Below are 113,721 nucleotides of genomic sequence, written 5' to 3'. Positions count from 1 at the left end.
GGTCCTCGACGTGCAGCGCGAGGGCGACCGGACAGTGCTGCTCGTCGCGGACGCCGACGCCGTGGTGCGTGCCCTGGTCCGCGCCGACGTGCCGTTCCGCGACCTCGAGGTGCGCGGCGCCTCGCTCGAGGAGGCCTTCCTCGCCCTCACCGCGACCGCCACCACGCCCACCCAGGAGCCCCGATGACCGCCCCCGCCCTGCGCGCCGCCCCCGTCACCCGGTCCTGGCTGCACCTGGCGTGGCTGCACACCCGGTTCCAGCTGCTGGAGACCGTGCGGGTGCCGATCGCCGTCATCGGGAACCTGCTGTTCCCCGGGGTCGCCCTGCTGTTCTTCGTCGTGCCGCAGCCCGCCGTCGCCGGTGAGCCGCTCGTCGCCGTCGCGGCGGTCGCGCAGCTCGGGACGTTCGCGGTGATGTCCGCGTGCCTGTTCTCGCTGGGTGCGGGTGTCGCGGAGGACCGGGCCCGCGCGTTCGACCCCTACCTGCGGACGCTGCCCGCCGGCGCCGGGCCGCGCCTGACCGGCCGGATCGTCACCGGCGTCGTGTTCTGCCTCGCGGCGCAGGTGCCGGTGATCGCCATCGCCGTGCTGCTCACCGAGGCGTCCACGTCGCCGTGGCGGCTGCTCGGCGGGATCGGGCTGGTGCCGCTGATCGCGGTGCCGTTCCTGCTGCTCGGGCTCGCGATCGGCTACGCGATGACCGCGAAGGCGGCGCTCGCCGTGGTGCAGGCCGTGCTGTTCCCGCTCGCGTTCGCCGGCGGGCTGTTCCTGCCGCCCGAGGCGTTCCCCGGCTGGCTGGACGCCGTCTCGCACGCGCTGCCGTCCCGCGCGGCCCGCGACCTCGCCGTCCAGGTGACCACCGGGTACGGGCCGTCGGCGTCGGCGCTGCCGGTGCTCCTCGGGTGGACCGTCGTGTTCGCGGTCCTCGCGGTGCTGGCCTACCGCCGCGACGAGGGCCGCCGCTTCCGCTGACCCCCTGCACCCCCGCACCCCCGCCCCCCGCACCCCCGCCCCCCGCACCCCCGCCCCCCGCACCCCCGCACCCCGCGGTTGACGAGTGGTCACGACACGCGGGTGCGGCGGGCTGCACGCCAGCGTGTCGTGACCACTCGTCGACCGGGCGGAGCGTCGACCGGGCGGACCGGGTGGAGGTGGGGCGGGTCGCGGGGCCTGCGGGCGGTGTGGGCGCGCGGCGGCTACGCGTCGGTGGGCTGGACGCGGGCCAGCGCGGCGACGGCGTCGGCGACCACGGCCGGGTCGGTCACCGTGTACCCGGCGGTGCCGCCGCCCCCGGGGCCGCCGTCGTCCGTCACGGGTCGTCCGGCGGACAGGTGCACGGCGTCGACGCCGGCGGCGACGAGGGCGCCGATGTCGACCGGCCGGACCCCGCCGCCCGCCATCACCTGCACCGCGCCGGCGGTGTGCTCGACCATCGCGGCCAGCCGGCGGACGCCGTCGATGCTGCGGTCCGCGCCGCCCGAGCTCAGCACGCGCGTGACGCCGGCGGTCGCCAGCGCGTCGAGCTCGGCGAACGGGTCCTCGACCGCGTCGACCGCGCGGTGGAACGTCACGTCCCGGCCTGCGGCGGCCTCGACCAGGGCGGTGAGCGCCGCGGTGTCGACGTGCCCGTCGGCCGTCAGGACGCCGACGACGACCCCGTCGGCCCCGGCGTCGACGGCCGCGCGCACGTCCCGGACCTGCACGTCGAGCTCGTCGGCGTCGTACACGAACGACCCGGGCCGGGGTCGCACGAGGACGTGGACGCCCGGCGGCGTGGCGCCGGTGGCGGCGCGCGCGTCCCGCTCGGCGACCAGCGCGGCGAGGAGCCCGGCGCTCGGCGTGAGGCCGCCCGTCGCGGCGAGCGCGGCGCAGAGCTCGACCCGGACGGCGCCGGCGTCGGCGGCCACGCAGAAGCCCGCGAGGTCCTGCACGGCGATCTCGAGGACGGGACGCGACACGGCAGGGGCTCCTTCGGCAGCAGGACGGCTCTGGTACCGAACCGTAGCCGCTGCGGACGGCCGCGGGCGGGACCCCTCACCCCTCGGCCCGGCGCCCCCGCCGGGTGGGGCGGGGGCGCCGTCGTGCGGGGTCAGGAGAACCGGCGCAGCCGCAGGGAGTTCCCGACGACGAGCACCGAGCTGAACGCCATCGCCGCGCCGGCGATCATCGGGTTCAGCAGCCCGAGCGCCGCGAGCGGGATCGCCGCGACGTTGTAGGCGAACGCCCAGAACAGGTTCTGCTGGATGACCCGCAGCGTCGACCGCGACAGCCGGACCGCCTGCGCGGCAGAGCGCAGGTCGCCGCGGACCAGCGTCACGTCGGCCGCCTCGATGGCGACGTCCGTGCCGGTGCCCATCGCGAGCCCGAGGTCGGCGGACGCGAGGGCCGCGGCGTCGTTGACGCCGTCGCCGACCATCGCGACCCGGTGGCCCTCGGCCTGCAGGCGCTGGACCACGTCGACCTTGTCGGCGGGCAGCACCTCGGCGATGACGTCGTCCGCGTCGATGCCGACCTCGCGGGCGACGGCGTGGGCGGCACCGGCGTTGTCGCCGGTCAGCAGCACCGGGCGCAGGCCGAGCGCCCGCAGGTCGGCCACCGCCGCGCGGGAGGACTCCTTGACCGGGTCCCGCAGGACGAGGACGCCGCGCGCCGCGCCGTCCCAGGCCACCAGGACGGCGGTGGCGCCGTCCGCCTCCGCGGCGGCGAACCGGTCCGCGAGGTCGGGGTCGGCCTCCGCGCCCTGCTCGGCGACCCACCCGGGCCGCCCGACGAGGACCCGGCGGGACAGGCCGACGCCGGCGTGGGCGGTCCGGACGACCCCGCTGACGCCGCGACCGGGCGTGGCGAGGAAGTCGTGCACCTGGTCCGAGCCGATCGCGACCCCGTCGCCACCGACCCCGTCCCCACCGGCACCGTCGGGTGCGCCGGTCGTGGCTGCCGCAGCGGCCGCCTCGGCGACGGCCCGGGCGATCGGGTGCTCGGCGAGCTGCTCGACCGCCCCGGCGTACCGGAGCACCTCGTCGGCCTGCGCCGGGGCGGACCCCGCCGGGACCAGGACGTCGACGAGCGCCATGCGGCCCTCGGTGACGGTGCCGGTCTTGTCCAGGACGACGGTGTCGACGGTGCGGGTCTGCTCCAGCGTCTCCGGGCCCTTGATGAGCACGCCGAGCTGGGCGCCGCGGCCGGTCCCGACCAGCAGCGCGGTGGGCGTGGCCAGGCCGAGCGCGCAGGGGCACGCGATGATGAGCACCGCGACCGCCGCCGTGAACGCGGCCTGCGCGGACCCGCCGGTCAGCAGCCAGCCGGCGAGCGTGCCGAGCGCGAGCACCAGCACCACGGGGACGAACACCGCGGAGATGCGGTCCGCGAGCCGCTGGACCGGTGCCTTGCCGGTCTGGGCGGCCGCGACGAGCCGGCCGATCTGCGCCAGCCGCGTCTCGTCGCCGACGCGGGTGGCGCGCACGACCAGGTGGCCGCCCGCGTTGATCGTCGCGCCGGTGACCTCGTCGCCGGGGCCGACGTCGACGGGCACCGGCTCGCCGGTCAGCAGGCTCGCGTCGACGGCGCTGGTGCCGGACACCACGACGCCGTCGGTCGCGACCTTCTCGCCCGGGCGCACGGCGAACTCGTCGCCGACCCGGAGCCGCTCGACCGGGACGCGCTGCTCGGTGCGACGGCCGTCGGGGCCGCCGACCAGCAGCGCGACGTCCTTCGCCCCGAGGTCCAGCAGGGCGCGCAGGGCGTCGCCCGCCCGCCGGCGCGACCGGTGCTCGGCGTACCGGCCCGCGAGCAGGAACGTCGTCACGACGGCCGCGACCTCGAAGTACAGCTCGGGCATGTGGCCGCCCATGTCGGCGGCGGGCCAGAGCGTGGGCTCCATCCGCATGCCGAGCTGCCCGGCGCCGCCGAGCAGCAGCGCCCACAGGGACCAGCCGGTCGCCGCGACGATGCCGATCGACACCAGGGTGTCCATCGTCGACGCGCCGTGCCGGGCCGCGCGGGCCGCGGCGCGGTGGAACGGCCAGGCCGCCCAGGTGGCGACCGGCAGCGCGAGCGCCGCGACCAGCCACTGCCAGCCGCGGAACTGCGTCGCGGGCACCATCGACAGCACGAGCACGGGCAGGGTCAGCACGGTGGCGACCCGCAGCCGGCGGCGCAGGTCGGTCCCGCGCGCGTCGGTGGGGGCGGAGGTGTCCTCGTCCGGGTCCATGTCGTGGCCGGGCGCCATGCTGTGGCCGGACAGCGCGTGCTCGCGGGGGTCCATGCCGGGCGCGTCGTGGCCGGTGCCGACGTGGCCTGCGCCGTCGTGGGCAGCACCGCCGTGGCCGGCCGCGTCGTGGTGCGTGTGCGCGTCGGCGGGCGCGGGTGCCGACCCGGCCGGGGCGTCGAGCCCGCGGGCCGCCGTCACCCGGGCGTCGTACCCGGCCTTGCGCACCGCCTCGACGAGCGCGTCCGCGTCGGCGGTCGTGCCGTCCTCGGCGGGGCGGACCTCGACGTGCGCGCTCTCCAGCGCGAGGTTCACGGTCGCCTGGGCGCCGGGGACGCGGTTCAGCCGCTTCTCCACCCGCGCGACGCAGGACGCGCAGGTCATCCCCTCGACCGCGAGGTCGACGGTGGCGACGGGCAGCGCGGGGACCGCAAGGCGCGGCCGGTCGTCGGCTGTCACAGCAGCGACCCGCGCGGGGTGACGGCGTACCCGGCCTCGTCGACCGCGCCGGCGATGGCCTCGGGGGACAGCGGCGCGTCGGAGGTGACCGTCACGGGGGAGGACCCGCCCGCGACCAGGTCGACCTGCACGTCGGTCACACCGGGCAGGGCGGTGAGCTCCTCGGTGACGTGCCGGACGCAGTTGCCGCAGGTCATGCCGTCGACGGCGAAGGTGGTGGTGCTCATGGGGGTGTTCCTCTCAGGGGGTGGGTGCGCTCAGGAGCGGACGAGGCGGGCGATGGCGTCGGCGGCCTCGCGGACCTTGGCGGCCCCGGCCTCCTCGGACTCGCGCGCGGCGTCGACGACGCAGTGGCCGAGGTGGTCCTCGACCAGGCCGATGCTCACGGCCTGCAGCGCCTTGGTGACGGCGGAGATCTGGGTGAGCACGTCGATGCAGTAGACGTCCTCGTCGACCATGCGGGCGATGCCCCGGACCTGGCCCTCGATGCGCTTGAGGCGCTTGAGGTAGTCGTCCTTGTCGCTGGTGTAGCCGTGCACGTCGCGCTCCTCCCGTCCGGGCGCTCGGGTGCCCGTCCTCGGGAGGAACGCTATACCCCCTGGGGGTATTCCGGAGCGGGCCGGACGTCCTGCCGGGAGCGCCGCCCCGGTCGGAGGGTCAGATGCGCTCGCTCGTCCGCCGGCCGCTGCGGACGAGCTCGTCCTGCAGCTCCTGGAACCGGGCGTCGAGCTGGGCCCGCAGCATCTCGACCCACTCGTGCTGCTCGTACATCCACGGCTCCCACGGCCGGCCTGCGGAGTCGGTCCGGGTCTCAGGCCGGGGCTCGACGGTCATGGCGATGCTCCTCGTCGTCGTCGGAAGTGGCGGAGTCGGGGGCCAGCGGATCCAGCAGTGAGCGGGCCGCGGCGGTCTGGATCACAGTCTCGGCTTGCGCCGCGAGCGCCTGCAAGAGCAGTTTCTCGCCGTCGCGCAGCGGCTCGGGGTGCGCCCAACGGTCGGCGCGGGCCAGCCGGTAGGCGTCCCACCACTGCTGGTCCCGGCGCGCGACGAGGTCCGCTCGCCGTCGCTCCTGGCGTCGCCGCGACTCGTCCCGGGTCTGGCGTCGCCACTGGGCGAGCGCCACCATCGCGGCTCCGGCCGCGGCACACCCGCCAAGCCCGGGGCTGCGCACGAACGAGTCGGTCCACGTGAGCACGGCGAGGATCACCTGGCGGGTCGACTCGTCCCGCAGCCCCGACGCGACGAGTGCGACGAGCAGTGTGGTGAGGGTGCCGACGACGCCCGAGGCCCACGCCGCACGCGCCCGCCGTCGCTTCCGTCGTGTCTCCATGCCGCCTCCCCGGGTGCCGAGCCACCACCGTCGCACCCGACACGCCGGGAGCGGCCGCCGTCCCCAGGCCCGGTCCCGCCGCCGAGGGCGGCAGACGCCGCGAGGGCGCGCACCCGACGGATCGGGTGCACGCCCTCGCGGGTGCGGGTGCCTCAGACCAGCGCGCGCCAGGCCTCGCGCCGCCCGGCCTGCTCCACCGGGTCCGGCACGGGCAGGCTCGCCAGCAGCCGGCGGGTGTACTCCTCGCGCGGGGCGCCGAGCACCTCCTCGCCGGTGCCCTCCTCGACGAGCCGCCCGCGGTGCAGCACCGCGATCCGGTCGGCGAGCAGGTCGACGACGGCCAGGTCGTGGCTGATGAACAGGCAGGCGAACCCGAGGGACTCCTGCAGCTCGGCGAACAGCTCGAGCACCCGGGCCTGGACCGACACGTCGAGCGCGGACGTCGGCTCGTCGGCGATCAGCAGCTCCGGGTCCAGCGCCAGCGCCCGCGCGAGCGACGCCCGCTGGCGCTGGCCGCCGGACAGCTCGTGCGGGTACCGGTCGCCGAACGCCCGCGGCAGCTGCACCGACTCGAGCAGCTCGTCGACCTTCGGCCGGGCGGCCCGCGCGTCGCCGGCGCGCCCGTGCACGACCAGCGGCTCGGCCACGCACTCGGCGATGGTGAGCAGCGGGTTGAAGGACGTCGCCGGGTCCTGGAACACGAACCCGACCCGGCTGCGGATCGGCCGGATGCGGCGCTCGCGGACGCCGTTCATCTCGACGCCCAGCACCTGCAGCGACCCGCCGGTGACGGTGGTCAGCCCCGCGATCGCGCGGCCGATGGTGGTCTTGCCGGAGCCGGACTCGCCGACCAGGCCGACCACCTCGCCGGGGCGGATCGCCAGGGAGACCCGGTCGACCGCCTTGAACCCGGGCTGCCGGAGCCGGCCGGGGTAGGTGATCTCCAGGTCCCGCGCCTCGACGACCGGGGTCTGCTCGGCCCAGCCGGGCGCGCGGGCGGCGGCCCGGGCCCGGGCGTGCGCGCCGCCGGTCCCGATCCGCGGCACGGCGTCGAGCAGCGACCGCGTGTACGGGTGCTGTGGGTCGGCGAACAGCTCCCGGACGGGGGCCTCCTCGACGATCTCGCCGGCGTACATCACCGCGACCCGGTCGGCGAGGTCCGCGACGACGCCCATGTTGTGCGTGATGAGGACGATCGCGGCGCCGAACTCGTCCCGGCAGCGGCGCAGCAGGTCGAGGATCTCGGCCTGCACGGTCACGTCGAGGGCGGTGGTCGGCTCGTCGGCGATGATGACGCCGGGGTCGAGGACCAGCGCCTGGGCGATGACGATGCGCTGCTTCTGCCCGCCGGAGAACTGGTGCGGGTAGTGGTCGATCCGGTGCTCCGGGTCGGGGATGCCGACGCGGCGCAGGATGTCGACGGCCTTGGTCCGGGCCTCGGCCTTGCTGAGCCGACCGTGGGCGCGCAGGCCCTCGATGATCTGCCAGCCGACGGTGTAGACGGGGTTGAGCGAGGTCGACGGCTCCTGGAACACCATCGCCGCGTCCCGGCCCCGCACGCGGCGCAGCCCCGGCTTGTCCAGGCCGAGCACCTCGCTGCGGGACGCGCCGTCCTTGGAGGACAGCACGACGGTGCCGCGGGTGGTGGCGGTCGACGGCAGCAGCCCGAGGATCGTCTTCGCGGTGACGGACTTGCCCGAGCCGGACTCGCCGACGACCGCGAGCACCTCGCCGGCGCCGACGGACAGGGTCACCCCGTCGACCGCGCGGACGTTGCCCGCGTCGGTCGCGAACGACACGGACAGGTCGGTGATCTCGACGACCGGCGCGGTGCCGGTCTGCTGGTCGGCGCTCATCGGCCGCCCTCCGTCCCGGGCTCGAGGCCCTCCAGCCCGCCGGGCGCGGTGAGCGCGCCGCCGGGGACCACCGAGGTGGCGGACACGTCGCCGGCGACGTCCGCGGACGCCCTCCGGGTGCGCAGCCGCGGGTCCGCGAGGTCGTTCAGCGACTCACCGACCAGGGTCATGCCCAGCACGGTCAGCACGATCGCGACGCCGGGGAACACGGAGGTCCACCAGATGCCGCTGGTCACGTCCGAGATCGCGCGGTTGAGGTCGTAGCCCCACTCGGCGGCCTGGCTCGGCTCGATGCCGAACCCGAGGAACCCGAGGCCGGCGAGCGTGAGCACGGCCTCCGACGCGTTGAGCGTGATGATGAGCGGCAGGGTGCGGGTCGCGTTGCGCAGCACGTGCTTGATCATGATCCGGCCGTTGCTGGCGCCGATCACGCGCGCGGACTCGACGAACGCCTCGGACTTGATCCGGATGGTCTCCGCGCGCACCACCCGCAGGTACTGGGGTGTGAACACGACGGTGATCGACAGCGCCGCCGCGAGCACACCGCCCCACATGTCGGACTGCCCGCCGCTGATGACGATGGCCAGCACGATCGCGAGCAGCAGGGACGGGAACGCGTACACCGCGTCGGCGACCACGACGAGCACCCGGTCCAGCCAGCCGCCGAAGTAGCCGGAGACCAGGCCGAGCAGCACGCCGATGAACAGGGACGCGACGATCGCGATGACGATGACGAGCAGCGCGGTCCGCGAGCCCCAGATCACGCGGGACAGCACGTCGTAGCCGCCGACGGTGGTGCCGAACCAGTGCTCGGCGGACGGGGGCTGCTGGGCGCCGAACCGGCCGTCGGCGTCGCGGAGCTGGCCGTAGCCGTAGGGCGCGAGCAGCGGGGCGAGCGCCGCGCCGATCACGAGGAACGCGGTGAGCACCAGGCCGGTGACGAGCATGCCGCGCTGCAGCCCGACGCTCTGCCGGAGCTGGTGGACGACGGGCAGCCGCCGCCAGCCGCGGCGCGGGGTCGCGGGGGTGGTGGTCGTGGTCATCTCAGTACCTCACCCTCGGGTCGATCAGCGCGGCGATGACGTCCACCAGGAAGTTGGTGACCGCCACGATGACCGCGAGCATCACGACGATGCCCTGCACGGCGACGAAGTCGCGGGCCTGCAGGTACTGGGACAGCTGGAACCCGAGGCCGCGCCACTCGAACGTCGTCTCGGTGAGCACCGCGCCGACCAGGAGCATCGCGACCTGCATGCCGATCACGGTGACGATCGGGATGAGCGCGGGCCGGTAGGCGTGCTTGCGCAGCAGCCGGGACTCGCGGACGCCGCGGGACCGGGCCGCGTCGACGTAGCCGGAGCCGAGGGTGCCGATCACGTTGGTGCGGACCAGCCGCAGGAAGACGCCCGCGGTGAGCAGGCCGAGCGCCAGCGCGGGCAGCACGGCGTGCTGGAGCACGTCCGCGATCACGTCGGGGTTCCCGGTGCGGAACGCGTCGATCAGGAAGATGCCCGTCGGGTCGTCCAGCTGCCGCATCTCGATCTCGGAGCGCGTCGACGCGCGCCCGGCGACCGGCAGCCAGTCGAGCTGGACGGCGAACACGAGCTTGAGCAGCAGGCCGGCGAAGAACACCGGCGTGGCGTAGCAGGCGATCGCGAACACGCGGAGCACGGCGTCCGGCACGCGGTCACGGAAGTACGCGGCCGCGAGGCCCAGCGGGATGCCGACGACGAACGCGACGAGCAGCGCGTAGAACGCGAGCTCGAGGGTGGCGGCGCCGAACGTCGTGAGCACCTCGGTGACGGGGCGGCTGTCGCTCAGCGTGGTGCCGAAGTCGCCGCGCAGCAGCTGGCCGAGGTACTCCCAGTACTGCACGAGCACCGGCCGGTCGTAGCCGGCGGCGTGGATCCGCTCGGCCAGCTGGTCGGCCGGGAGGCGGCCGCCCTGGGCGGCGGTGATGGGGTCGCCGGTCGCGCGCATCAGCACGAACACGACGGTGACCAGGATGAACACGGTCGGGATGATCAGCAGGAACCGCACGAGCAGGTAGCCGCCGAGGCCGCCGCCGGTGCGCTTCTTCTTCGGCGCTGCGGGGGTGGGGGCGTCGGGTCCTGCGCTGGTGGTGGGCTGCAGCGGTCCTGCGGTGGGGGTGGAGGTCATGTCGCTCGCTCTTCGTCGCCCGGTGACGCCCCGACGCGGGCCGCTCGGTGGTGCTGAGCGACCCGCGCCGGGCGTCGGGAGTGGTGGATCAGCCGATGGCGAGTGCGCCGTAGCGGAACTTGAACGAGGCGTCGAGCGTGTCCTCGGTCCCGGTGACGTCGGCGCCGACCACGGCCACCTGCGCGCCCTGGAGGTACGGGACGGTGGACAGGTCCGCGGCGACCGCGTCCTGGATCTGCTCGATGAGCGCGGTCCGCTCGGCCGGGTCGACGGTGACGGCCTGCTTCAGGATCAGGTCGTTCACCTCCTGGTTGTCGTAGTGGTTGCCCAGGAAGTTGTCCGTCAGGAAGAACGGCGTCAGGTAGTTGTCCGCGTCCGAGTAGTCCGGGAACCAGCCGAGCTGGTACGACGGGTAGACGTCGGAGGTGCGGTCCTTGGCGTACTGGACCCACTCGGTGGTCTGCAGGTCGACCGTGAACAGGCCGGTGGACTCGAGCTGGTCCTTGATGAGCGCGTACTCCTCGCCGGAGGACGGGCCGTAGTGGTCGTTGCTGTACTGCAGCGACAGCTGGACGGGGGTCTCGACGCCCGCCGCCTCCAGGCGCTCGGCCGCCGCGTCGGCGTCCGCGCCGCCCTCGCCGTCGCCGTACAGGCCCTTGAGCGAGTCGGTGGCGCCGGTCAGGCCCTCGGGGACGTAGGAGTACAGCGGCGTGTAGGTGCCCTTGTAGACCTGGTCCGCGATCTCCTCGCGGTCGATCAGGTCGGCCACCGCGCCGCGGACGGCGAGCGCCTTGGCGGGGTCGGCCTCCGGCGTCGTCGCGCCGTACGGCTGGGTGTTGAAGTTGAACGTGATGTAGCGGATCTCGCCGCCGGGGCCGTCGACGACCTTGACGTCGTCGTCGCCGCGCAGGTCCTCGATGTCCGTGGAGGACAGGCTGCGGAACGCGACGTCCACGTTGCCCTGCTGCACGTCGAGCTTCAGGTTGGAGGCGTCCGTGTAGTACTGGACGTTGATCTCCTCGGTCTTCGGCGCGCCGAGCAGGCCCTGGTAGTCCGGGTTGGCCTGGTAGGTCAGCAGGTCGTTCTGCGCGTAGTCCGTCAGGACGTACGGACCGGCGAACGCGTTGCCGGCGACGATCTCGTCGTCCGGGGTCAGCGCGTCGGCGGCGAACACGTCCTCGTCCACGATCGGGCCCGCGGGGCTCGACAGGATCTGCGGGAACACCTGGTCGTCGGGGGACTTCAGGGTGAACACGACGGTGGTGTCGTCCGGCGCGGCGACGCTGTCCAGGTTGTAGAGCAGCGAGCCGGGGCCGTTGCCCTCGTCGGCGCCGGACTCGAAGATCGCGAGCTGCCGGTCGAACGTGAACTTCACGTCGGAGGACGTGAGCGCGTTGCCGTTCGCGAAGGTCAGGCCGTCCTTGAGGGTGACGGTGTACTCGGTCGGCGAGGTGAACTCGGCCGACTCGGCGATGTCCGGCTCGACGTCCGGGTTGCCGTACGTGGTGTTCATGAGGAACGGGTAGACCTGGTTCATCACCGCGAACGAGCCGTTGTCGTACGAGCCGGCCGGGTCGATGGTCGTGATCTTGTCCGTGGTGCCGATCAGCAGGGCGCCGCCGCCGCTGTCGCCGCCGTCGGAGGCGCCGTCGTCGTCGCCCGACCCGCCGCACGCGGCGAGGACCAGGGCGGTGGCGACGAGGCCGGCGCCGGTCGCGAAGCCGCGTCGGCGGCCGTGGGGAACCGCAGTCATGCGTGTACCTCTTCCCTGAAGTGCGGGCTCGGGGTGCCCGTGGCGGTGTCGGTTGCCGGACGCCCGCGCAGCGACATCGTCTCTCGCCGCGAGATGAGAAGTCCGGCGGGTGAGACCGCCGTGATGTGGCTCATAGGATTAGCACAGTCTGCGTCCGAATTCGGCACCCGCGTGTAACGCCCGCGTTACCGGGAGGTCACGATGCAGGTCAGGCGGGTACGACGACGCGCCCGGCCGCCGTCGGCAGCCGGGCGCGGTCAGGGGCGCGGGACCCGCGGGTCAGGCAGCCGGTGCGGTCGCAGCGGCCGCCGCCCGGGCCGCCGCGGGCAGCGCCCGGACCACCCGGTCGACGGCGTCGTCGTCGTGCGCGGCCGACAGGAACCACGCCTCGAACGCCGACGGCGGCGCGTAGACCCCGTCGCGCAGCAGGCTGTGGAAGAACGCCGGGTAGCGCCACGACTCGGACGCGAGCACCTGCGCGTAGTCCCGCGCGCCCGCGTCCGTGCCGAGCACCGTGCTGAACAGGTTGCTCGCGCGCTGCACGGTGTGCGCCAGCCCCACCGCGGTGAACGCCTCCGACACCGCGGCCTGGACGGTCGCCGACGCCGCGTCGACCCGGGCGTACACCGCGTCGTCCGCGAGCCGCAGCGTCGCCAGCCCCGCGGCGGTGGCGACCGGGTTCCCGGACAGCGTGCCCGCCTGGTAGACGGGCCCCAGCGGTGCGAGCGCGTCCATCACGTCGGCGCGACCGCCGAGCGCCGCCACCGGCAGCCCGCCGCCGATGACCTTGCCGAACGTCAGCAGGTCCGGCGACCAGCCCTCGCGCTGCGCCTCCAGCCCCCACCAGCCCGCAGGGCCGACGCGGAACCCGGTCAGCACCTCGTCCTGGATCAGCAGGGCGCCGTGGGCGTGCGCGATCCGGGCGAGCGCGGCGTTGAACCCCGGCTCCGGCGGCACGACGCCCATGTTGGCGGCCGCGGCCTCGTAGATCACCGCGGCGATGGTGGCGCCGTGCTCGGCGAACGCCGCCTCGACGGCCGCGAGGTCGTGGTACGGCAGCACGATCGTCTCGGCGGCGATCGACGCGGGCACGCCCGCCGAGCCCGGCAGCGCCAGCGTGGCGACGCCCGAGCCCGCGGCGGCCAGCAGGCCGTCGGAGTGCCCGTGGTAGTGCCCGGCGAACTTCACCACGCGGTCGCGGCCCGTGACGCCGCGGGCCAGCCGGATCGCGGTCATGGTCGCCTCGGTCCCGGTGGACACCAGGCGCAGCCGCTCGACGGCGGGCACGCGCGCGCGCACGGCCTCCGCGAGCTCGACCTCGGTCAGCGTCGGCGCGCCGAACCCGAGCCCGCGCGCAGCGGCCTCGTGCACGGCCGCCAGCACCTCGGGGTGCGCGTGGCCCAGCAGCGCCGGGCCCCACGACCCGACCAGGTCCACGTACTCGCGCCCCTCGACGTCGGTCACGTACGCGCCGCGCGCCGACGCCAGGAACCGCGGCGCGCCGCCGACGGACCCGAACGCGCGCACCGGCGAGTTCACGCCGCCCGGCACGACGCCGAGCGCCCGCTCGAACAGCTCCTCGGACGTGGTGGTCCCGGACTCGCTCATCGCCACTCCTCCCGCAGCCAGCAGGCCAGCTCCACGGCCCAGTAGGTCAGCACCTGGTCGGCGCCCGCCCGGCGGATGCCCAGGACCGACTCCGTGATCGCGCGGCGCCGGTCGAGCCACCCCTGGGCGGCGGCGGCCTCGACCATCGCGTACTCCCCGGACACCTGGTAGGCCGCGACGGGCACGGTGCTCGCGGCGGCGACGTCGGCGAGCACGTCCAGGAACGCCCCGGCCGGCTTCACCATGACGACGTCCGCGCCCTCGGCGATGTCGAGGTCGACCTCGAGCAGGGCCTCGCGGCGGTTCGCCGGGTCCATCTGGTACGTGCGGCGGTCGCCGTCCAACGTCGACTCCACGGCGTCGCGGAACGGGCCGTAGAGCACGCTCGCGAACTTGGCCGCGTACGCCAGCACGGCGACGTCGTGCCGGCCGGCCGCGTCGAGCACGTCCCGGATCACGCCGACCTGGCCGTCCATCATCCCGCTGGGCGCGACCATGTGGGCCCCGGCCTCGGCCTGGGCGAGCGCCATCTCCGCGTACCGGACCAGCGTGGCGTCGTTGTCGACGGTGCCGTCCACCCGGAGCACGCCGCAGTGGCCGTGGTCGGTGAACTCGTCCAGGCACAGGTCGGCCTGGATGACGAGGGCGTCCCCGACCTCCGCGCGGACGTCCGCGAGCGCCAGGTTGAGGATGCCGTCCGGGTCGGTCGCGCCGGAGCCCACCGCGTCCCGCACCAGCGGGACGCCGAACAGGTTGACCCCGCTGACGCCGGCCGCCGCGGCCTCGGCGACGGCCCGCCGCAGCGAGTCGCGGCTGTGCTGGACGACGCCCGGCATCGACGCGATCGGCTGCGGCTCGGTCAGGCCCTCCTTGACGAACACCGGCAGCACCAGGTCGGCGGGGTGCAGCCGCACCTCGCTCACGGAGCGGCGCAGCGCGGCGTTCCCGCGCATCCGGCGCGGGCGCACCCGGCCGGGGCGCGCGGCGGCGACCGCCTCGGCCGCGAGCGCGGCGGCGGACAGGGTGGGGGAGGTCAGGGCGGGGGAGGTCGGGGATCCGGCCGGGTGCGAGGTCATGCGTGCTCTCCGTCGGGGTGGGGTGGTGCGGTGGTGCCGGGCGCCGCCGCGTCGGGGGCCGCGAGCCGTGCCTCGACCAGCGCCGCGACGAGACCGCCGGGCGTCTGGTCCTCGGCGACCGCGTGCACGGGCAGGCCGGCGCGCCGCGCCTCGGTGGCCGTCGACTCGCCGATGCAGCACACGAGGGTGCCGGCGGGCGGGGTGCCCAGCATGGTCAGCAGGTTCCGGGCGGTGCTGCCGGAGGTCAGCAGCACGGCGCCGATGCCGCCCGCGGCCCAGGCCGCGCGGACCTCGGGCTCGGGCGCGGGGCCGGGCACGGTGCTGTACGTGACGACCACGTCCACCGGCCAGCCGTGCGCGCGCAGACCGTCGGCCAGCGTCGGGGCGGCGAGGTCGCCGAGCGGCAGCAGGACGCGCTCGGGCTCCTCGCCCGCGGGCGGCCACGCGGCGAGCAGCGCGACCGCGGAGCTGCGGCCCCGGGGCACGAGGTCGACCCGCACCCCGGCGTCGCGCAGGGCGCGCGCCGTCGTGCCGCCGACCGCCGCGACCCGGACGTCCGCGAGCAGCTCCGGCAGGGTGTGGCCGGTCTCCTCGGCGCGGTCGACCAGCACCGGCACGGCGGCGGCGCTGGTGACGGCGACCCAGCCGTAGTAGCCGACCTCGAGCGCGAGCAGGGTGTCGTCCAGCTCGGTCGGGTCGTGCGGCGGCACGGTCTGGATCAGCGGGACCACCTCGGGGCGCGCGCCGGCGGCGTGCAGCGCGATCACCAGCGGGTCCGGGCCGGGCGTCTCGCGGGGGACCAGCACGGTCAGTCCGGCGAGCGGGCCTGAGGCCGGGGTGGGGCCGCTCACGCGTCGGCCCCGGTCGAGCCGGTCCCGGTCGCGCTCAGCCCGGCGAGGTCCGCGGCGCCCGCGTCCAGCAGCGTCTCGGCGAGCCGCGTGCCCAGGGCCGCCGCCGCGAGTGCGGTGCGCGCCGGGTCGCCCTCGGGGTCGCCGGCCGGTCGGGAGCCCGCGAGCGACACCGACTCCGAGCGGCGCAGCGTCGCCGAGCCGTCGGGGCGGAGCACCACCGCGTCGAGCGTGAGCACGTCGTCGTCGCCGAGCCGCGCCTGCGCCCCGATCGGCGCCGCGCAGCCGGCCTCGAGCCGGGTGAGCAGCGCGCGCTCGGCGAGCACGGCCAGGTGGGTCGGCCGGTGGTCGAGCGCGGCGAGCGCGAGCGCCAGCGGGGAGCCGTCGGCGGCGTCCTCGACCCGGACCTCCACGGCCAGCGCCCCCTGCGCCGGGGCCGCGAGCATCACCTCGGGGGGCAGCGCCTCCGTCACGGCGTCGAGCCGGTCGAGCCGGGCCAGGCCCGCCCGGGCCAGCACGACGGCGTCGAGGTCGTCCTCGATCCGGCGCAGCCGGGTGTCGACGTTCCCGCGGATGTCGACCACCCGCAGGTCGGGGCGGGCGGCACGCAGCTGGGCGGCCCGGCGCGGCGACCCGGTGCCGACCGAGGCCCCCGTGGGCAGCGTCGCGAGCGTCCAGCCCTCGCGGGCGCACAGGGCGTCGCGCGGGTCCTGCCGGACGGGGACCGCCGCGACCACCAGGCCGGGGGCCACCGCGGTCGGCAGGTCCTTGAACGAGTGCACCGCGACGTCGCAGCGGCCCTCGAGCAGCGCGTCCCGCAGCGCGGTGACGAACACCCCGGTGCCGCCCAGCGTCGCGAGCGAGCCGGTCAGCCGGTCGCCGTCCGTCCGGACCCGTACCAGCTCGTGCTCGCCGCCGCCGAGCGCCGTGAGCGCGTCGGCCACGTGCCCCGTCTGCGTCAGGGCGAGGGCGCTCGCGCGGGTGCCGACACGGACGGGGAGGGGCATGGCCCCAGTCTCGGTCACCTCGCTCGGCGTTGTCGAAACGCGGGCCGCCACGCCTCAGGCCCCCGTGGGCGTCGACGGGGACGACGGCGCGGTGACCAGCGCGGCGGCGGTCGTGCGCGCGTCCGGCACCACGGACGCGAGCCCGTTGCCGGCCACCCACGCCCCGACCACCGCGAGCCCGGGCACCTGCGCGACGGCCGCGCGGACGGCCTGCACGGTCCGCCGGTGCGCGGGGCTCGGGACGGGCAGTCCCTGACGCCAGCGCACCCGCGCCGACGCACGCACCTGGTCGGGCCGCAGCGGCACGCCGAGCACGGCGGACGCGTCGCGCAGCGCCAGCGCGGTGAGGCCGGACAGGTCGCCGGGCAGCGCCTCGCCGCCGGCACCGTCCGCCGCCGGGCGCCCGTCACCCGCAGGCCCGTCGCCCGCGCGGCCGTAGGACAGCCGGACCACGTGCCGGCCCGGGCCCGCGGCCGCGGCGAGCCACGCCCACTTCGCGGTGGCGTGCGTGAGCGCCTTGGCGCGGACGCCCTCGACCCCGCGGGCCACCAGCACGCCGGTGCCGCGGGGGGCGTCGTCGAGCGCGGGCGCGTCGAGCACCAGCGTCGCCAGGACGATGTCCGCACCGGGGTCGGTCGGCAGGCCCGCGACGGCGGGCGCGACGTCGGCGAGGAGGTCCGTGGCGCGGGGGGTGGCGACGACCAGGCGGCGGGCACGCAGGACCTCGCGCGCGCCGTCGCGCTCGACCGTCACGTGGAACACGCCGTCGTGCCGCCCCACGGCCCGGACCGCCGTGCCCGTGCGCACCGCGCCGCCGCGCGCGGTCACGTCCGCCACCAGCGCGTCGACCAGCACGTGCAGCCCGCCGCGGAACCCCGCGACCGCCGACCCCGCGGGCGCCAGGGCCCGCTGCGCGCGGACCGCGCCGCCGAGCGACCCCTCGCGCCGGACCGCGGCGGCGAGCCCGGGGGACACCGCGTCGACCGCGACGTCGTCGGGCTCCGCCGCGTGCACCCCCGCGACCACCGGCCGGACCAGGCGGTCCAGCACCCGCCGGCCCGCGCGGGCCCGCACCAGCGCGCCCAGCGAGCCGCCCGGACGCGTGCCGACCGACCCCGGCAGCACCCGGTCCAGCGACGCCCGCAGCGCGCCGGCCGTGCCGATCGTGCGCCGGACGTCCGGCGCCCACGGGTCGGCGGGGATCCCCAGCAGGCCGGTGCGCGGCAGCGGGCCCGAGCCGTGCGGCAGCCGCACCCACGCGCCGTGCGGCTCCGGGACGACCACCCGGTCGCCCAGGCCGAGCTCCTCGGCGAGCGCGGCGACCGCCCCGCCGCGGGTCGCGAACGACTCCGCCCCCGCGTCCAGGCGCAGGCCGTCGACCTCGTGCCCCGCGACGACGCCGCCCGGCGCGCGCCACGCCTCCACGACCAGCGGACGCAGGCCCTGCAGCGCGAGCTCGCGCGCCGCGACGAGGCCCGCGACCCCGCCGCCGACCACGAGGGCGTCGAGGGGTGCGAGGGCCGTGGGGATCTCGTGCTCGCTCGTGGCTGCTCCTACCGCTCGTCGCTCGTGCCGGCGGCGTCCGCCGTCGTCGACCAGGGTGCCCGTCCGCGACGCCGCGCGCCCGGGACCCCCGGGTCCTGCCGTCGTCAGATCGTGTGGACCAGCTCCACCACGCGGGTGAGCACCGTCGGGTCGGTCTCCGGCGGCACGCCGTGCCCGAGGTTCACCACGTGCCCGGGCGCGACGGCGCCGCGCGCCACCACGTCCCGCACGTGCGCCTCCAGCACCGGCCAGGGCGCCGCGAGCAGGGCGGGGTCGATGTTGCCCTGCACCGGCACGCGGCCGTCCAGGCGCCGGACCGCCTCGTCCAGGCCGATCCGGTGGTCCACCCCGACGACGTCCGCGCCCACGTCGCGCATCGCGGCCAGCAGCTCGCCGGTGCCGGTGCCGAAGTGCACCCGCGGGACGCCGAGGTCGGCGACGTGGGACAGGGCCCGGGTGGAGGCCGGTGCCACCCGCTGCGTGTAGTCGGCCAGCGACAGCGAGCCCGCCCAGGAGTCGAACAGCTGCGCGGCGCTGGTCCCGGCGAGCACCTGGGCCCGCAGGAACGCGCCGGTGAGGTCGGCCGCCCACCGGGTCAGCGCCTCCCACGTCCCCGGGTCGGCGTGCATCAGCGTGCGCGCGGCCAGGTGGTCGCGGGACGGGCGGCCCTCCACCAGGTACGCGGCGAGGGTGAACGGCGCGCCGGCGAACCCGATCAGCGGGGTGCTGCCCAGCGCGGCGACCGTCAGGCGCACGGCCTCGGTCACCGGCGCCAGCACCTCGGGGGTCAGCGACTCCGCGGGGCTCTCGGCGACCAGCCGGGCCACGTCGTCCGCCGTGCGCACCGCGCGCCCGAGGACCGGGCCGACACCGGGCTGGATCTCGACGTCCACGCCGGCCAGCCGCAGGGGGATCACGATGTCCGAGAAGAAGATGCCCGCGTCCGTGCCGTGCCGTCGCACCGGCTGCAGGGTGATCTCCGAGGCCAGCTCCGGCGTCAGGCAGGCGTCCAGCATCGCGGTGCCCTCGCGGGCGCGCCGGTACTCCGGCAGGGACCGGCCGGCCTGGCGCATGAACCACACCGGGCGGCGGGACGGGGTGCGGCCCCGGTACGCGTCCACCAGGGGCGAGCCGGCCGTCCGGCCGTCGACCAGCGGGTGGTCGGCGGGCAGGCCGGTGCCGTCCGGGAGCGACGGCAGCGGTGCGGTCGACGGGGCGGTGGGCGCGTGGGTGCGTGACGAAGCAGACATCAGGGCGATTGTGCCCCCTCTTCCCTGGAGTGATTAAATTCTGGACGTGGTGATGCTGTCGTTGGTGGCGAGCCATCACGACCTCGACCTGTCCGTGCTGGAGCGGCTCTCCGCCGACACGCACGCTGTCGGACGGGAGATCGTGACGGGCTGCGACTCGGTCGCGGGGGCGGTCGTCCTGGCGACCTGCAACCGCTTCGAGCTGTACCTGGACGTCGACGACGCCGCCGACGCCGAGTCCGCCCGGGCCGCCGTGGCCGCCACCGTCGCCGCCCGCTCCGGCTACCCCGCCCAGCGCGTCGCCGCCGCGCTCGTGCCCGCCACCGGCCAGCGCGTCGTCGAGCACCTGTTCGCGGTCGCGTCCGGGCTCGAGTCGATGGTCGTCGGCGAGCGCGAGATCGCCGGGCAGGTGCGCCGCGCGCTGACCGCCGCCCGCCGGGACGGCACCACCACCTCCGACCTCGAGGGCCTGTTTCAGGCCGCGTCCCGCGCCTCGCGCGCCGTCGAGCACGGCACCGGCCTCGGCGCCGCCGGTCGCTCCGTCGTGGGCGTCGCGCTGGACCTCGTCGAGGACGGCCTGCCGGTCTGGTCCGACGTGCGCTGCCTGCTGATCGGCACCGGCTCCTACGCCGGGGCCAGCCTCGCGGCGCTCAAGGCCCGCGGCTGCGCGGACGTCGTCGTCTACTCCGCCAGCGGCCGGGCCGGGCAGTTCGCCGCCCAGCGCGGGGTCACCGCCGCGACCGACGACCTCGCCGCCGCGCTCACCGGCGTGGACCTCGTGGTCGCGTGCAGCGGTGCCGCGGGCGCGGTGCTCGACGTCGACGCCCTGATCCGCGCCCGGTCCGCCGAGGCGTCCATCGGCGCCCGCCCGCTCGCCGTGCTCGACCTGGCGCTGCAGCACGACGTCGACCCCGCCGTCGGCGAGCTGCCCGGCGTCCGGCTGGTCAGCCTCACCACCGTCGCCGACCAGGCGCCCGACGGGCACTCCGCGACCGTGGCCGAGGCCCGCGCCCTCGTCGCGGCGACCGCCGCCGCGTTCGAGCGCACCCGACGCACCCGGCAGTGGAACCCGCCGGTCGTCGCCGAGCGGCGCCGCGTCCTGGAGCAGCTGGCGACGGCCGTCGACCAGCTCGACGAGCGCGCCGCCCGCCGCCTGCGGCGCGAGGTCCGGTCGGCGCTGCACGGCCCCACCGTCCGGGCCCGCGCGGCCGCGGCGGACGGCGACGCCGCGGCGTACGCGTCGGCGCTCGCGGACCTGGCCGCCCTGGCGGTCCCGCCCGCCGCCGCGCCCGCGCCCGCCGCCGCCGGCTCGCCGAGATAGGACCGTCGCGCCGACTCAGGGCGTCCGGCGGTCCTGACTCGCCGCGGAGGCCCTGTCTCGGCGCCGGCGGGCGCGCGCCGGCAGCCCGGCAGCCGGCAGCGCGTCAGGCGTCGAGGTACGCCACCAGCGACGCGGCCAGGCCCGTGTACGTCGCGGGGCTCAGGGCCTGCAGGCGCTCGGTCACGTCGTCGGGCAGGCCCAGGCCGGCGATGAACTCGCGCATGTCGTCGGCGGTCAGCCGGCGGCCGCGGGTGAGCTCCTTGAGCCGCTCGTACGGGTTCTCCATCCCGGTGACCCCGGCGACGGCGGCGGCGCGCATGGCCGACTGGACTGGCTCGCCGAGCACCTCCCAGTTCTGGTCGAGCTCGCGGGCCAGCAGGTCGCGGTCCACCGACAGCGCGCCGAGCCCACGGCGGACGTTGTCGATCGCCAGCAGCGCGTGCCCGAACGCCGGGCCGATGTTGCGCTGCGTCGTGGAGTCCGTGAGGTCGCGCTGCAGGCGGCTGGTCACCAGCGTCGCGGACAGGGTGTCGAGCAGCGCGCAGGACAGCTCGAGGTTGGCCTCGGCGTTCTCGAACCGGATCGGGTTGACCTTGTGCGGCATCGTCGACGAGCCGGTCGCCCCGGCCACGGGGATCTGGGTGAACACCCCGCGGGAGATGTAGCTCCACACGTCGGTCGCGAGGTTGTGCAGCACCCGGTTGAACCGGGCGACGTCCGCGTACAGCTCGGCCTGCCAGTCGTGCGACTCGATCTGCGTGGTCAGCGGGTTCCAGGTGAGGCCGAGGTGCTCGACGAACGCGCGGCTGACCGCGGGCCAGTCCGCGTGGGGGACCGCGACGACGTGGGCGCCGTAGGTGCCGGTCGCGCCGTTGAGCTTGCCGAGGAACTCCGCCCCGGCGACGCGGCGCAGCTGGCGGCGCAGCCGGTGCGCGAGGACGGCGAGCTCCTTGCCGAGGGTGGTCGGCGTCGCGGGCTGGCCGTGGGTGAGCGCGAGCATCGGCACGTCGGCCAGCGCGTGCGCCTGCGCGGCGAGGTCGTCGACCAGGCCGGTCGCGGCGGGCAGCCACACGTCGTGCACCGCACCGCGGACCATCAGCGCGTAGGACAGGTTGTTGACGTCCTCGCTGGTGCAGCAGAAGTGCACGAGCTCCGCGACCGACGGCAGCACCGTGTCGCCCAGCACCTCGGGCGCGGCGGCGATCCTCTCCTTGAGGAAGTACTCGACGGCCTTCACGTCGTGCACGGTCGTGCGCTCGAGCTCGGCGAGCCGCGCGACGTCCCGCGCGCCGAAGTCGGTGACGACCGCGCGCAGGTAGGCCTGCTCGGCGTCCGACAGCGCCGGCGCCCCGGGCACCACGCCGTGCGAGGTGAGGTGGATCAGCCACTCGACCTCGACGTGCACCCGCTCGCGGTTCAGCGCGGCCTCGGACAGGTGGTCCACGAGGGGGGCCACGGTCCGGCGGTAGCGGCCGTCCAGCGGTCCGAGGGCGATGGGCGGCTCCACCTCGGCGAGGGACGCGCGGGGGGCGGGGGCGGCGTGCGCGGGCATGGGTCGCATCCTCCCACGCCCTCCTGCGCTGGTCGTGGCCCTGTCCGCGTCGGGTTCGGCTGCATCCCTCAGGCAACCGCCTCGCCTGCCGATCGGAGGACCACTCAGGGGGAGCCGTGCGGGACAGCTGCGGCATGCGGCGGGTGAGCACGGCGGGCGACGAGGAGATCGACATGGCTGGACTGCTGGGGCGACGGGCCAGGACGGTCGACACCGCGCCGGCCGTCGACGTGCGCCGCGAGCTGCGCGCGCTCGACGAGGTGGTGCGCGCGCTCGGCGAGATGCGCGGCACCCGGGACCTGCGGGACGTGGTCGACACGATCCGCCGCGGCCTGGGCTTCGACTACGCCTCCGCGTGGCAGGTGGACGAGCGGCGCGGCGAGCTGACGTTCCTCGCCCAGACCGGCGAGCTGTCCGCCGAGCTCACGGAGATGACGCCGGACTGGCGGATGGCCAAGGGCGTGGGCCTGTGCGGCCTGGCCTGGCAGCGCGACGGCGTGCTGCCCGTCGCCGACCTGCAGGACCACGCGCCGACGTGCGCGCGCGGCGAGGTGTTCCTGCGCGCCGGTGCGCGCGGCGCGATGACGATGCCGCTGTGGCGCGACGGCACCGTCGTGGCGGTGCTGGACTTCCTGTCCCGCAGCCCCCGCACCGAGGGCCCGGACCAGGTGCTGGTCCTCGACGTCCTCGCCCGCACCGTGTCGCAGGCCCTCGAAGCGCAGCACGCCGCCGAGGAGATCGCCCAGACCGCGCGCGACCAGCAGGCCGTGACGACGTCGGTGGCGAAGGTCGGCGCGTGCCGCGACGAGGAGCAGGCGCTGCGCACCGCCCTGGACACGGTCCGCGAGGAGTTCGGCTGGGACTACGGCTCGTTCTGGGCGGTGGACCCCGAGGCGCGGGTGCTGCGGTTCGCGGTCGAGTCCGGGACCGCCGGCGAGGAGTTCCGGCGCGTCACCCTGGCCGCGAGCTTCGCCGAGGGCGTCGGCCTGGCCGGGCGGGCGTGGCGGGCCCGCGACCTGGTGTTCGTGCGGGACCTCGGCGAGCTGACCGACTGCGTCCGGGCCCCCGCGGCCCAGCGCGCCGGCGTCCGGTCCGGGGTGTGCATCCCGGTGATCGTCGGCGACGAGGTCCTCGGCACGATGGACTTCTTCACCACCCAGACCATCGAGCTCAGCGACAGCCGCCGGGGCTCGCTGCGCAACGTGGCCCAGCTCGTGTCGCAGCGGCTCGACATCCTCCGGGCGGCGTCGCGGGACCGGGCGGCGTCCGAGGCGCTGCTCGGCAGCGTCGCGCAGCTCTCGGAGAGCGCGTCCGAGGCCGTGCGGGTCGCCGAGGAGGCGGTCGCCCAGACCGCCGCGATGGCCGACGAGGTCCGCACGCTCGAGGCGTCGTCCTCCGCGGTCGGCGACGTCATCCGGGTCATCTCGACGATCGCCGACCAGACCAACCTGCTCGCGCTGAACGCCACCATCGAGGCGGCGCGCGCGGGTCAGGCGGGCCGCGGGTTCGCGGTCGTCGCCACGGAGGTCAAGGAGCTGGCCGGCGGCACCTCCGTCGCGACCTCGCGGGTGGAGCAGCAGGTCGCGGACATCCAGGCGAACACCGCCGCGGTCTCCCGCGGGATCGACTCGGTGAGCACCACGATCCGGCGGATGGACGAGGTGCAGGCCCGGATCGGCGAGGTGCTGGACCAGCAGCGCGAGATGGCCCGCAGCTTCCGCGCGGGCTGACCGCCGCCCGGCCCCGGGGTCAGCGGTCGCGGCTGCGGGGGATCGCCACGCTGAGGACGAACGACACCACCGACACGATCAGCGCGCCGATGAACGCGTCCCCGAACCCGTCGATCCGCAGGCCCCAGGACGTCTGCTCGGTGATCCACGCGGTGAGCAGCAGCATCAGCGCGTTCACGACCAGCGTGAACAGGCCGAGCGTGAGGATGTAGAGCGGGATCGACAGCACGTGCACGATCGGCTTCACCACGGCGTTGATCACGCCGAACACCAGCGCCACCGCGAGGATCACGACCGCCTGGCCGCCCGGGGTGTCGGCGCCCACCACGGTGATGCCGGGGAGCAGGACCTCGGCGAGCCAGAGGGCGACGCCGCTGATCAGGACACGCAGCAGGAAGCTCATGCGCCGATCCTGCCACCGCAGCAGCGCCCACGCACCGGTCACGCGGGCCGGGCCCGCGCCGCTCGGTGGCAGGATCGGCGCCGTGAAGCACGTCCCCCTGCGCCCCGCGCTCGCGAGCCTGCCGCCCTACGTCCCCGGCGCCCGCGTGCCCGTCGGGGCGGCCGCGTACAAGCTGTCGTCGAACGAGAACCCGTACCCGCCGCTGCCGTCGGTGGTCGCGGCCATCGCGGACGGCGCGGTCGACGTCAACCGCTACCCGGACATGTACGCGACCGACCTGGTCGAGGCGGTCGCCGGGCACCTCGGCGTGCAGCCCGCGCAGGTGGTCGCCGGCTGCGGGTCGGTGGCCGTGCTCGGGCACGTCCTGGCGGCGTTCTGCGACGCGGGCGACGAGGTCGTGCACCCCTGGCGGTCGTTCGAGGCGTACCCGATCGCGGTGACCCTCGCCGGTGCGACCGGCGTCCCGGTGCCCGTGCACGCCGACGGGCGGCTGGACCTGCCGGCGCTCGCGGCGGCGGTCACCGACCGCACCCGTGTCGTGCTGGTCTGCACGCCCAACAACCCCACGGGTCCGGCGGTGCACGCCGACGAGCTGGCGGAGTTCCTGGCCGCCGTGCCGCGCGACGTGCTGGTGGTGCTGGACGAGGCGTACGTCGAGTTCGTGCGCGACCCCGAGGCCGCCGACGGGCTCGCCGTGCTGGCCGCGCACGCGAACGTGGTGCTCCTGCGCACCTTCTCCAAGGCCTACGGGCTGGCGGGCCTGCGGGTCGGGTTCGCGGTGGCGCACGAGCGCCTGGCCGCGGGCATCCGCGCCGCGTCGACGCCGTTCGGCGTGTCCCACCTGGCCCAGCTGGCGGGCGTGGCGTCGCTGCGCGCCTCGGACGAGCTGCTGGCGCGCGTCGACCGGATCGTCGACGAGCGGACCCGGATGCTCACCGGCCTGCGCGACCTCGGTTGGGACGTCCCGGACAGCCAGGCGAACTTCGTCTGGCTCGGCATCGGGGACGACGCCGCGCGGTTCGCCCAGGAGGCGACGGCGGCCGGGGTGGTCGTGCGGCCGTTCGCCGGCGACGGGGTGCGGATCAGCGTCGGCGAGCCGGAGGCGACGGACGTGGTCCTCGCGGTGGCGCGCGACACCCGCCGCTGACCGGCGCACGCACCGTCCCGGCGTGCGCTGCCGCAGGTCGCGCATATGCTGCCTGCAGCCGACAGTGGGGGACCGGGTGACCGAGAGCACGAAGCCGGACGGGTCCGCCCTGTCCGGGCACGGTCGCGCGGGTGACCCGTCCGGCCGCCTCGACCCCGAGACGCTGACCGTCCTGCTCGTCGAGGACGACGACGGCGACGCGCTCCTGGTCGAGGAGCACCTGGCCGACGCCGGTCTCGACGTGCGGTTGCGGCGCGCACGCACGCTCGACGAGGCCACGGCCCGGCTCGACGTCGACTGCGTCCTGCTCGACCTCGGCCTGCCGGACTCGGTGGGGCTCGGCGCCCTGGAGCGGCTGCTGGCCGCCGGCGCCCCGGCCGTCGTCGTCCTGACCGGGCGCACCGACACCGACACCGGACTGCGGGCCGTGTCCGCGGGCGCGCAGGACTACCTGGTCAAGGGCGAGGTCGACGGCGAGCTGCTCGGCCGGTCCGTGCGGTACGCCGTGCAGCGCCGCCTGCTCCAGGAGGCCGACCAGGAGCTGTACCGCAGCGAGGTCCGTGCCCAGGAGACGGTCCGCCTGGAGAGCGCCCTGCTCCCGCGGCCGTCCGTCGCCGACGACCACCTCGAGGTGCTGGTCGGCTACCGGGCGGGACGGGACGGCGTGCTCGGCGGCGACTTCTACGACGTGGTCCAGCGCCCGGACGGCACGGTCCTCGCCGTCGTCGGCGACGTCTGCGGCCACGGCCCCGACGAGGCCGCGCTCGGCGCGGTGCTGCGGACCGCCTGGCGCACGCTCGTGCTCGCGGACGTCCCGACGCCCGACCTGCTGCCCCTGCTCGAGCGCGTGCTCGTCGCGGAGCGGGCGCGCGAGGAGGTCTTCACGACGATGTCGATGATCGAGGTCGCCGCGGACCGGACGGCGGTGCACCTGTACCTGGCGGGTCACCCGGTCCCGTTCCTGCTCGGGGACCCGTCGGCGGGTCGCGCCTCGCGGCTGCTGCCGACCGACGCGCGCGGCCGGGCGCTCGGCATCCCGGTCGCTGGCACCTGGGAGCCCCTGCGGCTCGAGCTCGGGGAGCGCTGGCGCCTGATGATGTACACCGACGGCGTCCTCGAGGCGACGGTCGCGGGGACCCGGGACCGGGTCGGTGACGCGGGTCTGCTCGCCGTGGTCGACGACGCGCTGCGCGCGGGCTCCGCCGACCTGGTCGACGACGTCCTGCGGGAGGTGCGCCGCCGGCACGGGGGCGACCTCGTGGACGACACCGCCGTGGTCGTCGTCGGCTGGGCGGGGGAGTCCGCGTGAGCGCACCCCTGCGGGCGCGTGCCACCCTGCGGCACCGCCTGGGCCTCGCGCTGACCGCCGCGGGCATCGTCCTCGGCCTGGTGCTGGTCGGCTCCGGGGTCGCGCTCTGGCGGATGCTCGACACCCAGGACCTGGTCACCGAGCGGTACTTCACCGCGATCACGGACGCGGAGACCTCCTACACCCGGCTCGTCGACGCCGAGACGGCCGTCCGCGGGTACGCGCTGACCGGGTTCGACGGCACGCTCGAGCCGTACGAGCGGGCGCAGGACGCGGTCACGGCGTTCGAGCGGATGGCCGACCCGGCGACCGGTGCGAGCGAGCCCGTGCGCGAGGCGGCGGCCCAGGCCGTCGAGGCCGCGGAGCGCTGGGACGCCCGGTTCGCGCAGCCCGTGATCGAGGAGGTCGCCGCGGGTGGTCCCGCCGCCGTCCCCGGCGAGCAGATCGAGCAGGGCCGGGTGCTGTTCGACGAGACCCGCACCGCCGTCGAGGCCTACATCGACCTGCTGCGCGAGCGCCGGCTCGCCGCGGCCACCGACCTGGCGACGTGGACCCGGGTGGTGATCGGCTCGCTGGTCGCGCTGGTGCTGGCCGGCGGGGTCGCGGGCGTCGTGCTGTGGCGCACGCTCCGGCGCTGGATCACCGAGCCGCTCGAGGCGCTGGGCGCCGACGCGCACGCGGTCAGCACCGGCGACCTGCACCACCCCGTGACGTCGACGGGTCCCGGCGAGATCGCGGACCTGGCGGCGACCGTCGAGCGGATGCGCCTGGCGCTGGTGGCCCAGGTGCAGGAGGTCGAGGCGTCCCGCGCCGCCATCGCCGAGGCGCACGACCGGCTCGCCGACCAGGCCGAGGAGCTTCGCCGCTCCAACCGCGACCTCGAGCAGTTCGCCTACGTCGCCTCCCACGACCTCCAGGAGCCGCTGCGCAAGGTCGCGTCGTTCACCCAGCTGCTGCAGAAGCGCTACGGCGGCCAGATGGACGAGCGCGCCGACCAGTACATCGCCTTCGCGGTCGACGGCGCGAAGCGCATGCAGCAGCTGATCCAGGACCTGCTCGGGTTCTCCCGCGTCGGGCGCCTCGGCGGGGAGCTCGCGGACGTCCCGCTGGGCGACGCGGTCGCGGACGCCCTCGACAACCTGGAGCAGCTGGCCGACGACGCGGGCGCGGTCGTCGAGGCCGACGGGCTCCCCGTGGTCCGTGGCGAGCGGCCCCTGCTCGTCCAGCTGCTGCAGAACCTCGTCGGCAACGCGATCAAGTTCCGCGACCCCGAGCGTCCCCCGGTGGTCCGGATCACCGCCACCCGGGTGGGAGACTTCTGGGAGCTCGAGTGCCGGGACAACGGGATCGGCATCGACGCGCAGTACGCGGACCGGGTCTTCGTGATCTTCCAGCGGCTGCACCCGAAGGACGTGTACGAGGGGACGGGCATCGGCCTGGCCCTGTGCAAGAAGATCGTCGAGTACCACGGCGGTCGCATCTGGCTCGGCGAGACCGACGGACCCGGCACCAGCATCCGCTGGACGCTGCCGGCCGTCGCCGTCGACGCCGCGGGGGCCGACCGGCCCGAGGGAGCGGAGTGAACGTGGCACGTACCGGCAAGGTCATCGACGTCCTGCTCGTGGAGGACGACCCGGGTGACGTCCTGATGACCCGCGAGGCGTTCGAGGACAACAAGGTCGCCAACCGGCTCCAGGTCGTCGCCGACGGCGTGAGCGCGCTCGCGTTCCTGCGCAAGGAGGGGGAGCACGCCGACGCCCCCACCCCGGACCTGGTGCTCCTCGACCTCAACCTGCCCCGGATGGACGGGCGCGAGGTCCTCGAGGCGATGAAGAGCGACGAGAAGCTGCGCAGCATCCCGGTCGTCGTGCTCACCACGTCGGAGGCCGAGGAGGACGTCGTCCGCTCGTACTCGCTGCACGCGAACGCCTACGTCACCAAGCCGGTGGACTTCGAGCGGTTCATCGAGGTCGTCCGCCAGATCGACGAGTTCTTCGTCGAGGTCGTCCGCCTGCCCCAGCGCTGAGGCGCCCCGGGGGCGCCTACAGGTACCGCACCCCGGTCAGGTCCTCGGCGAACGCCCACAGCCGGCGCGCGAACGCCGGGTCGGCGGCCGCGCGGACGAACCGCGTCGCGTGCACCCGGTCGTCGTGCGTACGGCCGGGTCCGAGGAGCCGGTCCGCCGGTGCCCCCGCGTCGGTCGCCGCGTAGAGCAGCGGCAGCACGCCCTGGTCCGCCGGTCGGCCGTGCCGGGCGGCGAGCAGCCGCGTCACCAGCGCCAGCACCCGGGACGACGCCTGCGGCGGGGTCGAGGCCGTGCCGGGGTGCGCGACCAGGCTGCGGACGACGGCCCTGCCCGAGTCCGTCGTGCCGCCGATCGTGCCCGTCCCCGCGTCCCCCACCAGGCGACGGTCGAGCTCCCGGGCCCACGCGGTGACCGCGGCCTTGGCCCGCAGGTAGGCGATGCCGCCGGCGTGGGGGCCGGTGCCGCGGAGGGCGTCGAGGTCGTCGCCCGGGACCCGCCGGTACAGGGTCGACCCGACGGTGACGACCCGGGGCCCGGGGCCGGTCGCCTCGGACGCGCGTAGCGCCGGCAGCAGCCGGCCGGTCAGGGCGAACGGGCCGAGGACGTGCGTCGCGAGCCGGCTCTCGTGGCCCTGCGGGCTCAGCCGGTCGGGCTGGTGGGCGACGCCGGTGTGGTTCACCAGGACGTCGAGCGGGCGGCCCGTGTCGAGCCAGTCGTCGGCGAACCGGCGGACCGAGTCCTGGTCGGCGAGGTCGAGCCGGCGGACCTCGAGCCGCCCGGCGAGGTCGGTGCCGGTGCCGGTGCCGGTGGCGCGGGCGAGGAGCTCCGCGCGGGCCGCCGTGGCCTTCGCCTCGTCCCGGGCGGCGACGACCACGTGCGCGCCGAGCGCGGCGAGGTGGCCGGTGAGCAGCAGGCCCGGACCGCTGGTGGCTCCCGTGACGACGACGGTGCGCCCGCTGAGGTCGGGGGCGTCGGCCTCGGTCCAGGTCAGCGGGAACCGGGTCGTCGTGCTGGTCGGGGGCGTGGCGGTCAGGGTCATGGGCATGCTCCGCTCCTGATGATGCTTGAGTGGTTCAGGTATTGATAGTTGAGCAACTCAATGACTCTGTCAAGGGATACGATCGCCTCATGTCCGACCCCGACTCAGCCGACATCGCCTACCTCGTGGCGCAGCTGCACGCCGCCACGACCGAGCACATGCGGCCCCTGCTCGACGAGCTCGGGCTCACCGGCGCGTGCGCGAACCTGCTCTGGCTGGCCGACGGCGACCGGGAGCCGCAGCCCCTGCGGCAGCTCGCCGGGCAGCTCGGGTGCGACCCGTCGAACGTCACGCTGATCGCCGGCCGCCTCGAGGAGACCGGCCTCGCGCGCCGCGTCCCCGCCGCCGACGACCGCCGCGTCCGCACGCTCGAGCTCACCGAGGAGGGCCAGGCCGCCCGCGCCGCCCTGCTCGACCGCGCGGCCACCCTCCCGGGCGTCCAGGCGCTGGCCCCCGCCGAGCGCGCCCAGCTCGCGGCACTGCTCGCCCGCGCCACCACCCCCTGACCCCTCCCTCCCCCCGGCGCCTCGGCAGCCGAGGTCGAGGGTTTCGCGCGAGGTCGAGGGTTTCCGGGCCCCGTCCGGTCATGAACCCTCGACCTCGACCGCCGCGGGAGCGCTGGGAGCGGGGGTTGTCGGGAACGGACAACGGGGGAGCGCCCGTCTTGACGGCGGGCGGGGGGCTGGACCTACGGTTGCGTAGCCTACGCTGGCGTAGGTTAGACAGGCTCCCGGCGCCCGGGGGCACCCCCAGGCGAAGGAGAACCGCGTGAGCCCCAGCGGTCCGCTCACCGACGACGGCCTGGTCCAGCTGCTGACGCCCACCGGCGAGCGCGTGGACCACCCCGAGTACAGCCCCCGCGTCGCCCACCTCGACGCCGACGCCCTCCGCGGCCTCTGGCGCGACATGGTGATCGTGCGCCGGTTCGACACCGAGGCGACGGCCCTGCAGCGCCAGGGGGAGCTCGGTCTCTGGGCGCAGTGCCTCGGCCAGGAGGCCGCGCAGGTCGGCTCCGGCCGCGCGCTGGCTCCGCAGGACTACGTCTTCCCGTCCTACCGCGAGCACGGCGTGGCCCACACCCGCGGCCTCGACCTCACCCGCGTCCTCCGCCTGTTCCGCGGCGTCGACCACGGCGGCTGGGACCCCCAGGAGTTCAACTTCCACCTCTACACGCTGGTGATCGGCTCGCACACGCTGCACGCCACCGGCTACGCGATGGGCGTCCAGCGCGACGGTGCGGTCGGCACCGGCGACCCGGACCGCGACACCGCCGTCGTCACCTACTTCGGCGACGGCGCGACCGCGCAGGGCGACGTCAACGAGGCGCTCGTGTTCGCCGCGGTGAACAACGCCCCCCTCGTCCTGTTCTGCCAGAACAACCAGTGGGCCATCTCGGAGCCGACGACCCGCCAGGCGCGCGTGCCGATCGCGGACCGGGGACCCGGCTTCGGCGTCCCGAGCGTCCGCGTCGACGGCAACGACGTCCTCGCCTGCTACGCCGTCACCGCCGAGGCGCTCGAGCGCGCCCGGTCCGGCGGCGGCCCCACCCTCGTCGAGGCGTTCACCTACCGGATGGGCGCGCACACGACCTCCGACGACCCGTCCCGGTACCGCTCCTCCGCGGAGGAGGACTACTGGCGCCGCCGCGACCCGATCGACCGGCTCGAGGCGCACCTCGCCGCGACCGGCGAGCTCCCGGACGCGTTCCGGGCCGAGGTCGCCGCGGAGGCCGACGCGCTGGGGGAGCGGATCCGCACCACCGTCCGCGCGCTCGGCCGGCCGGAGACCAGCACGATGTTCGAGCACGTGTACGCGACCCCGCACTCCGTGGTGGACGCCGAGCGTGCCTGGTTCGAGCGCTACGAGGCCTCGTTCGCCGGAGGTGAGAAGTGACCCAGCGCCTGACGTTCGCCAAGGCGATCAACACCGGGCTGCGCAAGGCCCTCGAGCGCGACCCCAAGGTCATGCTGATGGGCGAGGACATCGGCGCGCTCGGCGGCGTGTTCCGCGTGACCGACGGCCTCGCGAAGGACTTCGGCGAGGACCGCGTCGTCGACACCCCGCTCGCCGAGTCCGGCATCATCGGCACCGCCATCGGCCTCGCGCTGCGCGGCTACCGACCGGTCTGCGAGATCCAGTTCGACGGGTTCATCTTCCCGGCGTTCGACCAGATCACCACGCAGCTGTCGAAGATGCACTACCGCTCGAGCGGCCGGCTGAACCTGCCCGTCGTCATCCGCGTGCCGTACGGCGGCGGCATCGGCGCGGTCGAGCACCACAGCGAGTCGCCCGAGGTGCTGTTCGCGCACACCGCCGGCCTGCGCGTGGTCAGCCCGTCCGACCCGCAGGACGCGTACACGATGATCCAGCAGGCCGTCGCGTCGCCGGACCCCGTGATGTTCTTCGAGCCCAAGGGCCGGTACTGGGAGAAGGGCGACGTCGACACCGACGCCGACCCGCTCGCCGCGGCCTCCACGCTCGACGGCGCCCGCGTGCTGCGGGCGGGCACCGACGTCACGCTCGTCGCCCACGGCCCGACCGTCGCCACCGCGCTGAAGGTCGCCGACGCGGCCGCCGCCGAGGGCCGCAGCGTCGAGGTCGTCGACCTGCGCGCGATCTCCCCGCTCGACCTCACGACCGTCGCCGCGTCCGTGCGCCGCACCGGCCGGTGCGTCGTCGTCCACGAGGCCCCCGTGCTGTACGGCACCGGCGCCGAGGTGGCCGCGCGGGTCACCGAGGAGTGCTTCTACCACCTGGAGGCGCCGGTCCTGCGGGTCGGCGGGTTCCACACCCCGTACCCCGTCGCCAAGCTCGAGCACGAGTACCTGCCCGGTCTCGACCGCGTCCTCGACGCCGTCGACCGCGTGCTCGCGCACTGACCGACCTCCCGCACCACCGACGAGGAGCAGCACCCGTGCCGTCCTACCAGCAGTTCCGCCTCCCCGACGCCGGCGAGGGCCTCACCGAGGCCGAGATCGCCGCGTGGCACGTCGCCGTCGGGGACACGGTCGCGATCAACCAGACCATCGTGGAGATCGAGACCGCGAAGTCGCTGGTCGACCTGCCCAGCCCGTTCGCCGGCGTCGTCACGCGGCTGATGGTCGCCGAAGGCGAGACCGTCGAGGTCGGCACCCCGATCATCGAGATCGACACCGACCCGACGGGGGAGGCGCCCGCCCCCGCGGGCACCGGGCCCGAGGTCGCGGTGTCCGGGCCGACGTCGGACGCGGACCCCGTGGCGGCGCCCGTCGCGGCCGACCCGCGCCATGAGACCGCCGACGAGCCCGCCGACGAGCCCGGTGGTGCGGTGCTGGTCGGCTACGGCACCGCCGCGGCCCCGACCCGGCGCCGTGCGCGGTTCACGTCCGCCGAGGGCGACCCCGCCGTGGGTGGATCCACCCCGGCCCCGCCGGCCCCGGCCGCCGCTACCCCGCCGGCTTCTGCGCCCTCGCCCGCCACCACGGCCGGGACCGGGCAGCGCGCGCTCGCCAAGCCGCCGGTCCGCAAGCTCGCCCGGGACCTCGGCGTGGACCTCGACTCCATCCAGGCGACCGGCCCGGGCGGGATCGTCACCCGCGAGGACGTGCTCGCGCACCAGGCCTCCGCCGAGGCGCGCACCCTCGCCACCTACCCCGGCGACGACCAGCCGTGGCTCGCGTCCGGCACCGTCTCGCCCGACGGCCGCCAGACCCGCGTCCCGGTGAAGTCCGTGCGCAAGCGCACCGCCGAGGCGATGGTCACCTCCGCGTTCACCGCCCCGCACGTCACGGTGTTCTGCACGGTCGACGTCACCAAGACCATGAAGCTCGTCGCCCGGCTGCGCGAGGACCGCGAGTTCGCCGACGTGCGCGTCACCCCGCTGCTGATCGCCGCGAAGGCCCTGCTGCTCGCGGTCCGCCGGCACCCGGACATCAACGCGTCCTGGGACGAGGCCGCGCAGGAGATCGTCTACAAGCACTACGTGAACCTCGGCATCGCGGCGGCCACCCCCCGCGGGCTCGTCGTCCCGAACATCAAGGACGCGCACACCCTCGGGCTGCACGACCTCGCCGAGGGCCTGGCCGCGCTGACCTCCACGGCCCGCGCCGGCAAGACCACGCCCCGCGACATGTCCGACGGCACCATCACGATCACCAACGTCGGCGTGTTCGGCATCGACACCGGCACCCCGATCCTCAACCCCGGCGAGGCCGCGATCCTGGCGTTCGGCGCGATCCGCGAGCAGCCGTGGGTGCACAAGGGCAAGATCAAGGTCCGGCACGTCACCCAGCTCGCGCTCAGCGTCGACCACCGCCTGGTCGACGGCGCCCTCGGCTCCCAGCTGCTCGCCGACGTCGCCGCCGTCCTGGAGAACCCGGCCCAGGCGCTCGTCTGGGGCTGACCCGGGGCCGGGCGGTCAGCCGTCCAGGCGCGCCGCGACGTCCGCCGGGAAGCCGCCCGTCGCGACGGGGCTCCAGCGGGTCGGCGTGACCCGGATCAGGCTCTTGCCCTGCACCCGCATCGCGGCGCGGTACTCGTCCCAGTCGGGGTGCTCGCCGGCGATGCACCGGTAGTAGTCGACCAGCGCGTCCTCTGCCTCGGGCATGTGCAGCACCTCGGCGTCGCCGTCGACCTGGACCCACGCGCCGTCCCACTCGTCCGAGAGCACGACGACGGACACCCGCGGGTCCCGCGCGGCGTTCACCGTCTTCGCGCGGCCGGGGTAGGTCGAGACGACGATCCGGCCGTGGTCGTCGACCCCGCCGCTGACGGGCGACACCTGGGGCCGCCCGTCGCGGCGGGCGGTGACCAGCAGCAGGTGGTGCCGCGGGCGGACGAAGTCGAGCAGCTCGGGCAGGTCGACGGTGCGGTTCGTGGCGATGGATCGGGGCATGCTCCCGACAGTAGGGCGCGCGGGCGGCGCCGGCTCAGCGGCCCGCGGCGTCCGCGAGGAGCGCGACGGTCAGCGGGGCCAGCGGCAGCGCGGCGGCCTCGGCGGGCGTGACCCAGACGGCCTCGGCGATCTCGGCCGTCGGGACCGCGTCGGTGACGCCGTCGACCGCGAAGACGTGCGCCTCGAGCCGGTGGCCGGGCTCGTTGGCGGCGGGGGCGTCGCGTCGGCCGAGGTCACGGACCTGGTGCGGGGCGACGGCGACGGCGATCTCCTCGCCGACCTCACGCACCACCGCGTCGCGCGGGTGCTCGCCGGGCTCGATCTTGCCGCCGGCCTGCATGAACGCGCTGGTGCCGCGCTTGCGGACCAGCAGCCAGCGCCCGTCCCGGTCGACGATCACCGCGGCGGCGATCCGGATGACGGGGGCGGGCGGGGTGACGGCAGGGGTCGGCTCGGGCACGGCGCCCATCCTGCCCCCGCCGCGCGCTCACCCCGGACCCGCCGCGGCGCTCGCCCACCCGTCGCCCGTCAGCACGAGGTGGTCGAGCAGCCGCACGCCGCAGTGCGCACCCGCCTCGGCGACGGCGGCGCCCACGGCCCGGTCCACGGCCGTGACGCCGGGCGCACCCGCCTCGTGCCGGTGCACCAGCCCGAGCGTCTCCCCGCCCCGGCGCAGCGTCTCGGCCAGCACCTCGCGCACGGCGACCGGCACCGCGTGCGCGTCGACCCCGGCGACCACCGCCGCCCCGACCAGCCGCGACGCCCGGTCCCCGACGACCGCGACGAGGCGCCCGTCGACGGGCCCGTGCAGCAGGGGCGTCGCGATCCGCACGAGGTCGGCCGGGGTCCGGATCGTCGCGCGCCGGTCGGTGGAGGTGCCGAACCGCCGGGCGAGCGCGAGGGCCGCGACCAGGCGGGTGGCCTTGGCGGGGCCGATGCCGGGCGCGTCCAGCAGCCCGCTCGCGCCGGAGCCCGCGAGGCCGCGCAGGCCGCCGTGCGCCACCAGCAGCTCCCGGGCGGTGTCGAGCGCGCTGGACCCGCGTCGGCCCGACCCGAGCAGCAGCGCGACCAGCTCGACGTCCGACAGCGCGTCCGCGCCGAGCCGCAGCATCCGCTCCCGCGGGCGCTGGTCCGGGTCGAGGTCGGCGAGCATCGGTCGGGTCACACCGTCGAGCCTAGGAGCGGTTCCGACCGTCACCCCCGTCGTCCACAGGCCCGGTCCGGGTGCGGGTGATCCGGGCCACCCGGCGGGCAGTGCGGCGCCCGGGCGGGGGATGATGGGCCGGTGATGTCCCCCGAGCCCCGGTCCGACGCGCCCGTGCGCACCGCCCCCGACCGTCGCCGCCCGCGCGCGGTGGCCGCCCCCGCACCGTCCGTCGGCCGCGCCGCCGCCGTGCTCCTCGCGGTGCTGCTCGCGATGGCCGCGGTCCTGCTGCCCGCCGGCCGCGCCGACGCGCACAACACGCTGCAGGGGACCGACCCCGCCGACGGCTCGACCGTCGACGCCCCGCCGGCGCAGATCACGCTGACCTTCGACCAGCCCGCGCAGGCGCTCGGCACCGAGGTCGTCGTGCTGGGCCCCGACGGCGCGACGGTCAGCACCGGCGACGCGCAGCTCGTCGACAGCTCGGTCACCCAGGCGCTCGCGGGCGACCTGCCCGCCGGCGCGTACACCGTGCAGTGGCGCGTGACCTCCGCGGACGGGCACCCGCTGTCGGGCGAGCTGGCGTTCACCGCGTCGAGCGGCGCCGCGCCCGCCGCGGCCGAGCCCACCGCCGAGGCGACGCCCGAGCCCGAGATGACGACCCAGACGATCGAGCCCGCGCCGGTCACCGAGACGGTCGCCCCGGCGGAGGAGCTCGCCGAGGACGAGGACGCGGGCCTCGCCGCCGGGATGGTCGTGGCGATCGTCGTGGCCGTGCTCGCGGCCGGTGCCGTCGGGGTGTTCGTCGTCCGCGAGCGTCGCCGGTCGAAGGACGCGCGGTCGGAGGACTGATGCCCCCCGCCGTCACCGCGCCGCCGACCGGCGCACGCCCCGCACGCCCGGACCGCGGCAGCACCGCCGCCGGCGACGGCGCGAACGCGCTGCGCCTCACCGCGCTCGCCGTCGCGGCGCTCGCGGCCGTGGTCGCGGGCGTGGCGTTCACCGGTGCCGCCGCGCCGACCGCGCTGCGCGACCCGGGCGCGCTCGTGCGCTGGGGTCTGCCGGTGGCGTCGACGACCTCGGAGATCGCCGCGTCGGCGACCCTCGGCGGCCTGCTGCTGCTGGTGACGGTGCTGGTGCGCCGCCAGGACGGCGGGATCGTGCGGGCGGCGTCGGGCGTCACGGCGGTCGCGGCGGCGGTGTGGACGCTGGCGGCGGTCGTCGAGCTCGTCCTCACCTACGCGAACGTGGCGGGCCTGCCGCTCACAGACCCGGCGTTCGGCGGCGAGCTGGGGCAGTTCGTCACGCAGTTCGAGCTCGGTCGGGTGCTGCTGGTCGTCGCGGTCGCGGCGGCCGTCGTCACGGCGCTCGCGCTGATGACCACCTCGCCCGCCGGGGCCGCCGGGACGGCCGTGCTGGTCGTCGTCGCGCTGTGGCAGGCCGCCCAGACCGGCCACGCGGCGGGCGCGGCGAGCCACGACCTCGCGACGTCCTCGATGTTCCTGCACCTGGTCGGCGCGGCGGTCTGGATCGGGACGCTCGTGGCGCTGTCCCCGCTGGCGCACCGGTTGGGCCACGACCTCGCGCCCGCGGTCGCCCGCTTCTCCACGATCGCGGCGTGGTGCTTCGTCGCCGTCGCGGTGTCCGGCACCGTCAACTCGGTGATCCGGCTCGGCAGCTGGTCCGACCTCACCACGTCCTACGGCGTGCTGCTGCTGGTGAAGATCGGCCTGTTCGGCGTGCTCGGCCTGCTCGGGCTCGCGCACCGCCGCCGGGTCGTCGGCCGGCTCCGCGGCGAGGAGCGCGCGCCCGCGACCTGGCTGTTCTGGCGCCTGGTGCTGGTCGAGCTGACCGTGATGGGCGCGGTGTCGGGCGTCGCCGTGGCGCTCGGCTCGTCGCCGCCGCCGGTGCCCGACGACCCGATCGCCGACCCCACGCCCGCGGAGATCGTCACCGGCCACCCGCTCCCGCCGGAGCCCACGACGCTGAGCTGGGTCACGCAGTGGCGCTGGGACGTGCTGCTGGCGTGCGCGGCCGTCGCGGGGCTCGTGGTCTACCTGCGCTGGGTGCTGCGGCTGCGTCGGCGCGGGGACGCGTGGCCGTGGCCGCGCACCGCGTCCTGGGTGGTCGGGATGCTGCTGTTCTTCTGGACGACGTCGGGCGGCCCGGCGATGTACGGGCACGTCCTGTTCAGCGCCCACATGGTCGAGCACATGATCCTGGCGATGGTGGTCCCGGTGCTGCTCGCGCTGTCCGCGCCGGTGACGCTGGCCCTGCGCGCGCTGCCCGCCCGCGGGTCCCGCGCCGGTGCCGGTCGGCTCGGGCCGGACACCTCCCGCGGTCCCCGCGAGTGGCTGCTCGTGCTCGTGCACAGCCGGTGGGGGCGGTTCGTCGCGCACCCCGTGGTGGCCGCGGCGAACTTCGCCGGGTCGATGGTCGTCTTCTACTACACCGACGTGTTCCGCTGGGCCCTGACGTCCGAGGTCGGGCACTACGCGATGGTCGTGCACTTCTCGCTCGCGGGGTACCTGTTCGTCAACGCCCTCGTCGGCATCGACCCGGGGCCGAGCCGGCCGCCGTACCCGCAGCGGCTGCTGCTGCTGTTCGCGACCATGGCGTTCCACGCGTTCTTCGGCGTCGCCCTCACGACCGGCGACGTGCTGCTGGTCCCGGACTGGTTCGGGCTGCTGGGCCGCGAGTGGGGCCCGAGCGCGATCGCCGACCAGCAGCGCGGCGGCGGGGTCGCCTGGGGCATCGGCGAGCTCCCGACGCTCGCGCTCGCGGTCGCGGTGGCCATCGCCTGGTCGCGCGACGACGACCGCACCGCGAAGCGCCGGGACCGCAAGGTCGCGCGCGACGGCGACGTGGAGATGGACGAGTACAACGCGATGCTCGCGCGGCTGGCCGCGCGCGACGGTGGCGCGACCCGACCTGGGGACGACGGGGACCGGCACCCCGGGGCGTGATAGACCGGACGTGTGACCAGTGACGCAGCCCCGCAGACCGAGCCCACCCCGCCGCCCACGCCGTTCCACGACCTCGACGCGTACGTCGCGCTGCCCCGGATGTCCGGCCTCGCGCTGTCCCCGGACGGCACGCGGCTCGTCACCGCGGTGTCGACGCTCGACGCGAAGCGGACCCGCTACGTCACCGCGCTGTGGGAGGTCGACCCCGAGGGCGTGCGGCCCGCGCGGCGCCTGACCCGGTCCGCGAAGGGCGAGTCCGCGGCGCGGTTCGCGTCGACCGGGGACCTCCTGTTCACGTCCGCCCGCCCCGACGTCGACGGCGACGCGGAGGACGACGCGCCGGCGGCGCTGTGGCTGCTGCCCGCCGACGGGGCCGAGGCACGGGTCGTCGCGAGCCGGAAGGCCGGGGTCGACGGGGTCGTCGTCGCGCAGGACGCGCCCGTGGTGGTCCTGCCGTCCGACGTGCTGCCGAGCGCCGTGGACGACGCCGACGACGAGCGGCTGGTGAGCGCCCGCGAGGACGCGAAGGTCGCCGCGATCCTGCACACCCAGTACCCGGTGCGGTACTGGGACCACGACCTCGGGCCCGCGCAGACGCACCTGTTCGTCGGGGACCTGACGACCGTCGCCGCGTCCCCCGACGCCGGCGCCCCCGCCCCGCGGCTCGCGCTGCGCGACCTCACGCCCCGGCCCGGCGTCGGCCTGGGGCACCAGGACGCGGTGCTGTCGCCGGACGGTCGCACGCTGGTGACGACCTGGACCCTCCCTGGTGCCCGCGGCGCGGTGCGCCAGGTCCTCGTGGCCGTGGACGTCGTCACCGGGGCGCAGCGCACGCTCGTCGACGACCCCGGCGCCGACGTGTCGGGCCCGGTGGTCTCGCCGGACTCCCGTCGTGTCGCGTACCTGCGCGAGACCGTGAGCAGCCCGACCGAGGCGCCCCGCGTCGAGCTGTGGGTGCTCGACCTCGAGGTCGCGCGCGCCGAGCCACGTCGCGTCGCCGCCGCCTGGGACCGCTGGCCGCACGAGGTCGTCTGGACCCGGGACGGCACGGGGCTGCTGGTGCAGGCCGACGACCTGGGCCGCGGCCCGGTGTTCCACGTCGACCTCGCGACCGACGCGGTGACGCGGGTGACGGCGGACGACGCGGTGCTGAGCGACCTGCGCCTGAGCCCCGACGGCCGGACGCTCTACGCGCTGCGGACGTCCTACGCCGCGCCCGCCCACCCGGTGCGGGTCGACCTCGCGGCGGCGCTCGCGTCCGGCACCCCGGTCGAGTCGGTCGCGCTGCCGGCCCCCGCGCCGCTGCCCGCCCTGCCCGGCACGCTCACCGAGGTGACGGCGACGGCCGAGGACGGCGCCGGGGTGCGGTCCTGGCTGGTGCTGCCCGAGGGCGCGTCCGCCGCCGCGCCCGCACCGCTGCTGCTGTGGATCCACGGCGGGCCGCTCGGGTCCTGGAACGCGTGGTCCTGGCGGTGGAACCCGTGGATCATGGCGGCCCGCGGCTACGCCGTGCTGCTGCCCGACCCCGCGCTGTCGACCGGCTACGGCCAGGACTTCGTGCAGCGCGGCTGGGGCGCCTGGGGCGCCGCGCCGTACACGGACCTGATGGCCGCGACCGACGCGGCGGTCGCGCGCGACGACGTCGACGAGACCCGCACCGGGGCCATGGGCGGCTCGTTCGGCGGGTACATGGCCAACTGGGTCGCCGGGCACACCGACCGGTTCCGCGGCGTGGTCACGCACGCGAGTCTGTGGGCGCTGGACCAGTTCGGCCCGACCACCGACCACGCGTTCTACTGGGAGCGCGAGATGACGCCCGAGATGGCGCTCGCGAACTCCCCGCACCTGTCGGTCGAGCAGATCCGCACCCCGATGCTCGTCGTGCACGGCGACAAGGACTACCGGGTGCCGATCGGCGAGGGCCTGCGGCTCTGGTACGAGCTGCTGTCGCGGTCCGGGTTGCCCGCCGACGAGGAGGGGCGCACCCCGCACCGGTTCCTGTTCTTCGCGGACGAGAACCACTGGGTGCTCAGCCCGCAGCACGCGAAGGTCTGGTACCAGGTGGTGGACGCGTTCCTCGCGGAGCACGTGCTCGGTCTGGCGGGCGACGACCTCCCGCCGCTCCCGGAGGTCCTGGGCTGACCCGATCCGTCGTCGCCCCGGGGGTTGCGCACCACCACGGTTGCGCAACCCCCGGGTTCGCGTCGACGGGCGTGCCCGGGGGTGTCGCCCGGACGGGTGACACCGCCGTTCGACGCGCGCGATCGGCCGTCCGTGTCCAGACTCAGGGGCAGATCCGGGCACCGGGCCCGGCGACGGAAGGAACCACCATGGGCATCGGCGGCGGCATCGCCCTGATCGTCATCGGCGCGATCCTCAGCTTCGGCGTGCGCGACAGCATCGACGCGATCGACCTCACGGTCATCGGCTACATCTGCATGGGGGCCGGCGCGCTCGCGCTGATCCTCGCGCTGGTCATCAACAACCAGCGGGCCCACACCTCCCACCGCGAGGTCGTCGAGCGGTACGACGACCGCACCCCGCCGCCCGCGACGCGCTGACCCACCCGCGCGCAGTTCTCCCCGGTGCGCCCCCCGCGCCCGACGCACACGTCCGTCCGTCGGGCGCGGGGGAACGCCGCGGCGCGCGGTCGTGTTCACTACTGCCGTGAGCACCAGCACCCGTCTCCCGAAGGTCCGCGCGTCCGAGCTCGTCGGCCGCGGCTGGCTCAACACCGGCGGCCAGGACGTCGCGCTCGCGGACCTCCGCGGCAAGATCGTCCTGCTCGACTTCTGGACCTTCTGCTGCATCAACTGCCTGCACGTCCTCGACGAGCTGCGTGAGCTCGAGGAGCAGTACCGCGACGTCCTCGTGATCGTCGGCGTGCACTCGCCGAAGTTCGTGCACGAGGCCGACCCGGTCGCCCTCGCCGCGGCCGTCGAGCGGTACGAGGTGCACCACCCGGTGCTGGACGACCCCGAGCTGGTGACCTGGTCCGCGTACACCGCGCGCGCCTGGCCGACCCTGGTCGTCATCGACCCCGAGGGCTACATCGTCGCGCAGATGGCCGGTGAGGGGCACCAGAGCAACGTCGCGCGCCTCGTCGCCGACCTGGTGGCCGAGCACGACGCCAAGGGGACGCTGCACCGCGGCGCCGGCCCGTACGTGCCGCCCGAGCCCACCGCGGGGACGCTCCGGTTCCCCGCCAAGGCCGTCGCGCTGCCGGACGGCTCGCTGCTCGTCGCCGACGCGGGCCACCACTCGCTGGCGCACCTGGCCGCGGACGGCGAGACCCTGGTCCGCCGGATCGGGTCGGGGGAGCGCGGGCTGGTCGACGGCGGCCCGGACGACGCCCGGTTCAGCGAGCCGAACGGGCTCGCGCTGCTGCCGCCCGACGTCGCCGAGGCCGTCGGCTACGACCTGCTGGTCGCGGACACGGTGAACCACGCGCTGCGCGGCGTCCGGCTCGTGGACGGGCACGTCACGACCGTCGCGGGGACCGGTGCCCAGTACCTGGTCGGCGAGCCGACGGTCCCCGCGCCGCTGCCCGGCCGCACCGACCTGTGGCGCGCGGCGGGCACCCGCCCGGCGACCACCGTCCCGCTGTCCTCCCCGTGGGACGTGGTGTGGTCCCCGCAGACCGGCACCGCCCTGGTCGCGATGGCCGGCAACCACCAGCTGTGGGCGTTCGACCCGCGCACCGGCGTGATCGAGCCGGTCGCCGGCACGATGAACGAGGGCCTGACCGACGGCGACCCGCGCGAGGCGTGGTTCGCGCAGACCTCCGGCACCGCGCTGGCCGCGGACGGCCGGGTCTGGCTCGCGGACTCCGAGGTCTCGGCGCTCCGCTGGATCGACCCGGGTACGCCCGCCGCTGCCGCCCCTGCCGCCCCTGCTGCGCCCGTGCTCGTCGGGGCCGGCGCCGCGATCGCCGCCGCCCGCACCACGCCCACGGGCCCCGCGGACGCCTGGGCGGGTGCCACCGTCGGCACCGCCGTCGGCGCGGGGCTGTTCGACTTCGGCCACCGTGACGGGTCGGCGGACCAGGCGCTGCTGCAGCACCCGCTGGGCGTCGCCGTGCTCCCGGACGGCTCGGTCGTCGTGGCCGACACCTACAACGGCGCCGTGCGGCGCTGGGCGCCCGAGGACTCGGGCCCGGGCCGGGTCAGCACGCTCGCGACCGGCCTCGCCGAGCCGAGCGGCCTGCTCGTCCAGGTCGACCCCGACGCGGGTGGCGTGACGCTGGTCGTCGTCGAGTCGGCCGCCCACCGGCTGACCCGGGTCGCGCTGCCGGCGACGCTCGCCGGCGAGGTGCTGGACTCCGGCGCGCACCGCACGCAGCGACCGGTCACGGACATCGCGCCCGGCGAGCTCGCGCTCGACGTGGTGTTCACGCCCGCGGCGGGCCAGAAGTACGACGACCGCTACGGCGACTCGACGATGCTGCGCGTGTCCGCCACCCCGCCGGAGCTGCTGCTCGACGGGGCGGGCGACGACGTCCCGCTGTCCCGGACGCTGCGGATCAACCCGGCGGTCGCCGAGGGCGTCCTGCACGTCACGGCCCGCGCGGCCAGCTGCGACGCGGACCCCGCGATCGAGTTCCCGGCGTGCCACCTGAACTCCCAGGACTGGGGGGTGCCGGTCCGGGTCGCCGACGGCGCACCCGCGGTGCTGACGCTGCCGCTGCACGGCTGAGCAGGCCGGGCCGCACCGCCGGCACGGCCCCGCCGGTCAGACCGCGCCGAGCGCCGCCAGAGCCACGAGGGTCTGCAGGGTCGTGGCCGCGGTGGCGTCGTCGGCGGGCAGCGTCGACTCCACCGTGACCGTCCAGGGGGAGCGGCGCAGCTCGACCTGCCGCATCCCGCTGACGTGCAGCGAGGACGTGCCGCCGCGCGCCACGACCACCGCGTCGCCGTCACCGAGGTCCCGGGCGACGGACCAGCCGGACCCGCCCATCGCCTCGGACGCCGCGGCCCCGAGGGCGCACAGCCGCGACAGCACGGCCGGTCCGGAGCCGGCGAGCGCGGTCACGGTCGCGGACACCGTGCGGCCGAGCACCGCCCCCGGGTCGTCGGCGCGGTACTGCCGGGCGCGCGCCGCCGCGTGGCTGCGCTTCGCGTGGTACTGCGCGGCGTCGGCCCGTCGGAACAGCGACCGCGGGGTGACGGGTGCGCCGAGCGCCCCGCGCGCGGAGGACGCGATGCCGTACGAGATCGAGGCGCCGTGGGGGAGCGTGCTGTCGCCGACCGTCGCGTCCACGACCTGCACGACCGTGGACCGGGGGATCCCGCTGACCACGATGCAGAACTCGTCGCCGCCGATGCGCGCGGCGGTCGACCCGGGCAGCCCGCCGCTGGCCCGGCGGAGCACGCCGGCCACGCTGCGCAGCAGCTCGTCGCCGGCGTCGTGCCCGAGCTCGTCGTTGACCCGCTTGAGGCCGTTGACGTCGCACATGACGATGCAGGTCTCGTCGCCCGAGTCGATGGCGCGGCGCGCGGCGGCGTCGGCGACCCGGCGGGTGCTGAGCCCGGTGAGGGCGTCGTCGGAGACGAGGTGCCGGACCTGCTCCGCGAGGTCGAGCCGGGCGACGTGCGCGCCGACCAGGGCGCCGAGCACCTCGCCCCGGGCGGCGTCGTCGGGCCCGAAGACGGCGGCGCGCTCGTCGCGGACGGCGCACAGCAGGCCCCACAGCTCGCCGTTCACCACGACCGGGGCGACGAGCACGGGGTGCGGCCGGGTCGGGTCGTCTCCCGGTGCGGACAGCCACGTCTCGCGGCGGCGGACCAGCGCGCGGACGGCGTCGCCGCCGGCGAGGGCGTCCTGGACGGCGGGCAGCTCGTCGCTCGGGTCGGCGGCGACGACGTGCCAGTCGTCCTGCTCGATGCGGGCCAGCGCCGCCACGCCGGCGTCGAGGAGGTCCCGGGCGGCGGCGACCCCGGCGTCGTGCACCTCGTCGAGGGCGGCACACCCACCGAGCCGGTGCGCGAGCAGGGCGAGGACCCGGGCGTCGTCCCCGTCGCGGCGGGGGGCGCTCGTCCGGCCCGGCGGCGTCGCGTCGGTCACCGGGACATCATCGCCTGCCGGGGACGCCTCCACACACGGGGGCACCGGGGGTCACCCGCGCGGGTGAACGGGCCGCGGCGCGCCGCGTCAGGCGACAGCAGGCTCCGCCTCGCGCATCCGGGCCCCGTCGCCCAGCTGGTCGCCGGCGCCGACGGCGCGCAGCACGAACAGGACCGTCGACTCGACCGCCCGCTCCCGCTCGGTCGGGTCCTCGGGCAGCGTGCGGCTGCTCAGGCAGGCGTTGACCAGGGAGACGGTCGTGCCGAGGTCCTGCTCCGGGAACGCGCCGGACTCGATCCCGGCCGCGAGGATGCGCCGCAGCATCGCCTCGACGAGGACCACGTGCTCGCGCACCCGCTGCTGGGTGCCGCGCGACAGCACGGAGCGCAGGTCGGGCCCGGGGGCCAGGTGGTAGTCGCGCTTGAGCGCGCACTGGGCCCGGACGTAGGCGCCGAGCTGGTCGGTGGGGTCGTCGACGCCCGCGATCTCGGTCTCCAGCGCGGCGACGTACTGCTCGGTCTCGTGCATGATGAAGCCGACCAGCATCGACTCCTTGTCCGCGAAGTGGTTGTACACCGCGGTGCGGCCCACACCGGCCGCCTGGGCGATGTCCGCCAGGGTGATGGCGTCGAACCCCCGCTCGGCCATCAGCTGCGACATCGCACCGAACAGGCGGAGCCGGGTCTGCTCGCGGTGCTCGTGCAGCGAGCCGCCGATGATCTTGGGCATGCTGACATTCTGGCACGAGATGTCAGCACCCGGGTGGGACGCCCGCGATCAGGCGGCGCGGTGCCGCTCGCCGAGCTCCGCGAACAGCGCACGGTTGTGCCGGAACGCCGCCCGCGCCTCCGCCACGACGGCCTCGCGCTCGTCGTCGGACAGCGCGAGCGCGTCGACCCGGGACCGGTACAGGTCCTTGAACGGCTTCGGCTTGGGCACGGCCGGGAACGCGTAGAACCCGACCCCCTCGTCCGCGACCCCGTAGTGCCGCTGGACCATCCGGCCGATGACCTGGCCGCCGGACAGGTCCCCGAGGTACCGGGTGTAGGAGTGCGCGACGTAGGGGCCGGCCTCGGTGCCGATCGCCCGGACGCACGCGACGTAGGCCGCGGTGGCGGGCAGCACCTCGGCCCCGTCGCGCCAGCCCGGGCCGAGCAGGTGCGCCAGGTCGGCCTCGAGCGCCGGTACCCGGCGCAGCTCGTCGAACACCACGCCTGCGCCCTGCGGCGTCGCGGCGACGGCGTCGCCCACCTCCTCGAGCGCGGCGTAGACCGCGTGCAGCTGGAGCGCGAGGTCGGCGTAGGCCCGCACGGTCAGGTGCCCGCCGAGCAGCTCCTCGACGAACCGGGACCCCTCCGCGGCCTGGTGCTCGGCGCGGGTCCCCTCGCGCAGCAGCGTCGACAGCGGCACGGCGGGCGCGTCGTGCAGGGTGGTCATCGCGGCTCCTGGCGAGTGCGGGCGGGTGCGGGCGGCGTCGATCTGACGTCGTGTCAGAACGTACGCGACGGACGCGGGTCTGCCTACCTCCTGCGCCGTCGCGCCCTGGGGCAGACCGCCCGTGCCGCGCCGGGTTACGGTGCGGGCGTGACCGACACGCCGCACGAGCCCACGGACGACTACCGGCCCGCCACGCCGGACGACAAGGACTGGACCTGGGTGCTGACCCGGCGGTGCGACGAGTGCGGGTTCGCCGGCACGGACGTCGCCGGGCCGGACGTCGCCGCGACGATCCACGACCTGGTGCCCCGCTGGCGCGCCGCGCTGAACCGGCTCGACGTGCGGGAGCGCCCCGAGCCGGGCACCTGGTCCGCGCTCGAGTACGGGGCCCACGTCCGGGACGTGCACCGGGTGTTCGAGGAGCGGCTGCGGCTGATGCTCGAGGAGGACGCCCCGCAGTTCCCGAACTGGGACCAGGACGCGACCGCGGTGGCCGAGCGGTACGACCTGCAGGACCCGGGCCGCGTCGCCGACGAGCTCGCCGACGCCGCCGCGGCGCTGGCCGCCCGGTTCGCCACGGTGCGCCCGGACCAGTGGGACCGGCCGGGGCTGCGGTCGAACGGCTCGTCGTTCACCGTGGCGACGCTCGGCGGGTACTTCCTGCACGACGTGGTGCACCACCTGCACGACGTCCGGGCCTGACCGCCGCCCCGTCGTCCACAGATCCTGTCCACAGGTCTGTGGACGACGGGTCCGACAGGCGGGGCCGGGTGTGGACGACGTGTGGACGAGCAGTTGTCCACAGGGTCGCCCACATGTCCACAGCCACGGCTCGCCCGACCGGCCGCGACCACCACCCGAACGGGCGATATGTCCGACCCTGTCCACAGGACTTGTCCCCACCCTGTGCGCGGCCCCGTGGATCGAGCGGGTGAGCGGGCGACCTGCCTGTGGACACGGTGTGCACGACCCGGCCCGCCCCCGGCTCGTCGTCCACAGGTGGCGGTCAACCCGGCGTCGCGACCGGGTGCAGGTCGACGGACACCTCCGGGCGTGCGCCGCCGCCCTCCGTGAAGATCACGCCCCGCAGCGGCGGCACGTCCCCGTAGTCGCGCCCCCAGCCGAGCACGACGTACCGGTCGCCGACGAACTGGTCGTTCGTCGGGTCGACCTCCACCCACCCCGCGCCCGGCAGCCACGCCGACACCCAGGCGTGCGACGCGTCGGCCCCGCGGATCTTCGGGCGTCCGGGTGGCGGCAGCGTCTCGACGTACCCGCTGGTGTACCGGGCCGGCAGGCCGAAGGCCCGCAGCGCCGCGATCATCAGGTGCGCGAAGTCCTGGCAGACCCCCGCGCCCGACGCGAGCAGCTCGGCCTGGGTGGTGGCGATCGTCGTCGAGCCGGACCGGTACGTCAGGCCGGTGCGGATCCGGTGGGCGAGGTCGGCCAGCACCGCGCCCGCGGGACGTCCCGGGACGAACGACGGGGCCGCCCAGTCCCGCACCGCGCCCGACGGGTCGACGTGCCGGGACGGCAGCACCGCCTCCCGCAGGTCGACCGGCGTCGTCGGGTCCGCGAGGCCGGGCATGACCGCGCCGGCCGCCACCAGCGCGGCGACCTCCTCCCACGGCACCGGCGGCAGCTCGGCGACGCGGGCGGGCCGCCGGCTCACCTCGAGCGTCGACGTGGCGGTCACCGTGAGCGTCGTGTGCGGCGTCGTCACCGCGTAGTAGACGGACGTGTTGCCGAACCAGTCGCGGTGCCGGGCCGAGTCCGACGGCGCCGGGTCGACCGTGACGTCGGCGGCGAGCCGCTGCTGGTCCGGCAGGTCCCGGGGCAGCAGCACGGCCCGGCCGTACGACGTCGACACGGGCGCGGGGTAGCGGTACGTGGTGCGGTGCACCAGCTCGTAGCGGCGGGCCGTCACCGGTCGTCCCCCTCCGGCTCCCCGGCCCGCGGCGAGGCACCGACGCCCCACTCCTCGTCGACCGCCCGGGCCGGCGCGAGGTGCGCGACGTGGGCCCGGGTGATCTCGTCGGCGACCGCGCGCAGCCGCCACCCCACGGAGTCGAGCACCTCCGCGAGCCGGGCCCGCCGCGGGTCGTCCGGGGCCGCGCCGACCGGGACGTCGCCCGGGCCGGGTCGCTGCGGCGGCTCCGTGGCGACGGCCACCGGGTCGAGCTCCGCGAGCAGGTCGACCACGTCGGCCAGCAGCCGGTCCTGCTCGTCCGTGGCGCCCGGGGCCGCGGGGACGTGCGCGAGGTCGTCCCGCAGCCGGGCCACCTGGTAGGCGAGCGAGCGCGGGTTGTCGGCGTCGAGCAGCAGCAGGTCCAGCACACCGGGGACCGTCGGCCGGGCGCGGTACCGGCGCCGGTACGTCACGGCGGACTCGTGCGCCAGCAGCACCGACTCCAGCACCAGCGCCTCCACCTCGACCGGCCGCGGGGTGGTCGCCGTCGCCGCGAGCGCCGCGACGACCGCCTGCGCCCGCTCGACCCGCCGTCCGGCGTCGAGCAGCCGCCAGCCGACGTCGCGGACCAGCCCCTCGCCCTCGATGCCGGCGACCGCCAGCAGCGCCTCCAGCATCCGGTCCAGCCCGGCGCGCAGGTCCACCGGCCGGGCGGTGCCCCCGGCGGCCACCCGGCGGTGCGCGGCGAGCGTCCGGGCCATGCTCGCGAGCGGCAGCCACAGGTCGGCGGACATCTGGTCGCGGACCACGGCCTGCGCCTCGGCCATCCGCCGGACCGCCCACGCGACCGTGCCGGGGCGGCCGCGGTCCACGAGGAGGTCGTGCAGGTCGGGGCGGGCGGCGCGGTCGTGGTCGGGTGAGTCCGCCTCGCCCGGCCCGCGGGCCCCGACGGCGTCGAGCAGCACGGCCAGCGCCCGCCCGCCGGGGTCGGCCGGTGCGCGGTGGAAGTCGTCCCAGCGATCCGCGACCGCGCGCAGCAGCCGGACGGTGCCGTCGGCGCGCTCGGTGTACCGGCCCAGCCAGAACAGGCTCTCCGCCGACCGCGGCGCGATCCCGCTGACCGGCCCGCGCGCGGCGCGGTCCGGGACCGACCCGTCCCCGGGGTCCGCGAGCCGGACGGGCTCCGCGTCGGGTCGGCGCCCGGCGTCGGGTCGGGTCTCCGCGTCGGGTCCGGCCTCCGCGCCGGCCAGCACCCACACGTCGCGCGCCTCGGACGTCGGGGCGTCCACGTCGGTGCGTGCCAGGCCGCCGGTCATCACGCGGTAGCCCTCGGGCGTGGCGACGGCGAACGTCCGCAGCACGGCCGACGGCCCCGCTCCCGCGACGTCCCTGGCGGGATCCTGGCCGACCCACCCCGCGGGGTCCGCCTGCACGCCCGCCCGCAGCCGCCCGAGCCCGGCCGCGTCGAGCGTCCAGCCGCGCACCGGCCCGGCCCCGCCCGCGGCCCGACCCACCGGCACGAGGAGCAGCCGGTCGAGGTGGTCCAGCACCGTCGCGAGCCCCGCGGGCCGCCCGCACCACGTGGTGCGCGCCTGGGGGAGCAGCAGGTCGGCGCCGAGGACCGTGCGCGCGAGCCCGGGGAGGTGCGCGAGCAGCCCCGCGTCCTCGAGCACGGAGGCGCCCAGGGGGTTGACCACGCCGACGGTGCCCGCCTGCACCGCCCGCACCAGTCCCGGGACCCCGAGCCGGCTGTCGGACCGCAGGTCCAGGGGGTCGCACCAGTCGGCGTCGACCCGCCGGAGCACGACGTCCACCGGCTCCGGGCCGCCGAGCCCGCGCAGCCAGAGCCGGCCGTCGCGGACCACCAGGTCGCTGCCCTCGACCAGGGGCAGCCCCAGCACCGACGCCAGGTAGGCCTGGTCGAACGCCGTCCGCGACGCCGGGCCGGAGGTCAGCAGCACCGCGCGGGGCTCGTCCGACCCGGGCGGCGCCGCGCGCGTGAGGGCCTGGCGCAGCGCGTGGAAGAAGGGACCGATCCGCTGGACGGGGGTCTGCCGGTAGACGTCGGCGCGCACCTGCGCGACGACGCGCCGGTCCTCCATCGCCCAACCCGCACCGGCGGGGGCCTGTGTGCGGTCCGCGACCGCCGTCCACGCGCCGTCCGGCCCGCGCCGCAGGTCGGTCGCGGTCAGCACGAGGTCGCGGCCGCCGGGCAGGTGCAGGCCGTCGACGGCCCGGAGGAACCCCGGGTGGCCGAGCACGAGCTCGGGCGGCAGCACGTCCTGGCGCAGCAGCAGGCGGGGGCCGTAGAGGTCCGCGAGGACGGCGTCGAGCAGCTCGGCGCGCTGCGCGAGGGCGGCCTCCAGCGGCGCCCACTCGGCCTCGTCCAGCAGCACCGGGCGGGGGTCGAGCCGCCACGGGGCGGTGGGCTCGTCGGGGGACCCGGGCACTCCGGCGACGCCGGACCCGTCCGACCCGTCGGTCACCCCGTGGTCGGCGAGCAGGCGGTCCGTGGCGTCCCGCAGCGCGGCGAGGTCGTCGGGGGCGTCAGCGGCGGGCAGGTCGGCCCCGGCGCTCGACAGCACGTCCGTCATGCACCGCCTCCGCCCCGCCACCGGTCGGACCTCGCGATCCCGCCGGAGCGGGACCGGGTCGTGGTCGCCGCGACGCGGCACGCGGACCAGTGTGGCAGTGACGGCGGGCGCGGGCCGGGACGTCGCCGGCACCGGCCCGTCAGGCCGCGGCGAGGGTGACCCGCAGGTCGAGCGCGATCTGCTCGGCGTGCACCAGCAGCTCCGGGTACCGCTCGCGGCTGCGGGTGTCGAACCGCAGCTCGACAGCCTGGGTCGACCCGGGCGGGAACACCGTCCAGATCACCTCGTGCCGCTGCACCCCGAGGCTGCGCTGCGTGACGACCGCGCTTCCGGCGGGCACCTCGCGCACGTCGACCCCGTGGTACGAGAGCCGGGTCGCGGCGCGGCGCGTGCGGTAGATCTTGCGACGGATCCGGCGCAGGTGCGTCGAGGGCGGGTCGTCGACGGCCTGGGCCTCGACCAGGAGCTCGCAGGCGAGTCCGCCCACGACGTCCCCGGAGGGGTCGGGCACCCAGACGCCGGCGCGGACGTGCCGCGCGTTCTGCTCGACGACCGCGCGGTCGACCGCGACGAGCGCCGACCGCAGGCGCGCGTCGGCGACCGGCGAGCGCGTGAGACCGGCGGCGGCGCGGCGGGCGATCCGCGCGACGTCGCCGGGCCGCCAGCCGCACCACCGCTCGGGGAGCTGCAGGTCGATCGAGGAGATGTGGGTGTTCACCGGGGTCCTTCCGTCGTCGCTGGCGTCGGCACGCTAACGACGACAAGGAGGGGTCCCTGCCGGTTGAGTAGGGGAAATCACTGCGACTGAGGGGTGCGCCCGGTCGCACCTCCCCGGAGGACGACGAAGGCCAGGTGCGGACGGATCCGGACCTGGCCTCCTGCTGAGCGGGTGACGGGAATCGAACCCGCGCTATCAGCTTGGGAAGCTGAAGTTCTACCATTGAACTACACCCGCGTGACCGCCCCGTGGGCCGGTCGCACGCCGTCCCGCGGAGGGAACGGCCCGACCAGCATAGCGGCTCCGACGCCGAGGTCGGCACGTCCGGCCGAGGTCGCCACCTGCAGGGGGCGACCTCGGCCGGACGGGCGACGTCGGCGCAGCCGCTAGACCAGGACCTCGACGACCACCGTGCTGCCCGCCGGGGCGTACGGGACGGTGCGGCCCTCGATCGGCGTGCCGTCGACGACCAGGCGGCCGCGGGCTCCGGGCTCGCCGGAGTTGGTCACCGTGATCTCGTACCGGGCGCCGCGCGCGACGCGGGTGACCGTGTACGCGGGCACGTCCGGGCCGATCTGCGGGTCGACGACCAGGCCGTCGTGGTCGGGCCGCACGCCCAGCAGGTACTGCGAGACGGCCACGAAGTTCCACGCGGCGGTGCCGGTCAGCCACGAGTTCTTCGCCTCGCCGTGCCGGACGGCCTCCTTGCCCGCGATCATCTGCGCGTACACGTACGGCTCGAGCTTGTGCACGTCGGAGATGTCCTCGCGGTACGCGGGGGTGATGCGCCGGTAGTAGTCGAACGCCTTCTCGCCGCGGCCGAGCACGGTCTCGCCGATGATGACCCACGGGTTGTTGTGGCAGAAGATGCCGCCGTTCTCCTTGTAGCCCGGGGGGTACGTGGAGACCTCGCCGAGCTCGATCTGGTAGCTCGTGTAGGCCGGGGACTGCAGGACCATGCCGTGCGGCGTCGCCAGGTGCTCCGCGACGGAGTCCAGCGCGCGCACCGCCGGGGACGTCGGGTCCGCGGGGTTCGCCGGGTCGACGCCGATGCCCGCCATGACCGCGAACCCCTGCGGCTCGATCCAGATCTTGCCCTCGGGCTTCGCGTCGGTGCCCACGGGGTTGCCGTAGAAGTCGTACGCGCGCAGGAACCACTCGCCGTCCCAGCCGTGCTCGAGCACGGCGGCACGCATCTTCTCGACCTCGGCGCGCGCGGCGGCGGCGACCTCGGGCAGGCCGCGGCGCTCGGCGAGCTCGGCGTACTCCGGGCCGATGTGCACGAACATCGCGGCGATGAACACCGACTCCGCGACGCCGCCGGCCTGGTTCTCGGTCGTCTGGAACGACTCGCCCGGCTCGGTCGAGAAGCAGTTGAGGTTGAGGCAGTCGTTCCAGTCGGCGCGCCCGATCAGCGGCAGCGCGTGCGGGCCCTGGTTGTCGACGGTGAACTCGAACGACCGGGTGAGGTGGTCGAACAGCGGCACCTCGGAGCCCGGCTGGTTGTCGAACGGGACCAGCTCGTCGAGGATCGCGGCGTCGCCGGTCTCCTTGATGTAGGCCGCCACGCCGAGGATCAGCCACAGCGGGTCGTCGTTGAAGCCCGAGCCGATGTCGTTGTTCCCGCGCTTCGTCAGCGGCTGGTACTGGTGGTAGGCCGAGCCGTCGGGGAACTGCGTCGACGCGATGTCGATGATCCGCTCCCGGGCGCGCTCCGGGACCAGGTGCACGAAGCCCAGCAGGTCCTGGTTGGAGTCGCGGAACCCCATGCCGCGGCCGATGCCGGTCTCGAAGTACGACGCCGAGCGCGACATGTTGAACGTGACCATGCACTGGTACTGGTTCCAGATGTTGACCATCCGGTCCAGCTTCTCGTCGGTCGACGTCACCGAGTAGGTGGACAGCAGCCCGGCCCAGTGCGCGCGCAGCGCCTCGAACGCCGCGTCCGTCTGCTCCTGGGTGGCGAACCGGGACAGCAGCGCGTGCGCGCGCTCGCGGTTGACCCGCTGCATCGGCAGCTCGCCGTCCGCGGCCGGGGCCCACTTGGTCTCGTGGTCGTTCTCGACGTAGCCGAGCACGTAGGTCAGCGACCGGCTCTCGCCCGGCGCGAGCGTGACGTCGACCTGGTGCGAGCCGATCGGGTACCAGCCCGACGCGATCGACCCGGCGGACTTCCCGGCGCGCGGCACGGCGGCCTCGCCCAGGCCGTTCCACGGGCCGACGAACGTGTCGCGGTCGGTGTCGAACCCGTCGGCGCGCGTGTTCACGCCGTAGACGGCGTAGTGGTCGCGGCGCTCGCGGTACTCGGTCTTGTGGAAGATCGCGGAGCCGTGCGGGCCGTCCTGCTCGACCTCGACCTCGGCCAGCGACAGGTTGCGCTGGTAGTTGGTCTGGTCGTCCTGGGCGTTCCACAGGCAGAACTCGACGAACGAGAACAGGCTGACGGACTTCTCGGCGTCGGTCGTGTTGGTCAGCGTGACCTGCTGGATCTCGGCGGTCTCGCCGAGCGGCACGAAGAACAGCGTGTCGACCTGCAGGCCGCCGCGGGTGCCGGTGATCCGGGAGTAGCCGAGGCCGTGGCGCGCCTCGAAGTGGTCGAGGTCGGCCTTCACCGGCAGCCAGCCGGGGGTCCAGACGTCGCCGCCGTCGTTGACGTAGAAGTACCGGCCGCCCTCGTCGGTGGGGATGTTGTTGTACCGGTACCGGGTGAGCCGGCGCATCTTCGCGTCCCGGTAGAACGAGTACCCGCCCGCCGTGTGCGAGACCAGCGAGAAGAACTCCTCGGAGCCGAGGTAGTTGATCCACGGGTAGGGCGTGTGCGGCGTCGTGATGACGTACTCGCGTGCCTCGTCGTCGAAGTGGCCGTACCGCATCGTTGCGCCTCTCGGTCGGTGGTGTCTCCGCTGCGGGAGCGCTCCCACGCGGCGTGCGACGGTCAGCATAGCGTCCGTCCGCACGGGCTCGGACGGGCCTGCGGTCCCAGGGCGCGCCGGCGCCACCGGCGCGGTCAGGCGGTCCGGTCGAGCTCCGCCAGCCAGCCGCGCAGCAGCGCGGTGACCCGGACGGGCTCCTCCTCGGGCAGGTAGTGGCCGGCGCCGGCCAGCATCTCGAACCGGTACTGCGCGCCGAGCTGACGGGCGACGGCGCCGTCCGCCATCGCCCGCGACACCGGGTAGCAGCCGTCCGACCCGCCGTGCACCTGCAGCGTCGGCACGGCCGCTGCCGACCGCAGCGCCTGCGCGTGCCGGCCGCCGTCGGCGCGCACGCCCGAGCGGTACAGCCACCGGACCTGCTCCAGCGCGGAGTGCGCGGCGAACGGCACCTGCACCGCGCGCCGGTACAGGGCCAGCGCCGCGGGGTCCGGCCAGCGCGGGCCGCCCCACTCGCGCAGCAGCCGCGCGACGAGGTCGCCGCCGGTCATCGAGCGCTCCGGCAGGTACGGGACCTGCATCGCGGCCACCCGCCGGGCCGCGCGGGCCCGCAGCCCCGACCGCGGGTCGGCCCGGCGCAGCAGCGGGTGCGGCGACGACAGCACGGCGACCGCCCGCGTGAGGTCGGGGTGGTACGCGGGCATCGCCCACGCGACGTCACCGCCCCCGACCCCGTGGCCGACCACCACCGCGCGCTCGCAGCCGAGCGACCGCACCACGCCCGCGACGTCCCGGGTCAGCGTCGGCACGTCGTAGCCGATCGGCGGCTTGTCCGACCCGCCGGTGCCGCGCAGGTCCATCGCGACGACCCGGTAGCCGTCCTCGGCGATCGCCGGCAGCTGGTGCCGCCACGCCCACCACAGCTCGGGCAGGCCGTGCAGCAGCACCACGAGCGGGGCGTCGCGGTCGTCGGGACCGGCGACGGCCACGTGGAACCGGGCGCCGTTCGCCGGGACGAAGTGGTGCCGCCACGGGCCGTCGAGCAGCAGGGCGGAGGAGTCGACGGTCATCGGGGCAGAACCTACCGCGTCCGGACGGGCACCGGGCGGGACACCGGCGCGCCGTCGTCCAGCGGGCACGGAGCCGTCAGGCGTCCGCGGAGACCTCGGCCGGGGAGGGCGAGCCCGATCCGTCGCCGCCGCGACGGTCCTTCGGCGGGTCGAACCGGTAACCCACGTTGCGCACGGTGCCGATCAGCTGCTCGTGCTCCGGGCCGAGCTTGGCGCGCAGGCGCCGCACGTGCACGTCGACCGTCCGGGTGCCCCCGTAGTAGTCGTAGCCCCAGACCTCCTGGAGCAGCTGCGCCCGCGTGAACACCCGGCCCGGGTGCTGCACGAGGTACTTGAGCAGCTCGAACTCCTTGTACGTGAGGTCGAGCGGGCGGCCGCGCAGCCGGGCGGTGTACCCGCCGGCGTCGATCATCAGCTCGCCGGACGAGATCTCCTGCGGCGCGTCGTCGTACGAGGACGCCGCGGCGCGCTCGATGACCAGGCGGAACCGGGTCTCGACCTCCGCGGGCGTCGCGTGCTCGAGCACGATGTCGTCCGCGCCCCACTCCGCGGTGACGACCGTCAGGCCGCCCTCGGTGAGCACGAGCACCAGCGGCACCGTCAGCCCGGTCGCGCGCAGCAGCCGGCAGGTGGTGCGCGCCGTGACCAGGTCGCGGCGCGCGTCGAGCACGACGATGTCGGCGTCCGGGGCGTCGACCAGGGCGGACGGCTCCACCGGGAGCACGCGGACCCGGTGGGACAGCAGCCCGAGGGCAGGCAGCACCTGGGACGAGCCACCGGACGCGGGCGTGAGCAGCAGCAGGTCGGCCACGTGTCACCTCTCCCCGTCCGAATTGGGGGACACGGTACCCCGTGGATGTCACGCCAGATGTCACGGCCCGCAGACGCGCGATGCCGGGCCGCCGCCGTCCGTCTGCGAGGATGGCGGACGTGCCAGCGTCGAGTAGAGCCGTGACCACGGCGGTCCTGGCGACGCTCGTCGCCGTAGCCGGAGTCCTCGGGGACGTGTCGGTCGGCGGGCGGGACGGGGTCGTCCTCGCCGCCCTCCTGGTCGTCCTCGCCGTCGTGTTCGCGATCGGCTGGCCCGTCGTCGCCGGTCTGCCGTCCCGGGTGGGCAGCGGCGTCGTCATCGGCCTCGCGGGCGTCGCCGCCGTCGTCGTCGTGCACCTCACCACGAGCGAGCCGCTGCTCGGCGCCGTGCCCGCGGTGTTCGCCTGCGCGGTGCTCGCGTCGTTCGTCGCCGAGCTCGCGCGCCGCGACGGCCGGGTCCGCCTCGTGGAGTCGGTGGCCGGCACCGTCGCCGGGTCGCTGGCGCCCGTGTGCGCCGCGGGCTGGCTCGCCGCGGAGCGCACCGGCGGGGGCGACGCGGTCGTCGTCACCGGCGCCGTCGCGCTCGCCGTCGCGTCAGCGCTGAGCGTGCTCCCGCTGCGCGGCTGGGCCGCCGCGGGCGCGACCGTCGGCGCCGCGACCGCCGCGGGCCTGGTGGCCGGGGCGGCGCTGCCCGTCGTCGGCCTGCTGTCGGGTGTGCTGCTCGGCGCGGCGGTCGGCGTCCTCGTCGCCGCGGGCGACGTGCTCTTCGACCGGCTGCCCGCCCTGGAACGTCGTCTCGCGGGCTGGGCGGTGGCTGTCCTGCCCGTCGCGGTCACCGGCATCCTGGTCTACGTCGTCGGACGCGTGCTGGTGGGCTGAGCCCCCGGCCGACCCCCGGGGGGTGTCGTGGAGCTGCGGGTGCTGCTGGTGCTGGGCGTGCTGCTGCTCGCCGGCGCGCTCGGGATCGTGTGGCGGGCCCGCAACGGGCGGTTCGCCGCCGCGCACCCCGGCGCCGCGACCGCGGTGCTCACCCCCGCCGACCTCGGTGCCCCGCTCGGCCGCCGCGCGACCTTCGTGCAGCTGTCGTCCGCGACGTGCGCGCCGTGCCGGAGCACCGCCTCGGTCCTGGGCGAGCTCGCCGCAGCCGACGCGGGCCTCGCCCACGTCGAGCTGCCCGCCGAGGAGCGGCTCGACCTGGTCCGCCGGTTCGACGTCCGGCGCACCCCGACGGTCCTCGTGCTCGACCGCGCGGGAGCCGTGCGCGGTCGGATGTCCGGCGCCACCACCCGGGCCCAGGCCCTCGCCGCGCTCGACCCGACGTCCGGGAGGACCCCCGCGTGACCGCACCCACCCCCACCTCCGCCGCCGGCCCCGCCGCCGCGCCCGCCGGCATCGACCCCCGCGGCCCCCGGTTCGGCGCGGCCCTGACCGCCGTGCTGCTCGTCGTCGTCCTGCTGCTCCCCGGCGCCGCCGGGACGGCGGGCCTCGCGGTGGTCGCGGCGCTGTTCGCCGTCGGCGCCGTCCGCGGCGCGCAGGGCTCCGTCCAGGGGCTGCTGTTCCAGGCGCTCGTCCGTCCCCGGCTCGCGCCGGCCGCCGAGCGCGAGGACCCCCGGCCGCCGCGGTTCGCGCAGGTCGTCGGGCTGGTGATCACGGGCGGCGGGGTGCTGCTGGCCCTGCTCGGCGTGGGGGCGGCGGTGCCGGTCGCCGCGGCGCTCGCGCTGGTCGCGGCCACGCTGAACGCGGTGTTCGGGCTCTGCCTCGGCTGCGAGCTGTACCTGCTCGGCGTCCGGCTGCGCGCGGCCCGGCACGCGTGACCGCGGACAGCGGGGGCACGCCGGCGATCCGTCGTTAGGATCGGCACATGCAGGCACTCGAGATCTTCTTCATCGGCTTGCTCGTCGCGGCCACCGTCGCGATCGGCTGGTTCGCGCTCCTCGTCGTCGTCCGGCTGTTCAAGGGACAGCGCTGACATGGCGTTCACCCTCCCCGAGGGCCTCGCCCCCGAGATGTACCCGCTGGCCTGGCTGGTCGGCCGCTGGCACGGCGAGGGCGTCGTGGGGTACCCGGGCATCGAGGAGACCGCGTTCACGCAGGACGTGACCTTCGACCACGACGGCGGGCCCTACCTGTCCTACACCTCCACGATCCGGCTCGTCGTCGCGCCGGACGACGCCTCGGCGCTCGCGGACGGCACGGACGGGACCGGCGGCACCGACGCCGCGGACGAGTCCCCGGTGTGGGCCACGGAGCAGGGCTACTGGCGCATCCCGCCGGAGCGGCCCGAGGGCATGGGCTCCGAGCTGCACCCCGTCGAGCTGCTGCTCGCGGACCCCTCGGGGCACGTGGCGGTGTACGTCGGCGCGACGGGCAACGGGCGGATCGACCTGGTCAGCGACCTGATCGCGCGCACAGCGACCGGCGCGGAGGTCACCGCGGGCAAGCGGCTGTACGGCCTCGTCCAGGGCGACCTCATGTGGGCGCACGACCTCGCCGCGTTCGGGCACGAGCTGCAGTCCTACGGCTCGGCGCGGCTCAGCCGGGTCCTGGACTGACGTGACCGCGCAGCCGACGACCCCCGACGCCGACGCGACCGCACCGGCCGCGCCCCGGCACCGCAGCCCCCTGCTCGACCGGCACGGCGCAGTCGCCGGCTCCGGCCCCGACGCGGGCGTGGCCTGGCACTACGGCGACCCGACCGCGGAGCAGCGCGCACTGACCCGCGGCGGCGGCGTCGTCGACCAGTCGCACCTCGGCGTCGTGCGCGTCGCGGGCCCCGACCGGCTGTCGTGGCTGCACTCGATCACCTCGCAGCAGCTCACCGACCTGGCCCCGCGCACGTCCACCGAGACGCTCGTGCTCAGCCCCCAGGGGCACGTCGAGCACGCGGCGGACGTGGTCGACGACGGCGAGGCGACCTGGCTCATCACCGAGAGCGCGCCCGAGCTGGCCGCCTGGCTGGACCGGATGCGGTTCATGCTGCGCGTCGAGGTCGCCGACGTGACCGACGACTGGGCCGCGATCGGCGAGCCCGTGGACGCCGAGGGCGCGCCCGGCGAGCCCGTCACCTGGCGCGACCCCTGGCCCCGGACCCTGCCCGGCGGCACCCGCTACGGCCTGCCCGACGACCAGCACCCGGGCGCCGACCGGGCGTGGCGCCTCGTCCTCGTCCCGCGCGCCGGGCTCGTCGACGCCGTCCGTGCCCGCGAGGCGTCGGGGTGGCCGCTCGTCGGCACCTGGGCGAGCGAGGCCGTCCGCGTCGAGGCCTGGCGCCCGCGGTCGGGCCGCGAGCTCGACCACCGGACCATCCCGCACGAGCTCGACTGGCTGCGCACCGCCGTGCACCTGCACAAGGGCTGCTACCGCGGGCAGGAGACCATCGCCCGCGTGCACAACATGGGACGGCCGCCGCGCCGCCTGGTGCTGCTGCACCTCGACGGGTCCGGCCACCTGCTGCCCGAGGCCGGCGCGGTCGTGCGCGACCTCGGCGACCTGCTCACCACCGGCGAGCCCGGCCGCGAGCTCGGCCGCGTCACCACCGTCGCCCGGCACCACGAGCTCGGCCCCGTCGCGCTCGCCGTGGTGAAGCGGTCCGCGCCGGTCGACGCCGACGTCGTGGTCGAGTGCGACGGCGGGGTCATCACCGCCGGCCAGGAGATCGTGGTCCCCGGCGACGGCGTGTCCGTCGACCGGCCCGCCGCCCACGGCCCGCTCACGCGCGGCCTCGGCGGCCACCCGATGCTGTGACCGGCGCCCCGGCCCCGCGGACGACGGCCGGGCCGTCGGCGGTGCGGGTCCAGCTCGCCGCGCGCGCCCGTCAGGGCCGCGCCCGGGTGCGGACCGCGTTCGTCCCCGTCCTGCAGGCCGTGATCGCCGCAGGCGTCGCCTACGCCATCGGGTACTACCTGCTCGGGCACAGCGCCCCGTTCTTCGCGCCCGTCAGCGCCTGGATCGCCCTCGGGTTCACCGCCGACCGCGACCTGCGGCGGGTCGCGGAGCTCGCCGTCGGCGTCGCCCTCGGCGTCGGCCTCGGCGACCTCGTCGTGCACGGCATCGGCACCGGGCCGTGGCAGGTCGCGCTCGTCCTCGGGGTCGCGGCGCTGGTCGCCCGGTTCCTGGACCGCGGGCCCATGCTCACCACCCAGGCCGGCGTGCAGGCGATCGTCATCGTCGGCCTGCCCGCCGTCGGCGCGTCCGGCGGACCCGTCGGCCGGTGGACGGACGCCCTGGTCGGCGGCGCTGTCGCCCTCGCTGTCGCCGCGCTGACCCCCAGCGACCCCCGCCGCCGCCCCGCGCCCAGGGCCGGGCCGCGGTCGTCGAGCTGGCGGGGATGCTGCGGCTGCTCGCCCGGGGCCTGCGGACCCGCGACCCGCACGACGTCGAGGACGCCCTCATCCGCGGGCGCGCCTCCCAGCCCGCGCTCGACGAGTGGCAGGACGCCGCCCGGTCCGCCCGCGACCTCGCGCGCGTGTCGCCGTCCGGCCGGCGCCACCGGACCGAGCTGGCGTGGATCGGGCAGTCCGCGGTCCGCGTCGACCGCGCCGTCCGGAACTCCCGCGTGCTCGCCCGACGGTCCCTCGCGACCGTCGAGGCCGAGCAGCCGCACGACCTCGGCCCCGTCGCCGACGCGATCGACCGGATCGCCCTCGCCGCCGACACCCTCGCCGCCGCCCTCGGGTCCGGGACCGAGCCGCTGCGGTCCCGCGAGGAGCTGCTGCGCCTCGCCGCGGAGCTCGACCCGTTCACCCTCACACCCGACGACTGGCAGGCGCAGAGCCTGGTGCTGCTGGTGCGGTCGCTGGTCGTCGACCTGCTCGAGGCCAGCGGCGTCGACGCCCGCACGGCACGGGAGACCCTGCCCGAGCTCTGAGTGGTCCCGCGCCCCTGCGGACCGGTCGCCGTGCACCGTAGGCTCGGCCCGTGATCTTCGGCTCCGTGCAGCTCATCCTGTTCCTGCTGTTCAGTCTCGTCATCCTCGTGCTGACGGTCTGGGCGCTCGTCGACGCCCTGCGCCGGCCCGCCCGCGCGTTCGCCGCGGCGGGCAAGCAGACCAAGCAGATCTGGTCGATCATCCTCGGGATCGCGACCGCGGTGGCGTTCTTCACCGTGCCGCCGCCGCTCGGGCTCGGGGCGTTCCCGACGTTCCTGGGCCTGCTGAGCGCCGTCGCGGCGATCGTCTACCTGGTCGACGTGCGGCCCGCGGTCGCCCCCCACTCCGGGCGCGGGGGTCGCGGGGGCTCCGGGCCGACCAGCGGCGGGTGGTGACCGTGCCGGGCACCCGACCGGGCGGACCGCACCTGACCGGGCGGCTGCTGGGCGAGGACGCACCCGCGGGACCGGACGCGGCCGCCGCGGCCCCGGACGCGGCCGCCGAGGCGCTGGACGCGGCCCGGGCCGTCGCCCGCGAGGCCGCCGCCACCGACGTCGCGTCCGCCGCCGTGCCGCTGGCCCGCGTCGTCCGGGGTGAGCTCGTCGAGTCCGTGCACACCGGCCACCTCGTCGTGCTCGCCCCCGACGGGTCCGTGCGGCTCGCGCTCGGCGACCCCGAGGTCGCGATCCTGGCCCGGTCGTCGCTCAAGCCGCTGCAGGCCGTCGGCATGCTGCGCGCGGGGCTCGACCTCGACGGACCCCACCTCGCGCTCGCCTGCGCGAGCCACGACGGCACCCCGGAGCACCTGCGGGTGGTCCGCGAGACCCTGCTGCAGGCCGCCTTCAGCGAGACCGCGCTGGCCAACACCCCCGACCTGCCGCTGGACCCGGAGGCCGCGTTCGCCTGGCGGCAGGACGGGCACGGCCCGGAACCCGTCACCCAGAACTGCTCCGGCAAGCACGCGGCGATGCTCGCCACCTGCGTCGCGCACACCGACGAACCCGGGTGGGAGCCCGACCGCTACCTCGACGCCGAGCACCCGGTCCAGGTCGCGTGCCGCGCGGCGGTCGAGGAGCTCACCGGCACGCCCGCCTGGCACGTCACCGTCGACGGCTGCGGGGCGCCCCTGTTCTCCACGACCCTCGTCGGCCTCGCGCGGGCCTTCGCCCGGGTGGCGTCCGCCCCGCGCACCGAGCCCGGGACCCCGCTCGCGCGCGTCGCCGACGCCATGTCGCAGCACCCGGAGCTCGTCGGCGGCGCGGCCCGCGACGTCACGCGGGCCATGCGCGCCGTGCCGGGCCTCGTCGCGAAGGACGGGGCCGACGGCGTCTACGCCGCGGCGCTGCCGGACGGGTCGGCGCTGGCGTTCAAGATCACCGACGGCAGCGGCCGGCCCCGCCCCGCCGTCCTCGCCGCCGCGCTGCGGGTGGCCGGCGCGCCGGACGTGCCGGGCGTGGACCTCGTGGCGCTCGACGCGCTCGGCACCACCCCGGTGCTCGGCCACGGCGAGCCCGTCGGGGCGGTCGTGCCGGCGTTCGAGGGCGAGGGCCCCGCGTGAGGGCGGTCGTCCAGCGTGCGACGCGCGCCTCGGTCACGGTCGACGGCGCGGTGGTCGGGTCGTTCGACGGCGAGGGGCTGGTCGTCCTGGTCGGCGTCACTCCCGGCGACGGCCCGGCGCAGGTCGAGCACATCGCCCGCAAGGTCGCCGAGCTGCGGATCCTGCGCGACGAGCGGTCGGCGGTCGAGGCCGGTGCGCCCGTGCTCGTCGTCAGCCAGTTCACGCTGTACGGCGACGCGCGCAAGGGCCGGCGCCCCACCTGGAACGCCGCCGCACCGGGCCCGGTCGCCGAGCCCCTGGTGGCCGCCGTCGTCGCGGACCTGCGCGCGCGGGGGCTCACCGTGCCGACCGGGGTGTTCGGCGCGGACATGGCCGTCGAGCTCGTCAACGACGGCCCGGTGACCCTCCTGCTGGAGTCGGTGCCCGACGCCGGCTGAGCGGCGCGCTCAGGTGAGCCGCAGCACCAGCCGCTCCTCGGACTGCGTGGGGTCGCGGGTCAGCTTGTGCCGCTCCTGCGTCCGGACGAAGCCCGCGCGCACCACCAGGTCGCCCGCCGCGTGGTTGCCGTCCACCACCCACAGGGACACCGTCGCCGCGCCGTCCGCGAGAGCCGCGGCCCGGACCGCGTCCAGCAGCGACCAGCCGATGCCGTGCCGCCGCGCCTCCGGGGCGACCCACAGCTGGACGACGTGCCGGTCGGACTTCGGCGAGCCGGGCTCCTCGATCATCCCGACCAGCCCGCGCGCGGTGCCGCCGGCGTCGAGCGACACCCACGTGCGGGCGCTGCGCAGGCGCATCCGCCAGTGCGTCTCGGCGAACATCTCCTCGCGGGCGAGGGACGAGCCGAACACCTCCGGGTCCTCGCGGAGCGCGCGCAGGCGCACGTCGCGGACCGTCTGCCAGTCGTCCTCCTGCATCTCCCGGATCTGCACGCCGACCAGCATGCCTCACGACCACCGCAGCGGTCGCCCCCACCGGCGGACCCGCCGGGGGTGAAGACCGTCAGCCGAGCACGCGGTGCAGCGTGCGGAGCTCCGCGGCGAGGCGCCGGCGGGCGAACGCGACGCCCGCCTGGCCCTCCGGGCCGTAGCCGCGCGGCGCGCCCTCCACGGTCATGATCAGGCACAGGTACGCGCGGTAGAGCGTCAGGCGCAGCTGCGCGTCCGTGCCGAGGTCCAGGGGCTCCCCCGCCTCCGCCGCGTACCCGGCCAGGAAGTCCGTCGCCTGCGCGGGGTCGCGGAACAGCGACGTCGACACCAGCTCCGCGAGCGGGTCGCCCCAGAACGCCCGCTCCCCGTCGACCACCGCCTCCAGGTGCGGCGCGCCGTCCGCCCCCGGCGCCACGAAGACGTTGCCCTCCCACAGGTCGAAGTGCGTCAGCACCGGGACGGGCACCGCGGCGTCGAGCACGTCGGCGGCGGCCGTGACCAGGTCCGGCAGCCCGCGCGCGCGTCCCGACAGCCGCACCCGGTAGTGGTCCGCGTCCACCACCAGGGCCTCGACCATCGCGCGCAGCGCCCCGGACCAGGTGGCGGCGGACAGCGAGCCGTCCGGGCGGTCGTAGCCGAACCGGGTGCCCGTCACCGCGCGCAGCCGTGCGACCGCCGCACCGAGCTCGCGCTGCACCGTCGCGGCCTCGGCGGCCGGCAGGTCGCGGCGCACGGACTCCAGCGGCGTGCCGCACAGGTGCTCCATGACCAGGACGTCCCGGTCGACCCGGGACCGCGTCAGGTCGACGCCGAGCACCGCGGGCGCCGGGACCACCCCCGCGGCCCGCCGGTAGAAGTCCACCTCGGCCCGCATCAGGTCCCGCTCGTACGTGAGCACCGGCGTCCCCGGCGGCGGGGCGACCTTCACCACGACGGCCGTGCCGTCCCCGAGGTCGACCCCGTAGGCGGCGTTGAACATCCCGTCCGTGAGCTCGCGCACCCGGGTCACGGGGGCGTCGGTGCCCAGCACCTCGCGCACGAGGAGGTCCAGGACGGGGCGGTCGACGTCGACCTTGGTGCGGCTCTGCATGGTCCCCGACGTTAGCGCAGGTCAGCGGGCGCGCGGGCCTGCCCGGGGGTCAGGGCCGGATCTGGTCCGGGGTCGGTCCGCCGTGCCCGGCGGGGTCCGGGACGGCGCGGGCGACGTCGGCCACGTCCTCCTCGGGGCGCGGCGGGACGGTCTCGTCGTACTCGAGCTCCGGCACGTCCTCGTGTCCGACCGGAACCGGCTCGGTGCCGTCGGGACCGGTGGGGACCGGCTCGGTGGGGATGGGTGCGGTCACGAGGTCCTCCCGGGGTCGGCGCTGTCGGCCCACCGTAGGACGGACCGCCGCGGCGCGCGCGACGATGGGGTCATGCGCATCGAGGCCGTCGCCGGCGACATCACCGTCCAGGACGTCGACGCGGTGGTGAACGCCGCGAACTCCTCCCTGCTCGGCGGGGGCGGCGTCGACGGCGCGATCCACGCCGCCGCGGGCACCGGGCTGCTGGCGGCGTGCCGCGAGCTGCGCCGCACCACGCTGCCGGACGGCCTGCCGACCGGGGACGCCGTCGCCACCGGTGCCGGACGGCTGCGCGCCCGGTGGGTCGTCCACACCGTCGGGCCGGACGCCCGCGCCGGGCAGACCGACCCCGCCCTGCTGCGGTCCTGCTTCACGCGGTCGCTCGACGTCGCCGCCGGGCTCGGCGCCCGGACCGTCGCGTTCCCGGCCGTCAGCGCGGGCGTCTACGGCTGGTCGGCCGACGCCGTCGCCGAGCACGCCGTCGCGGCCGTGCGCGGCTGGGCGGACACCCACCCCGACGGCGTGGACCTCGTGCGGTTCGTGCTGTTCTCGCCACGGGTGCTCGGGACCTTCGAGCGGGCGCTCGCGGGACCGGCGTCGGGCTCGCGGTGATGCCGGTCCGGCCGCGGGACGAGCCCTAGAGCGCCCGCCCCGGCAGCCTCGACAGCCCCGTCCGGAGGTCGTCGGCCGTGGCGGTCAGCGAGATCCGCGCCCAGCCCTCGCCCCGCGGGCCGAACGCCGACCCGGGCGCGACCGCCACCCCCGCCGTCCGGACCAGGTCCTCCGCCCAGGCCGCGACGTCACCGTCGGTGGCGTGGGAGACGTCCGCCCACAGGTAGATGCCCCCGGCGGCGGGCAGCCAGGGGATCCCGGCCGCGTCCAGCAGGCCCGTCGCGAGGTCGCGGTGCGCCCGGTACGTGGCCCGCGCGTGGTCGACGGCGTCCTGCGGGCCGGTCAGCGCCGCGAGCGCCGCGTACTGCGCGGGGGTGTTCACGCACGAGATCACCGACTCCTGCAGCCGGGGCATCAGCGGGGCCATCGCGTCCGGCACCACCAGCACCCCGACCCGGAACCCGGTCATCGCGTGCGTCTTGGAGAACGTGTGCAGCGTCAGCACCCGGCCGTCGGTGTCGAACCGCGCCGCCGGGACGTGCGGGGCGTCGTACGTGAACGCCGCGTACGCCTCGTCGGACAGCACCCACAGGTCGTGCCGCCGGGCGACGTCCACCAGCTCGGCGACCAGGTCGGCCGGGAGCACCGTGCCCAGCGGGTTCGACGGCGAGTTCAGCAGCAGGACCCGGGTGCGGTCGGTGATCGCGGCCTCCACCGCCGCCGGGTCCGGGAGGAACCCGTCCTCGGGGCGCAGCGCGTACGGCTGCGGCTCGGCCTGGAGCAGCCGGGTGGCCATCGTGAACGGCGGGTACCCGGGGTCCGGGAGCAGCACCCCGTCGCCGGCCCCGACCGTCAGGCTCAGCGCGAGGTGCAGCGCCTGGGCGCCCCCGGCGGTGACCCACACGTTGTCCCGGCGCACCGCCGGCGCGTGCTCCGGGTCGAGCCGGGCGGCCAGTGCGTCCCGCAGCGGGGCGATGCCGCCGTTCGGCGTGTAGCGGGTGTCGTCGCGGTCGAGCGCGTCGCGGGCCGCGGCCAGGACGTGCGGCGCCGTCGGCAGGTCGGGCTCGCCGACGCACAGCACCACCGCGTCCGGGCGGGTCCACGCGAGCTCGAGCACCCGGCGGATGCCGGAGGCGGGGACGGCGCGGGCGTGGGGGGCGATGCGGGGCACCGCCGCAGGCTAGCCCCGGCCGATGACGGCCGCGTGACGCACCGGCGCCGGCGGCCGCGGGTTGGCAGGATGGGGTGCGTGAGTGCCGCACCCCGGGTCCCGTCCGTCCTGTCCACCGACGTCTCCGGCACCGTGGTCCGGGCCCTCGTCGGAGCCGGGGTCGTCGCGTCCGGCGGGTGGCTGCTGTGGTTCGGCGCGCACGAGTGGCGGACCGTCTCCTGGGAGTGCGCCGCCGGGACGTGCGCGACCGACGACTTCGCCGGGGCCGCGCCCGTGCTCGGCATCCTGGTCCTGGCCGCGGCCCTGGGCGTGCTGGCCCCGCTCACCCGGCGGGCGACGCCCGGGCTGGTGGTCGCGGTCGGCAGCGCCGCGTGGCTCGCGGGTCTGCAGGCCGCGGTGCGCGACCACCTCAACACCGAGCAGGGCGTCCGCCGCACGAGCATCGTCCTCGGCGTCGTCCTCGCGCTGGCGGTCGTCGCGGCCGTCGCCGGTGCCGTGCGCAGCCTCGGGCCGTCCACGGTCGCCCGCGCCCGCGGGCTCACCCGGACCTGGGCGCGGGTCACCGACTACGAGGACGTCGACGGCACCCGGTGCCGGGCGACCGTGCACTTCGACGACGACCGCGGCGTGCGGCACGCCGTCCGGACCGAGGTGCCGCGCGACGCGTTCCGGCACGCTCCCCGGGCCTGGTACGACCCCGCGCGACCCGACGACGCGGAGCGCCTGCGGGTGGTCGTGCCCGGCCAACCGCTCGCCGCCGCCACCCGGACCGCGCGCGACGAGGCCGTGCGGGCGCTGCTGCCGCTGCCGGGTGACGGGGACGGCGGCCGCGACGGTGACCGGCCGCGGGCCCGGTCGGCCGGTGCCCCGTCGGCGGCCCCGTCGGCGTCGTCGCCGCGGCCGTCCGCTCCCGCCGGGACCGTCGTCGACGACCTGGAGCGCCTCGCCCGGCTGCACCGCGACGGCGCGCTCACCGACGAGGAGTTCGCCACCGCGAAGGCCCGGCTGCTAGCGGACGGCCGCCGCTGAGCCCCGCCTGAGCGCGCGCCTCGTCCCCGTGCCCGGGCGCGCGGCGGCCGACGGGCGGATGATGGGGTCATGTCCGACCTCGACGTGGTGGAGATCGCGGCGGTGCTCCGGGAGCGCCGGCGCGAGGCCGTGGCCCGCCTCGCGGGCACCGACGCCGAGCGGGAGGCCGTCGTCTCCGCCGCCCGGGAGTCCGTCACCGACGACGAGCACGACCCCGAGGGGTCGACCATCGCCTACGAGCGGCGCATCCTCGACGCCCTCACCCACGACATGCGCGAGCGGATCGCCGAGGTCGACGCGGCCCTCGCCCGGATCGACGCCGGCACCTACGGCACGTGCACCCGGTGCCACCGCCCCGTCCCCGCGGAGCGCCTCCAGGCCCTGCCCACCGCGAGCACCTGCGTGGCCTGCGCCGCCCGCTGAGCCGTTCGGGGCACGCGGCGTTACCGCTGCGTTACGGCTGCGCCCGGGGCGTGGTCAACGGCCGCGGCGCCTGGCACAGTGCGTTCTGGGTCGATCGACCCACTGGTCGGCCGCCCCCGAGGAGACCCGTCATCGCCGCGCACCCCCGCCCCGTCGCCGTCGTCACCGGCGCCTCGTCCGGCATCGGCGCCGAGTTCGCGCGCCGGTTCGCCGCCCGCGGGTACGACCTCGTGCTCGTCGCCCGCCGGGAGGACCGGCTCGTCGAGCTCGCCGCCCGGCTCGAGGCCGACCACGGCGCGGCGTCGACGGTGCTGACCGCCGACCTGGCGGACCCCGCCGCCCCGGGTGCCCTCGTCCGCGAGCTGGAGAGCCGCGGCGTCCTGGTCGACGCGCTGGTGAACAGCGCCGGATTCGGCACCTACGGCCCGTTCGAGGGCGAGGAGCCCGACCGGGTCGCCGCGGAGATCCAGGTCAACGTCACCGCCCTCACCCTGCTGTCCCGGCTGCTGCTGCCCGACCTGGCCGCGTCCCGGCGCGGCATCCTGGTCAACATCACCAGCACCGCCGCGTACCAGCCGGGCCCGTCGTTCGCCGTGTACGCGGCGACCAAGGCGTACGTCCGGTCGCTCACCGAGGCCCTGTGGGCCGAGCACCGCGGCGGGCGGCTCCGGGTCCTCGCCCTCGCGCCCGGCCCCGCGGAGACCGAGTTCTTCGACGTCGCCGGGTCCGACGGGTTCCGGATCGGGCAGGTGCTGCCCGTGCCGCAGATCGTCGACGTCGCGTTCCGCGCGCTCGACCGGCGCGACCCGCCACCGTCGGTCGTCGCCGGGCTGCGGAACCGCGCGACCGCCGTCGCCGCCGGCCTGGTGCCCCGCCGGGTCGTCCTGCACGTCGCGCGCCGGCTGGCCCGCGACCCGGAGGTCCGCTGACATGCCCCGGATGGCCGTCGAGGACCGGCGCCGCGCCCTCGTGGACGCCACCGTGCGGGTCATCGCACGGGACGGCGTCGCCGGCGCCACGACCCGAGCCGTCGTCGCCGAGGCCGGCATGTCGCTCGCGAGCCTCCACTACGCGTTCCCGTCCCGCGAGCACCTGATGGAGGCGGTGATCGCCGAGGTCACCGCCCAGGAGCGGCGCACCGCCGAGGCGGGCCTCCTGCCGGTCGCCGCCGCGCCGGGCGACGACGAGCCACCCGCCCTCGTCGACGTCCTGCGCGACGGACTCGACCGGTACGTGACCCTGCTCGCCGCCGACCCCGCCCGTGAGCAGGCGCTGCTCGAGCTCGCCCTGTACGCCATGCGCACCACCGGGCAGCGGGCGTCGCTCGTCGGCCAGTACGACGTCTACCGCGCCTCCGCCCGCGCCAGCCTGTCCGCCGCGGCGCTCGCGGCCCGCAGCCGGTGGACCGTCCCCCTCGACGAGGTCGCACGGGCGCTGGTCATGGTCACCGAGGGGCTCACCACGACCTGGCTCGCCGACCGCGACACGGCCGCCGCCCGGACCACCGCGCGGTTCGCCGCGGGGGCGCTGGCGTCGCTCGCCGAGCCGGTCGGGGCCACCACCGACGACCAGGAGGACGACCGTGCTCACTGACACCGACCCGCGGGTCGCCGCGCACGTCAACCTGCTCGCCGTCCTCGGCACCCTGCCCGAGCTCGTGCGTCGCGTCCCGGAGGCCCGCGCGCTGCTCGCCGCCGACCCGCGGCCGGTGTCGCTCGCGTTCGTCGTGCGGGGCGGCCCGCGCGCGGTGCTCGCGTTCCGCGACGGGCAGGTGCGCGTCGTCCCGGACCGCGCCGTCGCCACCATCGTGCTGCCGTTCGCCTCGCCCGCCGCGTTCAACCGCGTCATCGCGGGCGACGCCCGACCCGTGCCGGTGACCGGGTTCCACCGGGTGCCGTTCCTGCTGCACGTGTTCGCACCGCTCACCGAGCTGCTCACCCGCTACCTGCGGCCGTCCGACGAGGACCTCGCCGACCCGGGGTTCCGGGCGACCAGCACCGCGCTGACCCTGCACGTCGCGGTCGCCGCCGCCGCCCAGGTCGCCAACGAGGACCGCGCCGGCCGGTTCAGCGCGCACCTGATCGGGGACGGGGACGTGGCGCTCGAGGTCACCGGCGCGCTCGCCTACACCCTGCGGGTCCGCGACCACCGGATGACGTTCCTGCCCGAACCGTCCCCGCACCCGCGCGCCGCGCTCACGTTCGCCGACCTCGACACCGCGGGCGCGCTGCTCGCGGGCCGGGTCAGCGCGATGGCGTGCCTCGGCGACGGCCGGATGGCGATGCGCGGCACCGTCTCGATGGTCGACAACGTCAACCGCGTCCTCGACCGCGTCGGCCAGTACCTCGGAGAGTGAGCGCGATGACCACGACCCCGTACACCTACGCGAAGAGCCGCGAGGCGTTCGACCGCGCGCTGCGCGTCGTCCCGTCCGGCATCTACGGCCACCAGGGACCCGCGGAGGGCTGCTACGTCCCGACCACCGCGTTCCCGCTGTTCTCCCAGCGGGCCGAGGGCACCCGGTTCTGGGACGTCGACGGCAACGAGTACATCGACTACATGTGCGGCTACGGGCCCAACGTGCTCGGGTACGGCGACCCCGACGTGCGCGCCGCCGCCGAGGCCCAGGCCCGCCTCGAGGACGTCGTCACGATCCCGTCGACGATCATGGTCGACTTCGCCGAGCTGCTCGTCGACACCGTCGCGAGCGCCGACTGGGCCTTCTTCGCCAAGAACGGCGGCGACACCACGACCCTCGCGGTCATGACGGCCCGGGCCGCCACCCGGCGCAAGAAGATCGTGTTCTTCGACGGGTTCTACCACGGCGTCGCGCCGTGGACGCAGAAGCTCGACTACCCCGGCGTCCTCGAGGAGGACGTCGCCCACAACCTCTACGCGCCCTGGGACGACCTGCCCGCGCTCGAGCGGCTGCTCTCCGAGCACCGCGGCGAGATCGCGGGCCTGATCGCCCAGCCGTACATGCACGGCAACTTCGTCGACAACCGGCTGCCGAGTCCCGGGTTCTGGCAGGCCGTGCGCCGGCTCTGCGACGAGCACGGCATCGTGCTGATCGTCGACGACGTGCGCGCCGGGTTCCGGCTCGACCTCGCCGGGTCCGACCACCACTTCGGGTTCCAGGCCGACCTGATCTGCTTCTGCAAGGCCCTCGCGAACGGGTACAACGTCTCCGCTCTCTGCGGCCGGGACTCGCTCAAGGACGTCGTCAGCAGCCTGTCGTACACCGGGTCGTACTGGATGAGCGCCGTCCCGTTCGCCGCCGGGATCGCGACCCTCACCAAGCTCCGCGAGATCGACGGGCCCGCCCTGTTCGACCGGCTCGGCACCGAGCTCACCACCGGGCTCGTCGCGGCGGCGGCCGACCACGGGATGCGCCTCGTGGCGTCCGGCGCACCCGCGCTGTTCTACCTGCGGCTCGCCGAGGACGACTCGCTGATGCTGCACCAGGAGTGGGTCGCCGAGTGCGTGCAGCGCGGCGTGTTCCTCACGTCGCACCACAACCACTTCATCAACGCGGCCCTCACCTCCGCGGACATCGCGCGGACCGTCGAGGTCGCGCACGAGGCCTTCGGGATCGTGCGGGCCCGGCACCCCGAGCTCGGGGGCTGACGCGGCTCCACCCGATCCACGGCTCCACCAGCACGGTGACACGCAGACGACGGCCCGACGACGCGCCGCCCCGGACCGAGGACGAGCGGGCGAGGACGGATGGGCACGAGAGAGCTGACGGGAGCCGCGCGGGTCGCGGTCGCGGCCGCGTACGCCGCGCAGGGCTTCGGCTACGCGACGGTCGTGACGGCACTACCCGCCGTCAAGGAGCGGCAGGGCATCGACGACACCGCGGTGTCCCTGGTCGTGCTGCTCGTCTGCCTCACCGCCGCCGCGGGGTCCGTCGTCGCGGAACGCGTGGCCGTCCGGCGGGGGAGCCGGGTCGCGCTCCTCGGCGGGCTCGCCGCGCAGGCGGTCGCCCTGCCGGTCGCGGCGCTGTCCACCCCGCTGGTGCCGTTCGTCGCAGGGCTGGCGCTGTACGGCCTCGGGCTCGGCCTCGTCGACGCGGCCGGCGGCATCCAGGGGGTGCTCGTCCAACGACGGGTCGGCCGGCCGGTGATGTCGGGGTTCTTCGCCTGCTACACCGCGGCGGCGGTGGCCGGGGCGCTCGTCATGTCCGCGCTGGTCGGGGGCACCGGGGTGCCGGGCGCAGCCGGGGCCATGCTGCTCGCCGCGGTGCTCCTGGCCGGCGCGCTGGTGATCGGCCGGGGCCGGCTCGTCCCCGTCGACGTCCCGCTCGCCGGCGGAGGACTCGCGGCGGCGCCGCCGCGCGTGCCGTTGCCGGCCCGCGGGATCGTCGTGTTCGGCAGCGTGGTGCTGGCCGCGTTCGTCGCGGACTCGGCGGTCAGCACCTGGAGCACCGTGTACCTGCACGACGTGCTGCTCGCCTCGGCGGGCACCGCCCCGCTCGGCTACGCCGCCTACCAGGCGTCCGTGCTGGTCACGCGCCTCGTCGGTGACCGGGCCGTGCGACACGTCGGGCGCGCACCCGTCGCCGCCGCGACCGCGACCGCGGCCACCCTCGGGCTGGTCCTCGTCGCACTCGTGCCGAGCGCCGTCGCCGCCGTCATCGGGTTCGCGGTGGTCGGCGTCGGCGTCGGCGCACTGGTGCCGCTGGCGTTCTCCGCCGCCGGCGAGCTCGACCCGGCCCGCGTGGACGAGGTGGTCGCCCGGGTCAACCTCTTCACCTACGCCGGGGCGGTCCTCGGGGCGGTCGCCGTCGGGCTGCTCGCCGACGGGCCGGGTCTCGCGCTCGCGTTCCTGCTGCCGGCCGCGCTCGTCGCGCCGACCGTCGCCACCGCACGCCGGTTCGCGCTCCCCGGAGCGGTCGCGGTCGGGGAGCGGACGGGCCGCCCCGCCGCGCGCTGAGGGCGGGGCCTGACGGCGAGCGGGTGTCGAGCCGTCCACAGGTGCGGGGGTCGCGCGTCGTCCCCAGGTCGGGCCGTCGGGGGCACCCGGTGCCGGGGCGGGGTGCCTACGGTCGGTGGCATGGCAGCAGACGGGCAGGAGCACCCGGGGGACACGCCCGCCGGCGCGTACCCCGCTGCCGCTCGTGACGGCGCGCCCCACCCGTACCCGTTCGGGTCGAGCCTCGTCGCGCGCACCGCAGCGCGGGAGGCCGCGCAGGCCGCCGTGCGGGCCGGTGGTTCCGGTCCCGACTGGGACGCGCTGCCGGTGCCGCCGGAGGTGCGCGAGCGGTGGCGTGCCGTCCCGGCCGAGGACCCGTCTGCCCGGTCCCACGACCGCATCGGGCAGGAGGCCCGCCGGCAGGTCGCGCTGCTCGAGGCCGCCCTCCCCGGGGTCGAGCTCGCGGACTGGCTGGACCGGGTCGACCCGGACGCGCTGCCGTCCGCGGTCATGGTCGAGGCCGTCGCCGCCGCGGCCCGGGTCGAGGCGTGGGCGCACGCCCGCACAGCCCGGTGGGCGGCTCGCCTCGCGGCGTGCCCGGAGATGGACCCCCAGTGGAGCCGCCTCGCCGGGCCGCCCCCGGCGCAGCGGTCGGTCGCCGGCGACGAGCTCGCGATCCGCATGGCCACCTCCCGGCTCGCCGCCAACCGCCTCGTGCGCGAGGGGGTCGCCTACGACCAGACGCTGCAGGCCACCGGAGCCGCCCTGGCCTCCGGGGACGTCGACCCCGCCCGTGCCCGCCTCCTGGTCGACCGGCTCGCGGACCTGCCCTGGCAGGTCGCCACCGCCGTCGAGGACCGGGTGCTGCCCGAAGCGGGACGCCGGACCCTGGCCCAGCTCGAAGGTGACGTCACCACGGCGCTCCTCGAGGTCGACGCCCACGGCGCCCAGCACCGCGAGGACGCCGCCCGGGCCGCACGGCGCGTCGGGCGGCCTCGGGCGATGCCCGACGGGATGGCCTCGATGTCGCTGCTGCTGCCCGCCGAGGACGCGCTACGGGTCGACGGGGTGCTCCAGCACGCCGCGGCCGCCGCGAAGAACCTCGGTGACGAGCGCACCCTCGACCAGCTGCGCGCCGACGGGCTGCGCGACCTGGTGGTGGGCGCGCCCCCGGTCGTGGACACCTCCGTCGCGGCCACCTCGTCGGACTCCGGGTCGGACACCGCGCCCCCGGTACCCGGCCTCGACCCGCTGGGTCCCGGACCGCGCCCCGGCGTGACCGTCTGGGTCACCGTCTCCGCCGACACGCTGCTCGACCTCGACGACCGGCCCGCGCACCTCGACGGGTACGGCCCGGTCGCCGCCACCCGCGCCCGGGCCCTCGCCGCCGGCGGCACGTGGCGGCGCCTCATCACCGACCCCGCCTCCGGCGCGGTGCTCGACGTCGGGCGGACCCGCTACCGACCACCCACCGCGCTCGCCGAGCACGTGCGGCTCCGGGACAAGACCTGCGTGCGCCCCGGGTGCACCCTGCCCGCGCGGCACGCCGAGCTCGACCACACGCGCGGATACCGCCGCCGGCCCGGCGACCCGCCCGGCACGCGCCTGGGCACGACCAGCGCCGACAACGTCGCGCCCCCGTGCCACCGGGACCACCGCCTCAAGACCGACGGCGGCCACACCCTGCACCAGTACGCCCCGGGACGGTTCCAGTGGGTGACGCCGACCGGACACACGTACCGCACCCGGCCCGGCACCGACGACACCGTCCGCACCACCACCCGCCACCCCGACGACGAGCCACCACCGTTCTGACCGGTGCTCGCGACCCCGGGGAGCACACTGGGACCACCCGAGTCGAGGAGGCCCCTGTGCAGACCCGCGTCCACCCCTTCCTGTGGTTCGACGACCAGGCCGCCGAGGCCGCCGACCTCTACGTCTCCCTGATCCCGAAGTCGCGCGTGCTCGACACCCGGACGTACCCGGACGGGGCCCCCGGAGTGGCCCCGGGCACAGTGATGTCGGTGTCGTTCGAGCTCGACGGGCTCCCGGTCGAGGCCCTGAACGCCGGGCCGCAGTTCCGGTTCACCGAGGCGTTCTCGTTCTTCGTGTCCGTCAGCACCCAGGAGGAGGTCGACGCCCTGTGGGACGGGCTGGTCGCCGGTGGCGGCGAACCCTCGCGGTGCGGGTGGCTCAAGGACCGCTTCGGGTTGTCCTGGCAGATCGTGCCGACCGCGCTCGGGGAGCTGCTCCAGGACCCGGACCCAGGGCGCGCGCAGCGGGCGATGCAGGCGATGCTCGGGATGCAGAAGATCGACATCGCCGCGCTGCACGCGGCCGCGGACGGGTGAGTCCCCGGCATCCGGCGGGGCCGACGGGCTCGACCGCGGTGTCCGACCTCCGCCGGACCGTGTCGGCGGCCGGACGTAGTGTGCGCGGGTGACCGAGCAGACCGGGGCCCGACGGCCCGACCCCAGCACCGTCGCCCAGTTCCTCGGCATGGGTCTCGTGTGGGGCGCCAGCTTCCTGTTCATGAAGGTCGCCCTGGACGGCACCACGCCGTTGCAGGTCGCGTGGACCCGGCTGATGCTCGGCGCGCTCGCGCTGGGCGCCGTCATGCTGATCACCCGGAGCCGGCTGCCGCGCTCAGCGGCGATGTGGGGTCACTTCGTGGCCGTCGGGTTCCTCGGCTGCGCGGCCCCCTACACGCTGTTCGCGTGGGCGGAGCAGCACGTCTCCTCCGGGATCGCGTCCGTGTACAACGCCACGACCCCCTTGATGACCGTCCTCGTGGTGACCCTCGCGCTCCGGGTGGAACGCCTGACCCGTGACCAGGTCGTCGGTGTGGTCGTCGGGCTCGCCGGTGTCGTCGTGCTGAGCGCCCCCTGGCGGCTCGCGGGCGAGGGCGCGGTCGACGAGATCGCCGGTCAGCTCGCGTGCCTCGGGGCCGCGCTCTGCTACGGGCTCACGTTCGGCTACCTGCGGCGCTTCGTCACGGGTCGCGGCGTCCCCGCGGTGACCACCGCGTTCCTGCAGATCGCGTGCGGCGCGCTCGTCATGCTGCTCCTCACGCCGTGGGTCGTGACCTCGCCCGTCGAGCTCACGCCCGCGATCGTCGGCAGCCTCGTCGTGCTCGGGGTGCTCGGGACGGGGATCGTCTACATCTGGTACATCCACGTCCTGCTGCGGTGGGGACCGACGGCGACCAGCACCGTCACGTACATCACGCCCGTCGTCGGCGTCGCCCTCGGGGTTCTGGTGCTGGGTGAGCGGCTCGGTTGGCACGAGCCCGCGGGCGCGGCTCTGGTGCTGCTCGGCATCCTGCTCGCGCAGGGGCGTCTGCGTCGTCGCCGTGCGGTGCCGCCGGAGCCCGCGGCCGCCGTCGCAGCCCCGGGGCGCGGCCTACGCTGAGCCGGTGACCGACCCCGCTGCCCCCACCCCTCGCCGCGGACGCGTGACCATGCAGGTCCGGTGGTCCGACGTCGACCTGTTCGCGCACGTCAACAACGCCGCCTACCTGCGGTTCCTGGACGATGCGCGGTTCGCTCTGTTCCCGTCGATGGGCGTGGACCCGGCGGGTCGGCCGACCGCGTCGCTCCTCGTCGTGGTCAAGCACGAGATCGAGTACCTGGCGCCGCTGGCCTTCCGCCCGGAGCCGGTCGCGGTCGACGTGTGGGTGCCGCGGATCGGGCGCTCGTCGGTGGACTTCGGCTACGAGGTGCTCGACGCGCCCGCGGCGGACCGCCGCACCGCCCCTGGCGCCGAGCAGGTCGTCTACCTGCGCGCACGCTCCCGCATGGTCCAGCTGGACCGCGAGAGCCACGCGCCGCGACCGTTCAGCGACGAGGAGCGCGCGGTGTTCGAGGCGTACGCCGGTGAGGAGCCCGTCCTGCACGGGTGGTGAAGACCGTACGCAAGCGGCGGGCGCCCCGCCGGTGCTCGTCGCACCGACGGGACGCCCGCCGTGGTCCTGCGTCCGGGGTCAGCCGACCTTGCTGTCCAGGAAGGACATGGCCGTGCCGCTCACCGGGACCTGGCCGGTGCCGAGGTGGCCGGTGGCGTGGAAGGTGCCGGCCGTCGTGGAGGTGACCTTCGCCTCGTAGGTGCCCTTGACCGAGGTCTCGACGAACGGGGACACCGACAGGCCGGTGGTCGCCGCTCCCTGAGCACCGGAGAGCTTGATCGTCACGGGCATGGCCGACCCGGCCTTGCCGGTGACGATCTTGCCGGAGGCGTCCTTGAGGTTCACGACGATGGTGTGGGCGTCGCGACCGTCGGCCAGCTTGGAGCCGGCCAGGACCTTGGTGCTCGACTTGGACCGGTCGGCCTGGCCGGGGACGTACTCGCTGAACTCGGCCTTGTTGGTGGCGCCGATGGCCTTGCCGCCGAGGGTGACGTCGACCGACACCACGCCGGGCTTGGTCGAGGTGATGTAGGCGTAGTAGGTGCCCTTCGCGCCGCTCTCGATGAACGCGCCGACCTTGGCCCCGGACCCGCTGAGGGTGGTCGTGGCGGGGAACTTCGCGCCGGCGAGGCCGGTGACGGGGTTGCCGGCCGCGTCCTTGAGGGTGACGGTGACGGTGTGGGTGGCGGTGCCGTCACCGAGCACGGTGCCGCTGGCGATCCGGCTGGTCGACTGGGTGGTGTCGACGACGCCGGTCGCGGCGGGCCCGTAGGTGAACCCGGAGGTCCCGGTCGGGATCTGCGACCCGTTGAGGTGGCCGTAGACCACGAAGGTGCCCTGGGTGGTGGAGGTGACGGGCAGCTCGTAGGTGCCCTTGGTCGAGGTCTCCTTCCAGGTACCGGTCGTCAGCTTGTCGGTGGCGACGGAGGTGGTGCCGACCTTCTCCTTGAAGGTGACGTCGACAGGGAGCTGCGCGGCCTGGCCGGTCACGGCCTTGCCCGAGGCGTCCTTGAGGATGACGGTGACGTTGTGGGCCTGCTTGCCGTCCGCGAGCTTGGAGTCGGACGTCACGCGGATGCTGGACTTGCTCTTGTCGGCCTTGCCCGGCACGTACTGGCTGAACTCGGCGAAGACGGGCGCACCGATCACGGTTCCGTCCAGGGAGACGGTGATGTTCGCGGTGCCGGCCTGCGTCGAGGAGACGTAGGCGTAGTACATGCCCGACCCGCTCTCCTTGAACGCGCCGATCTTCGCGTCGACGCCGGCGATCTTCACCTCGGCGGGGAACTTCGCGCCGGCCAGGCCGGTCACTGCGTCGCCGTTGGCGTCCTTGAGGATCACCGACAGGGTGTGCGTCGCGGTCCCGTCACCGAGCACGACCCCCGAGGGGATCCGGGCGGTGGACGCCGTGGCGTAGGGCACGCCCGCGGCCGGCACCTCGGGCTCGGGCTCCGGCGTGGGCTCCGGCTCCGGCTCCGGCTCCGGCTCCGGCGTGGGCTCCGGCTCCGGGTAGGTGGAGGTGTCGAGCACCTGGGCGACGATCGAGCCGAGCTCCTGGTCGCGCGTGTCACCCGAGAGGTCCCAGATGATGGCGCCGCCGTAGTTGTTCTTCTTGATGAAGTCGACCTTCGCCTGCACCGAACGCGGGTCGTCGTAGGTGAAGAACTGCTTGGTGGAGGCGTTGTACAGGTACGGGACCTGGGCCTCGTCGTCCCAGTACTTCGTGAACGCGGGGTCCTGCTCCATGTCCTTGAGCACGTACCAGGGGTTGGAGCCGGTGTAGAGGCCGGCGTCGTCCCAGGCGCCCTGGACGGTGGCCGTGCCCGGCGCGCCGAGGCCCGGCAGGCCGGGGATCAGCTCGGTGGGCTCGACGTCGCCCCAGCCGCGGCCGTAGTACGGGACGCCGACGAGGAGCTGGTTCTTCGGGATGCCGTGGACCTCGTGGAACTCCTTCAGGGTGCCCTCGAGGCTGAACTTCTGGTCGGCGGCGAGCGAGCCCGCGCTGAGCGGCGCGTTGTGGCCGGTGACGGGGTCGAAGGCGCCGTGGTAGTCGTACGTCATCACGTTGACGGCGTCGACGAGGTCGATCATCGCCTCCGGGTGGATGAAGGGCATCTTCGTGTGGTTCGGGCTGACGGCGATGGTCAGCGGGTAGTAGTCGTCGTTCGCCTTGCCGAGCGCGGTGAGCTTCGCCTTGACCTGGCTGATGAGCCGCTCGAACTGGACGCCGCCCTGGGCGTCCGACGGGTACTCCCAGTCGATGTCGAGGCCCGTGAACCCGTGCTCGACCATGAAGTCGACCATCTTCTGGGCCATCGCGTCGGACTTCGCCTCGGTCGCGGTCGCGGCCTCGAACTCGCCGTTCTCCGAGTTGGTCCAGCCGCCGATGGAGAGCATGTTCTCGACCCCGGCCGCGGCGGTCGCCTTCGCGACCTTGCCGTACAGGTCGTGGCCGCCGCCGTCGGGCAGCGCCGCCCACGGGTCGGCGATGCCGAGGTACCACTCGCCCTGGGTGTCCTGCTTGAGCAGGGCGAACCCGTAGTTGAGGTGGGTGATCTTGTCCATCGGGATGTCCGGGACCATGTAGTTCCGGTGGCCCTCGTAGATGCCCCACTCGGGGAAGTAGCCGACGATCTTCTTCTGCTCGATGCTCTCCCGGCGGGAGTCGGCCTGGAAGGCCGTCGCGGTCGCGCCGGACCACGGCGTGAACTCGAAGGAGCCCACCACGCGGGTGTCGAGCTTCTTGACGAGCGTCCAGACGTCGTTCGAGCCGGGCGCCTCGCCCGGGTTCGCGTACCACTTGTTCGACCAGATCGAGCCGTTGTGGGTGACCAGGGTGTTGCTCGTCGCGTAGGTCGCGGTCGCGACGTACGGCGTGGCGTCCAGCGCGGTCGAGTCGAGCTCGGCGACGACGACCGAGACGGTGCCCTTGAACTGCAGGTCGGGGGCGCCCTTCGACCAGCTGGCCCCGCCGTCCGTGGACCACATGTGCTGCGCGGTCATCCCGGTGATGACGTTGCGGGTGTCGTCGGCGACGAGCGTGCTGCTCGCGGCGCTGGCGCCGGCGGCGAGGACGGAGCCGAGCGCGAGGCTCGAGATGATCGCGGCCCCGAGGCCGCGGCGGGCGAGGCAGCGCGCGCGTCCGCTCGGGTTGTGCAGGGGGTAGGGGATGTTCATGGCTCTCTCTCTCGGGAGTCGCATCCGCCCGGACGAGGGTGGTCCAGGGCCGGGCTCGGGTGCGGCGGGCTGTGTCGGGAGCCATCTGATCCCGAGCCCGGCGTGGCGGCGGTCGCGAGGTCCGCCACTGAGTGGAGAGAGGGGGACGTATGAGTGGGTGCGTGCGTGGAAGAGGGGGGCTCAGTGCGTGCGTGGGTGGTGCGCGGCTCCTGGGGTGCGGCGCCACGCGCGTCCGGGGCCGGGGTGTCAGTCGGGGAGCGGCAGCCCGAGGGCCGCGGCCACGGTCCGCACGACGCCGTTGCGGGTGTTCGCCGGCACCACGTACCGGGCCCGTGCGCGGACGTCCGGGTGGGCGTTGTCCATCGCGCAGGACCAGTGCGCGGCGTCGAGCATCCCGGCGTCGTTGAGGTAGTCGCCGAACGCCATCGTCTGCTCGGCGGTGACGCCGAGGCGGTCCTGCACCCGGCGCAGCGCGTGCCCCTTGTCGGCGTCGGGGTTCATGACGTCCAGCCAGTGCTGACCGGACACCACGACCCGCAACCGCTCGGCGAGGTCCGCGAAGGCCGGGGCGGTGACCTCCTCGACGGAGCCGAAGTCGAACACCGCGATCTTCAGCACCACGTCGTCGACGGCGGTGAGGTCGTCGACCTGCTCCAGCCACGCGTAGTGCCGGGCGGCGTGCTCCTCGAACGCCCCGTCGCCCCGCTCGATGTACCCGGCGCGCTGCCCGCACAGCACCATGCCGACGTTCCCTCCGGCCGCCGCGAGGTCCCGGACGTGCTGGATGACGACGGGCACGTCCGCCTCCGGGAGGGGGTCGGTCGACACCGGCTCGTCGCCGTGCACGACGTAGGCGCCGTTCTCCGCGATGTAGGTGAGGTCGGCGCCGCGCTCTCCGAAGAGCTCCCGCAGGTTGGCGTACTGCCGACCGCTCGCGGGCACGAACGCGATGCCGCGCCGGTCCATCTCCGTCAGCACGGGCCACAGCTGCGCGGGGACACGGCCGCGCTCGTCGAGGAGCGAGCCGTCCATGTCGCTGACGACCAGCCGGATGTCGGCGTCGAGCGGCAGCGCGGGCGGGTCGAGGACGGGCAGGGCGGTGGCGGTGCGGGGTGCGGACACCCCGCCATCCTCGCAGGGCGTGACGCTCCGGCCCGGGTGACCCTGCGCCGTTCGGCTCAGCACGGGCGTGCGCGCACCGATCCGACGGGGGTCGGGGGACGGAGCACGGACGGTCGGGAGAGCAGCATGGGCGAGGTCACGAGGCGCAGCCGGTGGACGGGTGTGCGGGCCAAGGTGCTGGGCGTGGCGGCGGTCGGTGCGGTCACCGCGGTGGTCGCGGGCATCGGGTCGCAGGTCGCTTTGAGCCAGGTCGCGGGGGCGAACGAGCGGCTCGCGGAGCTGCAGCAGGTGTCGACGGAGGTCGGCGAGGTCCGCACGATGAACGCGGACGTCTCGGGCTGGCAGGTCGCGTACGCCTGGGACACCCGGCGGATCGGCGCCGCTGCGGCCGTGTCGGCCGACAACCCGAACCGAGCCGGCTACCTCGACTCGGTCGAGACGCTGCGCGGGGCGCTCGCGGACGTCGACCCGGCGCTGCTGACCGAGGACGAGCGTGGGTCGTTCTCGCAGGTCGAGGCGCTGTGGGAGGACTTCTTCGCCGCCGACGACCGGGTGGTCGCCGCGTACGAGGAGGGCACGCCCGCGTCGCTGGACGCCGGGGACGCGCTGGTCGTCGGGGACGCGTACGACGTCTACTACGCGATCGGCGACGCGACGACGGCGCTGCTCGACTCCCTGCGCGACCGCACGGTGGAGGCCACCGAGGACGCGGCGTCCGCGGCGGCGACCGGCCGGATCGTCACGGGCGTGATGCTGGTGGTCGGCGTGGCGGCGGCCCTGCTGCTCGGGTTGCGCACGGCGGGCTCGATGGCCCGGGCCGCGGGCCGGGTGCGCGCGACCGCCGAGGCGATGGCCACCGGTGACCTGACGCGCGTGCCCGAGGTGCGGTCGCGCGACGAGCTCGGCGAGATGGCCGGCGCGCTCGCCGCGGCGCAGACCAGCCTGCGGGCGACGATGGCGGGGGTCGTCGAGACCGCGCACGCCGTGGCGACCGCCGCGGAGGAGCTGTCTGCGGCGTCGGCTCAGGTCTCGGCGGGTTCGGACGACACCTCGGCGCAGGCCGGTGTCGTGGCGGCCGCGGCCGAGCAGGTCTCGCGCAACGTGCAGACGGTCGCCGCGGGTGCGGAGCAGATGGGCGCCAGCATCCGGGAGATCGCCCAGAACGCGTCGCAGGCCGCGAAGGTCGCCGGCCAGGCCACGGACATGGCGGCGGCGACGAACGAGCAGGTCACCCGCCTGGGCGAGTCGTCGCAGGAGATCGGCAACGTGGTGAAGGCGATCACGAGCATCGCGGAGCAGACGAACCTGCTGGCCCTGAACGCGACGATCGAGGCCGCGCGCGCCGGTGAGGCGGGCAAGGGCTTCGCGGTGGTCGCGGGCGAGGTCAAGGAGCTGGCCCAGGAGACCGCCAGGGCGACGGAGGACATCGTCCGCCGCGTCGAGGCGATCCAGGCGGAGACAGGCGCCGCGGTGGTGGCGATCGGGGAGATCGGCCACATCATCGCGAGCATCAACGACTACCAGCTGACGATCGCCTCGGCTGTGGAGGAGCAGACGGCGACCACCACGGAGATGTCGCGGTCCGTGGCCGAGGCAGCGACCGGGTCCGGGGAGATCGCCGTGAACATCACGGGGGTGGCGGCGGCGTCGAGCACGTCCTCGCAGACGGTCGGGCAGATGGGAGACGCCGTCGCGGACCTCGCACGCATGTCCGAGGACCTGCGGGGGCGGGTGTCGCAGTTCACGTACTGAGGTCCGCCGCGCCCTGTCAGGTGCTGTTCAGCGTCGCCTCGCGACACTCGTCCCATGAGCCACGACGACCTGAACCCGCAGACCCCCCAGCAGACCCCCCACCAGCCCTCGCACCAGCCCCCGACGCAGGCCCTCGGGCACGCGCCCACCGCCCCCGCCCGCGGGTCCCGCCGCGCCTGGTGGGTGGCGGGCGGCGCGGTGGCCGGCCTGGCCCTGCTCGGCGGCGGGGTCGGCGTCGGTGCGCTGGTGGCGGACGCCCGTGACGACGGCACCGTGGTGGTGCAGCGAGCGGCCGACGCGGGTGCGCCGGCGCCGGCAGCCGGGTCCACGACCACGGAGCAGGGCGCGAGCACGGCCCCCGCGACCGGCACCGCCCCCGCGACCGGCACCGCACCGGGCACCGGCACCGTCCGGGTCGACCAGGACGACATCGAGCTCGCCGGCACGGTCCTCGAGCAGGCCACCGCCGCGGCGGTGTCGGCGGCCGGTGGTGAGGGTGTCGTCACGGAGGCCGAGCGCAGCGACGACCCGACGCACACGTACGAGGTCGAGGTCACCCGTGCGGACGGCACGCAGATGCACGTCTACCTGGACGACGCGTTCGGCGTGGTCGCCACGGAGACCTGGCACCGCGACTGACCCGCGCGCGACGGAGGGGCGGCACCGGGAGATCCGGTGCCGTCCCTCCCGTGCGTCCGCGCTCAGCGCTGCGGGTCGGCCGGGAGCACCAGCCGGAGCCGCGCGCCGCCGCCGGGGGCGTCCAGCACCTCGACGCCGCCGCCGTGGGCGACCAGCACGTCGTGGACGATCGCCAGCCCGAGCCCGGAGCCGCCGCCGTCCCGGGCGCGGGCGTCGTCGAGCCGCACGAACCGCTCGAGCACCCGCTGCCGGTCGACGGGGGGAACCCCGGGTCCGTCGTCGTCGACGTCGAGCAGCGCCCACCGGCCGTCGGGGGACACCGTGACGGCGAGCGCCACCCGGCCGCGGGCGTGCCGGACGGCGTTGTCGACGAGGTTGCGCACCGCGCGGTCGAGCAGGGCCCGGTCCCCGGTGACGGCGACGGGTCGGACGCCGGACGTGTCGACGCGCAGGTCGGTGGTGGAGCGCAGCCGGGCCGCCTCGGCGAGCAGCACGTCGTCCAGGTCGACCGTCGTCGCCGGGCCGCGGCGCAGCCGGCCCTCGTCGGAGCGCGCGAGCAGCAGCAGGCCGTCGACGAGGTGCTGCATGCGCTCGGTCTCGGCGAGGGTGCCGCGCGCGAGGTCGGCGGGGTCGACGCGCTCGGGGTAGCCGATCACCAGCTCGGCGTTCTGCCGGACCACGGCGATGGGGGAGCGCAGCTCGTGGGAGGCGTCGGACACGAACCGCCGCTGGGCACGCGCGGCGTCGTCCAGCCGCGCGAGCATGGCGTTGAGGGTGTGCGCGAGCCGGGCGACCTCGTCGTCCCCGCCGGGCTCGGGCAGGCGCGCGGCGAGGCTGGTGTGGGAGATCCGCTCGGCCTGCTCGCGCATCCGGTCGACGGGCCGCAGCGCGCGCCCGACGAGCCACCACGTGACCGCGGCGACCAGGCCCAGCAGCAGCGGGAGACCCACGGCGAGCGCGACGGCGACGGCGAACGACACCGACCGGACGTCGTCGAGGGCGGAGCCGACGACGACCAGACCGTCGGCGAGCTGCGGGGCGTCGTCGTCGATCTCGGCGGCGGCGACGACGAACGGTGTCGTGCCGTCCTCGTCCGGGTCCTCGACCTCGACCCGCAGCCCGTCCGCCCCGGCGAGCGACGGCAGGCCGCGGGCCGTGGCGCTGGACGCGCTGACCGCGCCGTCGGCGTCGAGCACCTGCACGAGCTCGTCCTCGTCGTCGAGGTCGACCAGGGTCAGGAGGTCCCCGCCGCGGGCGATCTGCTCGGCGAGGGCCTCGGCGCGGGTCTGCGCGACGGTCCGCTGCGCGGCGTGCAGGGAGGCGTCGAGCGCCTGCTGCGCGGCCACGCCGCCGACGGCGAGCACGGCCCCGACGACGGTGGCCGACACGATGGTCGCGCGCAGCCGCACGGACGCCTCAGCCACCCTGACCGTCCAGCAGGTAGCCCGCGCCGCGGACGGTCCGGATGGCGGACCTACCGAACGGCTCGTCGACCTTGAGCCGCAGCCGCCGCACGTAGACCTCCACGATGTTCGGGTCGCCGTCGAAGTCGTCGTCCCACACGTCCGCGAGGATCTCCCGCTTGCTGAGCGCCTCGCCGGCCCGGCGGATGAGCAGGTGCAGGACGGCGGCCTCCCGCGCGGTGAGCCCGAGGTCCTGGTCGCCCCGGCGCGCGACCCGGGAGGCGGGGTCGAACGTGAGGTCGCCCGCGGTCAGGACGACCGGGCGCTCCCTCTCGCCGCGCCGGGCCAGCGCCCGGACGCGCGCCACGAGGACGGGGAACGCGAACGGCTTCGTCACGTAGTCGTCGGCACCGAGCTCGAGCCCCTCGACCTGGTCCTCGGGTTCGCCGAGCGCGGTGAGCATGAGCACCGGCACCCAGCATCCGGCCTCCCGGAGCCGCCGGCACACCTGGTAGCCGTCGAGCCCGGGCAGCATCAGGTCGAGCAGCACGACGGCGTACGGGTTCTCCTGCGCGAGCCACAGCCCGTCGACGCCGTCGTGGGCGACGTCGACGGCGAAGCCCTCCGCCTCCAGCCCGGTCCGCAGCCCGGCCGCGAGCCTGACCTCGTCCTCGACCACCAGGACCCGCACGCCCACCTCGTCTCCGCCGCGCCGCGCGCGCGAGCCCGTCCACTGTCCCAGGTCGCCGCTGAACCCCTCCTGAACGGCCGGGCGCGAGGGCCGTCGCGCGCGCCGTCACGCCAGGGGCGAACACGGGACGCCCTGGCCACCGGCCGCCGTTAGCATCGAACAACGCCGCCTCGCCGTGCGTGCACCCGGGCACCTGAGCCCGACCGCGCCGGCGAGCACGCCGCTCGTGAGGAGTGCACATGTTCGAGAGATTCACGGACCGAGCCCGTCGCGTGGTCGTCCTCGCCCAGGAAGAGGCGCGGATGCTCAACCACAACTACATCGGCACCGAGCACATCCTCCTGGGTCTGATCCACGAGGGGGAGGGTGTCGCGGCCAAGGCCCTGGAGTCGCTGAACATCTCGCTCGACGCGGTGCGCGCCCAGGTGCAGGAGATCATCGGCGAGGGCCAGCAGGCCCCGAGCGGGCACATCCCGTTCACGCCGCGTGCCAAGAAGGTGCTGGAGCTGTCGCTGCGCGAGGCCCTGCAGCTCGGCCACAACTACATCGGCACCGAGCACATCCTGCTCGGCCTGATCCGCGAGGGCGAGGGCGTCGCCGCCCAGGTCCTCGGCAAGCTCGGCGCGGACCTGAACCGCGTCCGCCAGCAGGTCATCCAGCTGCTGTCGGGCTACCAGGGCAAGGAGCCCGTCGCCGCCGGCGGTCCGCAGGAGGGTCAGCCCTCGGGCTCCGCCGTCCTCGACCAGTTCGGCCGGAACCTGACGCAGGCCGCCCGCGAGGGCAAGCTCGACCCGGTCATCGGGCGCGAGAAGGAGATCGAGCGGGTCATGCAGGTGCTGTCCCGCCGCACCAAGAACAACCCGGTGCTGATCGGCGAGCCCGGCGTCGGCAAGACGGCGGTCGTCGAGGGCCTCGCCCAGGACATCGTCCGCGGCGACGTGCCGGAGACGCTGAAGGACAAGCAGCTCTACACGCTGGACCTCGGCGCCCTGGTCGCCGGCTCCCGCTACCGCGGTGACTTCGAGGAGCGCCTGAAGAAGGTCCTCAAGGAGATCCGCACCCGCGGCGACATCATCCTGTTCATCGACGAGATCCACACCCTCGTGGGTGCGGGTGCCGCCGAGGGCGCGATCGACGCCGCGAGCATCCTCAAGCCGATGCTGGCCCGCGGCGAGCTGCAGACCGTCGGCGCCACGACGCTCGACGAGTACCGCAAGTACGTCGAGAAGGACCCGGCCCTCGAGCGCCGGTTCCAGCCGATCCAGGTCTCGGAGCCGAACCTCACGCACGCCATCGAGATCCTCAAGGGCCTGCGCGACCGCTACGAGGCGCACCACCGCGTGTCGATCACGGACGGCGCCCTCGTGGCCGCCGCGACGCTGGCCGACCGGTACGTCAACGACCGGTTCCTCCCGGACAAGGCGATCGACCTGGTCGACGAGGCCGGCGCCCGCCTGCGGATCCGCCGCATGACGGCCCCGCCGGAGCTGCGCGAGCTCGACGAGCAGATCGCCGAGACGCGCCGCGACAAGGAGTCGGCGATCGACGAGCAGGACTTCGAGAAGGCCGCGCGCCTGCGCGACCAGGAGAAGCAGCTCGGCCTCAAGCGCCAGGAGAAGGAGAAGGCCTGGAAGTCGGGCGACCTGGACGCGGTCGCCGAGGTCGACGAGGAGCTCATCGCCGAGGTGCTGGCGCTGGCCACCGGTATCCCGGTGTTCAAGCTCACCGAGGAGGAGTCGAGCCGCCTGCTCCACATGGAGGACGAGCTGCACAAGCGGGTCGTCGGCCAGGAGTCAGCGATCAAGGCCCTCTCCCAGGCGATCCGCCGCACGCGCGCAGGGCTCAAGGACCCGAAGCGCCCCGGTGGCTCGTTCATCTTCGCCGGCCCCACCGGCGTCGGGAAGACCGAGCTCGCCAAGGCGCTCGCGGAGTTCCTGTTCGGTGACGAGGACGCCCTGATCCAGCTCGACATGTCCGAGTTCTCGGAGAAGCACACCGTGTCGCGGCTGTTCGGCTCGCCCCCCGGCTACGTCGGGTACGACGAGGGCGGCCAGCTCACCGAGAAGGTGCGCCGGAAGCCGTTCTCGGTCGTCCTGTTCGACGAGGTCGAGAAGGCGCACGCGGACATCTTCAACTCGCTGCTGCAGATCCTCGAGGACGGTCGCCTGACCGACTCGCAGGGCCGGGTGGTCGACTTCAAGAACACCGTCATCATCATGACCACGAACCTCGGCACGCGGGACATCGCCAAGGGCGTCCAGACCGGCTTCCAGGCCGGCGGCGACCTGTCGACGTCGTACGAGCGCATGAAGGGCAAGGTCAACGACGAGCTCAAGACGCACTTCCGTCCGGAGTTCCTCAACCGCGTCGACGACGTGGTCGTGTTCCCGCAGCTCTCGCAGCCGGAGATCTTCCAGATCGTCGACCTGATGATCGCGAAGCTCGACGCCCGTCTGCGCGACAAGGACATGGGCATCGAGCTCACCGAGGCGGCCAAGAAGCTGCTCTCGGAGAAGGGCTACGACCCGGTCCTGGGCGCCCGGCCGCTGCGTCGCGCGATCCAGCGGGAGATCGAGGACGCCCTGTCCGAGAAGATCCTGTTCGGGGAGCTGCACGCGGGCCAGCAGATCATCGTGGACGCGCACGGCGAGGGCATCCTCGGCGAGTTCGTGTTCCGCGGCGAGGAGCGGACCGCCCGTCCCAAGGAGCCGGTCGCGGTGGGGTCGCACTCCGCCGGCACGCCGGGCTCCGGCACGGACGTCCCGCCGGCGCCGCCGATCGCGTCGTCCGGTGACGGCGGCACGGGCTTGATGCCCGCCTGACGCCCAGCACCACCCCCGGAGGGCCGGGTCGCACCAGCACGGTGCGACCCGGCCCTCCGTGCGTGCGGGGCGGCCGGTGCGTGCCGGTTCGACGGCGTGCCCGCGATACTGGCCCGGTGTACGCCGAGCGCCCGTCGCGGCTGATCCCGGGCGCCGTCCTGTGGACGGTGCGCGACGCCGACCCCGGCGGTCGCGTGCTCCCGGACGGCTGCATGGACCTGCTGCTCGTCGACGGCCGGCTGCTGGTCGCGGGCCCGGACACGGTCGCGCACGGCTCCGCGCCGGTGCGACCCGGGGCGCGGGTGAGCGGGCTGCGGCTGCCGCCCGGCGCCGCTCCCGTGCTGCTCGGCGTGCCGGCGCACGCGCTGCGCGACGACCGGCCCGAGCTCGCCGCCGTCTGGGGCGACGCCGCTGCGCGGTCCTGGGCCGCGACGGTCGACGGCGGGATCGACCGGCTCGAGCGGCTGACCGCGGACCGGCTGGCAGCACGCGGCGGGCGGTCGCGCGAGGTCGCCGCGGCGGCGGCGCTCCTCGGCGCGGGGGCGGGCGCCGCCGACGTGGCCGATCGGCTCGGGGTCACCGCGCGCACGCTGCACCGCCGGTCGCTGGACGCGTTCGGGTACGGTCCGCGCACGCTCGGGCGGGTGCTGCGCCTGCAGCGCGCCGTCGGCCTGATGGGCGGGGGGCTGCCGCTCGCCGAGGTCGCCCACCGGGCCGGGTACGCCGACCAGCCGCACCTGGCGCGCGAGACCCGGTCCCTCGCGGGCGCCACCCCGTCCGAGCTGGCCGCGGAGCGCGCCAGCGCCTGAGCCGTGGCGGGCGCCCGTGAGATCAGGCCCCGCCGGCCGGCTGGTCGGCGAACAGGTCCACCGCGGTGCCGTCCGGGTCGACCAGCACGGCGTACCGCTGGCCCCAGAACGCGTCCCACGGCGGCAGGTGGCCGGTGTGCCCGGCGTCCACCATGCGGCGGTAGGTCGCGTCGACGTCCGCGGGGGAGTCGCACCGGAACGCCAGCGACGCCCGGTGCCCGCCGGTCGGCGGCTGCCACGCGGGGTCGAACGAGCGGATCACCTCGACGGTGTCCCACGCGAGGCGCAGGCCGCCCGGGAGGGTCACCTCCGTGTGCGGGGCGTCGTCGGCGTCCGGGGGCAGGTCGAGGCCGAGGGCGCGGTAGAACGCGAGCGAGCGGGGCATGTCGGCGACGACGAGGCCGACCAGGTTCAGCAGGGTCATGAGGCGACCGTAGGGCGCGCGCCGGGGTGCGTCGTGGACGTTCCGGACATCTCCGGCACCGGAGGATGTCGCCTCACGCAATGGTCGGTGCAGACCGTCAGGAATACGGGCATTCCGGGAGGTGCGAGCACCCAGAATCGCCGAAAAGCGCTGCGAGGAATACGCCTACCCTGACGTCATGCCAGGCCAGGTGACACTCAGCGACGTGGCGAGGGAGGCCGGGGTCTCGCTCGCGACGGCCTCGCGCGCGCTCAACGGCAGCGCCAACCGGACCGTCGGCGAGGAGCTCCGCAAGCGGGTCGAGGCCGCCGCGTCCCGGTTGCGCTACTCGCCCGACGGGATCGCCCAGGCGATGGCCCGCGGTCGCACGACCTCCCTCGGTCTGGTCGTGCGCGACATCGCCGACCCCTACTACGCCGCGATCGCGGCCGGCGTCGCGAGCGCGGCGGAGGTCGGCGGCCTGATGGTCACGCTGGCCGCGACAGGTGGGGACCCGCAGCGCGCGGTCGAGGTCGTCGGGCGGATGGAGCGCCAGCGGGCCCGCGCGGTGGTGATCGCCGGCGGGCGGCCCGGGGACGCGGCCGACGACGCGGCGCTGCGTGCGGCGCTCGACTCGTTCCGGTCGGTCGGCGGCGCGGTCGCGGTCATCGGCCGGCCCGCCGAGGGCGTGGACTCGGTCGTCGTCGGCAACGCCGAGGGCGCGGCCGACCTGGCGCGGGCGCTGCACGGGCGCGGGTACCGGCGGTTCGCGGTGCTGACCGGCCCCGCGGGCAGCGCGACCGCCGCGGACCGGACCGCGGGGTTCACCGGTGCGCTCGCCGCGCTGGGCTGCACGGTGCCGTCCGAGCGCCTGGTCCCCGGCGAGATGTCCCGGGACGGCGGGCACGCCGCGATGCGGCGGCTGCTGGCGGACCGAGGCGACGTGGACCTGGTGTTCGCGGTGAGCGACGTCGTCGCGGTGGGGGCGCTCGCCGCGGCCCGGGAGGTCGGGGTCGACGTGCCCGGCGAGGTCGCGCTGGCCGGGTTCGACGACATCGAGGCGGTGCGTGACGTGACGCCGGGGCTGACCACCGTGCGGCTGCCGCTCGGTCGGATCGGCGCCGAGGCCACCCGGCTGGTGCTCGAGCAGCAGGCCGGCGCCCCGGTGCTCGCGCCGGTGGCGGGCGAGGTCGTGCTCCGCGGGTCGACGCCGGGGCGCTGAGCACGGGGCGGCGGGCCCCGGGCTCGCCGTCCCGCCGGGACGTCGGACCCGGATCCCGGGTCCGGTCGGCGCTACCGTTCCGGTCATGGCCGCCGAGGAGACCGCGCACGCACCGCAGCACGGTGGCGCGGGCCCGGACGGGACCGGCGACGCCGGCGACGTGACGGAGGTCGTCGCGGCGGGTCTGCACGTGGACGTCACGGGCGCGGGGCCGACGCTGGTCCTGCTCCACGGCAACGGCGAGGACGCCCTGTCGCTCGCGCCGGTCGCCGCGCTCCTCGGGCGCGACCACCGGGTGCTGTCCGTCGAGGCCCGCGCGCACGGCCGGTCCCCGCGCGGGTCCGCGCCGCTGACGATCTCGACGATGGCCGACGACGTCGCCGCGGTGCTCGCCGAGCTGGCGCCGGGCGAGGCGGTGCGCGTGGTCGGCTACTCCGACGGCGGCAACGTGGCGCTGATGCTCGCGCTGCGGCACCCCGAGGTGGTGCGGTCGCTGGTCGTCTACGGCGCGAACGTCGACCCGGGCGGCCTGGCTCCCCGCACCCGTGCGGAGGTCACGGCCGCGTGGGCGGCGCTGCGGGTGCGCGGCGCGGTGGACCCCGTGGCGTTCGTGCGGGCCGAGGTCGCGGACCTGATGGTGCACCAGCCGCGGATCCCGCTGCGGGCGCTGGGCCGGATCACGGTGCCGGTGCTGGTGGCGGCCGGCGAGCTGGACGTCGTCCGCCCGGCGCACACCGCGGCGATCGCCGCGCACCTGCCGGCCGGTGAGCTCCGGGTGGTCGAGGACGCGGACCACGGGCTGCCGCTCGCGGACCCGGCCCGGTTCGAGGCGCTGGTGCGGGAGCTCCTCGACCGCGCGTGAGACCGCGCCGCGACGGATCGCCCGGAATGTCCTCTGCGGTATCGAGCATTCTCGGAGAATGACCACCGAGGACAATCTGGACATCTTGTCCTGACATTTGACAGTGCCCCGTTGGCCTGCGCTAACGTCGGTCCTGCGCGTTCCCACCGGGGCAGTCCAGGGTCGCGCAGCGCCTTCCGGAGCCGCACGTGCCGCGCGAGACCATTCGCCGGAACGACCGGGAGCGCGTTTCTTTCCACGATGTCGTCACGGCCGTCGCGCCGTCGATCTCGCACGCCTGCGGAGCGACTCCTCCGTGCGTGCACGGGGGTGAGCGGTGAGTCAGGTCGAGGGACAGACAGGGCGACGCGTCCGCGCACGCGTCGCGATGGTGCTGGTCGTGGCATCCGTCGCGGCGCTGCTGCTGACGGTGCACGGCGGGCCCGGCGCCCGGACCGACGACGCGGCCACCGCGGGCACCGTCGTCCTCGACGTGGGGCTGGTCAACGAGGACCGCGGCGTCGACACCGGGGGCGAGCAGGTCAACCTCGGGCGTGGGTACGTCCGGCAGATCGAGAGCGACACCTCGGCGGCGTGGCACGTCGTGAGCAGGGGCGTCGCCGAGCGGGCCCTCGCGCACGGCAGCTACCACCTGCTCGTCATCATCCCCACGGACTTCTCGGCGAAGCTGCTCGACCTCGCGTCACCCGACCCCGACCCGATCGGGATCACCTACCAGGCCAACGGCGCGGGCGACGCCCGGCTGGAGGCGGTCGCGGAGCGACGCGGGCAGGAGATCGTCGAGCAGCTCAGCGGGCAGCTCGTCGACGTGTACGTCGCCTCGATCCTCGGCAACCTGCGCCGCGCCCAGGACGACATCCAGGTCGTGGTCGCGGCCGAGGCCCAGCACGCGGGGGTGCTCGCCGAGGAGGTCGATCCCGCGGCCCGGGCGCTCGGCACCGGCCTGGGCGGTCTGACGCAGGACGCGGACGGCTCGCTCGCCGCGAACGGCGGCCTCGTCGACGCGCTCGGCGGTCACGCGGACGGGCTGGACGAGGTCGCGGGCGAGCACGACGCGCACGACGTCACCCTCGCCGGGCTGGTCGCCCAGCGGCAGGAGGGGGCGCTCTCGCACGCGGCGTTCCTCGAGGCGGCGCTCGCGATGGACGCGCGCCTGCTCGGCGCGGAGGTGCAGGGGATGCACGACGGGCTCGACGCGACCGGCCGCGCGCTGGCCGCGCAGCTCGAGGACGAGGGCGACCCGGCGAACCACGCGGCGGCGGTCGCGGGACTCGACGCCCTCGTGCGCGAGGTCGAGGCGTCGGTGACCGACCGGGTCGGCGCGCTCGCCGCACTCGACGCGGCGGCGGTGCTGAGCACCCACGCGCCCGGCGTCCGGGCGGGGCTCGACGGCGACGGCGACGGTGCGGTGACGCTGGCCGAGGTGCTCGCCCGCAGCGCAGCAGGGCACGCCGAGCCGCCGACCGCCGAGCCCGCGCTCGCCGCCGTGCTGCGCGCCGCGGTCGCGGCGCAGGTCGCGGTGCTGCCCTACCGGGACGCCGACGCGCTGGCCGAGGCGGTCGACGCGGGGGTGCTCGACCGTGCGGGGACGGCGGTCGCGGACCTGGCCGGCCAGATCGGCGCCGACCTGGCGACCGTGCTCGACTGGGAGGGGCACGCGGACGTCCCCGTCGACCCGGACCGGGTCGTCGGGGCGGACCTCGCCGACCTGGGAGCGGCGCTCGGGGGGGAGGTGGTCGGCCCACCGGACGGGCTCGAGTCCGGACCGGGAGCCGAGCCGGGCCGGACGGACACCGCGGGCGGCCCCGAGGACCCGCAGGTCGCGCACGCCCGAGCCGCCCTGTACGGCGCCCGCGTGGCGCAGGTCGCGGACGCGTACCGCCGGGCGGCCGACCTCGTGCGGCTCGTCGCCGCCTGCGCGCAGGACTGCGGGCTCGCGCCCGGCACCGACGTGACCGCAGCCGTCGACGCGGTCCTCCTCGACGCCGTGGCGCGCCAGGTCGCCGCCGAGCGGGAGCACCTGACCGCCGCACAGGGCCTCACGGAGCGGTTGCAGTCGTCCGCCGCTGCGCTGACCGAGGGTCGCGACCGGCTCCGTGCGACGTCGCGCGGGCTCGCGGCGCAGGTGGACGCGCACCTCGACCAGCTCACCGGGCTGCGAGCGGTCTCCGCCGGCGTGGTCGCCGCCGAGCGTCCGGTCGCGCAGTCCACCGCCACCGTCGACGCGACCACGCGCGACCTCCTCGCCGAGGCGTCGACGCTGACGGCGTCGAGCGCCCTGCTGGCCGCCGACGCGCGGTCCGGCGCCGACCAGGCCGCTGCCCTCGGCGACCTGCTGGACCTGCTCCGCGCCGACGTCGCGCGGCTGGGGGAGGACTCCGCGGACCTCGACGGCCGGTCCGCGGCCCTGACGACCGCGCTCACCGCCCAGGTCGCGGGCTCCCAGGAGTTCGCGGACGCCTTCGCCGGCGTGCTGCCGCACGCGCACAGCGCCGGGGTCCTCAACGAGCGGCTCCTGCGGTTCCTCGTCGAGCCCGTGGAACCCACCCCGCGCGCCGCGGTCGCCGCGGTCGACGTCGGGCGACCCCTGCCGTGGGTGCTGATCGCGTTCTCGCTCTGCTTCCTGGCCGCGTACCTCGTCGCGCACGTCGGCACGGGCCGGTCGCGGGAGGTGTCGGGCTTCGACCGCGCCCGGACCGCCTGGTTCCGGGCGAACGCGCGCGCCGCGGGGTGGTGCGCGCTGGCCGGCGTGGCGCTCGGCGCGGCCCTGGCCGTCGTGAGCGCCGTCGACCTCGGGGTGCCGCGCGAGACGCAGGTGGCGTGGGTGACCGCGGTCGTCCTGATCTGCTGCGGGCTGACGCTGCTGTCCCACTGGCTCGTCGCGCAGTGCCGGGCGCTCGGCGTCGGCCTGTGCGTGGTCCTGCTCGTCGGCCACGTGCTGGTCACCGACGCCGTCGGCAGCGGCGCCCCGTCGGGTGCGGCGGGGGTGCTGGCCGCCGTGAACCCGCTGGGCAGGGCCGAGTCCGCGCTCGGCAGCCTCCTCGGCACCGACCCCGCGGGGCTGGTGGTCGCCGGTCCGCTGGTGGTGGGCGTCCTCGCGGTGCTCCTGCTCGACCTGGTCGTGGTGGACCCCGCGCGGCTCGTGCCGCGGCGGTGGCGGGCGGTGCCGGCATGAGCGGGGGCCGGCCCGCAGGGTGGCGCGCCCCGTGGGCGCGGGTGCTCCGCACCCTCGCGCCGGGCGTGCTCGGCGTGGTGGGCGTGGTGGGCGTGGTGGGTGTCGTCGGCGTGGTCGCGGCGGGGGCGGCGACCGCCGCGCCCGTGGACGACCCGACCGGCCTGCGCCGGCACGACCTGGTGCTGCGGGTCGACCGCCTGGAGCGCGCCGAGCAGAGCGACGCGTCGGGCTCCGCGCGCAGCGCGATGCTGTTCGTCCCCGACGACTCGGCGGCGATCGCGGCGGCGGCACGCGCACGGGCCGACGCACGACGCTCCGGGACCGCCGCGCTGTTCCTGGCCGACCCGGTGCCGTTCCGGGAGGGGCGCACGACGACGCACCTGTTCCCGGCGCGCGACGCCGCCGACCCGAGCGCGGCGCGTCGCACGGGCGCCGCCACGCCCGTGTCCGACGGGCGCGGCGCGGCGGCGGGTGCTCGCGTCCCGGGCCCCGCGGCGGGCGGCATCGGCGCGCTGGTCGTCGCCGGTGGCGTGGCGTCCTGGCGGTTCGGCGCCGGGTCCACCCCGGGAGGCCGACCGTGGTGACCCACCTCGACGTGACCCTGCTGGCCGGCGGCCACCGGCGCGACCTGCGGATCCCCGCGCGCACCACGGTGCGCCGTCTGGTGGTCGAGCTCGCGCGGATCTTCCCGGGCCTCGACCACGGGCTGCCCAAGTACCAGCTGCGCGTGCGGGCGAAGGGCCTGCTGCTGACCGAGGAGGACGTGCTGGCGATGCACCCGGTGACCGACGGGGACCTGATCGAGCTGATCGCGGGAGGACCGGGTGCGCACTGACACCACCATCGAGCTGGAGGGGACGGAGCACGTCGTCGAGCAGGACGGCGACACGTGGACGCTCGTGCTGCCGCGGTCGCTCGCTCCCGTCCGGGACCCCGCGGAGCTCGACCTGCTCGCGCACGACGACGACCGCCTGCTCCCGTGCCGGACCACGTGCACCAGCGACACCGTGACCCTGCACCTGACGCCCGGGGACGGGCTCGTCCCGTGGTCGGAGGTCCTGGCGATGTCCCGGGCCGAGCGGCTGCGGGCGCTCGTGAACGTCGGCGCCTGCGCGGGGCTCCTGGAGCGCGGGTACGCCGTGGTGCTGCACCCCGGCAACGTCCTCGTCGACCGGAACCTGAGGCCCCGGATGGTCTACCGGGGTCTGCGCGGCGTGATGCCGCCCCGGGAGGCCGACGAGCCGCACCTCCTGCGGCAGTACCAGGCGCTGGTGCTCAGCACCCTCGACCCGAGGACGCCGTACGCGACCCTCGTCGCGGGCGCGCTGACGCTGCGCCGGTCCAGCCGGTTCGAGCAGGCCGTGGCGGAGGCGGGCTCGGTCGCCGACCTCGCCGCCTACCTGACCCGGTGCTACGACGAGGCGGTCGCCGACGAGCGCGACCGCCTCGTGCGGGTGAGCCGGCGCGCGCACACCGCGGCCCGGCACGCGGCGGTGTGGCTCGGCGTGGTCGCCCTCGCGGCCGGTGCTGTCGCGGGCTGGGCGACGTTCGTCCGGGCCCCGTTCGACGCGCGCATGCTGGAGGCGGACCGCCGGTTCGTCGTCATGGACTACGACGGCGTCATCGAGACCCTGCGGCCCGTCCCCGAGGAGCAGCTGCCCCTGACCCAGCGGTACGCGCTCGCGTACAGCCACCTGCGCGGAGCCGGCCTCAGCGAGGAGCAGCGCGCCGCGGTCGAGAACACGTTGTCGATGCGCGCCGAGCGGGACGTCCTCACCTACTGGGTGCAGGTCGGCCGGGGGGAGCTGGCGAAGGCGCTCGACCTCGCTCAGGGGCTGAACGACGTCGACCTCGTCCTGTACGCGCTGACGCTGCTCCAGGAGCAGGTCGCCGCGGACCCCGACCTCATGGGCGCCCAGCGGGAAGCACGGCTGGCCGAGCTGGAGGGGTCCTACGACACGTACCTCGAGCGGCGCACCGCGGCGGTCGAGGAGGGCCGGGCGGCCGACGTGGACGCGCCGGACGGGGCCGCGCCGGACGGGGCCGCGACCGACGAGCCCGGCGACGAGGGGACGGCGCCGTGACGGCGGGTCGGGTGGCGGTGGTCGTCGTCGACGGGGTTCGGTTCCGGCGGGCCGTCGGGGACGGCGCGTCCCTGACCCTCGGGCACGCGTCGGACTGCGACGTGCACCTGCCCCCGGCGCTCGACGTGCCGCCGGTGGTCGTCGGGCTGCGCGACGGGACCGTCACCTTGACGGCCGGCGACGTCGAGGCGCACGGCCCCGCGTCGGCCACCACCGTCCTCGACGTCCCCGCCGGTCGGGTCGAGGCGCGCGTCGTGGCGGCGTCCGGGCGCACGGTCTACGACCTGCGCGGGGTCGACGAGCTCGTCGTCGGCGTCTGGCCCGGCGCGTCGCTCACCGTCGCCGACCCCGAGCACGCGGTGACCGCCCGGCGGCGCCTCGACGGGCGCTGGGACGTGTCCGTCCTCGGGGACGATGTGTTCGTCGACAACGTCCGGGCGTCCCGCGGTCGCGTCGTGCTGCACGACGGCGACCACCTCGGGCTCGGCGGCCACGACCTGGTGCTCCTCGACGGCGAGCTGCACGTCGACGACGGCGCCGTGGTCGGCGCCCGGCTGCCGCGTCGGGCGTCCTCGGACCGCACCCCGCCGCCGGGCTACCCGGAGGTGCGCCGGTCCCCGCGCCTCGTGCACCGGCCGCCCGAGGGCGCGCTGACGGTCGGGGCCGTCCCGGCGGACGGGGCGAAGCGCAGCGGTCAGCTCGCCAAGCTCGTCGTCCCGCCGCTCGTGATGCTCGCGGTCACCGGCGCGATGGCCCTGGTCAACGGGAACGCCCTGATGGTCCTCACCTCCGCCGCCACCTCGGTGGTGACGCTCGGGTTCTCCGTGCACGGGTACCGCAAGGACCGTCGCACCCAGCACCGCGAGCGAGCCGAGGCCGAGGAGACCTACCGGGCGCACCTCGACACGCGCGCCGCGGAGGTGCGCGAGGCCGCCGACGCCCAGCGGCGCGGCGCGCTCTACCACCACCCGGCGCTCGCGTCGCTGGTCGAGCTCGCGGCCGCGCACAGCCCCCGGGTGTTCGAGAAGGCCCCCCAGCACCACGACTTCCTGCACTACCGGCTGGGGCTGGGGACCGTGCCCGCGTCGGTCCGGGTCCAGCACGCCGACCCCGACGGGGTTCCCGACGGCACCGAGCTCGACGCCCTGTCCCGCGAGCTGTGCGCCGGTGCGGACGCGCTCGAGCAGATGCCGGTCGGTGCCGACCTCGTGCACGGCCCCGTCGGCTACGTCGGCCCGCGCCGGCTCGTCGTCGAGCAGCTCCAGCTCCTGGTCAACCAGCTGGCGTTCTTCCACAGCTACCACGACGTCCAGCTCGTGGTCGTGCTGCCCGAGCAGGAGCTCGTCGACTGGGCGTGGATGCGCTGGTTCCGGCACGCGGCGCTCCGGGACGTGAACCTGCGCGGGCTCGTGCACGACCAGCGGTCGCGTGACCAGGTGCTGTCGACCCTCAACCAGGTCCTGAAGGTCCGGCGCACCGCGCGCGCCGAGGTCCGCGGTGGGCAGAGCACGACCTTCACCCCGCACTACGTCGTGCTGATCCTCGACGAGACGCTGGTGCTCGACCACGTCGTGATGGAGTTCCTGCGCGGCGACCCCACCGACCTCGGGTGCAGCGTCGTGGTCGTCCAGGAGACGATGTCCAGCCTGTCCGACGCGGTGACGACGGTCGTCGACATCCGGGACCGCGACACCGGCGTGCTGGTACTGGAGCGCGGCGAGCTCGTGAACAGGCCGTTCGCGCTCGACCACGTGCCCGACGGCCTCGACCTCGAGCGGCTGCCGCGCACCGTCGGGGCGCTGGTGCACCTGCAGGACCTGCGCAGCAGCATCTCGGAGTCGGTGACGTTCCTGGAGATGTACGGCGTCGAGCGCGTCGAGGAGCTCGGCGTCGCGGCGCGGTGGGCCGCGAACTCCCCGCACCGGACGCTGGGCGTTCCGCTCGGGCTGCGCGGCCCCGACGACGTCGTGAGGCTCGACCTGCACGAGAAGGCCCACGGTCCGCACGGCCTGGTCGCGGGGACCACCGGGTCGGGCAAGTCCGAGATCGTGCAGAGCTACATCCTGAGCCTCGCGGTGAACTTCCACCCGCACGACGTCGCGTTCCTGCTCATCGACTATAAGGGCGGGGGGATGGCGAACCTGTTCGCCGACCTACCGCACCTGCTCGGCACCATCACGAACCTCGACGGCGCGCAGAGCATGCGGGCGCTGGTGTCCATCAACGCCGAGCTCAAGCGCCGGCAGCGCGCGTTCTCCGAGCACGGCGTCAACCACATCAACCAGTACCAGAAGCTCGTGAAGAACGGCGACGCCGCCGAGCCGATGCCGCACCTGTTCCTCATCTCCGACGAGTTCGCGGAGCTGAAGTCCGAGCAGCCCGAGTTCATGGACGAGCTGATCTCCACGGCCCGCATCGGCAGGTCCCTCGGGATCCACCTGATCCTCGCGACCCAGAAGCCGTCCGGCGTCGTCAACGACCAGATCTGGTCGAACTCGAAGTTCAAGCTCGCGCTCAAGGTCGCGGACCGCTCGGACTCGATGGAGATCATCAAGACCCCCGACGCCGCGGAGATCACCCTGCCGGGGCGCGCGTACCTGCAGGTCGGCAACAACGAGATCTACGAGCTGTTCCAGAGCGCCTGGAGCGGCGCGGACTACCGCCCCGACCGCGAGGACGACCCGACCGAGGACCTCGCGGTCTACGCGATCAACGACCTCGGGCAGTACGAGATCCTCACCCAGGACCTCTCGGGCCTCGACGGGACCGAGGACCTGCGGCAGGCACCGACCGAGCTCGAGGCGGTCGTCGCCGAGGTCGGGCGGGCCGCCGTCGCCGGTGGGGTCGCGGCGCTGCCCCGGCCCTGGCTGCCGCCGCTGCCGGAGCGGATCTGCGTGACCGACCTGCACGACGTGGACCCCGCTGTCGCCTGGGCGGAACCGAAGGCGCCGCTGCGGCCCGTCATCGGGACCGTGGACATCCCGTCGATGCAGGCCCAGGAGACGCTGCGGCTGGACCTGACCGGCGACGGTCACGTGGCGGTGTTCGCCAGCCCCGGGTACGGCAAGTCCACGTTCCTGCAGACCCTCGTGATGGACCTCGCCCGGACCCACAGCCCCGAGCACCTGCACGTGTACCTGCTGGACTTCGGGACGAACGGGCTGCTGCCGCTGCGCGGGCTGCCGCACGTGGCGGACACGGTCACGCTGGACGACACGCAGAAGACGCGGAAGCTCGTCGAGCGTATCGAGGTCGAGATCAAGCGCCGCAAGCAGCTGCTCAGCGGGTACTCCGTCGCGAACCTCTCCATGTACGAGCGTGCCTCCGGAGAGGCACTGCCGCACGTGCTTCTGGTGGTGGACGGGGTCGAGGCGCTGAAGGGCGAGGCGAGCGAAGAGGTCCTGACCACCCTCATGTACGGGGTCGCGCGCGAGGGTGCCGGACTCGGGATGCACCTCGCGCTGTCGACGGGGCGCCAGACGACCCTGCGGGGCAATGTCGCGGCGAACATCAAGACCCAGCTCGCGCTCAAGATGAACGACGACGTCGAACCGGTCTCGATCGTGGGGCGGACCACGCTGCGGGTCGACGACCTGCCCGGCCGCGGACTGGTCCACCACGGGCAGCCCGAGCTCTTCCAGGCGGCCCTGCCCACCCCCGGTGCGGACATGCTGGAGATCGTCGACGCGATCCGAGCCGAGGCTGCGGGCATGGACGCCCGGTGGCAGGGGGCCCGGCCCGAGCACATCCCGGTGATCCCGGAGACGCTGGATCTGGACGATCTGCTGGCACGGCCCGGGACGGCCCGCCTCGTCGCCGAGGGCACCGTCCCGGTCGGGTTGGACCTGGACTCCGTCGAGCCGACCGGGCTGGCCGTGAGCAGACAGCGTCGGGTGCTCGTCCTGGCCGAGGACGGCGAGTCCGTGGGTGCGCGCATCGCCCTGCTCTGGCGCGCCGGATCGCGCGCGTTCGCTGCGGGGGCGTTCGTGATCGACGACGACGACGGGAACCTCCGCGCCCTCGTGCGGGAGACGCGAGGGGGCGCGACGACGGTGCACGACACCCTCGACGCGGCGATCGCCGAGCTCGACCTGCGCGGGCAGGCGTACGAAGCCGCCCGGGCCACCGCCGACCCGCCCTCGGCCGCGGAGTTCGGGCGGTCGCTCGACCGCGCGCTCGTGATCGTCGGTGACGTCTCCTCCGTCGCCACGCAGCTCGGTGAGCAGCGTGCCGCCGGCCTGCTGCGGCTGATCTCCGACGGGCCCCAGCTCGGGATGCCCGTCCTGCTCGGTGGCCGGCTCGGTGCGGCGGGCAAGGGCCCGGGCGACCTCTCCCAGGCCATCAAGGACGTGACCGCGGGAGTCGTGGTCGGCCGGATCGCCGACCAGTCCGTCCTGCGCGCTTCCAACCTCCCGTACAAGGAGCCGTTGCTGGGGCCGGACGGGGCGTGGGTGGTCGCCGACGGGAAGGCGGTGCCGGTGAAGATCCCCGCGCCGTCCTGAGCACACCAGATGTGGGGCCTGCTCAGGCCTCGACCAGATGTCCCCGGAACCGGGGGCTACCGAATGGATGGAGAGAGTTCATGGCCACGATCAAGCTCACCCCGGACGAGCTGCGCACGTCCGCCCAGAAGTACACGACCGGCTCCGAGCAGATCGACGAGATCCTCTCGAGCCTCACGGCGGAGCAGGGCGTCATCGCCGACAACTGGGAGGGCACCGCGTTCGACAGCTTCGAGGAGCAGTTCAACGAGCTGTCCCCGAAGATCCGCGACTTCGCCGAGCTGCTGCAGTCGATCAACCAGCAGCTCAACAAGGTCGCTCAGATCATCGAGCAGACCGACGCGGACATCGCGTCCCAGATCCGGAGCTGATGCCACGGTGCCGACGACCCGGGGCGTCCGCGCTCTTCGTCGTCGGCACCGTGACCGGCTCGGCCGTGCAGGGGAAGACGACGGAGGTATGTGAACCATGACGGAGAACGAGAGCCGGTCCGCTGGTGCCGGCGGGCAGGCGGGTGCGCTGTGAGCGTCCTCGTGGATGTCGGTGCCGTGCAGGAGACGGGTGCTCGACTGCGGTCGGCCGCTCCGGTGATCCCCGACCCCGTCGTGGGCCTGGGTGAGTCGTCGGGGAGTCCGGGCGTGGACGAGTCCGTTGACGACTTCGTCCGGTCGACCGGGCACTGCCTGGTGGGTGCGGCGACCGCGGTCTACACCCTCGGTCAGGACGCCGTGAACGCGGCGGCTGAGTTCGTCGCGGCGGACCGGGAGGTCGCGTCATGAGGTGGACCCAGGACGATCCTGGCGCGGGTGACACCCACGGCGTCCGGGCTGTCGGGCGGCGGTTGGACTCGGCGGTGCGGTCGTTGGCCGATGTGCACTTCGGGGTCCGGTCGGACTCGGGCACGTTGACCGCGGCGGCGTGGGAGGGCCGGGCGGGCGACGGGTGGCGCGAGCAGAGCGACGCGTGCGTGCGTGACCTGGGTGGGCTGATCGAGGCGCTCGCGGAGGGCAGCACCGCGCTGACGGCGTACGCCAACGCGGTCGAGGGGATCGCCGAGGAGGTCGTGCTCGTGCGGGCGCGGCGGGTCGCCGCGGGCGCCGATCTCGCGCGGGCGATGCAGCAGCTGGGGATGCCGACGTCGCTGCCGAAGAACGGCGTGGCGACGCCTGCCGAGGTGGCGCGCCAGGCGCGGGTGCGCAGGCAGGCGCGCGACGTGGCGCAGGTCGCGGTGGATCAGGCGGACCGGGAGATGGCCGAGCTGGTCGATCGCCGGGTCGCTGCTGACAGCACGGTGCAGGCGGCGTTGGGTGTGGTCGATGTCGCGGACTGGCGAGCGGTGGGACGCGCGAGCGCTGCGGCGGGACTGACGAGCCCGGACATGATCGGCGGCGACGCGACGCGGGGGGTGCTGGTGTCGCTGGCGCTGGATGTGCTGGACGGGAATGCGTCGATGGCTGATCTGGCGCGGTTGCTGGTCGCGTGGGGTCGTGATGAGGAGGTGCTGAGCGGGTTCTTCTTGTCGTTGGGTGGGGGGCGGACGGTTGCGTTGGTGGAGGTGCTGGCTGGTCGGGTCTACCGGGGTGAGGGGACTGAGGTCGAGGCGCGTGCGCAGGCGTTGGCGTTGGTGTCGGCGTTGTCGGTGGGGTCGGCGGGGTGGTCGTCGGGGCAGGCGGCTCGGTTCGTGGAGCAGATGACCGAGCACGGGCGGTGGCCGGGGGCGGTGGGGTTCTTGTTCGGGTCGGCGCAGACCGAGCCGATGGGGGAGAGCTTCACGGTGGCGATGGCGAACCAGATCGACACGTTCGAGCGGGTCAACGGCTCGCCCGCCTACTGGGAGCCGTCCGACGGGCACGTGCTCGCGAACCTGCTGTTCCCCGACCGGGCGGGGCGAGGGACCGACCCGATGTCGGGAGTGCTGGAGACGCTCGGGAAATACCCAGGGGCCGCGCTGGACTGGTTGCTGGAGGGCGCGACCGAGACGAGCGTCCCGCGAATTGCCTACTGGGTCGGGCAGCGGGAGTGGCGGGCGGACGGGCACCTCGGGATCGCCGCGTTGTGGTCCGGGCTGCAGGTGCAGCCGGGCGGGCCGCTGGACGCGACGCAGTACGACCCGGAAATATGGCGGCGGCTCGCCGGTGCCAATACGGCTTTCGCTGCCGCGCTGCTCGCGAATCCGGCCGTGCTGCCTGAAAGCCTGTCCGTTGAGGCGCAGGTTCACCTCGCTACCGCCCTGGGTCAGATGATGCCTTTGCTCGCATACTGCCTCGAGAGCGACCCAAAGATGTACGTGGTTGAGAGTGGCGTCCTTGCCGGAATAGTTCGCGACGAGCACATCTTCATCCGTGATGAAGCACATTCCCGATACGAGGCGCGCGCACTCCCGTTGTTGGACCGGGAGAGCATCGGAAGGCTCTTGGGTTTGGCCGGGTCGACGAGTGAGGGTCGCGAAGTCCTGCGTCAAGGCGTACTTCACGCGCAGAACGGTCTGGTCGCCTCAGTTCTCCCGTACGCAAGTCCCGATGTCGATGCGGCACTGCTTCGAGTGGGTGCGCTCCAGGCGGTTCTGGACGGAGCCCTCGTGGGGTCGGTCGAAGGAATCGCCGATCGCGCCGCCGAGCGCGTTCGCCAGTTGGTGACGACGGCCTTCTACCTGATCGATCTCGCCCCGGTCCCAGGTTCGGGGATCGTCGCCGACCAGGTCGGAAGGCTCATCAATGACGCGCTGAGTGAGGAGATCGCCGCGATGGCCGGCAGTGCAGCGGCTGAATCGGCCTCTCGAGCAACCTGGGCGGGTGCGAGCGCGAGCATCGGGAATGCCAGCAGCGGCACGCGAGATTCGCTGGTTGATTCTCTGAGGCCATGGATCGATCGAATCGACGTATCCCATTCTGCTCTCTTGGCACAAAAGGGCGGGGATGTCGAGCTGTACCTCGAGTCGCTGACCGGAAACTACGACAGCATCGTGAAGGAGGCGAGGGATGAGGCGGGGGACGCGTGACTCTGGTCAGAGGTCTCCCGGCGCATGGCGGATGCCGTGTCGTCCTTCTGACCCTTGGTATTCAGTGATGAGGCGGTCCGATGATCGAGACATCTGACGTTCCGGGGTCCGGGTCGCGTCCTGAGCCGTCGCTATCTGAGAGGCGCCGCGAATACGAGTGCAATCGTCGCCGTCGTTGGTGGCGGGCCGGCGCAGTGCTCGTTGCCATCTCAGTGGCTGCCGGAGCGGTGTCGGGGGTCGCAGAGCTGCGTGCCCGTGCCGCACACGATGCGGTGTCGCAGTTCGTGCGTCAGGAGGCCCGAATGGGGGACCCGGACGTCCCGTCGGTGATCTGGCCCCGCGGATATCCCGATCATGGCCGGTGGGTTGACGACCCGTGGGTGCGGGCGCTTCGGGAGTTTCACCTGCTCGAGGCGGCGGCGTTCAACAGTGGCCGGATCGAGGGACGCGCCGATCTGCTGCGGCTGGCTGAGCCGGAGCGAGTCGATCAGGGACAGGACTTTCTGCGGGACGCGTGGTCGAGGCTGTCCGAGTCTGACGACCCGCCGGTGTACCTCGGTCCGGTGCCTTTTGAGGTCTTGGATGTCAAACCGGACGGGGAAGGGGACCGCGCCGAGGTGCTCGTGTGCATGTTCATCCCGCTCAGCGTGGACGTGGGCGACTCACCCGACGAGGTGCTGGGCCGCACCGCGGGGTATCGCAGGGTGTGGCAGATGGTCCGTGGTCAGGACGGGCGCATCCGGTACACCACGCACCACCGCGACCCTGACCGCGCGTGGGGGGACCAGGGTTGCGAGATCTCGGACGTGCACTACGGGAGGTTCGATCCGGCGCCGACGAGGCTCGAGGAGCTTCCGACGGACGACCGGACGTGGATGACCGGAGTCGATGCCGGGCTCCGCCTCGAGGACCTCGAAGACGCCGACGACGTGTCGGAGCGCGTCGATCACCTCACGAGAACGTACGACCGGATCCGCGAGCAGGCAGAGCGAGCAGCCCGGCGGTGAACCGACGACTACACGGCGGCGAGACGGGTCGGACGACGCCGCTTGGCCCGCAGCAGCAAGCGCCGGATGCGGCGGAACTGGCGTCGGAGTACGACGGGATACAGCGTGACGCGCGGTCGGAGGCTGCACGAGATGGTCGATGAGAGACGGGCCGGCGGAGGACCGGCCGATGCGATCTCGCTCAGTGAGCGGATCCTGCGGCACGAACGCGAGCAGAAGCGCACGCGGCGCAGGTGGAGCCGCGTCGCTGCGCTGTCGGTTGCTGCCGCGTGCGTGGTCGCGCTGTGCGGGGTGCTGGGTGGTCTCGCAGCCAGGGAGCCGAACAGAGAGGCGTGGGAAGCCGCGCATCAGCCGACTCGGACGGCAGCCCGCCCCGGAGACCCGGCGATCCCGGCGATCGACCGGCCGAATGGACTACCGGACCACGGCGAGTGGAGCGAGCACCCCGCGGTCCTCGCGGTCCGGGAGTTCGAAGTGGTCGCTGCTGCGGCGCGGGCGGCCGGTGACGCGCGGGAGAGCTCGGACCTCGCGCTCCTCGCCGCGCCGGACTTGGTGACGCTCCTGTGGTTCTACGCCGACATGACCCGAGGCGGTTCACTGAGCGGCGGGGGCGTCGGCTCGGTGGTCGACTACCCGGGGCCGCGGCCGTTCGAGGTGCTGTCGGTGGAAGACGGGGCCGACGGCGCGGTCGTCACAGCATGCACTCCTGAGGTGGTCGGACGTGGGGAGGCGAACTCCGCGGAGGAGCGGATGCAGAACCGCTCCGGCCTCGTGTTCGCGTGGACGCTCGAGCGCATCGACGGACGATTGAGGGTCGCCGACATCAGCGCGTCCGTTCCGTGCACGATCGAGGACGTGCACTACGGGCTCTTCGCAACACCGGTGCAGCGAGACGCCGGGTCGGGAGGCCCTGAGGGTCAACTCGAGTCGGCGGCTGATCCGACCTCGATCGGTGATCTCGCCGGAGATCCGGGCCCAACGACCCACCCGGCAGAACCTGAATACCCGACCACAACGCCGCCACACCGTGGAACCCGTCCGTCGGTGAACGAGACCCATGTCCAGGCGTGTGGCGAGGCGAAGGCGAGGCCTCGTGACCTGGGATGAGCGGATCTCGGCGACGCTGACCACGACGCCGAACCTCGAGCTCTCGCTCGCCGAACGACGCCGTACCCACGAGCGTCGTCGACGCGCTCGCTGGCTCGCGCTGGGGGCCGTGGCTGGTGCGGTTGCGGTGGTTTTGGGCGTGGTGCAGCTCCGGGACCGTGCCGCGCACGAGGCGTTGTCGGTACCGGTACGGCACGAGGCGCGGGCCGGTGATCCGCAGGTTCCGGCGGTGGTCTGGCCTCGTGGTCTGCCGGACCACGGCGCGTGGGCCGACGACCCCTGGGTGGAGGCGCTGCGCGAGTACCACCTGGTCTGGCCCACGGCGTGGAACAGCGGTCGGGTCTCTGGGCGAGCAGATCTACTGCAGGCGGCGGTGCCAGAAGTCGTGGACCAGGACCAGAGGTTCCTCGACGTCTACTCGTGGGCGAGTCGGTCCAGTGATCAGATTCCGGTGTATTTCGGGCCGATTCCCTTCGAGGTGCTCGAGGTCGACGTGAACGACGACGGGACGGGTGCGGCGGTGCTGGTGTGCACGTTCGACGCCAGGAGCGCGGACGAGAGCGACGATCCGGAGGCGGTCCAGTCGCGGGTCGATGGCGAGAAGACCGTGTGGGTCATGGTTCGAGGCCAGGACGGTCGGATCCGCGTATGGGGTTCGTACACGGAGGGACGAACTGCGGATCAGCGAGCCTGCACGATCTCGGACCAGCACTACGGACTGTTCGACCCGGTGCCCACCCGGCTGATCGCGCCGCTGCCTGACGACTGGTCGCCGGAGGCCGAGCCCGAGCCCGGCCCCCGCCTGGAGGACGTCGAGGACGAGGTCGGCCGACAGGTGTACCTGGACTCGTTCATGCAGCGGTACGACGCGCTGCGGGAGCTCACCGAGCGGGAGGCACGTCGCTGATCGCTGCGCCGGTCGTCGCGGTGTCGACTGTCGGGGCGGTGTGACGCGTCGTCGAGACCAGCGCCTCGACGACGCCGCACGCCCCGACGTCGCCCCCTACCGGAACGCCCCCACCGCCTCCGGGTACGCCTCCGCGATCCCCCGCGTGTCCTCGTGCTGCGGGTCGGTGAGCAGCTGCGGCAGGGTCCCGGACTCGACGATTCGCCCCTCGGCGAGGACGTGCACGGTCGCGGCGAGCCGGTCGACCATCCGCAGGTCGTGGGACACGACGAGCAGCCCGACGCCGGAGTCCGCGAGGGACACGAGGGTGTCGGCGACGGCGTCACGCAGCGCGGGGTCGAGGGCGGTGGCGGGTTCGTCGAGGACGAGGATCTCGGGCCGGGTGGCGAGGGCGTCGGCGAGGACGACGCGCTGGCGCTCGCCGCCGGACAGCGAGTACAGGGTGCGGTCGAGGTAGCGGGGCTCGAGGCCGACGCGGGCGAGGACGTCGGCGGGCTCCTGGCCGGTCGCGCGGCCGGCCTTGCGGGCGTCGTTGAGGGTGCCGGTGAGGAGCTTGGCGACGGTGGCGCGGGGGTCGGCGCCGGACAGGCCCTCCTGGTGCACGGCGCGGACCGCGGACCGGAACGCCTTGGTCTCCTTGCGGGACAGCTTGGTCACGGGGCGGGCGCCGTAGGTGGCGCGGCCCTGGGTGGCCTTGTGCCGGCCGAGCAGCACCTGGACGAGCGTGGACTTCCCGGCGCCGGAGCGGCCGATGACGCCGACGGTCTCGCCGGGTGCGACGGTCAGGCTGGCGCCGGCGAGGACGGGCTGGCCGCCGTAGCCCGCCCAGACGTCCTGGGCGGTGAGCGCGGTGCCGCTCATCGGGTGGCCTCCGCCCGGTGGTCGGTGTGCGCGTGCTGCTGGTGCGGCGTTCCCACGGTGCGTCCTCTCAGGGTGATGACCTCGGTCGCTGAACGGCCGAGCCCCCCGCGAAGTTTCCGCGAGGGGCTCGGTCCGGGGCAAGCCGGGTGGTCAGGCGCGGGCCTTGCGCTGCCGGGCGGGCGGCAGGTCCTCCATGTCCTCGAGCTCGACGCCCTTGGTCTCGGGGACCTTCCCGAGCACGAACACGAACGACAGGGCCGCGAAGATCGCGTACATCAGGTACGGGCCGGTGGCGCCGAACGCGTCGAGCATCGGCGGGAACGACACCGTGATGAGGAAGTTCGCGATCCACTGGGCGGCGGCCGCGACGCCGAGCGCGGCGGCGCGGATCCGGTTCGGGAACATCTCGCCGAGCAGCACCCACACCAGCGGGCCCCACGAGGCGCCGAAGAACACGACGAACGCGTTGGCGGCGACCAGCGCGATCGGGCCCCACGGCGACGGCAGCGACACGTTGTCGCCGGAGCCGGTGGACTGCGTGAACGCCAGCGCCATGATCGCCAGCGAGATCGTCATGCCCGCGGAGCCGGTCAGCAGGATCGGACGGCGGCCGATCTTGTCGATCAGCGCGATGGCGATGAACGTGACCGCGACGTTGGTGACCGCGGTGATGGTGGAGACGAGGAACGACTGGCTCTCGTCGAACCCGACGGCCTGCCACAGCGTCGTCGAGTAGTAGAAGATCACGTTGATGCCGACGAACTGCTGGAAGACGGACAGCAGGATGCCGACCCACACGACGGGCAGCAGGCCGAACCGCGGGCCGCGCAGCGTGGCCTGGGCCTCGAGCTTCTTGTCCTTCTCGATGGTGCTCTCGATCTGGGCGACGCGGGCGCGGGCGTCCTCGTCGGGGCCGAGGACGCCTCGCAGGACGGCGACGGCATCGTCGTGGCGGCCCTTCGCGACCAGGTAGCGCGGCGACTCGGGGATCCGCAGCGCGAGGAAGCCGTAGACGGCCGCGGGGATCACGGCCACGAGGAACATCCACCGCCACGCCTCCCAGCCGAGCCACAGCTCCTCGGCGGCGCCGCCCGCGGACTCCGCGAGCAGCTGGTCGGAGAGCAGGGCGGCGAAGATGCCGAGGGTGATCGCGAGCTGCTGGAGCGAGCCGAGGCGGCCGCGCAGGGCAGCGGGGGCGATCTCGGCGATGTACGCGGGGGCGATCACCGAGGCGATGCCGATGCCGACGCCGGCGAGGACGCGCCAGATGATGAGGTCCCAGGCGCTGAACGCGATCGCCGACAGGATCGACGACACGAAGAACAGCACCGAGCCGAGCAGCATCACCCTGGTGCGGCCCCAGTGGTCCGCGAGCTTGCCGCCGGCCCACGCGCCGAACGCGCAGCCCAGCAGGGCGACGGCGACCACGAGCCCGGTCACCGTGGACGACAGCGCGAACTGGCCCTGGATCGCGTCGACGGCACCGTTGATCACGGACGAGTCGAACCCGAACAGGAACCCGCCGACCGCGGCCGCGACGGCCAGGCCGATCGCCTTGTTGTGCGAGGGGTGCTTCCCCGTCGCCGCTGCTCTGCCTTCGGCCATGACCTGTCTCCTTGCTCCTGCTCCCAGACGCGGGGACGACCTAGCGAGCCGGGACACGTCGTCGGGTGCCGGTCGAAGGCGTACCCACCTTTCACCTGCCTGGCACCGGCCGCACGCGGAGCGGGTCCGCGGGCGCGGTGCGCAGGGGAGCGTATGCCGGTTCACCGGCGCGCGCCCGCCGGGCACGGGGCGGACAATCGGGGGTGTGACGCACGACTCCGGATCCTCCCGTCCCCGCTTCCGCCGCCCCGCGATGCTCGACCCCCGCGACGCCGACGCCCTGCCCGGGGACATGGACCCGGCCCTGCGGTCGGAGGTGGCGCACACCACCGCCGCGGCGATCGTGCACGGCGGCCGGTCCCAGGGCGAGGAGGACCCGGCGCTGGTCGAGCGGCTGGTCGGGCTCGTGGAGACCGAGGGCCTGGACGTGGTGGCGGCGCTGTGGTCGGACAGCCCGGCGACGACCCTGCCGGGCACGCTGTGGCGGCTGTACGTGCTGCGGGAGTGGGTGCGCCGCGACCCGGCGACGCTGGCCGACCGGTACCGGCTGGGGCTGGAGGCGGCCCCGGTGCACCACGTGGTGGTGGGGGTGGTGAGCCCGCCCGGGCCGGAGGAGCTGCGGGTGCTCCTCGACCAGGTGCTGTCCGGCGTGTGGACGGGGGACCTGGCGGTGACGCTGGAGCGCGGTGCGGCGTTCTGCCGGGTGCTGGGGACGGGCGCCGCGTTCGACGCGGACCACCTCGACCACGTCACGGACGACTCGTCGGCCCGGTTGACCCGCAGCGCGGGCTCGCTGGTGCGGACGGCGGAGGAGCTCGAGCACGCGGCGGCGCTGTGGCGGGCCGGCTCGCTGGAGTGACGCCGTTCCCCCGGGTGGGCGTGGCGATCGTCACGCCGCCGCCCGGGACCTCCTGCCCAGGCGGGCGTACGATGGACGGCGACGTCGGGCCGCGGTAGCCCCGGGCTCCATCTTGAGCCGCTTCGAGCGGCCTCGCGCCGAGAGGCGCTCCCGGTCCGGCGTCGCCTCCGTCCCCCGGCCCCTCACCGTCGAGGGCGTGCCGGGGTCCCGCACCGCACCACGCTCACCTGTGCGACGCTGTGGGTTCACCGTGGGTTCACCTGCGGCCACCACCGGGGTTGTGAGTTCACCCGGCGTCTGCCCTAGCCTGAGCCTGACCGAGCCCTTCTCTAGCGGAGCCTCCCGTGCGCCTGCGCCTCACCCCGCGCGACACCTCGTTCTTCGACCTCCTCGCCGCCTCGGCGGCGCACCTCGTCACAGGCGCGAACCTGCTGGCCGAGCTGCTCGGAGCCGACCGCCCCGCCCGCAAGGCACTCGCGAAGCAGATCAACGAGGTCGAGCACCTCGCGGACGAGGCGACGCACACGATCATGCGGCGGCTGAACCAGACGTTCGTCACCCCGTTCGACCGGGACGACATCTACGGCCTGGCGTCGGCGCTCGACGACTGCATGGACTTCATGGAGGAGGCGGCCGACCTCATCGTGCTCTACAAGCTCGACGAGCTGCCGGCGCGGGTCTCGGACCAGGTCCAGGTGCTGCAGCGCTCCGCCGAGCTGACCGCCGAGGCGATGCCGCGGCTGCGCTCGATGGACTCGCTGTCGGAGTACTGGGTCGAGGTCAACCGCCTCGAGAACCAGGCCGACAAGTCGCACCGCAAGCTGCTCGCGCAGCTGTTCGACGAGATCACCGACCCCATCCAGCTGATGAAGCTGAAGGAGGTCGTCGAGAAGCTCGAGGACGCCGCCGACGCCTTCGAGAAGGTGGCGAACACCGTCGAGACCATCGCGCTCAAGGAGTCCTGAGCACCGGTGGAACTCGCTCTCGTCGTCGTCGTCGTCGCGTTCGCGCTCGGCTTCGACTACACCAACGGATTCCACGACGCGGCGAACGCCATCGCGACGTCGGTGTCGACGCGGGCGCTGACGCCCCGCGCGGCGCTGATCATGGCCGCCGTGTTCAACCTCGTGGGTGCGCTGCTCGGCACGCACGTCGCGACGACGATCGCGCACGACATCATCCAGATCAGCGACGTCGGGGCCCACGAGGGGCTCGTGATCGTGCTGTCCGCGCTGATCGGCGCGATCACCTGGAACCTCATCACCTGGTGGCTCGGGCTGCCCTCGTCGTCCACGCACGCCCTCATCGGCGGCCTGGCGGGCGTCGGCGTCGCGTCGAGCATCACCGTGCACTGGGACGCGATCCTCGAGAAGGTCGTCCTGCCGATGGTGATCTCGCCGCTGCTCGGCTTCGCGGCCGCGTTCGGCGTGATGGTCGGGGTGCTGTGGCTGGTGCGGCGCGCGTCGCCCGCGCCCGCGCAGCGGCGGTTCCGGATCGCGCAGACCGCCTCAGCGGCGGCGATGGCGCTCGGGCACGGCCTGCAGGACGCGCAGAAGACGATGGGCGTGATCGTGCTGGCCCTGGTCGCGGGCGGGTTCCACGACGGGGACTCGATCCCGCTGTGGGTCAAGCTCTCGGCGGCGGCGGCGATCTCGCTCGGCACGTACTCCGGCGGCTGGCGGATCATGCGCACGCTGGGGCGCAAGATCATCGAGCTGGACCCGGCGCGCGGTTTCGTGGCCGAGTCGGTGTCCGCGGTGGTCCTGTACGTGAACGCGTACTGGCTGCACGCGCCGGTGTCGACGACCCACACGATCACCTCGGCGATCATGGGCGTCGGCGCGACCAAGCGGCTGTCCGCGGTGCGCTGGGGCGTGGCGAAGAGCATCGGCCTCGCGTGGGTGCTGACCATCCCCGCGGCGGCGCTCGTCGGCGGCGGCGTGTACCTGGTGCTGCGGCTGTTCCTCGGCTGATCCGCGCGACCCGGTTGGACACTGTCCGGATTGTCCGGTTGGCTCGGACCCCGTGACCGTGAACCCCGCCGCCCGCCGCGTCGTCGTCCCCGTGGCCGCCGCGCTGCTCCTGCTCGGCGGGTGCACCGCGTCCGGGGCGGGCGAGCCGTCGACGCCGTCGGCCCCGGGTGCCGCGTCGGCCGCGGCGGCGTCCGCGGGCCCGGACCTGCGGATCGGCGACTGCCTCGACATGGGCGGCCTGCTGTCCGCGGCGGCCGACCCGGCGTCGCTCGTGACCGCGCGCTGCGACGAGCCGCACGACGCCGAGATCTACGCGGAGCAGAACGCGGCCGGCGCCGACCTCGACGGCCTGGAGGCGCAGGCGCAGCGGTTCTGCGCGGCGAAGTTCGAGGACTTCACCGGGTCGCCGTACGGCGAGACGACGCTCGAGGTGACGTACCTGCGGCCGTCCGAGGAGTCCTGGGCCGCGGGCGACCGGTCCGTGCAGTGCATCGCCATGTCGGTCGACGGCCCGGTGGACGAGTCGTTCGCCGGCGGCGCGGGCTGACCCCGGCGGCGGTCAGCCCAGCGGGGTGTGCACCTCGACGGCCTCGACGCACGGGTCGCCGGGTGCGCCCGTGACGTGGCAGACCAGCACCTGACCGGGCTTGAGGAACGGGTCGGACTCCGGGAGCAGCGGCCGCACCCGGCCGCGGGTGTGCTCCGCGATGACGCCCAGCACCGTCGGCAGCACGGGGCGGTGCGTGCACAGCGCCAGGTCGGTGCCGGTGCGCAGCACGTCGGCGACGGTGCCCGCGGTCGTCGCGGGGGCGTCCTGGTGGCTCGCCTCGGTGAGGGGCTCGTCGTCGATCGCCGTCAGCCCCGCCGCCTGCGTGTACGGCGCCACGGTGTCGTGGCAGCGGGTCCACGGG

103 protein-coding genes, 1 tRNA gene and 1 pseudogene (2 of these 105 only partly in view) are annotated in these 113,721 nt (G+C 75.2%); 61 read left to right on the top strand and 44 right to left on the bottom strand.

All coding sequences use genetic code 11. The features are described 5' to 3' along the window. Together ACFVXN_RS14710 and ACFVXN_RS14705 are read left to right on the top strand one after the other, a co-directional pair. Positions 1–187, top strand: the 3' portion of a protein-coding gene (locus tag ACFVXN_RS14710; protein ID WP_389233839.1) for an ABC transporter ATP-binding protein. Its footprint begins 737 nt before the window's first position; 187 of the gene's 924 nt are visible here — the last part of the coding sequence; its start codon lies beyond the left edge, outside the window; the stop codon is at positions 185–187. Continuing rightward, complete coding sequence (locus ACFVXN_RS14705; RefSeq protein WP_389233836.1) at positions 184–972, top strand: ABC transporter permease; 789 nt, start codon at positions 184–186, stop codon at positions 970–972. Before ACFVXN_RS14710 ends, ACFVXN_RS14705 begins: the two co-directional genes overlap by 4 nt. 224 nt (positions 973–1,196) lie before the next feature. Here the strand turns inward: ACFVXN_RS14705 and ACFVXN_RS14700 are convergent, their stop codons facing one another. From ACFVXN_RS14700 to hemE, 16 genes are all read right to left on the bottom strand, one after another. Further along, the gene (locus ACFVXN_RS14700; RefSeq protein WP_389233833.1) at positions 1,197–1,958 is read right to left on the bottom strand and encodes a copper homeostasis protein CutC; all 762 of its coding nucleotides are present in this window, start codon (positions 1,956–1,958) and stop codon (positions 1,197–1,199) included. A gap of 131 nt (positions 1,959–2,089) precedes the next feature. Further along, positions 2,090–4,591, bottom strand: a complete 2,502-nt coding sequence (locus ACFVXN_RS14695; protein WP_389234070.1) for a heavy metal translocating P-type ATPase — start codon at positions 4,589–4,591, stop codon at positions 2,090–2,092. Between the two features lie 71 nt (positions 4,592–4,662). Then, positions 4,663–4,893 (bottom strand): heavy-metal-associated domain-containing protein, encoded by a 231-nt coding sequence (locus ACFVXN_RS14690; RefSeq protein ID WP_389233830.1) that lies wholly within the window; start codon positions 4,891–4,893, stop codon positions 4,663–4,665. 30 nt (positions 4,894–4,923) lie between these two features. After that, a complete protein-coding gene (locus ACFVXN_RS14685; protein WP_389233827.1) occupies positions 4,924–5,205 on the bottom strand; it encodes a metal-sensitive transcriptional regulator in 282 nt (93 codons plus the stop codon). A gap of 118 nt (positions 5,206–5,323) precedes the next feature. After that, a complete protein-coding gene (locus ACFVXN_RS14680) occupies positions 5,324–5,500 on the bottom strand; it encodes a hypothetical protein (RefSeq protein WP_389233824.1) in 177 nt (58 codons plus the stop codon). Next, positions 5,478–5,996 carry a hypothetical protein gene (locus ACFVXN_RS14675; RefSeq protein ID WP_389233821.1) on the bottom strand — a complete coding sequence of 173 codons (519 nt, stop codon included), beginning with the start codon at positions 5,994–5,996 and terminating at the stop codon, positions 5,478–5,480. Before ACFVXN_RS14675 ends, ACFVXN_RS14680 begins: the two co-directional genes overlap by 23 nt. Positions 5,997–6,148: 152 nt before the next feature. After that, positions 6,149–7,852, bottom strand: coding sequence for a dipeptide ABC transporter ATP-binding protein (locus ACFVXN_RS14670; RefSeq protein WP_389233819.1), 1,704 nt, complete (start codon positions 7,850–7,852; stop codon positions 6,149–6,151). After that, a complete protein-coding gene (locus ACFVXN_RS14665; RefSeq protein WP_389233816.1) occupies positions 7,849–8,895 on the bottom strand; it encodes an ABC transporter permease in 1,047 nt (348 codons plus the stop codon). The genes ACFVXN_RS14670 and ACFVXN_RS14665 overlap by 4 nt, the downstream gene beginning before the upstream one ends. Position 8,896: 1 nt before the next feature. Then, the gene (locus ACFVXN_RS14660; protein ID WP_389233814.1) at positions 8,897–10,012 is read right to left on the bottom strand and encodes an ABC transporter permease; all 1,116 of its coding nucleotides are present in this window, start codon (positions 10,010–10,012) and stop codon (positions 8,897–8,899) included. Between the two features lie 88 nt (positions 10,013–10,100). Next, a complete protein-coding gene (locus ACFVXN_RS14655) occupies positions 10,101–11,765 on the bottom strand; it encodes an ABC transporter substrate-binding protein (RefSeq protein WP_389233811.1) in 1,665 nt (554 codons plus the stop codon). A gap of 279 nt (positions 11,766–12,044) precedes the next feature. Further along, positions 12,045–13,373 (bottom strand): glutamate-1-semialdehyde 2,1-aminomutase, encoded by a 1,329-nt coding sequence (gene hemL / locus ACFVXN_RS14650; RefSeq protein ID WP_389233808.1) that lies wholly within the window; start codon positions 13,371–13,373, stop codon positions 12,045–12,047. Further along, positions 13,370–14,326, bottom strand: coding sequence for a porphobilinogen synthase (gene hemB, locus ACFVXN_RS14645; protein ID WP_389234067.1), 957 nt, complete (start codon positions 14,324–14,326; stop codon positions 13,370–13,372). Before hemB ends, hemL begins: the two co-directional genes overlap by 4 nt. 119 nt (positions 14,327–14,445) lie before the next feature. Next, positions 14,446–15,300, bottom strand: a complete 855-nt coding sequence (locus tag ACFVXN_RS14640) for a uroporphyrinogen-III synthase (protein ID WP_389233805.1) — start codon at positions 15,298–15,300, stop codon at positions 14,446–14,448. Then, the gene (gene hemC / locus ACFVXN_RS14635) at positions 15,297–16,304 is read right to left on the bottom strand and encodes a hydroxymethylbilane synthase (RefSeq protein WP_389233802.1); all 1,008 of its coding nucleotides are present in this window, start codon (positions 16,302–16,304) and stop codon (positions 15,297–15,299) included. The genes ACFVXN_RS14640 and hemC overlap by 4 nt, the downstream gene beginning before the upstream one ends. Before the next feature lie 54 nt (positions 16,305–16,358). Continuing rightward, positions 16,359–17,801, bottom strand: a complete 1,443-nt coding sequence (locus ACFVXN_RS14630; RefSeq protein ID WP_389233799.1) for a protoporphyrinogen/coproporphyrinogen oxidase — start codon at positions 17,799–17,801, stop codon at positions 16,359–16,361. A gap of 152 nt (positions 17,802–17,953) precedes the next feature. Further along, positions 17,954–19,099, bottom strand: a complete 1,146-nt coding sequence (gene hemE / locus ACFVXN_RS14625; RefSeq protein ID WP_389233796.1) for a uroporphyrinogen decarboxylase — start codon at positions 19,097–19,099, stop codon at positions 17,954–17,956. Positions 19,100–19,163: 64 nt separating this feature from the next. On the opposite strand from hemE, the gene ACFVXN_RS14620 reads away from it, so the two are divergent. Then, entirely contained in the window at positions 19,164–20,420 is a 1,257-nt protein-coding gene (locus ACFVXN_RS14620) for a glutamyl-tRNA reductase (RefSeq protein ID WP_389233793.1), read from the top strand. A 103-nt stretch (positions 20,421–20,523) separates the two neighbouring features. Here the strand turns inward: ACFVXN_RS14620 and purB are convergent, their stop codons facing one another. Further along, complete coding sequence (gene purB / locus ACFVXN_RS14615; RefSeq protein WP_389233790.1) at positions 20,524–21,972, bottom strand: adenylosuccinate lyase; 1,449 nt, start codon at positions 21,970–21,972, stop codon at positions 20,524–20,526. A 173-nt stretch (positions 21,973–22,145) separates the two neighbouring features. Here purB and ACFVXN_RS14610 point away from each other — a divergent pair, with 173 nt between their 5' ends. Then, positions 22,146–23,702, top strand: a complete 1,557-nt coding sequence (locus tag ACFVXN_RS14610) for a GAF domain-containing protein (RefSeq protein WP_389233787.1) — start codon at positions 22,146–22,148, stop codon at positions 23,700–23,702. A gap of 19 nt (positions 23,703–23,721) precedes the next feature. On the opposite strand, the gene ACFVXN_RS14605 is transcribed toward ACFVXN_RS14610, so the two are convergent. Further along, entirely contained in the window at positions 23,722–24,105 is a 384-nt protein-coding gene (locus tag ACFVXN_RS14605; protein ID WP_389233784.1) for a phage holin family protein, read from the bottom strand. A gap of 82 nt (positions 24,106–24,187) precedes the next feature. Between ACFVXN_RS14605 and hisC the strand changes: the two genes are divergently transcribed. The 4 genes from hisC to ACFVXN_RS14585 all read left to right on the top strand — a co-directional run bounded on the left by hisC (position 24,188) and on the right by ACFVXN_RS14585 (position 28,587). Continuing rightward, positions 24,188–25,252 (top strand): histidinol-phosphate transaminase, encoded by a 1,065-nt coding sequence (gene hisC, locus ACFVXN_RS14600; protein WP_389233782.1) that lies wholly within the window; start codon positions 24,188–24,190, stop codon positions 25,250–25,252. A 76-nt stretch (positions 25,253–25,328) separates the two neighbouring features. Further along, a complete protein-coding gene (locus ACFVXN_RS14595) occupies positions 25,329–26,561 on the top strand; it encodes a PP2C family protein-serine/threonine phosphatase (protein WP_389233779.1) in 1,233 nt (410 codons plus the stop codon). Beyond that, complete coding sequence (locus ACFVXN_RS14590) at positions 26,558–28,144, top strand: ATP-binding protein (protein WP_389233776.1); 1,587 nt, start codon at positions 26,558–26,560, stop codon at positions 28,142–28,144. The genes ACFVXN_RS14595 and ACFVXN_RS14590 overlap by 4 nt, the downstream gene beginning before the upstream one ends. Positions 28,145–28,146: 2 nt before the next feature. Further along, positions 28,147–28,587: a response regulator gene (locus ACFVXN_RS14585; RefSeq protein ID WP_389233773.1), complete on the top strand. Its 441-nt coding sequence runs from the start codon at positions 28,147–28,149 to the stop codon at positions 28,585–28,587. Between the two features lie 16 nt (positions 28,588–28,603). Here ACFVXN_RS14585 and ACFVXN_RS14580 read toward each other — a convergent pair whose 3' ends face one another. After that, on the bottom strand, positions 28,604–29,632 hold the full coding sequence (locus ACFVXN_RS14580; RefSeq protein WP_389233770.1) for an SDR family NAD(P)-dependent oxidoreductase: 1,029 nt from the start codon (positions 29,630–29,632) through the stop codon (positions 28,604–28,606). Between the two features lie 83 nt (positions 29,633–29,715). Between ACFVXN_RS14580 and ACFVXN_RS14575 the strand changes: the two genes are divergently transcribed. From ACFVXN_RS14575 to ACFVXN_RS14560, 4 genes are all read left to right on the top strand, one after another. After that, positions 29,716–30,132: a MarR family winged helix-turn-helix transcriptional regulator gene (locus ACFVXN_RS14575; protein WP_389233767.1), complete on the top strand. Its 417-nt coding sequence runs from the start codon at positions 29,716–29,718 to the stop codon at positions 30,130–30,132. Positions 30,133–30,394: 262 nt separating this feature from the next. Further along, a complete protein-coding gene (pdhA, locus tag ACFVXN_RS14570) occupies positions 30,395–31,519 on the top strand; it encodes a pyruvate dehydrogenase (acetyl-transferring) E1 component subunit alpha (protein ID WP_389233764.1) in 1,125 nt (374 codons plus the stop codon). Further along, positions 31,516–32,505: an alpha-ketoacid dehydrogenase subunit beta gene (locus ACFVXN_RS14565; RefSeq protein ID WP_389233761.1), complete on the top strand. Its 990-nt coding sequence runs from the start codon at positions 31,516–31,518 to the stop codon at positions 32,503–32,505. Before pdhA ends, ACFVXN_RS14565 begins: the two co-directional genes overlap by 4 nt. A 35-nt stretch (positions 32,506–32,540) precedes the next feature. Continuing rightward, a complete protein-coding gene (locus ACFVXN_RS14560; RefSeq protein WP_389233758.1) occupies positions 32,541–34,007 on the top strand; it encodes a dihydrolipoamide acetyltransferase family protein in 1,467 nt (488 codons plus the stop codon). A 15-nt stretch (positions 34,008–34,022) separates the two neighbouring features. On the opposite strand, the gene ACFVXN_RS14555 is transcribed toward ACFVXN_RS14560, so the two are convergent. The 3 genes from ACFVXN_RS14555 to ACFVXN_RS14545 are packed head-to-tail and all read right to left on the bottom strand — an operon-like array spanning position 34,023 to position 35,664. Beyond that, entirely contained in the window at positions 34,023–34,499 is a 477-nt protein-coding gene (locus tag ACFVXN_RS14555) for a PPOX class F420-dependent oxidoreductase (protein WP_389233755.1), read from the bottom strand. Between the two features lie 34 nt (positions 34,500–34,533). Next, positions 34,534–34,968 (bottom strand): NUDIX domain-containing protein, encoded by a 435-nt coding sequence (locus ACFVXN_RS14550; protein ID WP_389233752.1) that lies wholly within the window; start codon positions 34,966–34,968, stop codon positions 34,534–34,536. Between the two features lie 18 nt (positions 34,969–34,986). Further along, entirely contained in the window at positions 34,987–35,664 is a 678-nt protein-coding gene (locus ACFVXN_RS14545; protein ID WP_389233749.1) for a UPF0758 domain-containing protein, read from the bottom strand. A 123-nt stretch (positions 35,665–35,787) separates the two neighbouring features. Between ACFVXN_RS14545 and ACFVXN_RS14540 the strand changes: the two genes are divergently transcribed. From ACFVXN_RS14540 to ACFVXN_RS14520, 5 genes are all read left to right on the top strand, one after another. Continuing rightward, entirely contained in the window at positions 35,788–36,495 is a 708-nt protein-coding gene (locus ACFVXN_RS14540) for a copper resistance protein CopC (RefSeq protein ID WP_389233746.1), read from the top strand. After that, positions 36,495–38,609: a cytochrome c oxidase assembly protein gene (locus ACFVXN_RS14535; RefSeq protein ID WP_389233743.1), complete on the top strand. Its 2,115-nt coding sequence runs from the start codon at positions 36,495–36,497 to the stop codon at positions 38,607–38,609. The genes ACFVXN_RS14540 and ACFVXN_RS14535 overlap by 1 nt, the downstream gene beginning before the upstream one ends. A 99-nt stretch (positions 38,610–38,708) precedes the next feature. After that, positions 38,709–40,751, top strand: a complete 2,043-nt coding sequence (locus ACFVXN_RS14530; RefSeq protein WP_389234064.1) for a S9 family peptidase — start codon at positions 38,709–38,711, stop codon at positions 40,749–40,751. 188 nt (positions 40,752–40,939) lie between these two features. Continuing rightward, positions 40,940–41,170: a DUF6458 family protein gene (locus ACFVXN_RS14525; RefSeq protein WP_389233740.1), complete on the top strand. Its 231-nt coding sequence runs from the start codon at positions 40,940–40,942 to the stop codon at positions 41,168–41,170. A 106-nt stretch (positions 41,171–41,276) separates the two neighbouring features. Further along, complete coding sequence (locus tag ACFVXN_RS14520) at positions 41,277–43,304, top strand: NHL domain-containing thioredoxin family protein (RefSeq protein ID WP_389233737.1); 2,028 nt, start codon at positions 41,277–41,279, stop codon at positions 43,302–43,304. 36 nt (positions 43,305–43,340) lie between these two features. Here ACFVXN_RS14520 and ACFVXN_RS14515 read toward each other — a convergent pair whose 3' ends face one another. From ACFVXN_RS14515 to ACFVXN_RS14505, 3 genes are all read right to left on the bottom strand, one after another. Beyond that, entirely contained in the window at positions 43,341–44,672 is a 1,332-nt protein-coding gene (locus ACFVXN_RS14515; RefSeq protein WP_389233734.1) for a diguanylate cyclase domain-containing protein, read from the bottom strand. An 87-nt stretch (positions 44,673–44,759) separates the two neighbouring features. Beyond that, complete coding sequence (locus tag ACFVXN_RS14510) at positions 44,760–45,401, bottom strand: TetR/AcrR family transcriptional regulator (protein ID WP_389233731.1); 642 nt, start codon at positions 45,399–45,401, stop codon at positions 44,760–44,762. 48 nt (positions 45,402–45,449) lie between these two features. Further along, positions 45,450–46,109: a heme oxygenase (biliverdin-producing) gene (locus tag ACFVXN_RS14505; RefSeq protein ID WP_389233728.1), complete on the bottom strand. Its 660-nt coding sequence runs from the start codon at positions 46,107–46,109 to the stop codon at positions 45,450–45,452. A gap of 147 nt (positions 46,110–46,256) precedes the next feature. Here ACFVXN_RS14505 and ACFVXN_RS14500 point away from each other — a divergent pair, with 147 nt between their 5' ends. Next, positions 46,257–46,811, top strand: coding sequence for a DinB family protein (locus ACFVXN_RS14500; RefSeq protein WP_389233725.1), 555 nt, complete (start codon positions 46,257–46,259; stop codon positions 46,809–46,811). Between the two features lie 304 nt (positions 46,812–47,115). On the opposite strand, the gene ACFVXN_RS14495 is transcribed toward ACFVXN_RS14500, so the two are convergent. The 7 genes from ACFVXN_RS14495 to ACFVXN_RS14465 all read right to left on the bottom strand — a co-directional run bounded on the left by ACFVXN_RS14495 (position 47,116) and on the right by ACFVXN_RS14465 (position 56,081). Beyond that, positions 47,116–48,036, bottom strand: coding sequence for a transglutaminase N-terminal domain-containing protein (locus ACFVXN_RS14495; RefSeq protein WP_389233722.1), 921 nt, complete (start codon positions 48,034–48,036; stop codon positions 47,116–47,118). Further along, positions 48,033–50,612 (bottom strand): circularly permuted type 2 ATP-grasp protein, encoded by a 2,580-nt coding sequence (locus ACFVXN_RS14490; protein WP_389233719.1) that lies wholly within the window; start codon positions 50,610–50,612, stop codon positions 48,033–48,035. Before ACFVXN_RS14490 ends, ACFVXN_RS14495 begins: the two co-directional genes overlap by 4 nt. Before the next feature lie 139 nt (positions 50,613–50,751). Then, positions 50,752–51,330, bottom strand: a complete 579-nt coding sequence (locus tag ACFVXN_RS14485) for a hypothetical protein (RefSeq protein WP_389233716.1) — start codon at positions 51,328–51,330, stop codon at positions 50,752–50,754. 166 nt (positions 51,331–51,496) lie between these two features. Continuing rightward, positions 51,497–51,567, bottom strand: a tRNA-Gly gene (locus tag ACFVXN_RS14480). Between the two features lie 149 nt (positions 51,568–51,716). Further along, the gene (locus tag ACFVXN_RS14475) at positions 51,717–54,203 is read right to left on the bottom strand and encodes a GH36-type glycosyl hydrolase domain-containing protein (protein WP_389233713.1); all 2,487 of its coding nucleotides are present in this window, start codon (positions 54,201–54,203) and stop codon (positions 51,717–51,719) included. 134 nt (positions 54,204–54,337) lie between these two features. After that, positions 54,338–55,270, bottom strand: coding sequence for an alpha/beta fold hydrolase (locus ACFVXN_RS14470; RefSeq protein WP_389233710.1), 933 nt, complete (start codon positions 55,268–55,270; stop codon positions 54,338–54,340). A gap of 76 nt (positions 55,271–55,346) precedes the next feature. After that, positions 55,347–56,081 (bottom strand): winged-helix domain-containing protein, encoded by a 735-nt coding sequence (locus ACFVXN_RS14465; RefSeq protein WP_389233707.1) that lies wholly within the window; start codon positions 56,079–56,081, stop codon positions 55,347–55,349. Positions 56,082–56,221: 140 nt separating this feature from the next. On the opposite strand from ACFVXN_RS14465, the gene ACFVXN_RS14460 reads away from it, so the two are divergent. From ACFVXN_RS14460 to dtd, 10 genes and pseudogenes are all read left to right on the top strand, one after another. After that, entirely contained in the window at positions 56,222–56,959 is a 738-nt protein-coding gene (locus ACFVXN_RS14460; protein ID WP_389233704.1) for a hypothetical protein, read from the top strand. A 27-nt stretch (positions 56,960–56,986) separates the two neighbouring features. Further along, the gene (locus ACFVXN_RS14455) at positions 56,987–57,421 is read left to right on the top strand and encodes a thioredoxin family protein (protein ID WP_389233702.1); all 435 of its coding nucleotides are present in this window, start codon (positions 56,987–56,989) and stop codon (positions 57,419–57,421) included. After that, positions 57,418–57,894, top strand: a complete 477-nt coding sequence (locus tag ACFVXN_RS14450) for a DUF4395 domain-containing protein (protein ID WP_389233699.1) — start codon at positions 57,418–57,420, stop codon at positions 57,892–57,894. The genes ACFVXN_RS14455 and ACFVXN_RS14450 overlap by 4 nt, the downstream gene beginning before the upstream one ends. A 156-nt stretch (positions 57,895–58,050) precedes the next feature. Continuing rightward, entirely contained in the window at positions 58,051–58,632 is a 582-nt protein-coding gene (locus tag ACFVXN_RS14445; protein WP_389233696.1) for an FABP family protein, read from the top strand. A 1-nt stretch (position 58,633) separates the two neighbouring features. Continuing rightward, entirely contained in the window at positions 58,634–59,824 is a 1,191-nt protein-coding gene (locus ACFVXN_RS14440) for a YgfZ/GcvT domain-containing protein (protein WP_389233693.1), read from the top strand. Next, positions 59,821–60,273: pseudogene (locus tag ACFVXN_RS14435) on the top strand (aromatic acid exporter family protein); the annotation flags it as partial. The gene ACFVXN_RS14440 and the pseudogene ACFVXN_RS14435, both read left to right, overlap by 4 nt. 134 nt (positions 60,274–60,407) lie before the next feature. Continuing rightward, positions 60,408–60,947: a hypothetical protein gene (locus ACFVXN_RS14430; RefSeq protein WP_389233691.1), complete on the top strand. Its 540-nt coding sequence runs from the start codon at positions 60,408–60,410 to the stop codon at positions 60,945–60,947. Positions 60,948–60,997: 50 nt separating this feature from the next. After that, on the top strand, positions 60,998–61,342 hold the full coding sequence (locus ACFVXN_RS14425; RefSeq protein ID WP_389233689.1) for a DUF2516 family protein: 345 nt from the start codon (positions 60,998–61,000) through the stop codon (positions 61,340–61,342). A gap of 113 nt (positions 61,343–61,455) precedes the next feature. Further along, positions 61,456–62,505: an asparaginase gene (locus ACFVXN_RS14420; protein WP_389234061.1), complete on the top strand. Its 1,050-nt coding sequence runs from the start codon at positions 61,456–61,458 to the stop codon at positions 62,503–62,505. Next, on the top strand, positions 62,502–62,942 hold the full coding sequence (dtd, locus tag ACFVXN_RS14415) for a D-aminoacyl-tRNA deacylase (RefSeq protein ID WP_389233687.1): 441 nt from the start codon (positions 62,502–62,504) through the stop codon (positions 62,940–62,942). The genes ACFVXN_RS14420 and dtd overlap by 4 nt, the downstream gene beginning before the upstream one ends. 9 nt (positions 62,943–62,951) lie before the next feature. On the opposite strand, the gene ACFVXN_RS14410 is transcribed toward dtd, so the two are convergent. The 3 genes from ACFVXN_RS14410 to ACFVXN_RS14400 all read right to left on the bottom strand — a co-directional run bounded on the left by ACFVXN_RS14410 (position 62,952) and on the right by ACFVXN_RS14400 (position 64,777). Continuing rightward, positions 62,952–63,437 carry a GNAT family N-acetyltransferase gene (locus tag ACFVXN_RS14410; RefSeq protein WP_389233684.1) on the bottom strand — a complete coding sequence of 162 codons (486 nt, stop codon included), beginning with the start codon at positions 63,435–63,437 and terminating at the stop codon, positions 62,952–62,954. A 70-nt stretch (positions 63,438–63,507) separates the two neighbouring features. Continuing rightward, on the bottom strand, positions 63,508–64,524 hold the full coding sequence (locus ACFVXN_RS14405; protein WP_389233681.1) for a phosphotransferase family protein: 1,017 nt from the start codon (positions 64,522–64,524) through the stop codon (positions 63,508–63,510). 49 nt (positions 64,525–64,573) lie between these two features. After that, positions 64,574–64,777 carry a hypothetical protein gene (locus ACFVXN_RS14400; protein ID WP_389233678.1) on the bottom strand — a complete coding sequence of 68 codons (204 nt, stop codon included), beginning with the start codon at positions 64,775–64,777 and terminating at the stop codon, positions 64,574–64,576. Positions 64,778–64,849: 72 nt separating this feature from the next. Between ACFVXN_RS14400 and ACFVXN_RS14395 the strand changes: the two genes are divergently transcribed. Beyond that, positions 64,850–65,389 (top strand): O-acetyl-ADP-ribose deacetylase, encoded by a 540-nt coding sequence (locus tag ACFVXN_RS14395; RefSeq protein ID WP_389233675.1) that lies wholly within the window; start codon positions 64,850–64,852, stop codon positions 65,387–65,389. A gap of 25 nt (positions 65,390–65,414) precedes the next feature. On the opposite strand, the gene ACFVXN_RS14390 is transcribed toward ACFVXN_RS14395, so the two are convergent. Continuing rightward, positions 65,415–66,560 carry a pyridoxal phosphate-dependent aminotransferase gene (locus tag ACFVXN_RS14390; protein WP_389233672.1) on the bottom strand — a complete coding sequence of 382 codons (1,146 nt, stop codon included), beginning with the start codon at positions 66,558–66,560 and terminating at the stop codon, positions 65,415–65,417. A gap of 78 nt (positions 66,561–66,638) precedes the next feature. Here ACFVXN_RS14390 and ACFVXN_RS14385 point away from each other — a divergent pair, with 78 nt between their 5' ends. From ACFVXN_RS14385 to ACFVXN_RS14335, 11 genes are all read left to right on the top strand, one after another. After that, positions 66,639–67,589, top strand: coding sequence for an SHOCT domain-containing protein (locus tag ACFVXN_RS14385; RefSeq protein WP_389233669.1), 951 nt, complete (start codon positions 66,639–66,641; stop codon positions 67,587–67,589). 69 nt (positions 67,590–67,658) lie between these two features. After that, positions 67,659–68,012: a TraR/DksA family transcriptional regulator gene (locus tag ACFVXN_RS14380; protein ID WP_389233666.1), complete on the top strand. Its 354-nt coding sequence runs from the start codon at positions 67,659–67,661 to the stop codon at positions 68,010–68,012. A gap of 50 nt (positions 68,013–68,062) precedes the next feature. Then, positions 68,063–68,941, top strand: coding sequence for an SDR family NAD(P)-dependent oxidoreductase (locus tag ACFVXN_RS14375; RefSeq protein WP_389233664.1), 879 nt, complete (start codon positions 68,063–68,065; stop codon positions 68,939–68,941). Position 68,942: 1 nt separating this feature from the next. Further along, positions 68,943–69,605 carry a TetR/AcrR family transcriptional regulator gene (locus ACFVXN_RS14370; protein WP_389233661.1) on the top strand — a complete coding sequence of 221 codons (663 nt, stop codon included), beginning with the start codon at positions 68,943–68,945 and terminating at the stop codon, positions 69,603–69,605. Further along, positions 69,595–70,368 (top strand): hypothetical protein, encoded by a 774-nt coding sequence (locus ACFVXN_RS14365; protein WP_389233658.1) that lies wholly within the window; start codon positions 69,595–69,597, stop codon positions 70,366–70,368. The genes ACFVXN_RS14370 and ACFVXN_RS14365 overlap by 11 nt, the downstream gene beginning before the upstream one ends. Before the next feature lie 5 nt (positions 70,369–70,373). Further along, on the top strand, positions 70,374–71,639 hold the full coding sequence (locus ACFVXN_RS14360) for an aminotransferase class III-fold pyridoxal phosphate-dependent enzyme (protein ID WP_389233655.1): 1,266 nt from the start codon (positions 70,374–70,376) through the stop codon (positions 71,637–71,639). 99 nt (positions 71,640–71,738) lie between these two features. Beyond that, complete coding sequence (locus ACFVXN_RS14355) at positions 71,739–72,947, top strand: MFS transporter (RefSeq protein ID WP_389233652.1); 1,209 nt, start codon at positions 71,739–71,741, stop codon at positions 72,945–72,947. A gap of 120 nt (positions 72,948–73,067) precedes the next feature. Beyond that, positions 73,068–74,741 carry a DUF222 domain-containing protein gene (locus tag ACFVXN_RS14350; protein WP_389233649.1) on the top strand — a complete coding sequence of 558 codons (1,674 nt, stop codon included), beginning with the start codon at positions 73,068–73,070 and terminating at the stop codon, positions 74,739–74,741. A 56-nt stretch (positions 74,742–74,797) separates the two neighbouring features. Further along, complete coding sequence (locus ACFVXN_RS14345) at positions 74,798–75,277, top strand: VOC family protein (RefSeq protein WP_389233646.1); 480 nt, start codon at positions 74,798–74,800, stop codon at positions 75,275–75,277. A gap of 88 nt (positions 75,278–75,365) precedes the next feature. Beyond that, positions 75,366–76,337, top strand: a complete 972-nt coding sequence (locus ACFVXN_RS14340) for a DMT family transporter (RefSeq protein ID WP_389233643.1) — start codon at positions 75,366–75,368, stop codon at positions 76,335–76,337. A gap of 4 nt (positions 76,338–76,341) precedes the next feature. Continuing rightward, on the top strand, positions 76,342–76,830 hold the full coding sequence (locus tag ACFVXN_RS14335) for an acyl-CoA thioesterase (RefSeq protein WP_389233640.1): 489 nt from the start codon (positions 76,342–76,344) through the stop codon (positions 76,828–76,830). Positions 76,831–76,908: 78 nt separating this feature from the next. On the opposite strand, the gene ACFVXN_RS14330 is transcribed toward ACFVXN_RS14335, so the two are convergent. After that, positions 76,909–80,007, bottom strand: a complete 3,099-nt coding sequence (locus ACFVXN_RS14330) for a glycosyl hydrolase family 18 protein (RefSeq protein WP_389233637.1) — start codon at positions 80,005–80,007, stop codon at positions 76,909–76,911. 246 nt (positions 80,008–80,253) lie between these two features. Beyond that, the gene (locus tag ACFVXN_RS14325; protein WP_389233634.1) at positions 80,254–81,129 is read right to left on the bottom strand and encodes a Cof-type HAD-IIB family hydrolase; all 876 of its coding nucleotides are present in this window, start codon (positions 81,127–81,129) and stop codon (positions 80,254–80,256) included. Positions 81,130–81,255: 126 nt separating this feature from the next. Between ACFVXN_RS14325 and ACFVXN_RS14320 the strand changes: the two genes are divergently transcribed. Next, on the top strand, positions 81,256–82,881 hold the full coding sequence (locus tag ACFVXN_RS14320) for a methyl-accepting chemotaxis protein (RefSeq protein WP_389233631.1): 1,626 nt from the start codon (positions 81,256–81,258) through the stop codon (positions 82,879–82,881). Positions 82,882–82,935: 54 nt separating this feature from the next. Further along, positions 82,936–83,520 (top strand): PepSY domain-containing protein, encoded by a 585-nt coding sequence (locus tag ACFVXN_RS14315; protein ID WP_389233628.1) that lies wholly within the window; start codon positions 82,936–82,938, stop codon positions 83,518–83,520. Between the two features lie 62 nt (positions 83,521–83,582). Here ACFVXN_RS14315 and ACFVXN_RS14310 read toward each other — a convergent pair whose 3' ends face one another. Continuing rightward, positions 83,583–84,944, bottom strand: coding sequence for a sensor histidine kinase (locus ACFVXN_RS14310; protein WP_389233625.1), 1,362 nt, complete (start codon positions 84,942–84,944; stop codon positions 83,583–83,585). Continuing rightward, positions 84,937–85,614: a response regulator transcription factor gene (locus ACFVXN_RS14305; protein ID WP_389233622.1), complete on the bottom strand. Its 678-nt coding sequence runs from the start codon at positions 85,612–85,614 to the stop codon at positions 84,937–84,939. Before ACFVXN_RS14305 ends, ACFVXN_RS14310 begins: the two co-directional genes overlap by 8 nt. A 239-nt stretch (positions 85,615–85,853) precedes the next feature. Between ACFVXN_RS14305 and ACFVXN_RS14300 the strand changes: the two genes are divergently transcribed. Then, positions 85,854–88,436, top strand: a complete 2,583-nt coding sequence (locus tag ACFVXN_RS14300) for an ATP-dependent Clp protease ATP-binding subunit (protein WP_389233619.1) — start codon at positions 85,854–85,856, stop codon at positions 88,434–88,436. A gap of 116 nt (positions 88,437–88,552) precedes the next feature. Then, positions 88,553–89,245 (top strand): helix-turn-helix domain-containing protein, encoded by a 693-nt coding sequence (locus ACFVXN_RS14295; RefSeq protein WP_389233616.1) that lies wholly within the window; start codon positions 88,553–88,555, stop codon positions 89,243–89,245. A 22-nt stretch (positions 89,246–89,267) separates the two neighbouring features. Here ACFVXN_RS14295 and ACFVXN_RS14290 read toward each other — a convergent pair whose 3' ends face one another. Then, positions 89,268–89,669 carry a VOC family protein gene (locus tag ACFVXN_RS14290; RefSeq protein WP_389233613.1) on the bottom strand — a complete coding sequence of 134 codons (402 nt, stop codon included), beginning with the start codon at positions 89,667–89,669 and terminating at the stop codon, positions 89,268–89,270. A gap of 178 nt (positions 89,670–89,847) precedes the next feature. Between ACFVXN_RS14290 and ACFVXN_RS14285 the strand changes: the two genes are divergently transcribed. From ACFVXN_RS14285 to ACFVXN_RS14225, 13 genes are all read left to right on the top strand, one after another. Beyond that, positions 89,848–90,870 (top strand): LacI family DNA-binding transcriptional regulator, encoded by a 1,023-nt coding sequence (locus tag ACFVXN_RS14285; RefSeq protein ID WP_389233610.1) that lies wholly within the window; start codon positions 89,848–89,850, stop codon positions 90,868–90,870. An 85-nt stretch (positions 90,871–90,955) separates the two neighbouring features. Beyond that, positions 90,956–91,732 carry an alpha/beta fold hydrolase gene (locus ACFVXN_RS14280; RefSeq protein ID WP_389233607.1) on the top strand — a complete coding sequence of 259 codons (777 nt, stop codon included), beginning with the start codon at positions 90,956–90,958 and terminating at the stop codon, positions 91,730–91,732. 367 nt (positions 91,733–92,099) lie between these two features. Then, complete coding sequence (gene esaA, locus ACFVXN_RS14275; protein ID WP_389233604.1) at positions 92,100–94,907, top strand: type VII secretion protein EsaA; 2,808 nt, start codon at positions 92,100–92,102, stop codon at positions 94,905–94,907. Beyond that, positions 94,904–95,491: a hypothetical protein gene (locus tag ACFVXN_RS14270; RefSeq protein WP_389233601.1), complete on the top strand. Its 588-nt coding sequence runs from the start codon at positions 94,904–94,906 to the stop codon at positions 95,489–95,491. The genes esaA and ACFVXN_RS14270 overlap by 4 nt, the downstream gene beginning before the upstream one ends. Next, positions 95,488–95,742, top strand: a complete 255-nt coding sequence (locus tag ACFVXN_RS14265; protein ID WP_389233598.1) for an EsaB/YukD family protein — start codon at positions 95,488–95,490, stop codon at positions 95,740–95,742. The genes ACFVXN_RS14270 and ACFVXN_RS14265 overlap by 4 nt, the downstream gene beginning before the upstream one ends. After that, positions 95,732–96,991 (top strand): type VII secretion protein EssB, encoded by a 1,260-nt coding sequence (gene essB, locus ACFVXN_RS14260; protein ID WP_389233595.1) that lies wholly within the window; start codon positions 95,732–95,734, stop codon positions 96,989–96,991. The genes ACFVXN_RS14265 and essB overlap by 11 nt, the downstream gene beginning before the upstream one ends. Next, positions 96,988–101,493: a type VII secretion protein EssC gene (essC, locus tag ACFVXN_RS14255; protein ID WP_389233592.1), complete on the top strand. Its 4,506-nt coding sequence runs from the start codon at positions 96,988–96,990 to the stop codon at positions 101,491–101,493. Before essB ends, essC begins: the two co-directional genes overlap by 4 nt. An 80-nt stretch (positions 101,494–101,573) precedes the next feature. Continuing rightward, entirely contained in the window at positions 101,574–101,864 is a 291-nt protein-coding gene (locus ACFVXN_RS14250; RefSeq protein WP_389233589.1) for a WXG100 family type VII secretion target, read from the top strand. A 267-nt stretch (positions 101,865–102,131) separates the two neighbouring features. Continuing rightward, on the top strand, positions 102,132–102,272 hold the full coding sequence (locus tag ACFVXN_RS14245; RefSeq protein WP_389233586.1) for a hypothetical protein: 141 nt from the start codon (positions 102,132–102,134) through the stop codon (positions 102,270–102,272). Next, on the top strand, positions 102,269–104,491 hold the full coding sequence (locus ACFVXN_RS14240; RefSeq protein WP_389233583.1) for a hypothetical protein: 2,223 nt from the start codon (positions 102,269–102,271) through the stop codon (positions 104,489–104,491). Before ACFVXN_RS14245 ends, ACFVXN_RS14240 begins: the two co-directional genes overlap by 4 nt. 80 nt (positions 104,492–104,571) lie before the next feature. Further along, entirely contained in the window at positions 104,572–105,498 is a 927-nt protein-coding gene (locus tag ACFVXN_RS14235; RefSeq protein WP_389233580.1) for a hypothetical protein, read from the top strand. A 132-nt stretch (positions 105,499–105,630) separates the two neighbouring features. Next, positions 105,631–106,605: a hypothetical protein gene (locus tag ACFVXN_RS14230; RefSeq protein ID WP_389233577.1), complete on the top strand. Its 975-nt coding sequence runs from the start codon at positions 105,631–105,633 to the stop codon at positions 106,603–106,605. Then, entirely contained in the window at positions 106,592–107,512 is a 921-nt protein-coding gene (locus ACFVXN_RS14225; RefSeq protein WP_389233570.1) for a hypothetical protein, read from the top strand. The genes ACFVXN_RS14230 and ACFVXN_RS14225 overlap by 14 nt, the downstream gene beginning before the upstream one ends. Positions 107,513–107,608: 96 nt before the next feature. Here the strand turns inward: ACFVXN_RS14225 and ACFVXN_RS14220 are convergent, their stop codons facing one another. Beyond that, positions 107,609–108,373 (bottom strand): ABC transporter ATP-binding protein, encoded by a 765-nt coding sequence (locus tag ACFVXN_RS14220; protein WP_389233567.1) that lies wholly within the window; start codon positions 108,371–108,373, stop codon positions 107,609–107,611. Between the two features lie 150 nt (positions 108,374–108,523). Beyond that, positions 108,524–109,978: a sugar porter family MFS transporter gene (locus tag ACFVXN_RS14215; RefSeq protein ID WP_389233564.1), complete on the bottom strand. Its 1,455-nt coding sequence runs from the start codon at positions 109,976–109,978 to the stop codon at positions 108,524–108,526. A 253-nt stretch (positions 109,979–110,231) separates the two neighbouring features. Here ACFVXN_RS14215 and ACFVXN_RS14210 point away from each other — a divergent pair, with 253 nt between their 5' ends. The 4 genes from ACFVXN_RS14210 (at position 110,232) to ACFVXN_RS14195 (ending at position 113,357) form a co-directional block, all read left to right on the top strand. Further along, on the top strand, positions 110,232–110,837 hold the full coding sequence (locus ACFVXN_RS14210; protein ID WP_389234058.1) for a hypothetical protein: 606 nt from the start codon (positions 110,232–110,234) through the stop codon (positions 110,835–110,837). Between the two features lie 344 nt (positions 110,838–111,181). Beyond that, positions 111,182–111,802, top strand: a complete 621-nt coding sequence (locus tag ACFVXN_RS14205) for a DUF47 domain-containing protein (RefSeq protein WP_389233561.1) — start codon at positions 111,182–111,184, stop codon at positions 111,800–111,802. Between the two features lie 6 nt (positions 111,803–111,808). Continuing rightward, the gene (locus ACFVXN_RS14200; RefSeq protein ID WP_389233558.1) at positions 111,809–112,810 is read left to right on the top strand and encodes an anion permease; all 1,002 of its coding nucleotides are present in this window, start codon (positions 111,809–111,811) and stop codon (positions 112,808–112,810) included. A 52-nt stretch (positions 112,811–112,862) separates the two neighbouring features. Next, entirely contained in the window at positions 112,863–113,357 is a 495-nt protein-coding gene (locus tag ACFVXN_RS14195; RefSeq protein ID WP_389233555.1) for a septum formation family protein, read from the top strand. A 12-nt stretch (positions 113,358–113,369) separates the two neighbouring features. On the opposite strand, the gene ACFVXN_RS14190 is transcribed toward ACFVXN_RS14195, so the two are convergent. Next, positions 113,370–113,721: the end of an NUDIX domain-containing protein gene (locus ACFVXN_RS14190; protein WP_389233552.1), read on the bottom strand. 617 nt of this gene lie beyond the right edge of the window; the window shows 352 of its 969 coding nt (coding positions 618–969); its start codon lies beyond the right edge, outside the window; the stop codon is at positions 113,370–113,372.

The sequence above is a fragment of the Cellulomonas sp. NPDC058312 genome (genome assembly GCF_042880135.1).
GTDB lineage: Bacteria > Actinomycetota > Actinomycetes > Actinomycetales > Cellulomonadaceae > Cellulomonas.
This window is presented reverse-complemented; position numbering and strand designations above follow the sequence as displayed.

What these genes read in the sequence shown, in the direction of transcription:
- ACFVXN_RS14690 (WP_389233830.1), bottom strand. Translation starts at nt 4,893, where the DNA reads ATGAGCACCACCACCTTCGCCGTCGACGGCATGACCTGCGGCAACTGC.
- ACFVXN_RS14290 (WP_389233613.1), bottom strand. Translation starts at nt 89,669, where the DNA reads ATGACCCTGCTGAACCTGGTCGGCCTCGTCGTCGCCGACATGCCCCGC.
- ACFVXN_RS14555 (WP_389233755.1), bottom strand. Translation starts at nt 34,499, where the DNA reads ATGCCCCGATCCATCGCCACGAACCGCACCGTCGACCTGCCCGAGCTG.
- ACFVXN_RS14470 (WP_389233710.1), bottom strand. Translation starts at nt 55,270, where the DNA reads ATGACCGTCGACTCCTCCGCCCTGCTGCTCGACGGCCCGTGGCGGCAC.
- ACFVXN_RS14395 (WP_389233675.1), top strand. Translation starts at nt 64,850, where the DNA reads ATGCGCATCGAGGCCGTCGCCGGCGACATCACCGTCCAGGACGTCGAC.
- ACFVXN_RS14660 (WP_389233814.1), bottom strand. Translation starts at nt 10,012, where the DNA reads ATGACCTCCACCCCCACCGCAGGACCGCTGCAGCCCACCACCAGCGCA.
- ACFVXN_RS14300 (WP_389233619.1), top strand. Translation starts at nt 85,854, where the DNA reads ATGTTCGAGAGATTCACGGACCGAGCCCGTCGCGTGGTCGTCCTCGCC.
- ACFVXN_RS14330 (WP_389233637.1), bottom strand. Translation starts at nt 80,007, where the DNA reads ATGAACATCCCCTACCCCCTGCACAACCCGAGCGGACGCGCGCGCTGC.
- ACFVXN_RS14550 (WP_389233752.1), bottom strand. Translation starts at nt 34,968, where the DNA reads ATGGGCGCCGTGCCCGAGCCGACCCCTGCCGTCACCCCGCCCGCCCCC.
- hemL (WP_389233808.1), bottom strand. Translation starts at nt 13,373, where the DNA reads ATGAGCGAGTCCGGGACCACCACGTCCGAGGAGCTGTTCGAGCGGGCG.
- ACFVXN_RS14675 (WP_389233821.1), bottom strand. Translation starts at nt 5,996, where the DNA reads ATGGAGACACGACGGAAGCGACGGCGGGCGCGTGCGGCGTGGGCCTCG.
- hemC (WP_389233802.1), bottom strand. Translation starts at nt 16,304, where the DNA reads ATGCCCCTCCCCGTCCGTGTCGGCACCCGCGCGAGCGCCCTCGCCCTG.
- ACFVXN_RS14240 (WP_389233583.1), top strand. Translation starts at nt 102,269, where the DNA reads ATGAGGTGGACCCAGGACGATCCTGGCGCGGGTGACACCCACGGCGTC.
- purB (WP_389233790.1), bottom strand. Translation starts at nt 21,972, where the DNA reads ATGCCCGCGCACGCCGCCCCCGCCCCCCGCGCGTCCCTCGCCGAGGTG.
- ACFVXN_RS14430 (WP_389233691.1), top strand. Translation starts at nt 60,408, where the DNA reads ATGCTGCGGCTGCTCGCCCGGGGCCTGCGGACCCGCGACCCGCACGAC.
- ACFVXN_RS14320 (WP_389233631.1), top strand. Translation starts at nt 81,256, where the DNA reads ATGGGCGAGGTCACGAGGCGCAGCCGGTGGACGGGTGTGCGGGCCAAG.
- ACFVXN_RS14525 (WP_389233740.1), top strand. Translation starts at nt 40,940, where the DNA reads ATGGGCATCGGCGGCGGCATCGCCCTGATCGTCATCGGCGCGATCCTC.
- esaA (WP_389233604.1), top strand. Translation starts at nt 92,100, where the DNA reads ATGGTGCTGGTCGTGGCATCCGTCGCGGCGCTGCTGCTGACGGTGCAC.
- ACFVXN_RS14475 (WP_389233713.1), bottom strand. Translation starts at nt 54,203, where the DNA reads ATGCGGTACGGCCACTTCGACGACGAGGCACGCGAGTACGTCATCACG.
- ACFVXN_RS14250 (WP_389233589.1), top strand. Translation starts at nt 101,574, where the DNA reads ATGGCCACGATCAAGCTCACCCCGGACGAGCTGCGCACGTCCGCCCAG.
- ACFVXN_RS14540 (WP_389233746.1), top strand. Translation starts at nt 35,788, where the DNA reads ATGTCCCCCGAGCCCCGGTCCGACGCGCCCGTGCGCACCGCCCCCGAC.
- ACFVXN_RS14490 (WP_389233719.1), bottom strand. Translation starts at nt 50,612, where the DNA reads ATGACGGACGTGCTGTCGAGCGCCGGGGCCGACCTGCCCGCCGCTGAC.
- ACFVXN_RS14655 (WP_389233811.1), bottom strand. Translation starts at nt 11,765, where the DNA reads ATGACTGCGGTTCCCCACGGCCGCCGACGCGGCTTCGCGACCGGCGCC.
- ACFVXN_RS14315 (WP_389233628.1), top strand. Translation starts at nt 82,936, where the DNA reads ATGAGCCACGACGACCTGAACCCGCAGACCCCCCAGCAGACCCCCCAC.
- ACFVXN_RS14705 (WP_389233836.1), top strand. Translation starts at nt 184, where the DNA reads ATGACCGCCCCCGCCCTGCGCGCCGCCCCCGTCACCCGGTCCTGGCTG.
- ACFVXN_RS14360 (WP_389233655.1), top strand. Translation starts at nt 70,374, where the DNA reads ATGACCACGACCCCGTACACCTACGCGAAGAGCCGCGAGGCGTTCGAC.
- ACFVXN_RS14215 (WP_389233564.1), bottom strand. Translation starts at nt 109,978, where the DNA reads ATGGCCGAAGGCAGAGCAGCGGCGACGGGGAAGCACCCCTCGCACAAC.
- ACFVXN_RS14530 (WP_389234064.1), top strand. Translation starts at nt 38,709, where the DNA reads ATGTCCGGCCTCGCGCTGTCCCCGGACGGCACGCGGCTCGTCACCGCG.
- ACFVXN_RS14370 (WP_389233661.1), top strand. Translation starts at nt 68,943, where the DNA reads ATGCCCCGGATGGCCGTCGAGGACCGGCGCCGCGCCCTCGTGGACGCC.
- ACFVXN_RS14350 (WP_389233649.1), top strand. Translation starts at nt 73,068, where the DNA reads ATGGCAGCAGACGGGCAGGAGCACCCGGGGGACACGCCCGCCGGCGCG.
- ACFVXN_RS14270 (WP_389233601.1), top strand. Translation starts at nt 94,904, where the DNA reads ATGAGCGGGGGCCGGCCCGCAGGGTGGCGCGCCCCGTGGGCGCGGGTG.
- ACFVXN_RS14680 (WP_389233824.1), bottom strand. Translation starts at nt 5,500, where the DNA reads ATGACCGTCGAGCCCCGGCCTGAGACCCGGACCGACTCCGCAGGCCGG.
- ACFVXN_RS14230 (WP_389233577.1), top strand. Translation starts at nt 105,631, where the DNA reads ATGGTCGATGAGAGACGGGCCGGCGGAGGACCGGCCGATGCGATCTCG.
- ACFVXN_RS14280 (WP_389233607.1), top strand. Translation starts at nt 90,956, where the DNA reads ATGGCCGCCGAGGAGACCGCGCACGCACCGCAGCACGGTGGCGCGGGC.
- ACFVXN_RS14695 (WP_389234070.1), bottom strand. Translation starts at nt 4,591, where the DNA reads ATGACCTGCGCGTCCTGCGTCGCGCGGGTGGAGAAGCGGCTGAACCGC.
- ACFVXN_RS14445 (WP_389233696.1), top strand. Translation starts at nt 58,051, where the DNA reads ATGGCGTTCACCCTCCCCGAGGGCCTCGCCCCCGAGATGTACCCGCTG.
- hemE (WP_389233796.1), bottom strand. Translation starts at nt 19,099, where the DNA reads ATGTCTGCTTCGTCACGCACCCACGCGCCCACCGCCCCGTCGACCGCA.
- ACFVXN_RS14355 (WP_389233652.1), top strand. Translation starts at nt 71,739, where the DNA reads ATGGGCACGAGAGAGCTGACGGGAGCCGCGCGGGTCGCGGTCGCGGCC.
- ACFVXN_RS14670 (WP_389233819.1), bottom strand. Translation starts at nt 7,852, where the DNA reads ATGAGCGCCGACCAGCAGACCGGCACCGCGCCGGTCGTCGAGATCACC.
- ACFVXN_RS14535 (WP_389233743.1), top strand. Translation starts at nt 36,495, where the DNA reads ATGCCCCCCGCCGTCACCGCGCCGCCGACCGGCGCACGCCCCGCACGC.
- ACFVXN_RS14285 (WP_389233610.1), top strand. Translation starts at nt 89,848, where the DNA reads ATGCCAGGCCAGGTGACACTCAGCGACGTGGCGAGGGAGGCCGGGGTC.
- ACFVXN_RS14575 (WP_389233767.1), top strand. Translation starts at nt 29,716, where the DNA reads ATGTCCGACCCCGACTCAGCCGACATCGCCTACCTCGTGGCGCAGCTG.
- hemB (WP_389234067.1), bottom strand. Translation starts at nt 14,326, where the DNA reads ATGCGCGGGAACGCCGCGCTGCGCCGCTCCGTGAGCGAGGTGCGGCTG.
- ACFVXN_RS14510 (WP_389233731.1), bottom strand. Translation starts at nt 45,401, where the DNA reads ATGCCCAAGATCATCGGCGGCTCGCTGCACGAGCACCGCGAGCAGACC.
- ACFVXN_RS14610 (WP_389233787.1), top strand. Translation starts at nt 22,146, where the DNA reads ATGGCTGGACTGCTGGGGCGACGGGCCAGGACGGTCGACACCGCGCCG.
- ACFVXN_RS14235 (WP_389233580.1), top strand. Translation starts at nt 104,572, where the DNA reads ATGATCGAGACATCTGACGTTCCGGGGTCCGGGTCGCGTCCTGAGCCG.
- ACFVXN_RS14505 (WP_389233728.1), bottom strand. Translation starts at nt 46,109, where the DNA reads ATGACCACCCTGCACGACGCGCCCGCCGTGCCGCTGTCGACGCTGCTG.
- ACFVXN_RS14210 (WP_389234058.1), top strand. Translation starts at nt 110,232, where the DNA reads ATGCTCGACCCCCGCGACGCCGACGCCCTGCCCGGGGACATGGACCCG.
- ACFVXN_RS14405 (WP_389233681.1), bottom strand. Translation starts at nt 64,524, where the DNA reads ATGCAGAGCCGCACCAAGGTCGACGTCGACCGCCCCGTCCTGGACCTC.
- ACFVXN_RS14380 (WP_389233666.1), top strand. Translation starts at nt 67,659, where the DNA reads ATGTCCGACCTCGACGTGGTGGAGATCGCGGCGGTGCTCCGGGAGCGC.
- ACFVXN_RS14220 (WP_389233567.1), bottom strand. Translation starts at nt 108,373, where the DNA reads ATGAGCGGCACCGCGCTCACCGCCCAGGACGTCTGGGCGGGCTACGGC.
- ACFVXN_RS14605 (WP_389233784.1), bottom strand. Translation starts at nt 24,105, where the DNA reads ATGAGCTTCCTGCTGCGTGTCCTGATCAGCGGCGTCGCCCTCTGGCTC.
- ACFVXN_RS14665 (WP_389233816.1), bottom strand. Translation starts at nt 8,895, where the DNA reads ATGACCACGACCACCACCCCCGCGACCCCGCGCCGCGGCTGGCGGCGG.
- ACFVXN_RS14580 (WP_389233770.1), bottom strand. Translation starts at nt 29,632, where the DNA reads ATGCCCATGACCCTGACCGCCACGCCCCCGACCAGCACGACGACCCGG.